Below are 114,176 nucleotides of genomic sequence, written 5' to 3' on the forward strand. Positions count from 1 at the left end.
TTCCGTCGCCCAGCCGCGCCAGAGCGTCAGCAGCCGCTCGGGCACGGTGCTCGGGTCCAGCGCGGCCACGACGCCGGCCAGCGCCTCGCGGACGACGGTGGCCTGCTCGGCAAGACGTCGCAGGCCGGCCCGGGGGTCCACGGTGAGCACGATCAGGGTGGTGAACTGCTCCTGCTGGAGCCGACCGACCAGCTGGACGAGTTTGCCGAGGTCGACCACCACAGTCGCCAACGACTCTCCGACGCCCACCAGGAAGCCGTCGAGGAACAGCCTCGGATTGATGCCGTTCCAGGCCGCGTAGTGGCGCATCGCGTCGAGCAGCGCGGGGTCGAGGCCGAGCAGGAACCGTCGGAACGCGCCGTCCGCGTCGACGTCGGAGGCCGCCAGGTCGAAGAACTCCTCGGCCAGCCCGAGCCTTGCCAGCATCGCGACCAGGTCCCAGACGTTGTCGGCGGAGATCCGGCCGGTCATCGCCTGCAACACCCGGTCGCGGGTCATCGAGCGGGTGGCGTGCGCGTCCACCCAGTACCGTACGGTCAGCGCGACGAACTCCACCCGCGGATCCTGGGTCCGGACGCCGTAGACCGCCGCCCGGTTCTCGGCGGACACCCGCGGCACACTGAACCAGTCCCGGATCATGACGGTCTCGCCCGTCGGTTGCCCCAACTTCCCCACCTCCTCCGGCGCAGTGCACTGTCCGGGCAAGGGGATTCGGGCGGTAGCGCTGGGTCGAGAACCCGACATGGATCCACTTCGGAGCGCGTAGCCGGGTGATCGTGCAGCGATCGATATCGGTCATCGTCGAGGCGGGTGGTACATCGACGACTGTCGGGTGCGGGCAACCGGTCGACCTGGTCGGGCCGGAGCGGCTCAGCGGTCGTTCGTCTCGACCGTCGGTCGCTGATCGGCCAGAGCACGCACCGCAGCCTCGATGAGCGCTGTCACCTGATCCATGTCACGAGCACCGCGGACGTCCAACTCGGCCGACCAGCCGTCCGCACCGGTGAGCCGCACCGTCACGTCGTCGCGGCGGTGGGTCAACCAGCCGGCGATCGCCTGCACCAGCACCATGACGGCGCCGCCACCGTCGACGGCGACCACCAGGACGTCGGTGGCACCGGCGGCGGGCGCGGTGGTCACACTGTCACGGAGCCGGTCCTCGGCGCGAAGCCAGGACCCCAGAGAACGTCGAGCATCGGCAGAGGGAAGATCCGGACAGACCGACAGCGTGATCGTCTCCTGAGACGCGGGCAACGTCTTCTCCTTCCGGCGAAGGCCAACCCCACTCCGTCATCCTGCCAGCCGGCGTGGCCCTCGGCAGCCCTCGCAGTCACCGAAGTCGATCAGAGCTTGACCGTCGCGTCCGCCCGTCCATAGGCTCCGGCCACTGCGAGGCTTTCCCCCAAGAAGGGAACCCGAGACATGGCCCCATCGTCGCGTCCGTTCTGGACCCTCCCTGCGAAGCGGCTGGCCAACGCCGCCACGATCGCGCTCCTGCTCGGTATGACTCCCCTGCTCAGCGGCCCGGCAGCCGCGAGCGCCGCCCGGCCGACCCCCTGCAGCAGCGACCCGACCGCCCGGCTGACCACAGTGCCCAGCCCGGACGCCGTGCTCGGCTTCCCGCTCGGCGCGGGACAGGAGCGGGTCGTCACCAACGACGAGGTCCGGACCTACCTCGGGGCGGTCGATCGCGCCTCGAACCGGGTCGTGACCGGCGTGATGACCACCAGTGTGCTCGGCCAGCCGTTGCCGTACGCGGTGGTGTCCAACGAACGCCACGTGCGGCCCGCCGCGCTCCGCGAGATCGCCGATGACATCCGGGACCTGCGCGACCCGCGCCGGACCAGCGCGCGAACGGCCGCCCGGACGGCGAAGGACAACCCGGCCATCGTCTGGGTCACCGCGAACGTGCACGGCGGAGAGAAGAGCGGCGCCGACGCGGCGCTCAAGACGCTCTACGAGTTGGCAGCGGGTCTGTCCTGCGCTGTAGCCCAGCGCAACGACAACCTGGTCACCATCATCGTCCCCACCCAGAACCCGGACGGCCGTGACGCGACCCGCCGGCAGAACGAGTTCGGCTTCGACCTGAACCGGGACTGGTTCGCCCGCACCCAACAGGAGACCGACGGCAAGCTCGAACTGCTGCGTCGCTACCCACCGCAGGTTTTCATCGACGCACACGAGATGGGCGGCCGGCAGTACTTCTTCCCGCCCAACGCCGATCCCATCCACCACGAGATCGCCGGTGAGGCGGTGGACTGGATCAACCGCATCGGCGAAGCCAACAAGGCCGGCTTCGGCTTCAACGGAGCCTGCGACGAAACCGTCACCACCGAGTGCTACTTCAACTACGACACGTACGACATGTTCTTCATGGGCTACGGCGACACCGTGCCGACCACCGGCTTCGGCGCGGCCGGCATGACGTACGAGAAGGGCAGCGCGTCGGCGGTGGCAGACCGGGTCCAGCAGCAGTTCCACACCCAGTGGTCGACGCTCGGCTGGGCCGCCGCTAACAAGCGCGAGGTGCTGGACGGCTACTTCGACATCTGGACCGACGCGCTCGCCCAGGGCAGGGCGGGCACCCTGGAGCCGAACGAGGTGGTGCAGCCCACCAACGAGGTGCAGTTCCCGGTGCCGGACCTCACCATCCGCTCGTACTTCCTGCTGCCCGACCGGCAGCTCGCCGACGTCCGCCAACTCGTCGAGCGGCTACGCCGGATGGACGTCGAGGTGTACGAGGTGCAGAAGGCGACCCGGGTGCCCACCGCGCGGATCTTCGGCGGGCGCAGCGCCACGAACGTGACAGTGCCCAAGGGCGCGTACTGGATTCCGATGGACCAGCCGCAGAAGCACTGGATCCAGGCCGTCATGGGCGAGGACCCGTACGTCCCGTTCCCGTACTTCTACGACGTGTCGTCCTGGAGCAACCCGCTGCTGATGGGCATCAACACCATCTACACCGGAGACACCGTCCGGCCGAGGGCCGAACTGGTGCGCAAGGTCTCCGGCGGTCGCACCGGCGCGGCGTGGCCCTGGGGCTCGTACACGTACCCGCTGGACTCGGCCGCCGCGGCGGAGTTCACCTTCACCCTGCTCGGCCGTGGCGTACCCCTGGTCCGTGACCTCACTACCAGCAGGGTCGCCATCCCGGCCACCACGGTGAGCCGGACCGTGGACGAGCTGGCCAAGGGGCTCGGTGTCACCCTCACGCCGGGCGGTCGGCCCTCCGGCACCCGCCTCGACCTGCCCGACGTGGGGCTGTTCCAGGGCACCGGCATCTCCACGACCTCCGGTTCGCACGGCGAGGCCCGTTACGTGCTCGGCAAGCGGTGGGGGCTCGACCTCACACCGGTCACCACGGCCGACATCAACGACAACACCGAGGCGTTCACCGGGCGTACGGTGCTGCTGGTGCCGGACGGCAGCAGCGCCACCGGCGGCCTGACCGCCGCCGGGCAGGCCAACCTGCGCGACTGGATCGGCCGGGGCCACACCTACCTCGGGCTGCGCAACGAGGGCACCCGGGTCGCCCGCGCCGCCGGGCTCACCTCGACCACCGAGAAGACGAAGCCCGCTGACTACCTGGTGATCGGCTCGCACCTGCGCGTCGACGTCGACCAGGACAGCCCGGTGGCGCTGGGTCGCCCGGCGGAGGACTTCGAGTTCAACAACAGCGACCCGATCCTCACCCCGAGCACCACCGGGACGAACGTGCTCACCTACCCGACGGGTGACACCTTCTGGGCCAACGGTTTCACCGTCGGCGCGGAGACGTTGAAGGGCACGGCGGCCGTCGTCGACGAACCGACCGGCGCCGGTCGGGCAGTGCTGTTCGCGTTCAATCCGCTCTTCCGCGCGTACAACGAAAATGGCCTGCACCTGGTCGCCAACGCGCTGCTCTACCCGGCGACCCCCGCGCCCGACGCCCGGCGCCCGGCCGGCGTCGACGCGGCGCGCGCCAGCGCCGCCGCCGCGCCGGTGACGCCGGACCTGGGCGGCGGCTGGCGGCCGATCACCATCCAGGTGGCGGCCGGCGACCTGCCCCGCACCCGGGCGATCGTCGAACGCTTCACCACCGACGCGCAGGCGTCCGAGAAGAACGGTTCGGCGTACGTCGTGATCCCGAACCCGCAGGGGCTCCAGGTGGACGAACATCCGTTCGCCAGGGATCTGGTACGCGCGCTGAACGCCGCCAAGGTGCCACTGCGGTCGGTGGTGGGCTGACCAACCCCGCACAGTGAAGCGCCCGTCCCCTCGCGTTTGGGGGCGGGCGCTTCGGCGCGTCGGGTTCGTTACGACCGCCGGGCTACCTCGGTGACGAACGCCCGCCAGGCCACCGGTCCGAAGATCAGCGCCGGCCCTTCGGGGTCCTTCGAGTCCCGCACGCCGACGATGCCCGGCAGGTTGTCCGCGACCTCGACGCAGTTGCCGCCGCCGGAGCCGCTGCGGGTGGACTTGCGCCACGTAGCGTCGATCAGGTCCATGACGTCACCACTTCCTTCATCAGATCCAGCGACTGCTGGCGGGGTAGCGCCTCGCTGCGAGTTCTTGAACGCCCGGTCGGCACCCTTGATGAAGTCCAACGTCAGGGCCCGTGTCTCGCTCTCCACGGCGCTGACGTGGGAGGCGCTGAAGCCCGCGCCCCGGCCGAAGGCATCCTGGGTCATCCCGGAAGCCCCTCGGGCGCGGCGAATCTCGGCGACTATGAACGCGGCGAGCGGGTGTGGCAAGTCGGCCATTCTGTGTTCCCCCACAACTACTCACACCGCTACCCGGCGTGGAACGCTTCGTCAGCTCGGTCCGATCCGGCGAGCCTTGCTTAGCATGGTTTTTCTACAGCGGAGCGTCAGTATCGACGCGGCTGGTGGAAGGACAAGGGGTCAGAGTTGTCGACGGTATAGATCGCTAGTTCTGCTCGTGGGCCGCCTGCCGTGCCAGCAACTTCTCCTTCGCCGCTGGCCAGGCGTCGTTGACGATCGAGTACAGCACGGTGTCACGCCAGGTACCGTCCGCCCGGCGCCGGTGCTTGCGCAGTACGCCTTCGCGGGACGCTCCCAATCGCTCAATTGCTTGCTGAGACCGGATATTGTTGATGTCGGTCTGCAGGGCGATCCGGACCGCGCCGAGGGTTTCGAACGCGAACGTCATCATGGTGAGCTTTGAATCCGTGTTCAGGCCCGATCGCCACCAAGCCCGGCCGAGCCAGGTGTAGCCGATGGACAGCGCCAACAGAGTGGGTTGCGGGTCGACGAACGATGTCGTTCCGACAAACTCACCGGTACGCGTGTCCATCTGGGCGTAGGGGAGTCGGGTGCCGGCGGCTCTGGCGGCGAGCGCGGTGGTGATGTGCCGGGTCGCGTCCTCGATGGTGACGGGTTGGAGCAGCGCGCCGCCGGGTGGGCTTTGCCAGCGGAAGACTTCGGCGTCGTCGGGCTCGGTGCCTGCCGCCGCGAGGTAGCCAGAGGCATGTTCGAGCGTCAACGGCTCCAGCCGGATTCTTCGACCGGTGAGGACTGGCAGCGCGTACCAGAGGTGTTCGTCAGCCACGTCGCGCATGTTTCCACACGATCCTCACGGTCACGATGCGGTTTCGTCGCCCGTGGCCCGTCGATCCATGCTTCAGCGCCTCGGCACGGCCGGCTCGGGGAGCGTGCGGAACAGCAGCCAACTCAGCGCGGGCATCAAAATCAGCGGGGCGAGGGCAACCTGGAGGGAGATCGCGTCGGCGACACCGCCGATAAGTGGACTGACCAGGCCGCCGACGCTGACGGTCAGGCCCAGTGTGATGCCACTCGCGGTACCGACGCGGTTCGGGAGGTAGTCCTGGCCAAGGGTGATCTGGAGCGAGAACGGGATGTAGAGCCCAGCCGAGGTGAGCGCCACGAACAGATAGAACGCCGGCCCGGAAACGAGCACGACCCCCGCGACGGCGGCAATGCTCACCAGGTACGACCAGCGCACGACGGTGACCCGGTCCCAGCGGCCGGCCAGGTTGCCCCCCAGCACCGTACCCACCGCTCCGCCGAGGTAGAGCACTACCAGCGCCGCCGTTCCCGCCGAGGTTCCCCCGTCGGTGCGCTGCGGCGCGTAGAGCGCCAGGAACGTGCTCAGACCGGCGAACGCGACGGAGCGGCAGACGACGGCCAGCGACAACCGGCCGAATGAGGCCCTGTTGTCGGTCCCGATCCACCGCGGGATATCGGAACCGGCCTCCGCCGTCGGGCGCAGCGCGCGAAGGACGGGCAGGCACAGCACGCTGCCCGCGAGGGCCGGCAGCACGAGCAGCGGAGTGAGTCGCAGACCGCCGCTGGCGACGACGGCGGCGACCAGAATGGGAGCGACGGCGAAGCCGAGGTTGCCGCCGAGGGAAAACCAACCCATCCCGGCGTGACTTCCACCGCTGGCGATCCGCGCGACCCGGGCGGACTCGGGATGGTACGCCGCGACTCCGATCCCGGAGACGGCCACGAACGCCAGCGTCAACGGGTACGAACCGGTGATTCCGCTGCACGCGATTCCCAGTCCGCCCAGGATCGTGCTCAGTGGCAACAACCAGGGCATTGCCCACCGGTCCGTCAGCGCACCGAACAGCGGTTGCGCTACCGAGGAGAGCAGCGAGGCGGCGAGCACCACACCGGAGGCCGCCGCGTAGGTGTAGGCACGCTCAGCGATGAAGAACGGTATGAGCGCGGCCACGGCTCCCTGGTAGACGTCCACGCAACCATGCCCGACGGACAGCAAGATGATCGTTCTTTTTCTCCGCACGCCGCCATGCTCGCCGCTTCCCGACCTGTCGGGCTTCCGATAATCTGCCAACCAATGACGAGAATCCGCCACCGGCCGGTGGCACCGACTCGCGCCCAGCGGCTGGCGTCCGGGTCCGTGATCGACGTACACCGCCACGACGACCATCAGATCGTCTACGCCGCCCGCGGGGTGCTGGCCATCACCACCGACGCGGGAGCCTGGGTCGTCCCCGCCAGCCGCGCCATCTGGGTGCCCGCCGGAACCGCACACGGCCACCAGGCCCACGGCGCACTCGAACTGCACCTGATCGGCCTGCCCGCGACTGAGGACCCGCTGAATCTGACGGAGCCGACCGTGCTGGCCGTCGGGCCGCTGCTGCGCGAGCTGATCCTCGCCTACACCCGCGCCCCTCAGGATGACAGCCCCGCGCCTGCGCGGCTGCGGGCCGTACTGCTCGACCAGTTGCGGTCCTCGGCCACCCAGCCCGTGCACCTGCCCACGCCCACCGAGCCCCGATTGAAGGCACTCTGCGCGATCCTGTACGCCGACCCGGCCGACAACCGCACCCTGGCCGCGCTCGGCAGGCAGGTCGGCGGAAGTGACCGGACGCTGTCCCGCCTGTTCCGCTCCGACCTCGGCATGACCTTCCCGCAGTGGCGTACCCAACTGCGGCTGCACCGTGCTCTGGTGATGCTGGCCGAGGACGTACCGGTCACCGCCGTGGCGCATCAGTGTGGGTGGTCCTCCGCCAGCGCGTTCATCGATGTCTTCCGGCGCGCCTTCGGGCACACCCCGGGCAGACACGAGCGCCGGTAACAGAACGGCCGCCGCCCTCTCCAGGACCCCGCCGGTCGGTTAGCGGACATCCACCGGGCCGGATCACGACAGCGCTCGCGGCACCCTTAGGCGCAGGCTGGCCGGGATCTGTGCCGACCGTCGGCACCCGGAGGAGGCTCGCGGCCCATGGGCGTACCCCGCGCAGGGACGGTGGTGCTCGCCGGCGGTCTCGCCCTACTGCTGTTGGCCACCACGGCCGGGTGCAGACGGTCGCGTCCGTCACCGTCACCGACACCGACCAGCGGCACGGCGGCTGTCGGCCTGACGGTCAGCTCCTCGCAGCCGTCGTACCGGGTGGGTGAGCAGATCAGCCTGCGGCTGAGGCTGGTCAACAACCGCGACGCCGAGTGCCAGCTCAGTCGGGTGCCGGACGGGGCGGTGACGGTCATGTCGTTGACCCGCGACGGCACGGCGGTGGCGCCCGCGATCGGCGGCGCGGCCTACTACCGGGACTTCACCGCGTACCTGATCGAGAACCTGGTACGGGTGCCCCCGCGTGGGTCGGTGGAGCTGACGCTGGGCAGCGACCCGCAGAGCCCGGTCGGCGCGGCGTTGACCACCTCCGCGCCGGACGGGCGGGGCGGGGCCACCGTCACGTGGTGGCCGGTCGACCAAACGGGGGCGTACCGGCTGGTCCTGGGCTACCTGCGAGCGCCGCTGCGCGGTGTGCCGGCGGACGCCTGCGCCGCGACGGCCGAGCAGGGCACTGTCGCGTTCGAGGTGAGGGGCGGGTGACCGGGTTGCGAAGCCGAGTGCGGACGGGCGTCGTGCTGGCGGGCGTCCTGGTGCTGCTCGCCCCACAGGCGGCGTCCGCCGTGGTCAGCGTCAACGACGACCTGCAAGTCGAGTACGCGGGCTGCGTCGGACAGATCCGCGGCTCCGGCAACGGCGCCGTCCTCGACAAGCTGGAACGCTCCGGCAAGAGAATCAAGGTCCGGAGACCCGTCATCGGTAAGGAGAGCAGCACCACGACGTACGTCCCGGGCAGTGACGTGCAGATCAACTGGGTGCCGGAGAACGACGGGCGGGCGCTGTCGGAGGAGGGAAATGGTTTCACCGAGGATCAGTGCGCCACCCTGATCCACGAGATGAACCATGCCCTCGACGCGGTGAACGACACCCGCCGGGGCCAGTTCTGCACGCAGGGCGGTCAACAGGCCAGCACCGCGGACCCGGCCGAGGTGCACGCGGTGTTGGCGGAGAACGCGTACCGCAAGGCGGTCGGTGTGCCACTGCGCACGACGTACAGCGGTGTGAAGCTCCCGTCCAACGGCAAGGACTGCGACCAGCCCAGGCCCCGACCACCCGGTGGCGGTGGTTGTTCGATCTCGGTGATCGGCAAGGGTTACCGGTGCGCGAACAGCAACGGCGACCCGCACCTGCTCACCTACGACGGTCTGCGCTACGACTTCCAGGCCGCCGGTGAGTTCGTCCTGACCCGCTCGACGACCGACGACTTCGAGGTCCAGGTACGACAGACGATGTTCCCGGCCAGTTCGGTGGTGGCCGTCAACTCGGCGGTCGCCGCGCGGGTGGCCGGTGACCGGGTCGGCGTGTACGCCACGCCCGACGGTCCGGCGGTCCGGGTGAACGGCGCCGCGCCGGTGGCCGCGCCGGACGGGGTGAGGCTGCCGCACGGTGGCACCGTCACCACCTGGGGAGACGGCACTGTGACAGTGCAGTGGCCGGGCGGCGCGCGACTGACCGCGCAGCCGATCGGGGTGTGGGGGCTGAGCGTGAGCGTCAGCGCGCCCACTGCCTGGGCCGGGACGCTGCAGGGTCTGCTCGGCGACCATGACGGTGACCCCGGCGACGACCTGACGGTCCGCAACGGCAAGCGGGTGGCGCAGCCGCCCACCTTCGAGGCGCTGTACCCGGGCTTCGCCGACAGTTGGCGCGTCGAGGCGCAACGGTCGCTGTTCGATTACGAGCCGGGGCAGAACACCGGCACGTTCACCGACCGGCGGTTCCCGGACCGACTGCTCACCGTCGGGGACCTGCCCGACCGAGCCACCGCCGAACTCGTCTGCAGGCGGGCCGGTGTCACCGACCCGCAGATTTTCGCCGACTGTGTGCTCGACGTCGGCCTCACCGGGCAGGTGGCGTTCGCCGAGGACGCCGCCCGCGCGCAGCGCGACGTGCCCGCTGCCGGTGATGTCGAGCTGGAGGTGAGCCGGGCCGGCGCCACGGCCGCGATGAAGGTGCCGGGCCGGGCCGGTCAGAAGATCTTCGTGGAGGTGCCCGCCGCCACCGTGCCGGATCGCTGCGGCGTGTTGCTGCTGCTCGACCCGCAGGGCCGCCAACTGGCGACCGGCTGTGTCATCTCCGGCGTCGGCTTCATCGACACGACCACGTTGACGGCCACCGGCGACCATCAGGTGGTGCTCGATCCGTGGGATGCCGACCTCGGTCGGGCAACCGTACGGGTCGTTGCGGTGACCGACGAGGAGAAGACGCTCACGCTGGACGGGCCCGCGGTCCGGGCGAGGCTCGCCCAACCGGGCGCGGTCAGCCGTCTGTCCTTCGACGGCCGCGCCGGTCAGAAGATCTTCCTCCAGGTCACCGAGGCCACAGTGCCGGACCGGTGCAACCTGTTGCGCCTGCGCGACCCGGCCGGTGAACAGGTGACCAGCGGCTGCGTGATCGGCGGCCAGGGACATGTCGACGGGTTCGTCCTGCCGGCCACCGGCCGGTACGTGCTGGAGGTCGACGGGACCTCCACCGACACCGGCTCGGCGGACGTACGGCTACGCGACGCTCACGACGAGGAGGCCGACAGCGTCGCGGACGGCCGAGCCGCCACCCTGACGGTCAGCAGACCGGGTGCGGTGAGCCGGCTGAGGTTCCCCGCCGACGCCGGTCGTCGCGTCACCGTCGAGGTGACTGCCGCCAGCCTGCCCGACCGGTGCGGAATTCTGCTCCTGAACGGCCCCGCCGGCGACACTGTCGGAAGCGGCTGCGTCATCGGCGGGACGGGGCGCTTCGAGACGGGTCCGCTGCCCCAGGGCGGCACGTACACCCTCGTGCTGGACCCGTGGGCGGACGACACCGGCTCGGGCACAATCATCCTGCGTCAGGGTCGCTGACTGCGGCGGCCTGCTGTGGGGGGCGCCCTTTCCAAACGAGCGTGATGCCTGTGAGTCATCGAGATGACTCACAGGCATCACACACTCCGGGGAGTGTCAGGGGCCGGCCGAGCCACCGTGACCAAGGACGCCCTGGCCAATCGGTCAGCCGGTGGCGCAGACGGTGCCGTTGAGGGTGAACGCCGTGGGCAGCACGTTCGGCCCGCCGTACGCGCCGACGAAGCCGGCACTCACCGTGCCGCCGGCGGCGATCTGCCGGTTGTCGGTGGTGGGCGTGACCCGCACCGCGGTGCCGACCTGTTCCCAGGTGGCGCTCCAACCGCTGCTCACCTGTTGCCAACCGGTGGGCCAGGTCCAGGTGAGCGTCCAGCCGTTGATCGGGCTGGACCCGTTGTTGATGATCTCGACGCCACCGATGTAACCGTTGCCCCAGTCGTTGTTGGCGCTGAAGCGGACAGTGCACGTACTGGCGGCAGGGCTGCCGGTGGCGAAGGTCAGCGGCGGTGAGGCCCAGGAGACGCGTCCGGCGGTGTCGCGGGCCAGCACGTTGACCGTGTACCTGCTGCCCGGCACGAGGTTGTCGACGGTGAACGAGGTGCTCGTCGTCTCGCCGACCTGCTCGCTGACCGCGCCGTACTGCCGGTGCACCTCGTACTTGGCGATCGGGCTGGCGCCCGGGGCGGACGCCGGCCAGGTGATCGTCGCGGCGCGGTCGGTGACGCCGCTCGCGGTCGGCTGGCCCGGTGCCGTCGGCCGTCCGCCGGTCGCGCCGGCCGCCCGCAGCACGAGCGTGGTCAACGAGTACGCGGGCAGTGTCCGGCTGGTCGCCGAGCCGGACTGGCTGGTGACGATGCCGGTGGCCCCGTTGGTGAGGGTGGACACCGTCGGCGCGACGGTCGACGGGGTGAACCCGGAGTAGTCGATGGTGACCGGGTGGTCGTTGTCCGGGTCCTTGTTCACCAGAAGCACGGCGAGGTCACCGTTGCTCCGGCGGACGGCGTGGGCGGTGACCAGAGGCTCGTCGGTGCCAGCGCGAACGAACTGGTCGCCGGTCTTCGCGAAGAGCTTCATCATGCTCAGCCCGTGGTACGGCGCGAACGGTGTGTTCAGCGGCGGTTGGCAGACCGAGCCGTCCTCGGTGCAGGCTCCGCTGGAGAGCATCCCGAAGTCGCCGTAGTCGGTCTGACCGGCCACCTGCGTCACGGTGCCCATGCCGTTGTGCACGTTCCACCATTGGGCGGTGAAGACGCCGTTCTCCAGCAGACCGCTGTAGACGTCGGCGAGGAACAGCGCGGCCGGTTGGGTGTTCCGGCCGGCGTCGACGTTCAGCTCGGTGAAGCTGATGCCGATGCGGTCGGCGTTCGGGCCGGCGTACCTGGCGAGCTGCTGCCGCAGCAGGTAGGTGGCGTCGGGGAGGTGGTTGACGCGGGCCAGCGACTCGGCGGCGGTGCCGCCCGGATACCAGTGCACGTCCACGAAGTCGATCTTCGAGCCGGCGATGGAGAGCACTGTCTGGTTCCACGGGCCCGGGTCGCTGCCGGCGGTGATCCCGTCCGGCCAGTTGCCCGGCATGGTCAGCACCGCTCCGACCTTGATGCTCGGGTCGACCGCCTTCATCGCGTCGGCGTACTCGACGACCAGCCTCGCGTACTGTGTGGCGCTCTTGTCGGGGTGGTCGTCGGCCTCCCACGCGGATCCGTAGTGGCCGTTGCCGTAGTTCTCGTTGCCGACGGTCCAGTAACGCGCGTCGTAGCCCTTGGTGACGTTGGCGTACCGCACCCAGTCGGCTGCCTCGGCGGGCGAGCCGGTGCCGTAGTTCGCGATGATCATCGGCTGCGCGCCGACGCGCCGGACCGCCGCCATGAAGGTGTCGAAGTCGGTCCCCGGCGCGACGTAACCGCCGGGCGCGGTGTGGTCCTTCCAGTGGTAGATGTCGGCGTACGAGCCGCCGGGGTAGCGCATCATCTGCACACCGGCATCTCTGAGCAGGTCCGATGTCTCGGCGGTGCCGAGGTTCGAGTCCCAGATGGCGTGGTTGACGCCGAGAGCGGTGTCCGGCACGCTCGCCAGCCCCGCGCGGGTGTTGACGGTCACGGTGACCGGGTCGGCCGCCGCGCTGGCGGTTGGCGGGTTGACGCCCGCGAGCGCGCTCGCGGCGAGCAGCAGGCCCGCCAGGAGTGCTGCTCGGGTCTTCGGTTTACGCATGGGCGGGGTTCCTTCGCGCAGATGAGCCGCCCGACCGGTCAGGGTGCGCACCGGTGACGGGCGATCTCGTGGACGGCAGACTCGGGTTGGTCCATTGCTCGTGTCACCGCCCCCCGAGATCACATCTGATCCCGGCTGCCCAGTGGACGGACGTCAGCCCCGCGCGCGGCTCTTCATCGACGTACCACAATGGCACTGTCGGTTGGACAATCTCAAGACGCGTCAGACGTCGTCTTCGCCGCGCTCCCCGCGCCCCGTGAACGCCCCTACACGAGATCGACAGTCGTCGAACGTTACAGCTTGACGAACGGCATGTTATCGCTCACAGTCGATGCGAGGCGGTCAGCGTCCGCGGCTCACCGGGAGGCCCTCGCTGGTTCGACCTCAGTGGTCAGGACGTCCCCGGGGCAGGTGGACGTCGCATCAGGATCCGTCAGCAGCCGCCGGTGACGCGCGGCGGACGTCGCGCGCCCCGGGGCCACCCTGGCGCCGTCGTCGATCCGCCTGCGCCGGACCGCCGCGCTGCCGCCGGGTCCCCGACTCACGACAAGAGGAACCGCCGATGAGATCAAGGATCGCACTGCTGGCCGCCACGCTGGCGACGGCCCTGGCGACGATGACGGCAGTGGTCACGGTCGCCACCCCGGCGTCGGCCGCGACGCTCACCCAGGTGACCAACTTCGGCACCAACCCGACGAACCTCCAGATGCACCTGTACGTGCCGGACCGGGTCGCGGCCCAGCCGGCCCTGCTCCTCGCCCTGCACTACTGCACCGGCAGCGGTCCGGCGGTGCACAGCGGCTTCGGCCTGAGCACCCTCGCCGACCGCTACGGCTTCATCGTGATCTACCCGTCGGTGACCCGGAGCAGCAAGTGTTGGGACGTATCGTCACCGCAGGCCCTGCGGCGCGACGGCGGCAGCGACCCGGTGGGCCTCAAGTCCATGGTCGACCACGTCCGGAGCCGCTACCCGGTCGACGCCAACCGGATCGGCGTGGGTGGGTTCTCCTCCGGCGCCATGATGACCAACGTCATGGTCGGCCTCTACCCGGATCTGTTCCACGCCGGGTTCAGCTCCTCCGGGGTCCCGTTCGGGTGCTTCGCCACCACCAACGGCGCGGAGTGGAACAGCGAGTGCTCCGGCGGACGGATCGTCAGGACCGGGCAGCAGTGGGGTGACCTGGTCCGCAACGCCTACCCCGGTTACTCCGGCAAGCGTCCCCGGTTCCAGATCTGGCACGGCACCACGGACACCACGCTGAGCTACGTCAACTTCGGCGAGCAGATCAAGCAGTGGACCAACGTGCAGGGCGTGTCGCAGACCCCCAGCTTCACCGACTCCCCGCAGGCCAGCGCCACCCGTACGCGGTACGGAGGCACCGGCGGCACGGCACCCGTCGAGGCGATCAGCTTCCAGGGGTACGGCCACTCCATCCCGTTCGACGCCGCGCAGGCCATCCGGTTCCTCGGCTTCGACACCACGAGCCCCACCACGCCGCCACCCGGCGGCACGTCGGCGCCGCTGCGCAACGCGGCCGCCAACCGCTGCCTCGACGTCCCGTCGCGGTCGCAGAACAACGGCACCCAACTGACGTTGTGGGACTGCAACGGCGGCACCAACCAGCAGTGGACGTCGACCGCCGCGAAACAACTCCAGGTGTACGGCACGAAGTGCCTGGACGCCGAGGGCGCCGGAACCTCGCCCGGCACGCGGGTGATCATCTGGGACTGCAACGGCGGCACCAACCAGCAGTGGAACGTCAACACCGATGGCACGGTGACCGGCGCGCAGTCCGGCCTGTGCCTGACGCCCAACGCCGCCGGAACCGCCAACGGCACCCCTGCGGTCCTGTCGAGCTGCAACGGCTCGAACAGCCAGCGGTGGTCCCGAAGCTGACGCCCTGACCGACGGCGGCGTACACCGTCGGTTGTTCGTGCGGTTGTTCGTGCGGGTGTGCGTCCCGCTGCTCGGGCCCGGACTCCGAACAGCGGGACGCAAACCGGCGGCCAGGGCCGGGATCGACGGTCGCCATCAGGGCGGCCCAACTGCGGGCCACTGCTCAGCGAAGTGCGCTGGGCAGGTGGGCGGGCCGGTCGTCGCACGACTGTCCCGGCTGCTGCGGTGCCCTGGAATCCCGGTGGCCGTTCACGCCTCGGCCGCGTGGCGCGCGGGTCGCCCGGTGGTGGTCTCAGGCCGTCTCGCGCCGGCCACGTGCCACCCGCCCCACGCCACGATCGTCATCCGTCACGCCTCGGGCCAATGGCGACAGCTCCGTCACGGCGGCCTGAGATCGGTCAAGCGTTGACGACTGTCCGTCACGTTAGCGTTAACAGTGAGCAATTGTCCATAGACAATCGATGACTCGGCTACGGCATCGGGTCGCCGCCGACGACAGTCGTGAGCGCGGACGGAATAGCCTTGCGGCATGCGGGGACGATTCGGCGCGGCCAGACGCTGGTACGGGGAACACCCGTTGGTCCGTCGTACGGTCCTCGCGCTCGTGGTGGGGATCGTGGTGCTGACCGGCGGCACGGTGGCCAGCGTGACGTGGATCCGCGACACCGCGGAGGGCCACCTCTACGGCGAGTCCGAGGTGCCGGACGCCCCGGTCGCCCTGGTCCTGGGCACCAAGGTGGACGCCGACGGCACGCCCTCACCCGTCCTCGCCGCCCGGTTGGAGATCGCGCGGCGGCTGTTCGACGCCGGCAAGGTGCGGGCGATCCTCGTGTCCGGCGACAACATGAACGCCGACTACAACGAGCCCGCCGCTATGCGGAAATGGCTGGTGGAGCGGGGCGTACCAGCGCACAAGGTGGTGCCGGACTACGCCGGCTTCGACACGTACGACTCGTGTGCGCGCGCTGAGCGGATCTTCGGGGTGCGGCGAGCCACTGTGGTGACCCAGACCTTCCACCTTCCGCGGGCCGTGGCACTGTGCCGCCGCCTCGGCATCGACGCCAATGGCGTGGGCGACGACAGCGCGAAGCGGTACGCCCAGACGTGGTGGTTCAGTTCGTACCGGGAGAACGGCGCCTGTCTGAAGGCAGCGCTGGAGTTGCTCTCCGGTCGGGATCCGGCGCACCTCGGCCGCCGGGAGACGGGCGTCGACGACGCGTTGCGCATCGACTAGGCAAGGTCAGGAGCGTCTTGGTGCGGCGCTGTCGCGGACGATGAGTTCGGTGGCGAGTTCGACCCGGGGGCTCTCGGTCCTCTCGCCGCTGGCGAGGCGCAGCACGGTCCGCGCGGCCAGCATGCCCATCTCGGCCAGGGGTTGCCGGACGGTGGTCAGCGGTGGCGAGCACCAGCGCACCTCCGGCAGATCGTCGAAGCCGACCACGCTGACGTCGTCGGGCACCCGCAGACCCCGTTTACGGACCGCCTCGTAGACGCCGAGGGCCATCTGATCGCTGGAGGCGCAGATGGCGGTGGGCGGGTCGGGCAGGGCCAGCAGTTGCGTACCCGCTGTGAAGCCGGCTTCGTGGTAGAAGTTGCCGGGGCGGATCAGGGCGTCGTCGATGGGGATCCCGGCGGCGCCGAGGGCGGCCCGGTAGCCGTCCATCCGGGCCCGGCTGCACATCAGGTGCGGCGGGCCGGCGATGAAGCCGATGCGGCGGTGGCCGAGGCTGATCAGGTACTGGTTGGCGCTGAGGCTGCCCGCCCAGTTGGTGGCTCCGATGGTGGGTGACTCCTGCGGGTCGACCCCGGCCGGGTCGATGATGACGACCGGCAGGTGGAGCCGACGCAGCTCGGCCTGCAACGGTGGGTTCACCATCGAGGTCACGAAGATGATTCCCTCGGTGGACCGCGTACGCATGTTGTCGAGCCACTGCTTGGCCGAGGAGATGCGCCAGTGGATGGCCGACACGACGGTGCCGACGCCACTGGTCTGGCCGACGTCCTCCACCCCACGGATGATCTCCACGGCCCACGGGCTGTCCAGGTCGTTGAAGACCAGATCGATGAGGGCGGCGTCGGTACGCCGTGACGGTGAGCGGCGGCGGTAGCCGTGCCGGTTCAGTAGCTCCTCGACGCGTTCCCGGGTGTCGGGGGCGACGTCGGAGCGGCCGTTGATGACCCGGGAGACGGTGGGCACCGAGACTCCGGCCAACCGCGCGATCATGGCGATGGTGACGTTTCGGCCGTTCTCCGTGCCCACGGTCCCCCCTGCGGAGCTATGGATCTCCGAAACTTTCAATGCTTCGCCGGTAATGCCGATCGATGGCCGGCACGCTACGAGCTGTTGTCCCAGCGGTCAAGACCTCTGTCCTATTGCGAAAAGAGCGGCTAGCGTAAGCAGGGACTCCAGTGATCCAGGACCGCGATTTTCCGGAAGTTCCAGACAGCCCGTCCAGAGGAGTGCTCGTGTCGACCGACATCGCTAACGTGGCGACCGCTATCCGGTCGATCCGCAATCCCATCCTCGCCGGCTTCCACCCGGACCCGTCGATCCTGCGCGTCGGCGACGACTACTACCTGGCCACCTCGACCTTCGAGTGGTATCCGGGTGTGCTCGTGCACCACTCGCGTGATCTGGTGAACTGGCGCAGCCTGGGTGGGATCATCACCGACCGGCGCCTGCTCGATCTGCGCGGATGCGGCGACTCCAACGGAGTGTGGGCGCCCGACCTGACGTACCACGACGGTCAGTTCCACCTCGTCTACAGCGACGTGGCCAGCTTCGCCAGCGGCTACTGGGATCCGCAGAACTTCCTGGTCACCGCAGAGGACATCAGCGGCCCCTGGTCCGATCCGGTGAAACTGCACGGGCGCGGGTTCGACGCGGCGCTGTTCCACGACGACGACGGCACCACGTGGCTGCTGGGCATGAGCGCGGACTGGCGGCCCGGCCGCGACCGCTTCGGTGGCATCGAGATACAGCAGTACGACCGGGCCGCACGCCGTCTGGTCGGCAGCCCCCGCATCCTGTTCACCGGCTCCCCGGCCGGGCTCACCGAGGGTCCACACCTGTACCGCCACGACGGCTGGTACTGGCTGATCACCGCCGAGGGCGGCACCAGTTGGGAGCACCAGGTCACCGTGGCGCGGTCCCGGGAGCTGTTCGGACCGTACGAGGTGGACCCGGACGGGCCACTGCTCACCTCCTTCGGGCGGCCCGACCTGCGGTTGCAGAAGGCGGGGCACGGCAGTCTGGTCCACACGCAGAACGGCGAGTGGTACCTGGCCCACCTGGTTGGTCGCCCGTACTCCCCGCTGGGCAACTGCGTGCTGGGTCGGGAGACAGCGATCCAGCGGGTCGAGTGGCCGTCGGGCGGCTGGCCGCGCATCGCCGGAGGGGTGCCGGCGGACGATGTCGTCGCACCCGACCTGCCCACGCACCCCTGGCCGGCGGAGCCCGAGACGGACCACTTCGACGCCCCCGAGCTGGGCCGGTGCTGGTCCACGCTGCGTCGGCCGGCCACCCCGGACTGGGTCGACCTGCGCACCCGCCCGTCGTACCTGCGGGTCCACGGCGGGCAGTCGCCGGTCGGTCGGCAGGCACCCAGCCTGGTCGGGCGGCGCGTCGGCGCGAGGGAGTGCTCGCTGGAGACCGTTGTGGAGTTCGCACCGGCCGACCATCGTCAGCTCGCCGGGATCACCGCCTACTACAACACGCTCAACTGGCACCACCTCTACCTGACCCGGGCCGACGACGGCCGGACGGTGCTGGAGCTGCTCAGCTCCGACAACGGGCGGCGCACCGCGTACCCCGAGCTGACCGTCGATGTCGACGGCGTCGCCCGGGTCGGCCTGCGGGCCGTCTTCGACGGGCCGGCAGTGCGCTTCGACTACGACATCGGTGCCGGTTGGCAGCGGCTACCTGTCGAGCTGGACGCGACCATCCTGTCCGACGAGCACGCCGCGCTGATCATCGACGGTGAGCCGGCGGCGTGGGGCTTCACGGGGGCGTTCCTGGGCCTGTGGGTGCAGGACCTGGGCGGCGACGGCGTGCACGCCGACTTCGACCTGGCCACCTACCGGGAACAGTGACCACGCGGACGGCACTCGGCGGGTGCCGTCCGCGTGCCCACTCCTCCTACCTGGCCTGAGCGGCGACGGCCCGCAGCTGGCCGAGAGTGGTGCGGAAACCGCGGCCGGAGGCGGCGGGGTCCTCGGCGTTCAGGCCGCTGACGGCCATGGTCTGCGAGCGGGTCGTGGCGACGGCCTCCGCGCCGGACCCGTTCAGGTCGAACACGCCGAAGTCGCCGCTGAGCGTCCGGAACGTCGAGGCCGCCGGGTCCTGGGCGAGGTAGAGCACCACGACCTGGCCGGCCTCGAGCTTCGACATGTGCGCCATGTCCGGCACGCCGGCGGGCAGCTGGGCGAGCGTGATCCGCGCCCCGGCCCGCACTGTCGATCCGGTCGTCGCACGCAGCACCTCGTCGACCCGGAATCCGGTCTCCTCGACCTCACCGCGTACCACCAGGTCCGCGGTGTCGCTGAGCTGCCGCACCGTGGCGTACCCACGCAGCTTGCCCTTGATCGGCGGGGGCGCGACCTCCGTCGGCGGGGCGGCGCTGCTCGGGGCGGGCCCGGCGGCCCGGTCGGCGTCACCGCCGCTGCCGCAGGCGGCCAGGGCCGCGACGGACAGCACGGCGGCGGCCGTGGCCCACAGCGGCCGGGTACGGCGAAGGTCGACTGCCATGGAACGCTCCTCGCGTCTCGGTGCCGTCCCGGGCCGTCTCGCTCGGAACGCGGCACTGCTTACGCCTTCTATCTGTGCGTCCCGGGCACCGAGTTCCATTTTTTTCCGGCTCAGCTTTTCGGGGGTCAGCGCCGCTCGCGCGCGAGCTGACGAAGCTCGGCAAGCGTGGTGACGAACGCGCGACCCGCAGCGGTGGCGTCCTCGCTACGCAGACCGGTCACCGACATCGCCGGTGACCGGCTGGTGGCCGTTTCCCCGGCGAGGTCGAAAATCCCGAACTCCCCGCCGAGCGGGTGGTAGACGCGCGCAGCCGGGTCGACGAGGCCCAGGTAGAGGACGCTCGGCCGGCCGGCCGTCCCGGCCAGTTCCGCGGCCACGATGATCTCGGTGGGCACCGGGGCGGCCGGGGCGCGGTACAGCACCTCCGCCACGCGGTAGACCGCCCGCCCGTTTGTCACCGACGCCACCTCGCCGCGGACAACCAGGTCGGCCGTGTCGGTGAGTTGGCGCACGGTGCCGTACCCACGATTCTTGGCGGCCGTGCCCGGCGGCGCCGGCCGAGCGGCCGGACTGGTCGCCTCGGGTGACGGGATCGCGGCCGGGGGCGCGTCGCCGGAACGGCTCGCGAGCCCTCCGCCGATCCCCGCCACCACCAGGACCAACGCGGCCGCCGCGAGCGCGGGCCGCGACGACACGAAGGCCCTTCTTCGGGTACGCGGCTCCTGCGTGATCGCCGCGAGCAGGCGACGGCGGTGCACCTCGTGCCGGCCCTCCGGCAGGTCCTGGTCGCCGGGGTGGGGGGCGATCTTCGCCCACTCGGCCGGGTCCGGCGCGCTCACTGGCTGCCCTCCCGTACGAGCGAGGTGTCCACGACCGGCGGTCGCGCGGCGCGCGGCGGCGCGTCGACGAGGGTACGGAGCCGGGCGCGGGCCCGCGACAGCCGGGAGCGCACCGTACCGACCGGAACACCCAGCGCCTCCGCCGCGGACTCGTAGTCGAGGCCCTCCCACAGGCACAGGGTCAGCACCTCGCGCTCGGATCGACGCAGCCGGGCGAGCGCGTCGATGGCGGCGGCGATGCGTCGGCTGTCGTCGAGTCTGCCGGCGACCTCGTCGGCGTGGTCGGGCAGTGTGAAGTCGGAGGCGAGCAGCGCGGCGGCCACCCTGCGGTAGCGACGGTTGCTGCGGGCGTGGTTACGGGCCTCGTTGGTGGCGATGCCGAGCAACCAGGGACGCAGCGACCCACCCTCCTCGGTCACCCGCTCCCGGGAGCGCCAGGCCTGCAGGTACGTCGCAGCCATGACGTCCTCCGCCGTGGCCCAGTCGGCGGTCAGCCGGAACGCGTGGTTGTACACCGAGCGCGCGTACGCGTCGAACAGCTCGGCGAACGCGCCGTGGTCACCGGCTCGTACCCGAGCGCGCAGACTCGACTCCATGACCATCTTCTGTCCGTCGGACGGTGCTGGTTCCGACGGACCGGCCCGTTGATCAGTTACGGCCCGACGATAGTCACCGGCAGGTACGTCCCGCCAACGACGGGATGAACAGAGGCCGTCACGCCTCGCGGTCGTCGATTGACGGCGAATCGACGTACTGGTATCTGTTAATACAGTTTCCTGATGCTTGGCCCGGCGCGGCAGTTCGGCGCCGTAGGGCACCGCGAACTGACCGGCTGGCGGCACGCCGCCCCTTCCCCGAGGAACACCCATGGTTCACAAGAGAACAGCCGCCTACGTCGTGGGCACCCTGCTGATCGGCGTCGCCGCCGTCGGCTACGGCCTGCCGTCGGCGAGCGCCGCGACCGCCGGCCCGATCACCGGCCTCGGCGGCAAGTGCGTCGACGTCGCGGGCGCCAGCTCGGCCAACGGCACGGCCGTCCAGCTCTACGACTGCAACGGCAGCGCGGCCCAGACGTGGACCGTCGGGAACAGCGACAACTCGATCCGGGCGCTCGGCAAGTGCCTCGACGTCACCGCCGCGTCGACAGCCAACGGCGCCAAGGTGCAGCTGTACGACTGCAACAACACCGGCGCGCAGAAGTGGACCGCCAGCAACGGCGCGCTCGTCAACACCGCCTCCGGCAAGTGCCTCGACGTCACCGACCGGAGCACCGCCAACGGCGCCCGGTTGCAGATCTGGACGTGCGGCGGCACCACGAACCAGCGGTGGACCCTGCCGGGCGGCGGCACTCCCACCACTCCCCCGCCCACCACCCCGACCGGCACCAACCTCGACGACCCGGCGAAGAAGGACGTCGCCATGCAGCTCGTCTCGGCCGCCGAGAACTCCTCGCTCGACTGGCGCGCGCAGTTCTCCTACATCGAGGACATCGGCGACGGGCGCGGCTACACCGCCGGCATCATCGGCTTCTGCTCCGGCACCGGCGACATGCTCGAACTGGTCGAGGCGTACACCCGCACCAAGCCGGGCAACGTGCTCGCCGGCTACCTGCCAGCGCTGCGCAACGTCAACGGCACCCCGTCGCACTCGGGCCTCGACCCGAACTTCCCCCGCGACTGGCGGACCGCGGCCAACGACCCGGTGTTCCAGGCCGCCCAGGAGGCCGAACGCGACCGGGTCTACTTCAATCCATCGGTACGCGACGGCAAGAACGACCAGGTCCGGGCGCTCGGCCAGTTCGCCTACTACGACGCGGCGGTCATGCACGGGTACGAGGGCATGCGCCAGATCCGCAGCCGTGCCCTGAACCGGGCCAAGCCGCCAGCCCAGGGCGGCGACGAGCGGACCTGGCTGAACGCCTTCCTCGACGAGCGGGTCCTCGAGATGAGGAAGGAAGCGGCCCACTCGGACACCTCCCGCGTCGACACCGCCCAGCGGGTGTTCCTCAACAACGGCAACTTCAACCTGAACACGCCCCTGACGTTCGCCGTCTACGGCGAACAGTTCCGCATCGGCTAGCTCGCTGAGTGGTGGCGGGGTCGTCGTTCGTTTCGCCGACGGCCCCGCCACCCGGCGCTTACGGCAGGATCGTCCGAGTGAACCGGCCTCTGCTCCTGCTCGACGTCGACGGTGTCCTCAGCCCGTACGGGACTCCTCAACCTCCCGCCGGCTACACCGAGCACCACCTCTTCCCCGGCGAAGAACCCGTACGCGTCAACCCCACCCACGGCGGCTGGATCACCGAGGCGAGCGCGGTCCTGGACATCGCCTGGGCCACGAGCTGGAACGACGAAGCCAACCGACTCCTCGCTCCACTTCTGGGCATCGCTCCCCTGCCCGTGATCACCATGCCACCCGCACCGTTCCATCCCAGCGACAAGATTCCGGTCATCGCCGCCTACGCCCAACGACGGCCTGCGGCATGGATCGACGACCTCCACACGCGGCAAGCCCACAACTGGGCCGCAGCACGCAGCAGCCCCACGCTGTTGATCACCGCCGACCCGACGGTTGGCCTCACCCGCAGCTCCATCGATCACGTCATTGCCTGGGCCAAGGCTCTTCAGCGCCCGTCAGAAAATTCCTAGCAAAGCGTCCCAGCCCTCGCTCGTACCCCGGGCACCAGGCAGCGCCGCCGACATCCAGCGCTCGCTCACACCGAGGCCGGGCGGTGCCGTCGACACCCAGCCCTCGCTCACTCCGGGCAACAGCCAGCGCTGTCGACACCAGCTCTCGGCGCGCCGAGCAGCAGGCCATCCTGATCGCCACCTGGGAGAAGTTCGGCACCGACGAACCCTCCGACGAGCGGTCGAGCGAATCGATCATGGTGACTGAAAATGTCGTACACCTGTTCTAGTGTCGGGGCATGCTCGAGGAGTTGGCGCAGGCAGACGACGCGGTCGCCGCGTGCGTCGACGCCCCCGCCTGGGCCCTCCCGGAACACGAGCTGATCGCCGCACTCGACGCCGCGCACCGCCTTCAGCACCGCCTCGCCGCCGTCACCCTGACCCTCATTCGCGAGGTCGACGGCCGCGGCACGCCCCGCGCGCAGGGGGCCTCCTGCACCGCGGTCTGGCTCCGCGAACGACTGCGGCTGACCGTTCCCGCCGCCCGCCGCCTGATCGACCTCGCCACCGCCTTGGACACCGGTAACCCCGGGATACGACAAGCGCTAGCCGACGGGCACCTCAGCCTCGACCAGGCCCGGGTCATCACCGACACCGCCGCCACCGTCCAGGCCACCGCCGGCACGCAGGCCGCCGACAAGGCCGTCAGCCTGCTCACCGACTGGGCCAGCCAATTCGACCCCACCCACCTGCGCAAACTCGGCACCCGCATCCTCGACCACGTCGCCCCCGACATCGCCGACGCCGCCGCCCAAGCCGCCCTCGACACCGAAGCACGCCGCGCCACCCGCGACCGACACCTCACGTTGTCCGAGCAGACCGACGGTCGACTGCGACTCACCGGCACCCTCGACACCGAAACCGCCGGCCTGTTCCGCGCCGCCATCGACCCACTGACCGCCCCATCCGGACCAGACGACACCCGATCCCCCGGGCAACGCCGCCACGACGCCCTCACCGAGGTCTGCCGACTCGCCCTCCGAACCGGCGAACTGCCCGACAGCGGTGGCGACTCCGCCCAGATCGTCATCACCACCAGCTACGACGCGCTGACCCGACAGCTGTCCACCGGCGCTCTCGACATCGGCCTCAGCCTCACACCGGACACGGTGCGCCGACTCGCCTGCGACGCCACCATCCTGCCCACCATCCTCGGCGGCGCCAGCCAGATCCTCGACGTGGGCCGACAACGCCGACTCATCACTGGGCCGCTGCGCCGCGCCCTCGTGCTGCGCGACCGCGGCTGCGCCTTCCCCGGCTGCGACCGACCACCCCGCTGGTGCCACGCCCACCACATCCACCACTGGACCGACGGCGGCACCACCAGCCTGACAAACGCCGTCCTCCTCTGCGGCCACCACCACCGACACCTGCACCACAGCGACTGGACCGTCCAACTCGGCCGCGACGGACACCCCGAATTCACTCCACCCGCCTGGCTGGACCCCGACCAAATCCCGCGCCGCAACCACTACCACCGACGAACGTAGGAACAGCCATCGGTGAGCCGATCCATCGGAGCCAACCCCGCTGCGCAGCGGCGCTATCGCGGATCCGGGAGATCGCGGCAGGACCGGCTGGAGATTTGGCGACCCTATTGCCTCAGGAAGGTGTCCACTGCCCGGCGGAAGTCGTGTGGGTTTTCGACCCACGGAAGGTGGCCGGCCCCGGCGAGGCTCACCCGCTGGCTGTTGGCCAGAGCGCGGTGCAGCGAGTCGACGGCCCAGCGGGGCCGGATGTCCTCGGTGCCGTCGATGATCAGCACGGGCAGGTCGAGCGCTCGGCACTGCTCGGCCATGTCGAATGTGCTGAGCTCTTGCTTGACCTCGGCGTTGACAGCCTGGTTGCACTCGTGGTTGATGCCCAGCCACGGCGTGGCCATGCGATCGGCGTTGCGCAGTGCCGTGCCGTGGTCGGCGAAGTCGGCCGACCACTGAAGTACCGCCCATTCACGTTCCTCCGTGGGCGTGCGGTCGCGCACGCTGAGGGCCTCCCATCGACCCAGATGAGGCCCGAGCCGCAACCGCAGATTGCGCTTGTAGTGCGGGTGCCAGCCGCGATCGGCATCAATGCCGGTCCCGGACACGTAGATCAGATGGCTGACCCGTTCGGGGTGTTCGATGGCGTACCGCAACGCCAGGTGTGCACCCCACGAATGGCCCAACAGGGCTGTCCGCGGACCGGCCAACTGGTCACGTACCGCGTCGAGATCGGCCACGAAGCGGGCGATGCCATACGGTCCACGCCGCTCCGAGCGCCCACAGCCGCGCTGATCCCACCGGATGGTGCGGGCATGCTCTTCGAGCAGCCGGGCTACCGGGGCGAAATAGTCCCAGAGACCCGGACCCCCGTGACAGAGCACCAGAGGCGGCCCGGCGCCGGCCTGTTCCGCCCACAGACGGCAGCCGTCGTCGCCGCGCACGCCCGGGTCCATATCGCCAGTATCGCGTGGCGACTTGACCTCAAGCTCGGGTGAGGTCCTAGCCTCCAATATCGGAGGTAATGCATGAGCATGGAATTTGCCGCGTGGACGTCTCTGCACCACGCGATGAACGCGCAGGACGAGCGACCGCTGTCCCGCGCCACCTTGAAGCGGATCGCGCAGTTCGCACGGCCACACCGCGCCTTGATCGTCAGGTTCCTGCTGCTGAGTGTGGTGACGGCGGTCCTCACTGTGGCGGCGCCCGTTCTCGCCGGTCGGGTGGTCGACGCGATCGTCGACGGGGCCGACAGCGGCGTGGTGATCCGGTTGGCCGTACTGATTGCCGTGATAGCCCTCGCCGAGGCCGGGCTGGGGCTGGTGACGCGATTTCTCTCCGCCAGCATTGGTGAGGGGCTGATCGTTCAACTGCGCACGGCTGTGTTCGACCACGTACAGCGCATGCCGGTGGCCTTCTTCACGCGGACCCGCACGGGCGCACTGGTCAGCCGCCTGAACAACGACGTCATCGGCGCGCAGCGGGCTTTCAGCGACACCCTGTCGAGTGTGGTCGGCAACGCCGTGACGTTGATGCTGACGTTGGCCGTGATGCTCACCTTCTCGTGGCAGATCACGCTGCTGGCGCTCGTTTTGCTGCCCATTTTCGTCCTTCCGGCCCGCCGGATGGGTTCGAGGCTCGCCCAGTTGCAGCGTGAGGCGGCCGAGCACAACGCGGCCATGAGCACCCGGATGACGGAACGTTTCTCCGCACCCGGTGCCACGCTGGTCAAGCTGTACGGGCGGCCGGCCGAGGAGTCCGCCGAGTTCGCGGCTCGGGCACGCCGGGTCCGGGACATCGGCATCCGCGCCGCGATGCTCCAGTGGGTCTTCATCACCGCGCTCACCGTCGTCGGCTCGCTGGCACTGGCCCTGGTCTACGGGCTGGGTGGTCTCTACGCCCTACGGGGCAGCCTCGACGCCGGGACGGTGGTCGCTCTCGCGCTGCTCCTGTCGCGGCTCTACGCACCGCTGACGTCGCTGGCCAGTGCTCGGGTCGAGGTGATGAGCGCGCTGGTGAGCTTCGAGCGGGTGTTCGAGGTCCTCGACCTCAAGCCGCTGATCCTCGACAGATCCGACGCCCGACCCCTTCCGGAGGGGCCGGTCGCGGTCGAGTTCGACGGGGTCCGGTTCGGTTACCCCTCAGCGGACAAGGTGTCGCTCGCGTCCCTTGAGGACGTGGCGAAGCTCGATACGCGCGGCGGTGAGGAAGTGCTGCACGGGGTGTCGTTCCGCGCCGAAGCGGGGCAGATGGTGGCGCTCGTCGGCTCCTCCGGGGCGGGCAAGTCGACGATCGCGCAGCTCGTGCCTCGCCTGTACGACGTCGAGGACGGCGCGGTGAGGCTGGCCGACGTCGACGTCCGTGAGCTGTCAGCCGAGTCGATCCGGGCGGCGTTGGGCGTGGTGACCCAGGACGGGCACCTCTTCCACGAGAGCATCCGCGCCAACCTGGCGTTCGCTCAGCCGGACGCGACCGAGGACGAGATGTGGGAGGTGCTCCGGCGAGCCCGCCTCGACGACCTGATCCGCTCGCTACCCGATGGCCTGGACACCGTCGTGGGCGAGCGCGGATACCGCCTGTCCGGCGGGGAACGGCAACGGCTCACCATCGCACGCCTGCTGCTGGCTCGCCCGCGCGTGGTCATCCTCGACGAAGCCACCGCGCATCTCGACTCCACCTCGGAGGCGGCGGTTCAGGACGCCCTCGCCGAGGCGCTGACCGGCCGGACGAGCGTGGTCATCGCGCACCGGCTCTCCACCATCCGGGCGGCCGACCAGATCCTCGTCGTGGAGGCGGGACGCATCGTCGAACGTGGGCGACACAGTGACCTGCTCGCGGCCGGTGGCCGCTACCACGAGTTGTACCGCACCCAGTTCGCCCAGGACGAGCCGACGGTCCAGGAGCAGCCGACCGTGCAGGAGCAGCGCGTCGCGATCTGACGGGCCCCCGACCACCCGAGACGGTCGCGGCGGTCGGCCCGTCCGGGGAGGGAGAGCCGACCGCCGTGCTGCGCGCGCTGGGCCGAAACGGCAGCGCCGCCCGCCCCGGACAGAACGCCAGGGCGGGCGGCGGCGGTCGGTCAGTCGTCGTCCGAACCGTCGTCGTTGTCGTCGTCAGCATCATTGTCGTCGTCGTTGTCGTCAGCGTCGTCGTTGTCGTCAGCGTCGTTGTCGTCGTCGACCGGCTCCTGCTCGGCCTTGACCACCGAGCCGTTGTCCCGGTCGACGTCCACCTCGTGCTCGGTGTCGCCAGCGACGATCTCGACGCTCCACACCGGTCGGCCGTTCTCCTTCTCGGCTTCGACCTCGACGATCTGACCGCCACCGGCCTTGGCGAGCGCGATCTCACCGGCGCGCTTCTCATCGACCGCGTTACCCGCGGGCGCGCTGCCGGTCGACGGCGTACCGGACGGTGTTGCGCTCGACGGCGTACCCGATGGGGTGCCGACTGACGGCGTACCGGTGATTGCCGGCGCGTCGGTGGCGGTCGGCGCGACGGTTGCCGCGGCGAGTGCCGTGCCGCCGGTCCGCGAGTCGTTCGCGGCGTTGACGCCGAGCGCGACCCCGGCCACCGCCAGCACCGCCGACCCGCCGACCGACGCCAGAAGCAGATTGGTGCGCTTCATAGTGGTGTCCACCTTTCCTCGGTTGTCGACTCCGAGGATCGGCCAGATCGGGATAGCACCGCGCTGTCCGGACGCTAAGGCCGGGTTAAGGCGGTCAAGGGCCGGGTCAGCCGCGCCGGTTGAGTTCGGCTTCCAGCCGCTGGACGAGCGTCTTGCGGTCCTTGCTGGCGCGCTCGTTACGCAGCGCGGTCTTGAGCTGTCTGGTGTCGAGGCCACGGACCAGCTTGGCCGCCTCCGCGACCGACATCTCCGTCATCCGGCCGGCCGTTGTGGCGTCCCGACGCGCCCGTTTGGCCGGCCCGGTGTTTGCGACGTACTGCTTGCCCGTTCGAGAGGCTTCCCGCTTCTTCGTGTCGGTCGCCCGCTTCTGGCTCTCCGACATCTCGTCCCATGCCTTCTTGGGCAGGTAGCGGCTCGTCGTTCCGTCCTTGCGCGCCCGGGCGTCGCCCTCTTTCGTCTGCCACTTCTCGTTGCCCCAGCGCTGGAGCGCCTTCTGCCGTTCGTCCTTTTGACCCAGGAATCCGCCGCCGCGCCGCTTGTACTCCTGCGTGACCAGCTGCGACTTGCGCGCCGACCACTGCCCCGGCTTGCCGCCCTTGTCGGAGGCCTGGATCTCTTCCTTGATCTGCTCTCTGAGCTCGGGTTTCGTATACCGCGCCATGACTGGCAGCTACCCGGCACCGCCGGGCCTATGCGTCCGGCGGCGACGTCGACGCTCCGAGCCGGAGCAGCACCTGCGCGCCGCCGTGCGGCCCGGCCCGCAACTCCAGACGACCGCCGGTGGCCTGCGCGGCACGCCGGGCGATGTCCAGGCCGAGGCCGGTGGACCCGGCCGCGCTGGCGCCCCGCCGGATCGCCCCGGCGGGCATGCCCGGCCCCTCGTCGGCGACGGTGAGGACCACCTCGCCCGCCTCCCCCGCCTCACGGACGAGCCGGACGGTGAACGGCGTCCCGTCGGGGGTGTGCGCGAAGACGTTGCCGAGCAGGGCGTCCACGGCCGCCGTCAGGTTGTCGGCGGCCACACCGACGGGGAGAGGGCCGGGCGTCAGGTCGAGGGTGACGGCCCGGCCGGTGTCCTCGGCCAGGACCGACCAGAACGCGACCCGGTCGGCGACGATCGCCGCCGCGTCCGAGGAGGCCGGTTGCGCCGGTGCGTGCCGCCACCGGGCCTGCCGGATCAGCCCGGTGACAGCGCGTTCGAGCCCGTCGGCGGCGGCGGTGATCCGGGCGGCGTCGTCCGGGTCACGCAACGACTCCGCCTCCAGCCGCAACGCGGTCAGTGGCGTACGCAGCTGGTGGGACAGGTCGGCGACCTGTTCGCGCTCCTGCACCAGGAGCACCTGGATCCGGGTGGCGAGATGGTTGAGCGCACCGGCCACCTCGCGCAGTTCGGGCGGGCCGGCCGGCGTGACGCGGGCGTCCAGCTCGGCGTTGGCCAGCCGGTGTGAGACGGCCGAGAGGTCGCTGATCGGCCGGACCAGGGTGCGCGCCAGCCGATCGGCGACCAGCAGCCCGATCAGCACGAGGATCACGCCGAGCAGCGCCAGCACCAGCCAGGCCCGGGTGACCCCGGCGGTCAGCTCGTGCTGCGGCACCGCGATCCGGATCACCCCGGTGCCGTCCGTCCGGCCCTGCACGGCGATGACCACCTCCCGGCCGGCCGCCGACTCACCGGTGAGGCTCTGTCCGCGCGCGGCGAGGGCCACCGCTGGCGTACGCGGTGTCTGGGCGCCGAGCACCGTGCCGTCGGGCAGGAAGACGCTCACCGGTCGACCTGACTCCGCGGCGAGTTGCTCGACGGTGAGCCGGATGGTCGCCGCGTCGGCGGTGCCGACCACCGGCACCAGGCTCTGCGCGTCGGCGGTGGCCCGCACGGTGGCCCGGTCCTCGGCGACGGTGCGTACCAGCAACGCCAACGGCACGAGGAACGCGATGAGGGTGAGGACGCTGACCGCGGCGACCAGCAGCGCGAGACGCGCCCTCACGGCTGCGCCGCCGGGGCTTCCAGACGCACCCCGACACCACGCACCGTGTGCAGGTAGCGAGGCTGTTGGGCGTTCTCCCCCAACTTGCGGCGCAACCAGGACAGGTGCACGTCGACGGTCTTGTCGGCGCCGCCGTACGGGATCTGCCACACCTCCGTGAGCAGCTCACGTTTGGTGACCACCTGGCCCGGCCGGCCGGCGAGGTGGTGCAGCAGATCGAACTCACGGGGCGTCAGCTCGACCGCGACCCCGTCCAGGGTCACCTGCCGCGCCCGGGGGTCGACGCAAAGCCCGCCGACGACCAGCGCCGGGACCTGCCCTTCGGTGCCGGAAGGGCCCCGCCGCAGCACCGCCCGGACGCGGGCGTCGAGCTGCGCCGCGGTGAACGGTTTGACCACGTAGTCGTCGGCGCCCGAGTCGAGCACCCGGACGATCTCGGTCTCGTCGTCGCGCGCGGTGGCCACGATGACGGGCACCGCGCTGACCGCGCGCAACATCCGCAGCAGCTCGCGGCCGTCCAGGTCGGGCAGGCCCAGGTCGAGCACGACGAGGTCGGGTCGATCCTCCAGCGCGTCGCGGAGCCCGGCCATCGCGGTCGAGGCCGCCGCGACCGCGTGGCCGCGTTCGCGCAGGGCCCGGATCAGTGGGGTACGGATCGTCAGGTCGTCCTCGATGAGCAACAGGCGGGCCACAACTGGCAGGCTAACCGCTGCCGTCGTCGGTGCGGCGTACGTTAACCACGCCTTAGCGTTCGGATGTGCGAACGACAAGGCCGGATCGGGGATAGTCAGGGGATGGGCCGTCGTTCGATCCTCGTCGCCACCGGGTGGGTGGCGACCGCCGCCATTGCCACAGTGATCGGCCTGGGCGCGATCCGGTTGGTGGGCGAGAGTCTCACCGGCACCCCGGGTGGGGTGCGCAGCGAGGCCGACATCGAGCGGGCGCTCGCCTCACCAGAGCCGGTGCCCACGGCCGGACCGGGCACGCCGGGCACCGCCTCGGCCCCGCCGGGCACGACAGGCACCGCCTCGGCCCCGCCGGGCACGACGAGCGCCGCGCCGAGCGCCAGCTCCGGGGCCCGCCGGGGGTTCGCCACCGACGGCGGCACTGCCGTCGCCGAGTGCGGCGTCGGCGGCGTACGCCTCGTCTCCTGGGCGCCCGCGCAGGGCTACCGGGTCCGCGACGTGGACCGGGGCCCGGACGACGACGTCGAGGTCACGTTCCAGGGGGCGAATCGGGAGTACGAGTTGAAGGTGCGCTGCATCGGCTCGGAGCCGGTGTCCGTCGCCGACGACTGACAACCCGCGGGCGATCGAGGTGGATGTCGGCCGATTCACCTGCTCCGCAGGGCATCCACCAACCTCCGCAGTGTCGCGCGAGCATTATCAAGATCGTTAAGGCTGAGGCCGGCTCGGTCCACGGCATCGCGGCGGTCAGCGTCCGAGCGCTTCACGAGTTTGGTGAGCGTGACGCGCCCCGCTTCCGTGAGTGTCACGAGTGGCGCTCGGCGGTGATCGGGGTTGTCGTGCAACTCCACCGTCCCGGCGTGGGCCAGGTCGTCGACCACCCGCTGCACGCTCTGCCGAGCGAGGCCGAGTCTGCGTGCCGCACTCGCGACGGTGCGGGAGCCGTCGGAGAGCACGCTCATCACGTGCCATCGGGCGGCGGTCTGTCCCTCTTCTTGGGCGAGATCCTCGCTTGAGCGCCGGGACTCGCCTGCCAGTTCGTACACGTCGGCCATCAGCAGACGGTAGGCGTCGACCCGGTCCTGCTTGCGTTCCTCCACCGGCTGGACCTTACCGGAAGATTGACACCCTACTACTGCAATGACAGCATGCTGTCATGATTCTTCGACTGTGGAGCGGATGGACGCAGCCCGCTCTCGCTGACGCTTACGAGCGGTTGTTGACGCAGGACATCGCGCCCGCGATCCTCGCCCGGGGCGTGGCTGGGCTACAGGAGCTTCGGGTTCTGCGTCGTTCCCCGCAGGAGCTGGATCCCGCCAGGGGCAGCGAATTTCTCACCGCGATGATTTTCACCGACTTCGCTGCGGTGGCGGCCTTCACCGGCGGCGAGCCGTCAACCTCCGTTGTCCCGCCCGCTGCCAGTGATCTGCTCGAAAGCTTCGATCGGCAGTCCCGGCACTATCTCAGCCGAGCGGTGTTCCGCGACGGTGACAGCAGACCCGCAGTCGGATGAGCAGCCCCCCGCCTCACCCACCCATCGGGTGCTCACGGTCCGCGTTGCGGCCGAGGGCGACCATGCGCAGGGTCTCCTCCCGACGTCGCACGAGCAACGCCCCGGCCAGGAAGGTCACCGGCGCGACCAGCACCAGCATCGCCCACTGCGCCGGCACCAGGGGGATGGCGTGCCCCATGTTCATCGTCGAGGTGACCCACCCGGCCAGGGCGCTGTCGATCACCAGGGCGAGGGCCGCCACGGGCAGGAGCATGACGACGATCCGTCGGCGTACCTCCGCAGGGAGCGTGACCACCGCGATCACCATGGCCGACGCGGCGGCCGCCAGGCCCGCGACGTAGAGCCAGAGGACCAGCTCACTGCTCGCCTCAAGGCTGTACAAGACCTGGTAGGACGCCCCATCGGCAGAGAAGTCGAAAGTGGGACTGCCCACCCGGTTCGCCACCAACAGCGCGACCATCGCGGTTGGCGCGAGCACCAGTGCCAGCAGTCGGCGTACGCCCAGCAGCGCGATCGCCCGGCGACGCGGCGCCGGCACGGTGAGCGCGACGGCACCCACCACGGCGAGGGCGAGCTGCGGGAGCATGTCCACCACGTACGTCGGGTTGTCACCGGTCTGCGGGGCGACGAGCGCACCCCAGCCGAGCACGCCGGCCCAGGCCAGACCGGCGGCGAGCCAACGCCACCCGATCAGCACCGCGGCGCAGACGCCCGCCCAGCCGGCGACGCGCAGCCAGTCGACGAGATCCGGGCCGCTCGGCGCGAACCCGGGCGGCAGGCCTGGCGCACGGACGAGCTGGTTGAGCAGTCCCTTCGCGGCGAGGGCCAGCAGGACGACCCCGATCAGCAGGCCGGTCACCGTCGCCGCGTCGGCCCAGCTCGGCTCGGTGAACCCCCGTGCGCCCACCCGCAGCCGCGCCCGCAGGCCGGCACCGACCAGATTCCGCACGTCGGCGGCGTCAGGTCGCCGCTGACCCGGTCGCGCACCAGCGAGGAGCACGGCCAGCATCTCGTCCTCGTACACCCGCCGGTGTTCCCAGGGATAGACGGCCAGCAGTCGCCGGTAACCGCGCTCCAGCTCGTCGCCGCTCACGCCGCACCCCCGTCGGTCAGTAGGCCGCCGCGGCGCAGCCGCACCCGAGCGGCGTCCGCGTTGTGTCGCAGGCGGGCCGCCTCTTCGCTGAGCCGCCGCGCGCCCAACGCGGTGAGGCGGTAGTAGCGGCGCAGTCGGGACTGCACCACCTCCTCGCGCTCGACCTCGATGAGGCCGTCGGCGCGGAGTCGGTCGAGGGCGGCGTAGAGGGTGCCGGCGCGCAGGCGCACCCGGCCGTCGGAGATGCGCAGCACGTCCTCGATGACGGCGTACCCATGCATGGGCGCCTCCGCCAGCGCGGTGAGCACCAGGAACGTCGGTTCCCGCAGTGGAGCCTCAGCCATGCCAGGGAGCATATACCGATAGACGGTATATGCAAGGCCGTGAACAGACGCGGCCGGCACGGATCCCCGTGCCGGCCACGTCACCGGTGGTGGTTCAGCTGGCGTAGGCCTCCAACTCCCAGAGCGAGTGGCCATAACCGGTGCCCCGGGCCGTGCCAAGGATCCGCAGGTAGCGGCCGTTGGCGCCGAGGGCGGTGTGCTCGTCCACGCCGCCGTCGGCCCCGGTCACCGTCTTCACCGTGGTCCAGGTGGTGCCGTCGTTCGACGTCTGGATCTGGTACGCGCTGCTGTACGCCGCCTCCCAGCTCAGCTTGACCCGACCGATAGCGGTGGGGCTGCCGAGGTCGACGCGGATCCACTGCGGGTCGGAGAACGTGCTCGACCAGCGGGTGGTGAGGCTGCCGTCGACCGCCTGGGCGCCGGACACGTCGGCCCCCTCGTTGCTGGACGTCGACGCCGGCTTGTTCAGCAGCAGGTTGCCGCCGGGCGGACCGGTTCCACCGCCGCCGCCGTACACCTCGAACTCGAACAGCGAGTAGCCCCAGGCGGTCCCCCGGGTGGTGCCGAGAAGCCGGATGTACCGGCCGGAGCCGCTGAGCCCGGTCAGGTCGTCCACCCCGCCGTCACCGCCGGTCACCGTACGGATCGTGGTGAAGTTGACAGCGTCCGGCGAGGTCTGGATCTGGTAGCCACTGCCGTACGCCGCCTCCCAGGTCAGCTTGACCCGGTTGATGGCGTACGTGGCGCCGAGGTCCACGTCGATCCACTGTGGGTCTCCGAAGGCGCTGCCCCACCGGGTCCCGGCCGCGCCGTCGAACGCGTTCGCCGCGGTGAACGCGCCCTCGAAGCTGGACGCGCGCGCCGGCTTGCCCCGGGCCAGGTTGGCGCCCGGCTCGGGATCCGGGTCCGGGTCCGGATCCGGTCCGGGACCGCCGGGGCTGGTCGAGAGCGTGAACTCGTCGATGTCGAAGTACGGGCCGGTGCCCTTGAAGACCAGGAACAGGGTCCGGGTGCCGGTCGGGGCGGTTACCCCACCGGTGACCGTGGCGAAGTTGGCGTACCCGCCGGTGGAGGTGACGGTGGCCGAACCGACCAACGGGCCGGTGGGCGAGTCGACCCGCAACTCCAGCGTGCCGCCGCCACCGGCCGGTGCGCCGACCCGGGCACTGAACGACTGGACGCCGGTCAGGTTGTACGGGCGGAACGAGATCCAGTCGTTGTTGTCGACGTAGCCGACCGCCGCGCCGCCGTTGCCCGCTGCCCCGGCGACGATCTGGATGCCGGACGAGTCACCGAAGTGCTCGGCCTGGCGTACCCGAGGTTGCAGGACGGCCTGGGTGTGCGTGGTCAGCGCCGGCTGGCCGCCTCCACCCAGGTCGGTGTACTCGGCGTCGATGATGCCGAAGATGTTCGCCGCCGCGTCGTGCTCGCCGTCCTTCGAGGTCTGGATGACCCCGGTGCAGCCCTGCACGCTGCCGAGCTGGTGGCCGTGCGAGTCGTGGCCGAGGACGTAGTTCACCTTCACCCGGGCGCAGTTGATCGCGCCGTCCTGGGCGTCGGTGACCGTCACGGAGAACGGCACCGCGTCCCCGAAGGTGAAGGTCTGCCCATTCAACGGGGTGTTGACGGTGACCACCGGGGCGCTGTTGCCGACAGTGACGACCACGCTCGCGGTGGCTGTCTTTCCGGTGGTGTCCCGGACCGTCAGCGTCGGGCTTCGGGTTCCATTCGTGGTGTACGTGAAGCTCGGGTTCGCCGCGGTCGAGTCGGTGGTGCCGTTGTTGTCGAAGTCCCAGGCGTAGGTGAACGGGTCCCCGTCCGGGTCGAGGGTGCCGGCCGAGGAGAAGGCCACTGTCAGCGGCGCGGTGCCACTGGTCGGGGTGGCCGAGGCCCTGGCGATGGGTGCTCTGCCCTCGCGGGCGTACTCGATGCGGTAGAGCGCCGAGTTGGCGTCGCCGTTGAACCAGCCGGTGCCGTAGTCCAGCACGTAGAGCGCGCCGTCCGGGCCGAACTCCATGTCCATGACCTGGGTGCCGGTCCACGGGAACGGGTTGATCTTCAGCGGTTGGCCGGACGCGTCGAGCTTGATGTTCTTGATCCAGCGGCGACCGAACTCACCGGCGAAGTAGGTCCCGTCGTAGTACTCGGGGAACGCCACGGGCGAGGTGTTGTTGCGGTCGTACCGGTAGACCGGCCCGCCCATCGGCGAGAGGCCACCGCCGGTGAACTCCGGCGGCGAGCCGGAGCCGCCGTACGGCAACCAGGCCGGAACGGCCGGCGGCAGCTGGGTGATGCCGGTGTTGTTTGGCGAGTTGTTCACCGGCCCACCGGCGCAGTTGAACTTCGCCCCGGACGGCCCGGACGGGAAGGTGTAGTCGTTGTAGGCGTCGTTGCGGGCGGTGCAGTACGGCCAGCCGTAGAAGCCGGGCCTGTCGATCCGGGCGAACTCGACGTTGCCCGCCGGCCCTCGGTTCGGGTCGGCGGTGCCCGCGTCGGGGCCGTAGTCACCGAGGTAGACGATGCCGGTGGCCTTGTCCACGCTCATCCGGAACGGGTTGCGGAAGCCCATCGCGTAGACCTCCGGACGGGTCCGCGCGGTGCCCGGGGCGAACATGTTGCCGGCCGGGATGGTGTAGCCGCCGGCCGCGCTCGGCTTGATCCGGAGGACCTTGCCGCGCAGGTCGTTGCTGTTCGCCGAGGTGCGCTGCGCGTCGAACGCCGGGTTACGACCCGCCCGCTCGTCGATCGGGGTGAAGCCGGCCGAGTCGAACGGGTTGGTGTCGTCGCCCGTGGACAGGTAGAGGTTGCCGGCCGCGTCGAAGTCCATGTCGCCGCCGACGTGGCAGCACATGCCCCGGCTGGTCGGCACGTTGAGGATCAACGTCTCGCTGGCCAGGTTGATGGTGTTGTCCGCATTGACGGTGAACCGGGCCAACCGGTTGACACCCTCCCAGACGGCGAATTGGGCCGGCGTGCCCTCGGCGGGCGCACCACCGCCAGGGGTGCTCAGTGGTGGGGCGAAGTACGCGTACACCCAGCGGTTGGTGGCGAAGTTGGGGTCGGCCTTGATGCCCTGCAAACCCTCCTCGTCGCCGGTGTAGACCGGCAGGGTGGCGGCGATCTTGGTGTTGCCGGCGGCGTCGGTGTGCCGGATCACGCCGTTGCGGGAGGTGTGCAGCACGCCTCGGTCCGGCAGGACGGTGAGGCTCATCGGCTCACCGGTCTCGGCCGCGCCCTTGGCCAGCTCCACCTGCTGGAAGCTGCTGGTGACGGTGGGACCACAGTCGGCGTCGACCGCGCCGGCCGCCGTCCGGATGCCGCCGAGCAGGTGCTGACGGAAGTTCGCCTCGGTGTACGACGCGTCGGTGTGCCCCAGGCCGGTGTACCAGGCTCGACCGCCGGAGTAGTTCTGGCACCAGGAGATCGGGTGGTCGGCGCCCATGCTGCCGCCGGTGTAGGTGGTCTCGTCCAGGGTGGCCAGCACGTGCGCGTTGCCCCGGGGGTTGGTCCGGTAGTTGTACAACTCGTCGAACCGGCTCCACCGCTGCGGCAGCCCCGCTGTGGATGGGTGCACCTGGTCGGCGACCTTGACCGTGACGTTCTGCTCGGCCGGGTGCGAGGCGAAGTACGCTCCGACCAGTCCCCCGTACCACTGCCAGTCGTACTCGGTGTCGGAGGCGGAGTGCACGCCGACGTACCCACCGCCGCCGGTGATGTAGCGCTCGAACGCGGCCTGCTGGGCGGCGTTGAGAACGTCACCGGTGGTGGACAGCCAGATCACCGCGGCGAACCGGTCCAGGTTGGCGTCGGTGAACTGGGCGGCGTCCTCGGTGGCCTCGACGGTGAAGCCGTTTGCCGCACCGAGTTGCTGGATCGCGGCGATGCCCGGGGTGATGGATCCGTGCCGGAACCCGGCGGTCTTGCTGAAGACCAGCACGGTGAACGGTGCGGCACTGGCAGTGGGTGGCGAGGCGACGATGCCGCCCGCCACGAGGATCGCGCTCAGCGCGAGGCCGAGCCACGATCTCAGGGATCTGCGCACAGTGGGGTCCTTTCGCGGTGCGGGGGACGGCGTGCGCCGATCACGCCAGGCGGTGGTGGGACGAGACATGTGAATGCATCGTTGCGGTCGGATCACGGGCGCGTCAAGCACTCTCCCAGCATCCGTGAGAGCGTTATCTCCGCAGGTCAGGGGCGACTGTGTGAAGCGAGATCGAATAACGGTTTTCGGGCCACGATCATCCGCGGAGGGCCCCGGCGCAGATGCCCGCACTCAGGGCCCTTCCCCCTCCTCGGTCAGCGTGAGTAGTACTCGACGACGAGTTGCTCGTCGCAGACCACCGGAACCTCCGAGCGGAGCGGGAGCCGGGTCAGCCGAGCGGTCAGGCCGGGCAGGCTCACCTCAAGGTAAGGGGCGTGACGTTCCGGGGCATGCGCCCCAGCCGCCGCCACGACGAACGGCGCCTTGCCCCGACTGCGTTCCGCCACCTCGATGACGTCACCGGGTTGCAGCCGCGCGGACGGCCGGTCCAGGCGACGGCCGTTCACAGTGACGTGCTGATGGGTGACGACCTGGCGGGCCTGGTAGATGGTGCGGGCAAAACCGGCTCGCAGCACCAGCGCGTCCAGCCGACTCTCCAGCTCGACGATCAACTCCTCGCCGGTCTTGCCGGGCCGGCGCACGGCCCGGTCGAACGCGCGCCGGAGCTGCCCCTCGTGCAGGTCGTACTGCGCCTTGAGCCGCTGCTTCTCCAACAGCCGGACCTTGTAGTCGCTGGTGGTGCGTCGGGCACGGCCGTGCTGCCCGGGCGGGAACGGACGGCGTTCGAAGTAGCGCACGCACTTCGGGGTCAGTGCGATGCCCAGGGCGCGAGAGCGCTTGACCTTGGGACGGGTCTGATTCATGCTTCGCCTTTCAAGTAAGGTAAGGCTAACCTTATTAGGAGATGATCGCCTTGAGCAAGCCCTCGACCAGCACGGCGGACTCCACGGACGACGCAGGTGTCCGAATCCGATCGATGCTCGTCGCCGCCGACTCCCTCACCCTGCACATCCCGGGCGTCGAGGCGTACGTCGTCGGACGGCACGTCGTGACGAGCGACGGTCGGCTGCGGATCGACCTGCCGGTCGGCTGCCACCTGGCCGATCACCTCGCGCACCAGCGAGAGACCGTCGCGATGGTCGAGATGACCGACCTGGCGCCCACCCCGGTCCGCGACCGGGTGCGCGGGCACGCCACGCTCAGCGGTTGGTTGGCGACCGAGGCCGTCATGACCGGGAGCGATCAGGAGCTGGTGACGGTCCTCGACCTCGCCGCCGCCGAGCTGACCGTCGACGGCCGCACCACATGCATCGACGCGGACGAGTTCGCGATCGCCCAACCCGACCCGCTGGCCGCAGTCGAGGCTGATCTGTTGTGTCACCTCGACCACCACCACCCACACACCGTCGAGGGACTGAGCCGACTGATACCCGCCCGCCACCTTCAGGGCGTTCGCCGGGTCCGGCCAGTACGCCTGGACCGCCACGGTGTCGTACTCCGGCTGGAGCTGAGCACTGGTGACCGGGACGTCCGGCTGAACTTCCGGGCGCCACTGCGGCATCCGGCCGAACTCGGCGCGCGGATCGAGGAACTGCTTCGGCACTCGCGCGGCTGCCGCGCCCGGCACGCCCGGCACGCCCGCTGACGATCGCCGCCCTCGTCAGCGGTTAGGCAAGGCTGGCCTACACAAAACATCCCAAAAGATAGGGAATTGTCCCGTCGAAGCCGGTATGACGGTGACCCGGCACCACCGACGGAAGCGAGATCGCCATGACCGACATGCTGGAGATGCCGCGGGTACACGAGTGCACAGTCACCGACTGCGGCTACAACCACGACGGCTGCCACGCGTTCGCCATCACCATCGGGCAGCAGAACGCCAGCTGCGCCACGTTCATCGACACCTCGGCGAAAGGCGGGCTGGACCGCGTCATCGCCCAGGTCGGTGCCTGCAAGCGGTCCGACTGTCAGCACAACGCCGAGCTGGAGTGCCACGCGCCGTCCATCCGGGTGGGTCCGGGTCAGGACATCGCGGACTGTCAGACGTACGAACCGCGCTGATCCCGGCGCGACGTGAATGAGGGACGGCCACCACGGCCGTCCCTCATCCGCGTTGGAGGCCGGCTACGCGGGGACGACCATCGGCGTGCCGGCGATCGGATCGGGTACGACGAGGCAGCTGAGACCGAAGACCTGCTCGACGAGGTCACCGGTGACCACGTCGACCGGCGCTCCCTCGGCGACGATCGCGCCGCCGGACATCGCAATGAGGTGGTCGCAGTACCGGCAGGCGAGGTTGAGGTCGTGCATGACGATGACAATGGTCTTGCCGGACTCCGCGTTCAGCTTCCGCAGCAGCCGCAGCAGCTCGACCTGGTGGTTGATGTCCAGGTAGGTGGTGGGTTCGTCGAGCAGCAGCAGGTCGGTCTCCTGCGCCAGGGCCATGGCGACCCAGACCCGCTGGCGTTGGCCACCGGACAACTCCCGGATCGGACGGTCGATCAGATCCGCGGTGCCGGTGGCATCGAGGGCCCGGGCCACGGCGTCGTGGTCGTCGCCACTGAACCGTCGGAACCAACCCTGGTGGGGGTAGCGGCCACGGGCCACCAGGTCGGCGACGGTGATGCCATCGGGCGCGACGGGAGTCTGCGGGAGCAGCCCGAGCACCTTGGCCACGTCGACGTTGCGCAGGTCGGCCAGGGGCTTGTCGTCGAGAAAGACGGCACCGTCGCGCGGTGCCAGCAGTCGGGCCAGGCCGCGGAGCAGAGTGGACTTGCCGCAGGCGTTGGCGCCGACGATCGCGGTGACCTTGCCGTCGAGCACGGCGACGTCGAGGTGGTCGACGATGGTCCGGTCGTCGTAGCCGAGAGTGAGACCCTCGGCGCGTAGTCGGGTCATCCACCCGCTCCTTGTCGGTTGGTGGTGGCGAGCAGCCACAGCAGGTAGGGCGCGCCGACCGCACCGGTCACCACGCCGGTGGGCAACGGTGTGGGCAGCAGGTGCACGGCGACGAGGTCGGCGCTGAGCAGCAACGCGGCACCGACCAGGGCGGCCGGCAGGACGCCCTGGGCCGCGGGGCCGAGAAGTCGGTTGGCGATCGGGCCGGCCACCAGGGCGACGAAGGCGATCGGGCCCGCCACCGCCACCGCCAGGGCCACCAGCACGACGGCGGTGCCGAGCAGCCCGGCCCGGCTGAGCTCGGCCCGGACACCCAGCATCCGGGCGGCGTCGTCACCGAGCGCGAGGGCGCTCAGTGGCCGTTGCAGCAGCGTGGCCACCGGCAGCAGGACGATCAGGGCACCGGTGAGCACCCACAGCTCCGTGGTGCTGGCCTGACCGACCGACCCGACCAGCCAGTGCATGGCCTGACGGGCCTCGAAGAGCTGTGCCCGGCTGAGCACGTAGCCGATAACGCCCTCGAAGAAGACCGCCACCCCGATGCCGATGAGGATGAAGCGGTAGCCGCTGACGCCGTCGCGCCAGGCCAGCAGGTACATCGCCACTGCGGCGGCGACAGCGCCACCGAGGGCGAGCCCGCTGACGACGAGCCCACCGGCCTGGAGGAGCACGATCCCGGTGACGGCAGCCAGCCCCGCCCCCGAGGTGATGCCCACGAAGTCCGGCGACGCCAGGGGGTTGCGCAGCAACTGTTGGAAGATCGTCCCGGACGCGCCGAGGGCGAGTCCGACGGTCAGTGCGGCGGCCGCGGTCGGCAGTCGCAGGCCACGCACGACGAAGTCGACGCTGGGGTTGTCGGACAGGTGCAGGACCGACGCGATGACCTCCGCGGCGCCGAGGCGGAAGCTGCCCACCATCATGGTGAGCACGAAGAGGGCGATGACCGTCACGGTCAGGGCGCAGGTCACCATGATGGACCGGCCGGCTCGACGCCTCCGGTTGGCGCGCAGTGCCGCCGCCGTACCGGACGGGGCAGAGCGCAGGCCTGTCGTTGTCGTCACCATGCTCACACCTCCGACAGCCGGCCGTAGCGCACGATAGCGATGAACGCTGGCGCGCCGATCAGCCCGAGGATCACGCCGACCTGAACCTCGTCAGGGGCGGCGGCCACCCGGCCGAGCACGTCGGCGAGGAGCAGGACGATGGGCGCCAGCACCATCGAGTACGGCAGGATCCAGCGGTAGTCGGGGCCGCAGATGAACCGCGCCAGGTGCGGCACGACGAGCCCGACGAAGACGATCGGCCCGCAGGCCGCGGTGGCTGCGCCGGCCAGGATCGCGACCACGGCGAAGGCGACCGCGCGGGTACGGGTCACGTTCTGGCCGAGGCCACGCGCGACGTCCTCGCCGAGCGCGAGGCCGTTGATGGCCCGCCCGAGGCCCAGCGACGCGACGAGGCCGATCAGCAGGAACGGCGCGACCCCGGTCAGGATCGGGGTGTACCGACCGGCGAGGGATCCCACCTGCCAGAACCGCAGCTCGTTGAGGGCGTCCACGTTCGTCATCACGATCCCGCTGGTCACCGAGGTCAAGCCGGCGGTGACCGCCGCGCCGGCCAGGGCCAGCTTCACCGGGGTGGCGCCCTCGCGGCCGAGCGAGGCGACCGCGTACACGAGTGCCAGCGCCGCGATCGCGCCGGCGAAGGCGAACCAGACGTAGACACCGACGCCGCGTACCCCGAGCACCGTGATGGCCAGGACCACGAACGCGGCGGCACCGGAGTTGATGCCCAGGATCCCCGCGTCCGCCAGCGGGTTGCGGGTGACGCCCTGAAGGATCGCCCCGGCCGCCCCGAGCGCCGCGCCGACCAGGATGCCGAGCAGAGTGCGGGGTACGCGCATCTCCAGCGTGACGGTGCTGCTGATCGGCCCGTCGCTGTCGAGGCTGAACAGGGCGTGCAGCACCTCGGCGAGCCCGATCGAACGCGAGCCCAGGGTCACGCTGAGGAAGCCGACGAGGGCGAGGACCGCACAGAGGACGGCGAGCCCCGGCCCGAGGGCAGAGGCTCGCCGCACGCCTCCCGTCGAGGTGCGCGTCCCGATCTGGTTAGTTGCCGACATTCTGATCAGCGGCCTTGACCGCCTGGGTCAGCTTGTCCAGCTCGGTCGCGAAGTCCCCGTACGTGTGCAGCCAGAACGCCGGCCAGGAGACGGTGGCACCGACCTTGGCCGCCTTGATCTTGGACCAGGTCGGCTGCTTCGTGCTCCACTCGGCGTTGGCGGTGGGCGTGAAGGATCGGCCGTCCCAGAGGATCAGGTCCGGCTGGTACTTGTCGGCGTTCTCCCAGCTGAGGTTCTCCCAGTACGGGAAGGCCGGGTCCGGGCTGGCCGGGTTGATCACCTTCAGACCCCAGGTCTGCAGGTCCAGCAGTTCGGGCGCGTACTCGGGGTTCGCGACGTAGACCTTCTCGGTCGAGGGCGACATCGCCGCGACCGTCAGGTCCGGCTTGGCCGAGGTGGCCGCCTTGAACGCGGTCACCGCGTCCTCGAAGCGCTTCTTGTTCGCCGCAATCTGCGGGCTGGCCACGTCCGCGCCGAGGCTCTCGGCGAGGTCCTCGTACCCCTCGGCCAGCGCGACGATCGACTTGCCCTGCGCGACACCGACGATGGGGGCCAGTTCGGCGAGCTTCTTGCTCTTCTCGTCGACGCCCTCCTCCATGCCGCTGTGTGCCTTCTCGGCCGGCCACCAGTCGCCGACGATCAGGTCCGGGCGCAGGGCGGCGGCCTTCTCCACGTCGATCTTGCCCCACTCCTCGCCGAGGATCTGGATGCCGGTGAGGTCGAGGTTCTTCAGGTTGGGGTCGGTCTTGACCGACTCGTCGGCGTAGACGCCGACCGGTTTGATGCCGAAGGACATGAGCGCCGCGGCCTCGCCGGCGTGCGCGATGATCCGGGTGGGCGTCTTGTCTGCCTTGACGACAGTGCCCGAGCCGTCGTTGAAAGACCAGGGGCCGGAGGGAGTGGCAGCGGCGGCGGAGTCACCGGCGCCCGTGTCGTTGCCGCAAGCGGTGAGCCCGCCGAGCACGGCGCTCAGCGCCGCGACGGCCAGGATCGGACGCCAGGATTGCATGGTGAGGTTCCCGATCTTTCGAAGACAAGCGAGCCAGCCGGCCCGAAAGTTAGGTTAGGCTAACCAACACTTTTTGTTTTGGCTAATGCCGGGGTGCCCCCCACCTCGAAAGACGCCCCGCCACCGGACGGCGAGTGCTCAGCGCCCGCCCGCAGCCAGCTCGGCGATCATCCCCTCGCAACTGCGGACGACGACCTGAGCGCCGCGGCGCTGCGCCAGCGGCAGCAGAGAATCCTCCGCCCGGTCCCGCCACCGCCACTGCGCCTCGGCCGCGACCTCCCAGAGTTGCCGCACGTCGGCCTCATGCTCGACACCGAGCCGAGCCGCGAGGCCCACCCCGTCGCCGCCGACCAGCCGTTGCGCCTCGGCGGCCAGCTCCGCGTCGAACCCCAGCCGGGTGTTCCGCAGCGCCACCAGCAGGCGCAGCTCCCGGAACTCGTGCGCGCCGGCGAGGATCTGCTCCACCGCGCCGACCAGCTCGGCGGAGCCCCGAGTCGGCTCGGCCCGCAGCAGCGCCTCCACCGCGGCCAGCGCGGACCGCGCCTTGAGGGCGTCGCGGCGATCGATGAAGGACCGCGTCACCGACTCACGCAGCTCGGTGAGACCACTCCGCCGAATCAACTCGGCGGAGAGCTTCACCCGGCTGTCGAACCCGCTGCGCACCAGCGTGGCCGCCAGCCGGACACCGAAGATCCCGAACCGGCCCAGCAGCGCGGCGCGCACCTCGGTGTCCAGCCGTACCGGCAGCTCGCCGCGGAGGAAGCGGTCGGCGGAGATGAGGTGGGCGTCCAGCTCTGCCCGGGGCACCTGAGCCACTGTCGCGAGCGCGGCGAAATCGGTCTCACCGAGCAACCGGCCGGCCAGGCCGATCATGCCGCTGCACGCCACGACGTTGACGCTGAGCGCGTTCACCCTCGGGTCGCGGTAGTGCCGGCGAGCGAGCTGTCGGGCCGTGAGCAGGCCGTCGATCCGGCCGCCACCGGTCTCGTCGGCGCGGGACAGCACCATGATCACGTTGACCGGAGCAGACTGCCCGACGGCACTGTCCCGTGCGGACTCCAGCACCCGCAGGTCGCTGTCGCGACCGTCGCGGGTCAGGTACAGCACCGCGTCCGAGTCGTGCAACACCCGCTCCAACACCGGCGTCCGGCCCTGCTCGGCGCCACCGGCGACCGCCGGAGTGTCGATCAGCGTGATCTGCCGCAGCGCCCGCGTCGGCCACCGCACAACGATGTCCCGCACCTCCCCCGCGCCCCAGCCCAGATCCACCCGCAGCCCGGTCGCCGACTTCACCACTGCCAACTCCTGCGGTGGCTGCCCGACCGGGTAGGCGGTGGCACGTGGCGCGGCACCGTCCTCGTACCAGGTGAAGGCCCCGTCCGCCCGCTCGACCGGCGCGACCTCCTCGCCCATCAACGCGTTGAGCACCGTCGACTTACCCGATCGCCACGGGCCGACGATGGCGATCCGCAGCGGCTGCTCCAACCGGGCCACCTGTTGCCGAAGCTCGGCGACAGCCCGGGGATTGTCCTGGTACAGCTCGATGGCCTGGTGCAGCAACCCCCACGCCGCCTCGTCCAGGCGCACTCCCACAGTCATGCCTGCGGCTCCAACAGCAGCGGGGCGGAACGGGCGCCGGTCAACTGCTGAGCCTGCTCGTACACCGCCGCCAACCTGGTCATCTTCAGCCGGATCTCGCGCTGCCGCTGCTCGCGCACCGAGGCATCGGTGTCGGCCTCCTGCTTCGCGCTGCGGAACGACTGCACGATGGCCTCCTGCAGCTCCTCGGTCAGCCCCGTGAAGTGGTCCCGCAGCATCCGCTGCACCTGCCGGGCGGCGTCGCGGCAGTCTCGGATGATCCGGACGAAGAAATCGTCGACATGCCGCTGGATGGCCGTCTTGACCGTCGCCTGCCGCCGACGGAGCAACTGCTTGCTCTCGTCACGGATGCTCTTGCCGCCAAAGAGCGCCCCGATGCCGACCGAAACCGGATTGATCATCGGCATGCCGGCCAGGGTGGTCGCCAGACCGAACATCAGCATGCCGCCGTACGAGCCCTTCATGCCGGTGAACAGCTTCTGACCGGTGGTGAACCTGTCGATCGTCGGCCGTTGCAGGTCGGGCAGTCGCTCGCCGATGTCGTCCGGCATCGTCATCGACCAGGGCGGCAGCACGTCGTAGCCGTACCTGTCGAAGTTGGCGGCCACCCGCCGGGCGATCCAGTCACAGCGCTGGATCAGCCACTCGTGGTTCGCCTCCGCCGCCTCCACCAGGCTCCGCTCCAACCAGTCCTGGAAGGTGTCCCAGGCGACCAACGGGTCCGCCGTGTCGAACGCCTCGTCCACCGCGCGCAGGATCTGTCTGGTCCGGTCACGCAGGTCGTACTCAAGGTCGGCGAGCAGGTCGGTGATCTCGTCGGTCAGCGTGTTCTGCCACCGGGTGGAGCACCGGCGCAACTCGTCGACCTCGCGCTGCGCCGCGTGCAGCCGGGAGATCGGCCCGGACTGCTCCTCGGCCTCCTGGGTCGCCAACTCGGCGCGCAGCGGCGCGGCCAACTGCTCCACCACCGTCCGGGCCACCGTCTGCACCGCCGCCCGGGCCAGGTGATCGGCCTTGCCGGCCAGGTCACCCTGCAGTCGGGCGATCAACGCGGGAAAGCCCGACTCCGCGTTGAGCCCACGGTCGTCGGCGGCGGCCGCGCGCAGTCGCAGCGCCGCCGAAACCGGGATCAGCGTCGCCGGAACCCTCGCCTCGGCCAGGTGCTGCCGGTTGCGCTCGGCGACAGTCCGCCAGTCCGCCACCAGATCAGTCTTGCTCTGCACCACCACCACGTTCGGATGCGAACGCGTGATGTGCAGCAGCATGTTCAGCTCAGCGACCGACAACTCCCGAGTGGAGTCGGAGACCAGCAGCACGGTGTCCGCGCGGGCCGGCGCGGCAACCGAAGCGGCGGCGCCGATGCCGGCGACCTCGTCGGTGCCGGGGGTGTCCACCAGCACCAACCCGGCACCGAGCAGCGCACGGGGCACTCCGATCTCGACGTACGCCGGGCCGCCGCCCGGCCGACGACCGACCAGGCCGGCCACGCCCGCCGCGACCTGGTTGAGCTCCACCGGGGTCCGCTCGACGGCCACCGCGTCGGCAGCGCCGGTGGGGTGCCCCGGAGCTGATGGTGGCGCCTGCGCCACCGCCGCGGTGGGGGCCCCGGCGTGCCGCACCACGGTCGGCAGGACTGTCGTCCGGCCGTCGCCGACCGGGCAGACCGGAGCGTTGATGATCGCGTTGATCAGCTGACTCTTGCCCTGGTTCGGCTCGCCGATGACCAGGACACGCAGCGTCGGGTCCAGCAGTTGCGCGCGCTTCTGCCGCACCGTCTGAAGTAGGTCACCGCGACCGTGTGCACTGCACGTGCGGGCGATTTCGTCCAGCACGTCCAACCAGATCCCGGCCATCACCGCACCAAGTGTGCGGATTTCGGCTCAATTATCAAGAGGGACCGGATGTGGAACCGGGAAGGGCCGGATCGCCCGAGACGATCCGGCCCTCCGCTCCGACCGGAGATCCGGATCAGAGCAGACCGCCGGTGATACCCAGCAGCCCGTGATCGGACGAGGTGTGCGAGTCGCCGCCGAGCACACCATCGGTGACCCCACCGGTCACGTCACCGACCGTGTCGGTGACACCGGGGAGGAGGCTGTCCACCTGGTGCGTCACGCCGCCCACCGTCGACGACACGTCGAGCGGCGGGACCCCGCCGACGATGCCGTCGCCGTGCCCGAGGCCCAGCCCGCCAAGGGTGTCGTCGACACCGAGGGAGCTGACGACCCCGCCGAGCTGACCGTGGGTGCCGGAGAGGACACCGCCGGCCAGGTCGCCGCCGATCAGGTTCGAGTCAGCGACGCCGAGCAGACCGCTCGGGTCGCCGACGGTGCCGGTGACGTCCCCGAGCACCGGGTCCGCGATCGCGTCCACCGGCTGCACCACGTCGGCGTCGAGGGTGTGCGCCACGTCGGAGACACCGGCCAGGTCGGTGTCGAGGCCGGACGGGCCGACACCCAGACCGATGCCCGGCAGCACGGTGACCCCGGCGGCGGCGGTCGACGGGTCGACAGCGATGGCGCCGAGCACGCCGGCCTTGACGTCCACACCACTGGGCGAACTGGTGACGCTGATCTGCTGCGCCACGCTCTGCAACTGACCCACCACGTCGGTGGTGTCGGTGAGCAGCGGGTCCAGCCCGAGCTGCCCGACCGGCGAGGCCAACGGCGCGAGACCGGCACCCGGCGCGTAGTCGACGACCAGCGGTACGACGTCCTGCACGTCCGCAGCGGTGATGTCGGTGAGCCCGGCGCCCCGCAACGCACCCTCGGGGTCGAGGTCGAAGGCCGACCGCGAATCCGGGTTCGTCAGTAGGTCGAGCACGAAGTCGTGGAGCGTCTGCTGCGAGTCCATGTGCCGGTTCTCCTCGGATGTGGCATTGGCGGGGTGTCGTACGTCGACAGTGACGACGCTATTGCCGGGGCTCACCCCCGGGCATCGGGGCTGAGCCCGCATCCGGGCCGGTTGAACTAGGGGCTGCGCCACCTCGTACGTTAGGGGGACAGGGGGAAACCGTCCCGACGAGATTAGGGTCCCGACCAGGGACTGATCTCTGGTACGAACGTAGGAGCCCGCGGGGTTCGCCGGGGGTGGGTCGTCGGGCAGCCGACGCCATCGCCACCGACCGGCTGACTCACGGGGAGAGACAGAGACGATGCCGTACGTCCTGGGGATAGACATCGGAAGCAGCAACACTGCCGCCGCCGTCGCACGGCGCCGCGGCGCGACCTGGACCCGTCCCGAAGCCGTCCCGCTGAGCGCCGACTCACCCCTCATGCCGTCGGTGTTGTGCCTGGTCGAGGACGGTTCGCTGCGCGTCGGCGAGCCGGTGACCGACGACGGCAGCCGCACCACCCGGGACTTCGTCCACCGGATCGGCGACGACGTGCCGGTGCTGCTCGGCGGCGAGCCGTGCGCGCCGCAGACGCTGACCGCCGAACTGGCGGCGTGGGTGGTCGAGCGGGTTCACGCCCTGGAGGGCGGGGCGGCCGAGGCGATCGTGCTCAGCCACCCGGCAGGGTGGCGCCCCTACCGGCGGGAGGTGCTGCACCGGGCCCTGTCGGACCTCGGTCTACGGCACGTGACGTTGCTCCCCCGCACGGTCACCGTCGCCGAGAGCCACGCCGCTCGGGGGTTCGCGGGAAGCACTGCCGTTGTCTACGCCCTCGGGGGCAACAGTTTCGAGGCCGCTCTGGTGCGCCGGACCCCGCGCGGCACGTACGAGACGTTCGGCACCCCGCAGGGTCTCGACTCGATCGGCGGCGCCGACTTCGACGAGGCGCTCGCCGAGCATGCCCGTACCGTGCTGGCTCGGGAGTTGGCCGCGACCGGGCGTCGCGGGGCCCAGGCCGCGCTGCGCGGGCTGCGCGCGGAGTGTGACCGGGTCAAACGGGTGCTGACCGTCGACCTCACGGCCGACGTGGTGCTGACCCTGCCGAGCGGCCCGGCGCGGGTGCCGGTGACCCGGGCGCAGTTCGAGGCCATGATCCGCCCGACGGTGCAGGCCACCGTCGACCTCCTGCTCCGGGCCGTGCGCAGTGCCGATCTGACCCCGGCGCAGCTCGACGGCGTCCTGCTGGCCGGCGGCTCCACCCGGGTCCCGCTGGTGACCGAACTGATCGGCGCGGCTCTCGCGGTACCCGTCGAGGTGGAGCCGGACGCACAGTTGACCGCCGCCACCGGGGCGGCGATGGCGGCCTGCCAGGTGGTGTCACCACGCCCTCGCCAGCCAGCGCCGGCCCGAGTTCCGGCCCCGGTCAGCGGCGCCGGCCGGGCCACCCTCCCGGCACCACGCCGCCCTCATCACACCGTTCCGGGCGATCCGCCACCGCGGCCCCCGGTCCGGGTCCTCCCACTGGAACTGCCGAAGCCGTCCCGACTGGCGCTGGCCCGCGGCCGCGGACGCGAAGGATGACCCCGATGATCATGAATGACCTCGCCGCACCAGGGTTGATCCTGGACAGCGGGTTGCAGGCGCTACTGGACACTGTCGCGCAGGACCCGAGCGGCCCACTCGCCGTCGGCATCGCCGGCCCGGCCGGTCACGGGAAGACCGCCTTCCTCACCGAACTGGAGCGGGTTCACCAGCGCGCCGGGATCGCCGTCCGCACGGCCGCCCCGGAGCCAGACGAGCCGGTCGACCCCGACACTGTGATGCTGGTCGACGACGCGCACCTGCTCGACGACGCACGGACCGAAGCGCTGCTGCGTCTGGTCGCGGGCCGGCGACACCGGCTGGTGGTCGCCCACCGCCCGTGGCCCCGTTCGGCGGCGTTCAGTGAGCTGGTCGACGCTCTGCGACGCGACGGGCAGGCCGTGCTGCTCACACCGTTCACCCGGGAGCAGACCGCCGCCCATCTCGCCACCACGCCGGAGCTGGGCCGCCCGGCCGACCTGGTCGACTTCGTCCACACGCAGACTGCCGGCGTACCCCGGGACGTGGCACGGCTGGCCCGCGGCCTGGCCGGCGCGGAGACCCGGACCGGCATGGTGGACCCACCCCGCTCCGTCATCCTCGAATTCGGGCCGGACCTGGACGTCCAGCCCGCCGGGGTACGGCGACTGCTGCTCGCTGTCGCGGCCGGCGGGGCGCTGCCGGTGAGCATGCTCGGCGCGCTGCTGGGCCGGGACCCGGCCGGAGTGGACGAACTGATCGCCACGACCAGGGCGGCCGGGCTGCTGGGCGCGGACGGCCGGCTCGCACCGATCGTCCGGCGGGCCGTCGCGACACTCAGCCCCACCACCGAGCGGACAGCGGTCTGGCGAGGGCTCACCGAGTTGCAACTCGCCCGGGGCGGCGCGGTGCTGCCGCTGGTCCGTTCCCTGCTCGCGCTCGGCGCGCTCGGCGACTGCCCGGCCGCGACCCTGGCCGCCGCGGCGGACGAGGCGCTGGCCGACGAGCCGGCGTTCGCCGCCGAGCTGTTCGCGGCGGCCACGGCGGCCGGCCGGCCGCCCAACGCACGGCAGGCGCTCGCCGCCGCGCTCGCCGGTGACCTCGACGACGCGCTTCGGCTGGCGGACCGACTCCTGGCCACGGCCGCTCCCCCGGATCGCTCCGAGGCGGCCGTGGTCGCCGCCACCGCCCTTGCCCACCGTGGTCACATCGGTCGCAGCGTCGAGCTGTTCCGGTGGTCGGGCACCGCCTCGGCGGCGGCGTTCGCCATCGTCGGCGGGTTGGCCATCGGTGACCCCGCCGCCAGCACCGAGTCACCGGCGGGCGACCCGGCGGGCGAACCCCCGACCCTGCACGCCAGCGCCGCCCGACTGATGGCCAACGGTGTACGGGAGAGCGTGACCGGCCCGCCGACCGCCGCGCTCTCCGCGCTCGTGCAGGCCGCCGCGCTGCTGGAGCCGGACGGCCGGGCAGCGCTGCTGCCGGACAGCCCGGCGGCACTCGCCGCGTTGACGGCGGTGCACTGCGGTGAGCTGGAAATCGCCGAGCGGGTGCTGCACCGCGCCCTGGGCGCCGGTGTCGGCGGCCCGCTGATGGCCCGCCGCCACCGGCTGTTGCAGGCCTGGATCCTGATGGTCCGTGGCGAGATCCACGCCGCCGGCGAGCGGCTCGCCACTGTGACGCTCGACGGGCGGCCACTGGAGTCCCGCGACCAGCTCTTCGCCGCCGCGATCCGGATGGGCATCGGCCGGCGCAACAGTGACCTCGGGGCGCTCAAGCGTGGTTGGGAGCAGGCGCAGGAGGCCGTGGTGCGGCATCCCGTCGACCTGTTCACCCTGCTGCCGTTGGGTGAGCTGGCCATCGCGGGCGCACGACTGGGTGACCTGGCCCGGCTGGAGCCGTACCTGCACCAGGGGCGTGAGCTCCTCGACCGCCTCGACAACCCACCATTGTGGAGTCTTCCGCTGCACTGGAGCGGGCTGCACGCCGCCATCCTGACCGGCGAGCCGACGATCGCCGACGGACACGTCACGGCGTTGCTGGCCGCCGCTGGCCACAGCCGGTACGCGGCAGTGGTCGCCGCCGCCGCGGAGAGCTGGGTGGAGGTGCTCCGGGGTGTCGTCGACCCGATCCGGGTGGAGGCCGCCGCCCGGGGGCTGCACGACACCGGGTTGTGCTGGGACGGCGCCCGCCTCGCCGGGCAGGCCGCCATCCGCACCGCGGACCGACGGGCGATGACCACCCTGCTGGAATGCGCCCGCGCGTTGCAGGGGCGGCCCTCCAGCGGGCAGAGCGGGCAGACACCGACGACAGGTGCGAGCACGGCGCGGGTCGCCGGCCCCACCCAACACGGCCTGAGCGACCGCGAGTACGAGGTCGCCGAGCTGGTGCTCGCCGGATTGACCTACCGGGAGATCGGCGATCGGCTCTTCATCTCCGCCAAGACCGTCGAACACCACGTGGCACGGATGCGTAACCGGCTCAACTGCGCCAACCGCACCGAACTGCTGGCGCTGCTGCGCACCCTCGTCGCCGACCGGGCCAGCGACACGGCCGGGCAACCATGGCCGCAGCGGGCGACCCGATGACCCGTGACGACGTCCGGCTGATCCGGACCAGGCTGGCCGTGCTGGCCGCCGTGCTGGTCACGCTCTGGTCGTACGCGGCCTACGTGTCCAGCCAGGACGCCGTCGACCTGCTGCGCGTCCGGACGCTGGCGGACACGCTGGGCCAGCCCATCGACCGCCTGATCCTGAGCCTCCAGACGGAACGCCGGATCACCGCCGAGACGATCGCCGGGGCGGGGCAGCCGACGCCCGCGCTGGTCGGGGCCCGCGAAGGCACCGACCGGGCCGCCGCCGAGATCCGCGAGTTCACCAGGGGCCGCGACCTTCGGCTGCTCAGCGCCGGCACCGTCCGCGACCGGGCCGGCGAGCTGGTCCGCCGGCTCGACGGCCTGGGCACGACCCGGTCCCGGATCGACACCGGGCGGCTCGACCAGGGCGCGGCAGTCGACGGGTACGACGAGGTCATCGACATCGCCTTCGGTGTGTACGGCCCGGAGTGGGGCGCGTACGAGAGCGGGTTGGCCGCCGACACCCGCGCGGTGATCGCGCTGGCCCGCGCCCGGGAGTTGCTCGCCCGGGAGGACACAGCGGTCAGCGCGGGTCTGGCCGCCGCACGGCTCAGCGCCGACGAGCAGCGCCGGCTGACCGCGCTGGTCAGCATCCAGCGGTACGCGCACACCGCGGCCGTGGCCGGGCTCCCGCCCGACGGCCGGGCCGAGCATCAGCGCCTCGCGGCCGGTCCCGAGTTCGCGGCGCTGCTCGCCCTGGAGGACCGGCTGCTGCTCCGGGGCGGCGCCGCCAACGCCCTGGCCGGTCTCACCGTCCAGGAGTGGCGGGCCGCGACGGACGCCGCCCTCGGTGCGCTGCAGACAGTGGTGACGAACACCGCCCGCGGCAGCGTCGAGCGGGCCACCCCCGGTGCGGCCATGCTCATCGCGCGTACCGGGGCCGTCGTGGGGCTCGGCCTCATCGTCGTGCTCGTGCTCCTGCTGAGCTGGGCGGGCACCGTCCGACGCCTGACCGACGAACTGGCCAGGAGCGGCACCGACCTTCCGACTCCGTTGCCGGGCACGCCGGCCCCACTCCCGGCCCCGCCGACGCCGGAGGTTGACACCGAGCGGGGGCTGTTCCTGGGGCTGACCCGACGCAACCAGGTCCTGCTGCGCGACCAGCTCAGCCTGCTGGACGGGATGCAACGTCGGGAACGGTCCACCGAGGAGACCGGCGAGCTGTTCCAACTCGACCACCTCACCACCCGGGTCCGCCGCAACGTGGAGAAGCTGATCACCCTGGCCGGCGCGACACCCGCCCGCCGCTGGCGACGCCCGGTGCCACTGCTCGACGTGGCGCGCGGCGCGGTCGCCGAGGTGCCGGACTACCACCGGGTCCTGATCGCGCCGCACTGGCCATGGTCGCTCGCGGGCCCGGCCGTCACGGACGTCATCCACCTACTGGCGGAGCTGATCGAGAACGCGCTGGCCTTCTCCGGGGCGGAGACCACCGTGCGGGTAAGCGGCGAACAGCGACCGCAGGGATGTGCCGTGATCGTCGTCGACGACGGGCCGGGCCTTGACGCCGCCGCGCTGGCCGAGGCGAACCACCTGCTCGGCAGTCCGCCGCCGGACGGCCCGCCCGCGGGCCGCGCCGGCTGGTACGCGGCCGCCGTACTGGCCGACCGATGCGGTGCCCACGTCTCGCTGCGCCCCAGCCGGCGCGGCGGGACGGCCGCTGTCGTGCTCCTACCCTCCCGGCTGATCACGGTCACCGGCACCGGCGGTATCCCGGCCAACGCACCACCCGACAGCCCGTACCCACCGGCCCACACCGGCGCCGACCTGACCGACCCCGTCGGCAACGGCGCGCTGCCGACGCGGGTCCGCCACTCCGGGCCGAACGGCCCGGAACACGTCCGGACCAGCCTCGACACGGTTGAGTTGCCGGTCGCCAGAACAGCGAGGAGACAACAATGACGTCTGCAGTGGTCACCGAGGGCGGCCTGACCGACGCCCTGAACGACCTGGTCGACCGGGTGCACGGTGCGGAGTTCGCAGTGGTGCTCTCACCGGACGGGCTGCCGCTCGGTGGCTCGCGGCGGGTGGGGGCGAAGCTGGCCGAGCAGATCTCCGGCGTGGTCGCCGGACTGATCGCGTTGGGACTGGCCGCCACCCGGACCTGTGAGGCGGGTGAGCTGCGTCAGGTCGTGGTGCAGATGTCGCGAGCGTTCCTGTTCATCGCCACCATCCCGAACGGGACCATCCTCACCGTGCGGATCGCCGGTGACGACGTCGAGGTCGGTGACATGGCGTACGAGGTGGCGCTCTTCGTGGGGCAGGCCGAGCAGCACCTGCCGATCACGCTGGGCCCGGCCTCCTCGGTGACGATCGGGGACACAGGTGCACTCCAGCGGCGCCACTGACGAGGCGTGGTACGACGACGACGCGGGCCCGGTCGCCCGGCCCTACACGATGACCGGGGGGCGTACCGCGCCCGCACGCGGCCAGTTCGACCTGATCTCGCTGGTCGTCGCCCGGCGGGGGGTCGCCCCTCCCACGCCGCTCTTCCCCGAACAGGCGCGGATCGTCGAGCTGTGTCACCATCCAGTGTCGGTGGCCGAGGTGGGTGCCGAGTTGGATCTTCCGCTGGGGACGGTCCGGGTGCTGCTCGGTGACCTGCTCGCGGCCGGGCTGATCGAGACGCACGAACCGCCGATGCTGTCGGAGCTGCCGACCGAGGACCTGCTCGAGGCGATACTCGTCGGGCTTCGCGGGTTGTGACCGGGCAGCCGCCACCCGCGACCCGGACGGATCGTGGGCACGCACCCGGCGACGAACTGAAAGAGAGACTGGCAGTGCCGGCAACACCACCCCAACCACGCCGTACCGTGGCGATCATCCTGCTGGATCGGGTCGTGGCCCTCGTCACGGCCGCACGGCGGGTGCTCACCGGTCGGGAGGACGTCTCGCGGGCCACCTGGGTGGCTCTCGTCGCGGCGCTCGGGGTGCTGATCGCGACGGCCGTGTCCGTCGTCGGGATGCTGCGTACGCCGGAGAAGCTGACGCCGGTGACCCTCGACCCGCCGCCGTCGAACGAGCAGGTGGGCGCGTCGCCGTCCGCCACCCCCCGCGCGCAGGCGCGACCGGCGCTCACCAGCCCGGCGGTGGCCGCGCCCCCGTCCGCCTCGGCCTCGTCGGTCCCACCGGCAGTCACGTCGTCGACCCGGCCCACGCCGACCGGCGCCACCGCCGAACCCACCCCGGCGGCCCTGGGCGCGGACTTCGCCATCACTGACAACGCCCTGCTCAGCTACGGCGCGACAGTGACGATCAGCAATCCGGGCCCGGTCCCGGCACCGGGGTGGACGCTGGTCGTCACCCTGCCCCGGGAGTCGCTGGGGGTCAGCGGGGTCGAGGGGGCACAGGCCAGCCGGGACGGTGCGGTGTGGACGTTCGTGCCGGACCCGAACACCGGTCAGGTGCCCGGCAGCGCCTCGGTCCGGGTGACGTTCCGGGTCAATGGATCGTTGACCGGTGCCGCCCCGAAGGCGTGCACCATCGACGGGGCCGCCTGCTCGGGCCTGCCGAGCTGATCTTTGTTCTTCCCCGCGCTCCCACGGTAGGGGTTTCCCCACCCTCCAGATCATGGGTCGCCGTGTGGTCCGGGAACGTCGCCTCGACCAGGCTTTCCCCATGCGAAACAGCGATGGGACCCCCGCTCGCGGGCTGGTCGTCGAAGTGCTCGACGTGACGAAGGCATATGCCGGCGGGGGCGGTGTCCGGGCGTTGGACGGGGTGTCGGTCGGGTTCGAGGCCGGTTCGTTCTCCGCGGTGATGGGTCCGTCGGGCTCGGGCAAGTCAACGCTCCTGCATTGCGCGGCGGGCCTGGATCGGCCGGACAGCGGCCGGGTGCTCCTCGTCGGACAGGACATCGGCGGGCTGCGTGAGCCCCGACTCACCGAGGCCCGGCGACAGCGGGTCGGATTCGTCTTCCAGTCGTACAACCTGATGGACTCGCTGTCGGTCTGGCACAACATCCTGCTCCCACAACGGCTGGCCGGGGTGCGCGCGGACCAGGGTTGGGCGCGGGAGGTGATCCGGCGCGTCGGGCTCACCGGGCGGGAAGACGACCGACCCGGCCGGCTGTCCGGCGGTCAGCGACAGCGGGTCGCACTCGCCCGTGCGCTCGCCGGCCGGCCGGAGGTCATCTTCGCCGACGAGCCGACCGGCGCGCTGGATCTGTCGACCGGCCGTGAGGTGCTCGGGTTGCTGCGTGAGGCCGTGGACCAGACGGGCACGACTGTCGTCATGGTGACGCACGATCCGGCCGCCGCGGCGTGGGCGGACCGCGCGGTGTTCCTGGCCGATGGACGAATCGTCGCGGAACTCGCCGACCCGACGGCCGAGAAGGTCGCTGCGCAGATGATGGCGGTGACCGTCCGATGATCCGGCTCGCTCTCGGCAGCCTGCGCCAGCACCGCGGCGCCTACGCCGGCACGTTCTTCGCCGCGCTGCTGGCCGTGGCCCTGTTCGTCGGCGGTGGCCTGCTGCTCGCCTCCGTGCTCACGGCGAAGCCGCCGGCCAACCGGTTCGCGGCAGCGCCGATCGTCGTCTCGGGCGACCGCGGCGTCACCCTCGAGAAGGTCACCACCACGCAGAAGAAGGACAAGTCCAAGGTCAAGCGCAAGGTCAAGTCCGAGCGACTGACCGGGGCCGGCTCGCTGCCGGTCGACCTCGCCGGCCGACTCGGCGACCTTCCGGGTGTCGCGGCGGCGGTCGCGGACGTCGCCTTTCCGGTCCAGGCGAGCACGCCGGACGGACGGCCGCTGCGCGGGGCCGACGGGGCCCTGGTGATCGGCCACGGGTGGGCCTCCGCGGCACTGACGCCGTACCTGTTGCGCAGCGGTGCGGCACCCGGTCGGGGTGAGGTGGTCATCGACGCCGACCTGGCCAGACGGTCGGGCACCTCGGTGGGCGGGCATCTCATGGTCACCACCAAGACGGGCGTGCGCACGATGGCCGTGTCCGGTGTCGCGGCGCCGTCCGGTCGGGACGGGCTGCCTGCCCAGGGCGCGCTGTTCGTCGCCGACGGCGAGGTGGCGATGGTTTCCGGGCTGCCCGGTCCGACCGCGGTGGCCGTTCTCGCCGGACCGGGCACCGACCCGGTCGCGCTCCGCGACGCCGTCGGGCAGGTGGCGGGCGACCACGAGGTGCTCACCGGTGCCGACCGCGTCCGGGCCGACCTGCCCGGCGCGCTGCCGGACTACATCGGCCCGATCTCGATCTTCGGTTTCGTCATCGGCATCACGGCGTTCGCGGCCGTCTTCGTCCTCACCGGCACGGTGACGCTCGGCGTCCGCCAACGGCTGCGCGAGCTGGCTCTGCTGCGCACCGCTGGCGCGACCCCCGGTCAGCTGCGCCGCCTCCTGGGCGTGGAGAGTCTCCTGCTCGCCGGGGCCGCCGCGTTGCCCGGCGCGCCGCTGGGTGTGGTCTTCGCCCACGTGGTGGCCGCCCGATTCCGGGAGCTGGGCGCGGTGCCGGCCCAGTTCGTCGTACGGACCAACGTGATCGTGCTCGTCGCGGCCGTGGCGGCCGGGATGGTGGTGACCTTCGTCGGTGCCCGGGTCGCCGGCCGCCGCGCGGTGCGGATCGCCCCGACGCAGGCACTCGCCGAGACCGCCAACGCACCCACCGGTGGGCTGGTCGCCCGGATCGCCGTCGCGGTGGTGACCACCGCCGGGGCGATCGCCCTGCTCGTCTTCGTGCCGCTCGACGGGCCCCTCGGCATGGGCATGAGCTTCGTGTCGTCCGCCCTGCTGCTGTGCACGGTCGCGGCCCTCGGCCCGTCGCTGGTCCGGGCGCTGACGACACCGGTGTCCCGCGTCGTCGGCGTCGGCGGCCCGACCGGCTGGCTGGCCGGTCTGGTCACCAGGGCCGAGCGGCGAAGGGTCGCGGCGGTCGCCGTCCCGCTCGTGCTCATGTTCGCGCTCAACGCCACCATGCTGCTCAACAGTGCCCTTCTGGGTCAGCTGGCCGGGCAGGAGCAGGAGGACCGGACGGCGGCCGCGACGGCACAGGTGACGGCACCCGGTGGCCTTCCGCTCGACACCGTCGAACGGCTCGTCGCACTGGACGGGGTGACCGGTGCGGCGGCGACGCTGCCGACCCGAGCGATCGTGGAGCAGGGTGGCAAGCCCGAGGACTTCGCCAGCCAGGGTCTGCTGACCGCCGGCACCGAGTCGGCGCTCGACCTCGATCTGCGTGCCGGGACGCTACCGGGCACGGGCGCGTTCGCCGCCAGTGCGTACGTGACCGACCAGTACGGCTGGCGGGTGGGCGACGACGTGCGGGTCTGGCTTGCCGACGGCCACCAGGTCGACCTCCGCCTGGCCGGGGTGTACGCCCGGGCCCGTGGCTTCGGCGACCTGGTTCTGCCGGCGGAGCTGGTGGCGGCACACGACCCGCGCGGGCTGGTCAACACGGTTGGACTGCGCTACTCCGGCGACGTGCCGGACCGGATCGCCGCGTCGTGGCCCGGACTGCGGCTGACTCCCGCGCTCGGTGCGGCGCCAGCCGGTGACTCGCAGAACCAGCAGGGCGCCTGGGAACTCATGGTGGTCATCTCCCTCGGCTTCACGGCGGTCGCCGTCGTCAACACCTTCGCCATCGCCACCGCGGCGCGCCGCCGCGAGTTCGCCGATCTGCGGCTGGCCGGTGCGACGACAGGGCAGCTGCACCGGCTCGTCGACCGCGAGGCGATGATCACGGTTGCTGTCGGGCTGGTGCTGGGCGCACTGGTCACCGCGATCGTGGTCGGCGCGTTCAGCTCGGCGCAGGACGGCACCTTGCGGGTTGTCGTCGACGCCGGCACGTACGTGGGGATGCTCGGCGGTGTGGCGGCGCTCGGGCTGGTCGCGGGCGTCGTACCGGCCCGGGCTCTGTTGCGCCGACGCGGCCTGCCGGCGCTGAGCGACGGGCGCTGACGGTGGTGCCGGCCGGAACGCCACTCGGGCTCGTCCTCGGGATCATCCGGGGCCGGGTCCGGCCGGCGGTCCGGGACGGTGCCGCCGGTAGGATCGCCGCGATGATCCGTACCACGGCTTCGGCGCTGGCATACCTGCTCAGCAGCCTCGTCGCGGGCGTCGTAGGTCTCGGCTGGAGCCTGGCGTCCACCATCGGGGTCGGCCTGCTGGCGATCACGCAGCTCGGCGGCCCGGCCTTCCTCGGCGCGACCTGGGTGACCCGACGCCTTGCGGACCTGGAGCGCCGCCGGGCGGGTTGGGTGCTCGGCGGCGCCATCGCGGCACCGTACCTGCCAATCGAGGGTGCCACCGTCCGGCAGCGGGTCCGTGCGGTCGCCGTGCAGCCCGCCACCTGGCGCGACCTGGCCTGGCTGATCACGGTCTTCCCGCTGGGCCTGGCGGGCGGGATCGCCGCCATCGTGGTCACCGTCGTCGATCTCGCCGCCGTCGTGGCGCCGCTGTGGGCGTGGGCGGTGCCGAACCCGCACGCGCCGTTCCCGATGCGTCCGCTCATGACGACGGTGCCGGGTCGGTTCGGCCTGACCGTGCTCGGCGTGCTGTTGTTACCGGTGACCGCGTGGTTGCTGCGGACCGCCGGGCGGGCCCAGGCCCGCGCCGCCCGCGGCTTGCTGGCGCCCGGCGCACACGGGCAGTTGGTCGAGGAGGCCGCGCGCCTCGCGCAGAGCCGCCGTCGGGTCGTCGACGCCCAGGCCGCGGAGCTGCGTCGGATCGAGCGGGATCTGCACGACGGTGCCCAGGCCCGGATCGTGGCCGCCGGCATGACGCTGGCGTTGGCCTCCCGCAAGCTGCCGAGCGGCGCGACCGCCGCGTCCGATGTGGATCTTGCCCGCCGGCAACTCGATGACGCCCTCACCGAGCTACGCCGACTGGTGCGTGGCATCCACCCGCCGATCCTCACCGATCGGGGGCTGCACGCCGCTGTCGCCGCCCTGGCCGGCGACAGTCCTCTCGCCGTCGAGGTCCGGGGCGACCCGGAGGAGCGGTACCCACCAGCGGTCGAGTCGGCGGCCTACTTCGTCATCGCGGAGGGTCTCGCCAACGCGGGCAAGCACGCCGAGGCCCGGACCTGCGTCGTCACCCTCGTCCGAGGCGCCGGTACGGTCACCGTCACGCTCACCGACGACGGCCAGGGCGGCGCCGACCCGGCCGGGTCCGGGCTCGACGGCCTGCGCCGCCGTGTCGAGGCACTAGACGGCCGGCTCACCATCACCAGTCCACTCGGCGGTCCCACCGTCCTGTCCGCGAGGCTGCCCTACTGATGCGCATCGTGATCGCAGAGGACCTGCTACTGCTTCGAGACGGCCTGGTGCGGCTGCTGACCGACACCGGCCACACCGTCGTAGCCGCCGTCGACACCGCGCCCGCCCTGCTGGCGGCCGTCACCGAGCACCGGCCCGACCTGTCCATCGTCGACGTACGGCTGCCACCCGGGTTCCGGGACGAAGGGCTCCAGGCCGCCCTGACGCTGCGCGGCACGGACCCGGACACGAAGGTGCTCATCGTCTCCCAGTACGTCGAACGGGCCTACGCCGTGGAACTGCTCGCCGACGGCCGGGGCGGTGTCGGTTACCTCCTCAAGGACCGGGTCACCGCACTCGACGACTTCCTCGACGCGGTGACGCGAGTAGCCAACGGGGGCACCGCCCTCGACCCCGAGGTGGTGCGCCAGCTGTTCACCCGCAACAGCCGTAACCACGGCATCGACGGGCTCACCGCACGGGAACGGGAGGTACTCGGCCTCATGGCTCAGGGCCTGTCCAACGCGGCCATCTGCGCGGCGCTCGTCCTGGCGCCGGTGTCGGTGGAGAAGCACATCACCAACATCTTCGCCAAGCTCGACCTGCCGCCTGCCGAGGACGCCAACCGACGTGTCCGCGCGGTGCTCGCCTACCTCAATCACTAGCGTGCCGGGACGCGTAGATCGAGCGCGTACACCCGGCGTTCCGGCGGCAGCCATGCTTGATTGATCATCAGTTCGGGCGTGCTTCGTAGCGTTCCGACCATGACTGTCCTCGCCGCATCACCGTCGCTTCGTCGCGCCGGGTCGCGCCTCGGCGCCCTGCGTAACCGGGCCGCTGCCTCCATCTCCGTCCTCGCCGTCACCGGCGCCGCCGTCGCGGTCGCGGTTGCGACCTCGTCGCCCGCCACCGCCGAGCCGGGCAACGTCGTCGTCTCGGAGAACTTCTCGGCCGGGTCGCTGCCCGCCGGTTGGCACGCGGTCGACGGCACCTGGAAGGTCGAGAACGGCCGACTGTACGGAACCTCCGCCAGCTCCAGCGAGAACAACAAGATCACCTTCGGTCGGCACCTGAACGACTTCCGCCTCGAGGCGACCATGCGCTTCGAGTCGGTCTCGGCCGCCACCCGCTGGGCCTCGCTCGGCATCGACGTCCCCGCCAGCGGCGCGACCCCCTGGTGGATCGCCACCATGCGCAGCGGCACCACCGCCGCCAACGGGCTCGAATTCGCCCAGCGGACCGCTGCCAACGCCTGGGTCGTGACGAACACCGCCTCCGCCCCGTCCGCCGCCGGCACCGGCCGGGACGTGCGCGTCGCCGTCGAGGTGCACGGCAACCAGGCCCGTTGGATCTTCGACGGGCGGGAGGCGATGCGGACCAGCAGCCTCCAGCGTTCCGCCGACGGCGTCCAAGGGCTCTTCGTCAACGGCGCGACCGTGTCGTACGACGACGTCACCGTCACCGAGCTGGCGCCGAACGGCTACCTCCGCCCCGAGGGCAGCCCGCTCACCGTGATCGCCCACCGGGGCGCGTCCGCCGCCGCACCGGAGAACACCCTCGTCGCCCAGGAGATCGCCCGCAGGGGCGGCGCCGACTGGATCGAGAACGACGTCCAGCCGAGCAGGGACGGCGTCCCGTTCATCCTGCACGACGGCACCGTCGACCGGACCACCGACGGCACCGGCAACATCCGGGACCTGACCGCCGCGCAGATCAAGGCGCTCGACGCCGGCTCCTGGTTCGGCCCGCAGTACGTCGGCGAGCGGGTGCCCACCCTCGCGGAGCAGCTCGCCGACCTGCGGATGCGGGGTGGAAACCTGCTCGTGGAGATCAAGGGCAAGCACACCCGCGACGAGGTCGCCACGATCATCCAGGTGATCCGGGACGAGCAGATGTTGGGCCGGGTCTTCATCCAGAGCTTCGAGGTCGACGCTCTGAAGTACACCTACGAGATCGCCCCCGAGCTGCCGCTCGGCCTGCTCCGCAGCACCCTGGACGCCGACCCGGTGGCGATCGCGAAGGAGCTGCACCTGACCGCGTACAACCCGGACGGCAACGTGCTGTTGGCCAAGCCCGAGGTCGTCGCCCCGCTGCACGCAGCCGGTGTCGCCGTGATGGCGTGGACGATGGACTCCGCCGGCCTGTGGCAGCGGCTGGAGCGGATCGGCACCGACGCGATCATCACCAACCGGGCGGCGGAGCTGGTCGGTTGGAACTCGGCGTTCGTCCAGCGGGCCCCCGCCGACCCGACCGTGCAGATCACCTCGCCGACCGACGGGGCTCGGCTGGACCGGGCGCAGTCACCGGTGATCGCGGTCGCCGCGACCAACGCCGACACCGTCACCGTGACGCTGGACGGTAAGAAGTCGGCCGCCGGGCGCAAGCTCGACCTGGCCAAGCTGACCGCCGGCCGGCACACCATCACCACCGAGGCGACCGGGCCCGAGGGCACCGCCACGGCGACCAGCACCTTCACCGTGACGGTTAGCCAGTCTGGCCTCGGCTACCTGATCCTCACCTCAGGCGCGGACCCGGCCGCCGTCACTGCGATGACCATCAGGCTGGCCCACGCCCAGTACGCCGAGCTGGCCACCTACGCCGACCGGCAGGCCGGCAAGCTGGTGCCGGCGGAGGTCGCCAGCGTCATCGCCGCCGACGCCCGCACCCTCGCCCTGAAGTAACGACCCGATGGGTGGCGCTGGTCCGATGGGGCCAGCGCCACCCCGGTCCTCAGTGGATGCCGACCGGTGACCCGGCACGTTCGCCCCGCTGTCGTACCAGTGGCAGCGCCGGGGCCAACGCCAGCGCCATGCACAGGCCGCCGATGGGAAGCAGGTCGAGGGTGACCGCCGGCAGGACGATGCCGACGAGGAGCAGCGGCACGCTCCACCACGGCAGCCGCCGTCGGGCGGCGAGCATGCCCGTGAGCACGAGCAGGCCGAGGAAGAAGAACTGGGGTACGACGCTGTAGAAGGCCACCTCCACGCCGGGGATGTCCTTGAATTCCGCGCCGAGCCTCGACATCTCCGCCCGGTCCTCGGCCAGCAGACCTTCGACGATGTCCGCGCCGAACTGCACCATCGTCGCGGCGAGGCCGACGAACGTGCCAGCCACCACCCCGGTGCGCCACGGACTGCGGGGCAGCAGGCCGGACAGCGCGAGCACACCCGGGACGAAGCAGACCATGCCGGCGAGGGCGGCCAGGTGGGCGGCCTGCCAGTCGAGCCCGGGGCCGTACACCCCGTCTGACTTTCCCCACAGCCGGACCAGGCCGTAGGCCACGATGCCGACCGGGCCGCCGATCACGTAGAGCGCAGCGCGTTTCATGCCAGTCAGCATGTGTCCGCCGGCGACTGCCGACCTCCGGGAGCTTCCCTCGCCTCGCCCTGGCTTTCGTCTCAGGTCTTCCACCGAGCAACCCCGAGACCTCGCGTTCAGCGTTCGCTGATGAGGGGGGCGTAGTCGCCGCGGGTGAGCGGCACACTCGACAGGGAGCCGTCGGCCCGGGGCACGCCCAGAGCCCTGCCGTCGCGCAGAAAGGCCACTGTGGAGACGTCCTCGCGGCTGGTGAGAGTGCAGACGATCTGCCCGAAGGCGAGGACCTCGTCGCTGCGACCCCCCACCTCGGCGGGTTCGTCCACAGCGACGACGGCCTGCGTCCCGGTAACTGTCGCGAGAGCGGCGTTGACCGCCCCCGGCAGCGCGCTGGTCAGATCGCTGTCCCGTTCGGCCCCGCTGGGCCCGGCGAGCAGGTGCCGCAACTGGTCCGCGATGCTGGGTGCCCTGTCGACGCGCCGGACCACGGGGACGATGCGGTTGTTCCGGACCAGGCAGAGCGTCTCGGCGGCGCTGCCGGCCGGTGCGGTGGTGTCGGCGGGAGCGGCGCTGTTCAGCGGCCCTCGCGGGGCCGGCACCGCGCGTGGGGTGTCGTCGGTGGGGATGCCACATCCGGTCAACAGCACAACGAGGGCCAACGGGACGAGACGGCGGGGCATCACGACAGGCTCCCCGGCAGGGTGACCCGGAAACAGGCGCCCCCGCCCGGACGGTCGGCGACCGTCACCTGCCCCGCGTGCGCGGCGGCGTGCTGCGCGACCAGCGCCAGCCCCAGGCCGGTGCCGTCGCCGGCGCCACGGGTGTGGGCGGCTCGCCCCCGGACGAACCGGTCGAAGATCGCCTCGCGGTCCTCGACGGGAACGCCCGGACCGTCGTCGTCGACCTCGATGACGCCGCTGTCCCCGTCCCGGTCCAGGCGAACAGCCACCGGGCCACCGCCGTAGGTGACGGCATTGTCGAGCAGGTTCGCCAGGATCTGGGCGACCCGCCGCCGCTCGACCTGCCACGTCGTGGGCACGTCCGGTGCCAGGCTGACGAGGGTGCCCGGCAGGTCGTACGCGTCGCAGGTCTCCCGGGCCAGCTCCACCACGTCCACCGGGGCACGGTGGGCCGGCTGGTCGCTGCGGGCCAGGTCGATCAGGTCGTTGACGAGCCGTTGGAAACGATCGATCTCGTCGGCGACGAGCCCGGCGGCGGTGGCGGTCCGTTGGTCCTGGTGCTCCCGACGGCGGGCCAGGACGCTGGCCGCCGCGGCGAGGGTCTGCAACGGGGACCGCAGTTCGTGGCTGACGTCGGCGGCGAACCGGCGGTCCCGTTCGATGCGGAGGGCGAGGCGGTCGACCATCTGGTTGAACGACGAGGAGAGGCGGGTGAGGTCAGGGTCGGTGGCCGGGTCGAGCCGGGCGGTGAAGTCACCGGCAGCGATCTTCTCGGCCGCGTCGGCGACCGCTGTCAGCGGCCGCAGCCCGTGTCGGGTGGCGTACCAGGCGAGGGCTGCGCCGGATCCGGCGACCAGCACCGCGACGCTGGTCAGCGCGAGGGCCAGCACCCGGAAGGTCTGCTCCAGCTCGCGCAGAGAGTTGACCTCGAAGTACGTCGCGGACGCGGACAACGGCACACCGACCACCAGGGCCGGTTGCCCGTCGACGCGGACACGCTGCACGGCCGGCTCCCCGGCGGAGACGACCCGGAGCAGCTCGTCGGGGATGGCGGCCGTGGTGCCGGGATCGGCGGCCCTCGCGTACCACTCGCCGTTGAGGTGCAGCACCGGTCGACGGCTTCCGCCGGTGTCCAACGACCGGAGCACCTCCACCACGTCCGGGGTGTCGGTATCGAGGCCGGCATGCACCACGGCGGCGTCGAAGTAGGCCGCCCGCAGGGCGATGCGTTCGCGGTCGTCGAGCAGGGACCGGCGGGTCAACTCGTAGGAGATCAGGGCCATCGACGCCGAGAGCAGGAGCGCGCCGACGGCGAACGCGGCGGTCACCCGGGTACGCAGTCCGAGGCGTCTCATCGTTGCAACTTGTAGCCAAGGCCCCGCAGGGTGACCAGGTGCCGGGGGTTCGCCGGGTCCAGCTCGATCTTCTGCCGCAGCCGACCGACGTGCACGTCGACGAGCCGTTCGTCGCCGCTGTCGTACCCCCAGACCCGTTGCAGCAACTGCTGACGCGACAGCACCCGACCAGCGTGCTCGGCCAGCTCACAGAGCAGCCGGAACTCGGTGCGGGTGACAGTGACCTGCTGGCCGGCGCGGCGCACCTCACCCGCCTCCGGACTGATCTCCAACTCGCCGAAGGCGACCGCCGGCACGGGCTCCGGCGTCGTGACCACCGGCCGGGCACGGCGGCGCAGAGCCCGCAGGCGGGCGGTCAGCTCCCGGATGGCCACGGGTTTGACCACGTAGTCGTCGGCGCCGGCTTCGAGGGCGGCCACGATGTCGTCGGTGCCGTCACGGGCGCTGACCACCACGATCGGCACGTCGTCGTCTCGGCGCAACTGTCGGATGCACTCGAAGCCGTCGAGGCCGGGCAGCATCAGGTCGACGAGCACGTAGTCGGCCGGGTGGTGGCGTTGGGCGCGCAGGCCCTCCTCGGCCGTGGCCGCGCCGAGGGCGTCGTAGCCCTCGTCCTCAAGTGCCAGCAGCAGCGCGAGCCGGATGCGGTCGTCGTCCTCGATCACCAGTACGGCCGTCATCCCGGAATCATCCTCGGCCGACCGCCGGGCGGCCAACCGTGCCCGCCGGCCGGCGGTTTTGTCACACAACTGTCACAGAGCCTTGCAGTGACCGCCAACCCCGCGCAGCACGGTGGGGAGGAGGCAAGGTCGACGGAGAGGGGTACGGCAATGGCGACGCCGGTGCTGCCCGCGAGGTACACGCTGCCGCTGGTCGAGGTTCGCGTCACCGAACTCGATCTGGCCTGTCTGCCGGAGGTCGGCGCAGTGTTCGACCGACTGCTGGCGCTGCGCCCCGCGCAGGTCGTGCTCGACCTGTCCGACTGCCAACACCTCGACGCCGCCGCCATCGGCCTGCTGCTCGACGTGCACCGGCGGCTGACTCGCGCCGACGCGGCCCTCACCGTCCGCGATCCGAACCCCCGGGTCCGGCGCATCCTGCAGATCACCCGCCTGGATCAGGTGCTCCCGATCGTCAACTAGGAAGGACCAGCAGCATGACCGTCGTCCCGGACGAGTATCTGATGACCCTGATCTGCGACACCTGCGGCGAGACCATCCGCGGCACCGCGTGCGTGCTCCCCGACGCCGAGGTCGTCTGGACCCTGGTGGCCGAACACGGCTGGAGCGGCTCCCCCTTCGCCACCGGGCCGCACCGCTGCCCGCACTGCAGCCTCCTGCCCGCCTCGACCGGTGGCCAGGCGTCGTGCGACGAGCATGGCCCCGGTGGCATCCTCGGCATCGACCACCTCGACGGCACGACAGTCATCGCCGCCACTGGTGACATCGACCTCGACACCGGCGACAACCTGCGCACGGCGCTGCGGCACGTGGCCGAGGTGGGCGGGCATGTCGTGGTCGACCTGAGCCGGGTGCACATCATCGACTCGACCGGCCTCGGTCTGCTCGTGCGCGCCCACCGTGACGCCCGGGAACGGGGTGTCACGCTCTGCCTCGCCGCGCCGTCGCGATTCATCCGCACCGTGCTGCACACCATGCGTCTGGACGGGGCCTTCCCGATCTTCGACAGCCGCGACCACGCCCTCGCCGAGCTCTCCGAAGGTGGCGGGAGGCCCCTCCCCGAGGGCCACGCGGTGGCCGTTTCCCGTTGAGGGAACGGGGGCGAGGCGACCAGGTGGCGAGCATGTTTCATGCTGGAGTAATGATTCGTTTCGTACTGAATGTGCTGTGGCTCGTCTTCGGCGGTGGCCTCGTGCTGGCGGTCGGCTACGGCATCGCCGCGCTGATCTGCTTCGTCCTGGTCGTCACCATCCCGTTCGGCGTCGCCTCGCTGCGCCTCGCGGTCTACTCGCTGTGGCCCTTCGGCCGCACCCTGGTGCCCAAGCCGGGCGTGGGCGTCGGCTCCGGCCTGGCGAACATCCTCTGGGTGGTGCTGGCCGGCTGGTGGCTAGCGCTCTCGCACATCCTCGCGGGCATCGCCCTCTGCGTGACGATCATCGGGATCCCGTTCGGCATCGCCAACTTCAAGCTCGTACCGGCGGCGTTCTGGCCGCTCGGCCGTGAGGTCGTCGACGCGCCCTGAACAGGGAAAACGGGAGACCTCTGGTCTCCCGCCACTTCTAATTTATAGCGCACTGGGGGGCTTGCGGCAAGACCCCGTTTATGACGCAGAATCGTCGGCCGAGGCCAGATTCTGCCGAAATGGAAGTCATGAATTGGATTCCTTGCCCACCTCCGTGTTCGACCTTCCCGATCACCTCGCCCCCAAGGCCGACCCGGCGCTCATCGCCCACGACGAGCGGCACTTCGCGGCCATGGCGCAGGGCCTCGCGCAGCTGAACGCCGAGCTGTCCGACCGTCTGGACACCGCCCGCCGGGCGCCCGGCGGCAAGGGCCGGCAGGCCGTCGACCGGGACGAGGAGGTCCGCCGGCTGACCGCCCGCCTGCGCTCGCTGAGCCGCTACGGGCTGGACCTGTGCCTCGGCCACGTCGTCGGGGCGGACAACCCCGAGCCGGTGTACGTCGGACGTCGCGGCCTCACCGACAGCGCGGGCCAGCGGCTGCTGCTCGACTGGCGCTCACCCGCCGCCGAGCCGTTCTTCGGCGCGACCCATGCCAACCCGATGGGCCTGGCGAGCCGCCGCCGGTACCGCTGGACCCGCGGCCGGATCAGCGACTACTGGGACGAGGTGTTCACCCCGGACGGGTTCGTGGGGCACGCCGTCGCGCTCGACGACCAGTCCGCGTTCATCGCCAGTCTGGGCGGCGCCCGGTCGGCCCGGATGCGCGACGTGCTCAGCACGATCCAGGCCGACCAGGACGCCATCATCCGGGCGGGGTCGGCCGGCACCCTCGTGGTCGACGGCGGTCCGGGCACCGGCAAGACCGTCGTCGCCCTGCACCGCACCGCGTACCTGCTCTACTCCGACCCGCGCCTCGGTCAACGCCGGGGTGGAGTTCTCTTCGTGGGGCCGCACCAGCCCTACCTGGCCTACGTCGCCGACGTCCTGCCCAGCCTCGGAGAGGAGGACGTGCAGACCTGCACCCTGCGCGACCTCGTCGAAGAGGGGGCCACGGCTACCGTCGACGCCGACCCGGACGTGGCCCGGCTGAAGTCCTCGGCCGAGCTGGTCCGGGCGATCGACGCGGCCGTCCGGTTCTACGAGGACCCACCCGTCGCCCCGATGACGATCACGGTTGGCGACTCCGACGTCCGCCTGAGCGCCGACGACTGGGCCGACGCGTTCCAGGCGCCGGGTCCGGGCACCCCGCACAACGAGGCGCGCGAGGACATCTGGGAGGAGTTGCTGACCATCCTCATCGACCGGTACGACGGCGAGGAGCCGGACGCCGTGCTCCGTGACTCGCTGCTGCGGAACCGGGAGCTGCGGGCGACCGTCAACAGCGCCTGGCCGTTGCTCGACGCGGCCGATCTCGTGGGTGACCTGTGGTCGGTGCCCGCGTACCTGCGCAGGTGCGCGCCGTGGCTCAGCCCGGAGGAGGTCCGCAAGCTGCAACGCGACGAGCCCCGGGCCTGGACCGTGTCCGACCTGCCGCTGCTCGACGCGGCCCGGCAGCGGCTCGGCGACGCGGAGAGGGCGGGGCGCACCCGGCGGCGCGACCCCGCCGCCGCCGTGGAACGCGAGCACATGGCCCGGGTCGTCGACGAGCTGCTGGCGGCCGACACCTACGACGACGGCGAGGGTCTGCTGGCGATGCTGCGCCAACCCGACCTGCGCGACGTCCTGGTCGACGACTCCGCGCTGCCGGACGCCGACCCGGACCTGCTGGCCGGCCCGTTCGCACACATCGTCGTCGACGAGGCGCAGGAGCTGACCGACGCCCAGTGGCAGATGCTGCTGGCCCGCTGCCCGTCGCGCAGCTTCACCATCGTGGGGGACCGCGCCCAGGCCCGGCACGGGTTCACCGAGTCGTGGCAGGAACGGCTCAAGCGGGTCGGGCTCGACCGGGTGACAGTGGCCTCGTTGACCATCAACTACCGGACGCCGGCGGAGGTCATGGCGGAGGCCGAACCGGTCATCCGGGGCGTACTCCCCGACGCCAACGTGCCCACCTCCATCCGCGGCAACGGGCTCCCCGTCGTCCACGGCTCGGCCGCCGACCTGCTGTCGATCCTCGACACCTGGCTCGCCGACCACGCCGAAGGAATCGCCTGCGTGATCGGCGACCCTACCTTCGCGCCGACGTCCCGGGTCCGTTCTCTGAGCCCGGAGCAGGCCAAGGGCCTCGAATTCGACCTGGTCGTCCTCGTCGACCCGGAGGCGTTCGGCACCGGCATCGAGGGGGCGGTCGACCGCTACGTCGCGATGACCAGGGCGACCCAGCAACTCGTGCTTCTGACCAGCAGCTGAGGGTGTAACGTCGCGCTCTTCGGCTGCCGCGCCGCCGGAGTCCGCGAAGGCGCATCCCCATGACGCAACCCACGCCCCCACGGCGTCGACTCGACGCCGCACTGGCCCATCTCGCCATTACCTTCCGTGGGATGACCGCCCACCCCGACGACGGCAACTGCGAGTGCCACTGGGGCAGCGCGGAAGAACTTGCGTTGCTCAAGACCCCGGACGTCGAGCTGGACCCGGACCTCCTGCGTCGCACGTACTGGGCCGGCGACTGGGGCTTCCCCGCCGCCATGCTGCGCCGGATCCTGCCCCAACTCGCCGCGGCCCTGGTCAGCGGCGAGGTAGAGCGTCTGGCCAGCATGGACCATGCGGGCCGTGCGTTCGCGCTCGGCCGCTGGCAGGAGTGGCCCACCGAGCAGTCGACGGCGATCCGCGAGTTCCTGGACGCCTGGTGGGTCGTCACGCTCACCGACCCAGACGCCGAGGTGCCGCCGCACGCGGTGCTGGCCATGCTCGTGGAAGCCTCTGGCGTGCTCGGCCGTTGGCTCGACGCCTGGGCGACGGCAACCAGCCCCCTGGCGAATCAGCGGCTCGCCGAGGCTTTCGGAGAGTGGGAGTACGACCTGCTCTGCGAAGATCTGCCGTGGAGCACCTGGGAACTCACGGGCGACGAGGAGGAGAGGCTCCGCGTGGAGCTGACCGCCTGGCTGCTCCAGCACGCCCCGGCCCGGCTGCGGATGATCGGCGCCGACCCGAAGCGGCTGCACCGGATCAGACTGCTCGGCCTCGCCGGACCGGCCCGCTGGGACGACCCGCATTGGCCGGACCTCGGCCTCTGACCGGGCCGTCCCACCGCTCATCCCACCAGGGCTGCCCCGAGGCGGCCCTGGTGGGATGCGGAACTAGTTACCCAACGTGACGTGGAGAATTTTCTCGTTGCTGTTGTTCGGGGTGCTGTCCTTGTCACCGACGTTGGTGGTGGTCAGCCACAGCCCGCCGTCCGGAGCCGGCTCGACCGTCCGCAGCCGGCCGTAGGTGCCACTGAAGTACGTCTGCACGTTCGTCAGGCTGCTGCCGCTGATCACCGCGCGGTACATCCGAGCGCCTCGGGCGCAGGCCACGTAGAGCGCGTCGCGGACGATCGTGATGCCGGAGCAGGACCCTTCGGCAGTCGGGTACGTGCGCGCCGGCGCGATGAAGCCGGCCGTACCGCAAGCGCCGCTGGTGCCCTCACAGGCCGGCCAGCCGTAGTTTCCACCCTTGGTGATCAGGTTGGTCTCATCCATCACCGAGTTGCCGAACTCCTGCTCCCACAGCCGGCCCTGCGAGTCGAACGCCAGCCCCTGCGGGTTGCGGTGGCCGTAGCTCCACACGTAGTTGCCGAACGGGTTGTCCGAGGGGACGGTGCCGTCCGGGTTGAGTCGCAGGATCTTGCCTTCGAGGCTGGACCGGTCCTGGGCGTAGTTGCCGTTCTGGGCGTCGCCGGTGCTGGCGTACAGCTTGCCGTCCGGGCCGAACCGCAGGCGACCACCGTCGTGGTACTTGTTACGCCGGATGCCGCTGAGCAGGACCTGCTCGCTGGCGGTGTTGAGTCGCCCGTTCTCCAGCCGGATCCGGACGATGCGGTTGTCGCTCGGCGAGGTGTGCATGACGTAGAGCCAACGGTCGCTGGAGTAGCTGGCCGAGATGGCGAGCCCCAACAGGCCACCCTCACCGTCGGTGCTCTGCACGTTCGGCACGGTGCCCAGGTTGGTCTTGGCCCCGGTGCTCGGGTTGAGCTGGATGATGTCGTGCGCGTCGCGCCGGTTGTAGAGCACGCTGCCGTCGGGCAACGTCACCAGACCCCACGGGATGTCGGTGTCGGTGGTGACCTGCCGCACCCCGCACACCGGGTTGGCGCACGCCGCGCCGGTGGTCACCGTCGCGGTGCCGCTGCGCGACGAGGCGTTGTCCTGCGCGTCCCGAGCCACCACGTAGTACTGGTAGGAGGTGTTCGCCGTCAGGCCGCTGTCGGTGAACGTGGTCGCCGGCGGCGCGCCGGTGACCGTGCCCACCTTCGCGCCGGCCCGGTAGATGTCGTACGCCCGCACCCCGATGTTGTCGGTCGACGCGGTCCAGCGCAGCGTCACAGTGGTGCCCGACGCGGTGCCGGTGAGCTGTTGCGGCGCGGTGGGCGGCTGACTGTCGGCCTGACAGGGCGGCGGTGTGATCGAGACGGTGGCGCTCGCCTGCGACACGTTGCCGGCGGCGTCGCGGGCGTTGACGTACAGACCCCAGGTCGCCCCGGCAACCACGGTCAGGTTGGTGGAGAGCGTCGTACCGCTCACCGACGTCATCAGCTGGCCGTCGTGGTAGATGTCGTAGAAGGCCACCGCGACGTTGTCCGTCGAGGCGTTCCACGCGAACGTCACCGAGTTGCAGGTCAGACCGCTGACCCGAGGGCTGCCCGGCGCCGTCGGCGGCTGGCTGTCGGCGCTGCCGAAGGACGTCGTCCACCGTTGGTTGGACTGCCCGTTGCAGGTCCAGAGACCGACTGTGGTGCTGTTGGCGGTGCCGGCGCCGTTCACGTCCAGGCACAGGCCGGACTGGACGCCGACGATCGTCCCCGAGGTGGTGGTCCGCCAGCGTTGGTTCGCCCCACCGGTGCAGTTGTTGATCTGTAGCGCCGCCGGCGCGGTGGTGTCCTGACCGACCACGTCCAGGCACATCGTGTCGTCGTAGACCCGCAGCTCACCACTCGAGGTGAAGGTCCACGCCTGATTGGCCTGGCCAGTGCAGTCGTAGATGTTGATGCCGGCACCGGCGGTCCTGACGTTGCCGACCACGTCCAGGCAACGACCGCTGGCCACGCCGACGACTGTCGAGGGCGCCGCGGCGGACGCCGGCACACCGACGGCCAGGCTCAGCAGCGTCACCGCCGCCATCGCCACCGGCAACAGCCGTCGTCGTGGGCGTAGTGAGTTCCTCCGTGCGACGACTCGCATCAGTCCTCCAGGCTCAGGGCATCGACCGGCCCACCCAGACGACGAATCGCCCGACCACGCCGAACATGCACATCGACCATCAAAGATGCATTGGTCGCACAAGTCAAACGATGTCCCTCGATCGGGGGCAAACCTGCAGAACGGCGTACGCATCGCTCAGCTGTCCCGCATCGTCTCCCGGACGTGGCGACGGGCGTGATGGATCCGCGACTTCAGCGTGCCGATCGGGATGCCCAGCTGCCCGGCGATCTCCTGATAGTCGAGCTGACACAGGTCGCGGAGCACGAGGGCCGTCGCCAACTCCGGCCGGTGCGCCTCCAGCCGGTCCAGCGCGTCCAGCAGGTCGAGGCGCGACCCGGCGATGACGCTCGTCGTACGGGGGTCGGCCACGTCGACGGGCAGCAGCGCGCTGGGCCGCTCGGCTGCTCGTCGCCGCAACGAGCGGTAGGTCTGGCGGGCGCAGTTGGCGACCACGGTGTGCAACCAGGTGGAGAAGAGCGACCGCCCCTCGAAGCGTTGAATGTGCCGGGCCACCTGCAACAACGCGTCCTGCGCCGCCTCCTCCGCGTCCTGCCGACAGGGCAGGAACCGCCCGCACTGCTCCAGCACCCGTGGACCGATCGCGGCCAGCAGCGCGTCGAGTGCGGCGCTGTCACCGGCCGCCGCCCGCCTCGCCAGCTCCTCGGTGTCAGATTCCTTCACCACCCGCGCTCCCCCGCTCGTGGGCGTCACCGGAGCCCCGGCCGCCGGATAATACGACCGTGTCCATCCCGCCGCAGGTTGGCCGGTACCGCATCGCACGCCCCGTCGGCGCCGGTGCGTTCGCCACCGTGTGGCTGGCGTACGACGACGAGCTGCACTCGTCGGTGGCCGTGAAGGTGCTCGCCGACAACTGGGCGCAGCGGGCCGACATCCGGGGGCGCTTCCGCCAGGAGGCCCGGTTCATGCGGCAGGTCGACTCCGATCACCTGGTCCGGGTGTTGGACGTGGGTGAGCTGCCCGACGGCCGGCCGTACCTGGTGATGACGTACGCCGCCGGCGGCACGCTCGCCGACCGGCTGACCGGCGGGCCGATGCCGGTGCGCGAGGCGCTGCGGATAGCCGCCGCCATCGCCAGAGCGGTGGCGGTGCTGCACGACAACGGCGTGCTGCACCGTGACCTCAAGCCGTCCAACGTGCTGTTCGACCCCACCCCGACCGGCGACCGGGTGTTGGTGGCCGACCTGGGGCTGGCCAAGACGCTCGCGCACGCGTCCGGGTTCACAGTGGTCGCCGGCACGCCCGCCTACATGGCGCCGGAGCAGCTCGTCCCCGGCGGTGGGATCGACGTGCGCGCCGACGTGTACGCGATCGGCGCGCTGACGCACCACATGGTGACCGGCTCGCCGCCCGGGCAGCCGGTGGTGGCGGCACCCCGCGTGCCCGTCGCCGTCGAACGCGCGGTCCGCCGGGCGTTGCATCGCGATCCGGGCCGCCGCTGGCCCACCGCTGCCGCGTACGCCTCGGCGTTGGAGGGTCTGCTGGCCAGCCGGCAGCTCGCGGCCCGACCGCCGCTGCGGCGCAGCCGCCGGCTCCTCGCCGCCGTCGGCACCGTGGCCGCGACACTGGTCATGGCCGGATCCGCCACCGCCTCCACCGCGCCGCACAGCTGGACACGGGTGGGTGACGCGACCGGCGCTGTCTCGGTGGCCGTTCCGGACGGCTGGGCGCGGCAACTGCGCGACGGAGGCTGGGACCCGGCGGTGATCGGTCTCTCCGACGAGCGCCGCCCCGGCCTGCTCATCGGGGCGGACCTCAGCGACTGGTCCGATGTCGACAGCGTGACACCGGGGGTCTTCGTGGGAGTGAGCCGTGCTCTGCGCGGAGCGGAGCAGCCGGCGCTGCCCGATCACAGCGGATGCGCCCCCGTCGCCGGTCGGGCGGTCAGCGTCGCCGCGTTCAGTGGGACCGTCCGGCACTGGGCGCGCTGCGGGGGCACGCAGACGTCGTTCAGCGAGGTCACCCTGGTCGCTGCCGCCGGCACCTTCGGGGTGTACGTCCAGGTCAAACAGATCGACGACGTCGACCGCACCGACGAGATCCTCGGCACACTGCGGGTGGACACGTCGCGGGCCACGCAACGCTAGTACCGTTCCCAGTTGCCGGCGAAATCGACAGTGCGCCATCGACGCGTCTCGGTGCCGCCGTCGAGCTTGCGGACGGTGGCCTGCACGGTGTTGTCACGCACGACGCGATACGAGACGAACGTCATGACCCGGTCTCCGCTCGGACTCGGAGCGTCCCCCAGAATGACCGGCCGCGCCCACCGCACCCGGCCGGTGTAGTCGAGCTGGACCGGCACGAGGGCCTGCCGCCGCGCGGCGCCGGAGTTGCCCAGTTCGACGAGGACGAGCGCGTCCTCGGTCGACGGCGCGTTCGCCGGCTCCTCGGTGATGAACTCGGCGTACACCGGCCGGGCGCCGTTCGGCAGGATCCGGCAGGGGATGTCGAAGCCGTTCGACCCGTTCCGGAACGTCACGGAGTCGTCGGACTCGCCGCAGAACTTCAGATCGCGGATGACCGCGTTGGGCCAGTCGGTCCGCCTGATCTCGCTCACCGGCGTGGCCGGCCCTGAGGTGCGGGTGGCCGGAGCACCCGGGGTGGTACTACGGGTGGTCGGAGCACCCGGGGTGGCGCTGCCGGTCGCCGCAGCGCTCGACACCGACGGGCTCGACGGGCTCGCGCTGGTGGACGGAGAGCCGGCGGGCCCGGCGTCGCCGCCGACCCGATTCACCGGCGACGTGCAACCGGCGACGAACGTGAGGGTGAGCATCGCACCGACGAGCAGGTTGCCGCGCATGGGTGGTCCTTCCTCCGCGGGGTCTGTCACAGGGTCTGATGCGCCGGTACGGGCGATGGTTCACGCGACCGGGGCGGCACTTCTGCCCACCATCGGCGCACCCGCCCTCCACCTCAAGTCGTAAGCGCATTGCCGTCTCGCGCCAGATGGCTCGGGGCGGTCACTCGAACAGGCTTGTTCCACGGCATCGGGTGACGCCGTACGGACCTGCTCCGGACACCCGTTCGCTTAGGAAAGGCACAGGCAGACGATGCGCTCTCTTTCCCTTCTCGCCCCCGCTGCACCCCGGCCGGTCGTCCGACTCGGCGCGGTGCTCCTGACCACTGTCGTCATCGCTGTCAGCGCCGCTGGCTGCGGAGCGGCGCAGCACGACCCCGCACCGCCCATCGACGCTCCAGCGGCACCGGCCGCCGCGAGCGGGGCGGGTTCCACCCTGACGGGCGCCGACGTCAACGCCTGGCTCGACGGCCTGCTGCCGGCCGCACTCGACCGTACCGGCATCGCGGGAGCCACTGTCGCCGTCGTGAACGACGGCAAGATCCTCACAACCCGGGGGTACGGGTACGCCGACACCGGCGGAGGCGGAAAGGCAGGCGTACCGGTCGACCCGGACCGTCATCTGTTCCGGATGGGATCGGTGTCGAAGCTCGTCACCGCCACCGCGGTGCTGCAACTCGTGCAGGACGGGAAGCTCGACCTCGACACCGACGTCAGGACGTACCTCGACTTCGAACTGCCTCTGCGCCACGAGCGGGCCGTCACCCTGCGGCACCTGCTGACGCACACCGCCGGCTTCGAGGAGCGGATCGCCGGCCTCATCGGCACCGACGGCAGCGACCTCAACCTGCGCAAGGCCCTGATGACCGACCCACCGGAGCAGATCTACCAGCCCGGCACCGTCCCCGCGTACTCCAACTACAGCAACGCGCTCGCCGGCTACATCGTCGAACGCGTCAGCGGAACGCGCTTCGAGGAGTACGTCCAACGCAACGTCCTGGACCGCGCGGGCATGCCGTCGTCGACCTTCGAGCAGCCCCTCCCGGCGGCGCTGCGCGACCGGATGTCCAACGGGTACGACACCTCCGCCGGGCCCGCCGTGCCGTTCGAGATCGTCGGCACGCCCCCGCCCGGTGCGCTGAGCGCCCCGGCGACGGACATGGCCCGATTCATGCTCGCCCAGCTCGGCGAGCCGGTGGGCTTCGCGCCCCTGCTGGACCAACCGACCCGTGAGCTCATGCAGCGGCCGGCACTCGACGCGACGTCGTTGGGCACGCTGGCCGCCGGGCCCCGGATGACCCTCGGATTCTTCGCCGAGGACCGCAACGGCCACCGGATCCTCGGCCACGGCGGCGACACCAAGTACTTCCACTCGCACCTGCAGATCTACCCCGACGACCGCGCCGGAATCTTCCTGTCCCTCAACAGCAACGGCTCCGGCGCCCTCGACAGCCACGAGCTTCGCGATTCGGTAGTGAACGGCTTCGCCGACCGCTACTTCCCCGCCCGCGGCGACCAGCAGACCGTCGGCGTGGACCCGGCGACCACCGCCGAGCACGCCGCGCTGGCCGCCGGCACCTACGAGTCATCGCGAGCGATCGGGAGCAACTTCCTGACGGCGATCGGCCTGGTCGGTCGGACCACTGTCAGCGTTGCCGACGGCGACCGGTTGCTGGTGGACCCGGGCCCGCTGTCGGACTCTCCCGCCCTCTACGAGGAGGTGGCGCCCTGGGTCTGGCGCGAGGTCGACGGGCAGCGCACGATCGCCATGCGGGCGACCGACGACCGGGTCGAGGCGATCAGTTTCGACTCCGCGTTCGCGTTGCTGCCCGCCGAGCCGGCCCGCGCCTCCGCCGTGGCCGTCCCGGTGCTGGCCATGTCCACCGTCGTGCTGCTGCTCGCCGTGCTGTCCTGGCCGGTCGGCGCGATCGTCCGCCGTCGGCTCGGGCGCGCTCCCCGGGAACGGGCGGGGCGCACCGCGCGGATCCTGAGCCGCCTCGCCGTCGCCGGCACGCTGCTCGCGTTCGCCGGTTGGGTGCTGGCCATCGGCAGCATCATGAGCCTCCAGGACGTTCCCGGGCCCGCACTGCGCACCGTCCAGGTGCTGCAACTGGTCGGTCTGCTCGGAGTGCTGCCCGCCGCCGTCCGGCTCGTCGACGACCTGCGACGCCACGTCGGCTGGCGACGGATCACCGGCAGCAGCCTGATCCTGTTCGCTCTCGCCGGAGCGGGCTGGTTCGCCGTGGAGTTCCAGCTGCTCGCGCCTAGCATCTCCTACTGACCCGCCCGACCCGGGACGATCCGGAGCAAGGATGCGCACCGCATGAGGGACCACGTCGACACCGAACCCGGCACACCGCGACTGACGAAGTGGCTCGACGGACGGCTCACCCGGCTCGGGGTGAACGGCGTGTTCCGCCGGGACTGCCTGCTGGCCGCGGCGCTGACCGTCCTGACGTTCGTACTGCTCACCGCGCTGTTCTGGTTCGTGGCACCGGAAGATGGGGTGTCGTTCGACCCGGCGCGGGCCTGGCTGCTCGTCACCATCAGCTGCGCGCAGGCGATGCTGCTGTGCCTGCGTCGGGTCCGGCCACTGCTCTGCCTCGCGCTCGTCGTCGGCCTCCAACTGCCCATCATCGGCTTCTCACTGCCGGAGGCGACCATCCGGGGCCTCGCACCGTTCGTCGCGGCGTACACGGTCGGGTCGTTGCTGCCGGTTCGCCGTGCGCTGCTGGCCGGCAGCGCGGTCGTGGTGGTGGAGTCGATCGGGGCGGCCGTCGTGGTGACCCCGGATCTGCTGACGGCCATCGCGTACGTCTCGGCGAGCGCCCTGACATACGCCGGCGCGACCTTCGTCGGCGGCTACGTGGCCACCTACCGACGCTACGTGGAGTTGGTCGGGGTACGGGCGGACGAGGCGATCCGGGAGCAGCGCACGAAGGTCCAGGCGGCGATCGGCGCGGAGCGTTCCCGGATGGCCCGGGAGTTGCACGACGTGGCCGCGCACCACCTCTCCGGCATGGTCGTGCAGGCGGCGGCGGTCGAGCGCCTGATCGACCGGGACCCGGCGGCCGCGAAGGCCGGTGTGGCCTGGATCCGTAGCCAGGGCAAGGAGACCCTGGACAACCTGCGGCTGGTCGTCGGTGTGCTGCGCGGCAGACCGGGGCACGAGGGCGGCGACGGTGCCACTCCGGTGCCGGGGCTGGGCATGCTCGACGACCTCGTCCGCACCGCGGGCGACCTCGCCGGTCCGGTGGAGTTCGTCCGGGAGGGCGAGCAGCGCGAGGTGCCGCCGATCGCTGACGTCGCGCTCTACCGGATCGCGCAGGAGTCGCTCAGCAACGCACGCCAGCACGCTCCGGGCGCTGCGGCGCGGGTGGTGCTCCGCTTCGAGCCCCGCTCGGTGTCGCTGGAGGTGGTGAACGAACCCGCCGCGCCGCGACGCGTACCGGCGGCACGCACCGGTGGCGTCGGCCTGGTGGGCATGCGTGAGCGGGCCCAGCTGGTCGGGGCGACGTTCTCCGCCGGTCCGACGGCGGCCGGTGGCTGGTCGGTCGCCGCGACGCTCCCGACGAACGGTCCCGCCGCATCCCGCCCGAAGGAAGAGGCCCCAGCATGATCAGAGTGATGCTCGTGGACGACCAGGCAGTGGTCCGCGCCGGCTTTCGCGTCATCCTGGAGCAGGCTGGTGAGATCGAGGTCGTGGCCGAGGCGTCGAACGGGTCCACCGCCGTCGAGCTGGCCCGCCGGCTGCAACCGGACGTCATCTGCATGGACGTCCGGATGCCGCACGGCGACGGACTCACCGCGACCCGGCAGATCGTCGCCGAGGCGAGCGGGACGCCACCGGCGGTGCTGGTCGTGACGACCTTCGACCTCGACGAGTACGTCTTCGGCGCGTTGGAGTCCGGCGCCAGCGGGTTCATCCTCAAGGACTGTGAGCCCGAGGAGCTGATCGAGGCGATCCGTCGGCTGGCGAGCGGGTACGGGCTCGTCGACCAGGCCGTCACCCGTCGGGTGATCTCCGAGTTCGCCAGGCGTACGCCCGCTCCCCGCTCGGACGCGGCGGCGGCGCACCAGCTGACCGCGCGGGAGACCGAGATCGTGGAGTTGCTCGCGCAGGGCCTGTCGAACGTCGAGATCGCCGAGCGGCTCTTCATCGAGACCAGCACTGTCAAGTCGCACCTCGGGCGCGCCATGACCAAGATCGGCGCACGGGACCGGCTACAGACCGTCGTGTGGGCGTACCAGAACGGGGTGGTCCACCGGTGACAGCGACAGTGGTCCGCTGCCCGGCGGCGGCGCGTGCACCCGGCGTCGAGAGTGGACATTGTCGGAGTACGATCCGGGTCGTACCGCTGTGGTGACCTCCAGCTGACGACCCCTCGATAGGAGCCTGGCATGGCCGGCCCGGACCCCGAACTCGCCGCGAAGCTTCAGCCCGACGTGCCGCACGCGGCACGGATCTGGAACTACTGGATGGGCGGCAAGGACAACTTCCAGTCCGACCGGGCGGCCGGCGACGCTGTCGCCGAGGTCTACCCGGAGATCGTCCTCATGGCACAGCAGTCCCGTGTGTTCCTGGTGCGGGCGGTGCGTTACCTCGCGGCCGAGGCGGGCATCCGGCAGTTCCTGGACATCGGCACCGGCCTACCCAGCATGCAGAACACGCACGCGGTCGCCCAGGGCATCGCGCCCGACTCCCGCATCGTCTACGTGGACAACGACCCGATGGTGCTGGTGCACGCGCGGGCGTTGCTGGCCAGCACGACGTCGGAGGGTGTCACCACCTACGTACCGGCCGACTACCACGACCCGGAGAAGATCCTCGCCGAGGCGGCGCAGACGCTCGACTTCAGCCAGCCCATCGCCGTGATGTACATGGGCGTGATGGGCTACGAGCCCGACCTGGCCGAGGTGCGGTCGATCGTCGAGCGGACGATGGCCGCGATGCCGTCCGGCAGCTATCTCGTGCTCTGGGACGGCACCGACACCAGCCCCGCCGTGGTCGCCGGTGCCGAACGGCTGGCACAGAGCGGTGGAGTGCCGTACATCCTGCGCAGCCCGGAGGAGCTCGACACCTGCTTCGCCGGGTTGACCAAGGTGGAGCCCGGCCTGGTGCCGATCCCGCTGTGGCGACCGGACGACGCTGACGCGGTCGGGATCGACGCCTACGGGGCAGTGGCCCGCAAGCCCTGACCGACACGACGTCCGCCCCGCTCCCGCCGTCGCGCCGGAAGCGGGGCGGACGTCGTTCACCGGGCGTCGTTCACCGGGCGCAGCTCATGGTCAGCCCGTCGGGAACCGCACTGGCCGTCACGAGCATCCCGAACGTCGTTGCCCCGTCCAGCGCCAGCGTCCCGTTGTAGGACGCGTTGCGGACCGACACGTCGGCGCCGGTGGTCTCGACCACCCCACCCCAGACCGTCTGGATCCGCTCGTCACCGGACCACCGCCAGGAGACGTGCCAGCGGTCCAAGGGTTGCGTCCCGGTGTTGCGGACCGTGACCGTGGCGACGAAACCGTTGCCCCAGCGGGCGTCGATCGTGGCCGTCGCCCGGCACGAGGCCAGCGGGGCGGTCCGCGCCGACCCGATCATGTACGGGTCGCGCTTGCCGTCGGGGTCGCTGAACCGGTACCAGTACTCCGTGTCGGGGGTCAGACCCCCGATGGTCACCGTGCCGAAGCGCTCCGGCCCGGAAACGGCCTCGGCCACCGGCGTCCGCCACTGTTGGGCGTCCTCGCGGCTGGCGAAGAGGCTGACGGTCATCGGCGGGTCGTAGCCGCAGGGCGGTCGGAAGAAGATCGAGTACGAGATGGTCACGCTCGTGGTGGTGACCCCGGCGACGCTCCCGGTGATCGGCAGAGCCGGCGGGCAGGCGATGGTCGGCGACGGCGACGGCGTGGCCGACAGGGTGGGGGTGGGCGTCGCGTCGGTGCCGCTGGTCGTCCCGGTCCAGGCGGCCAGCGCCATGGTGGTGACAGCGAGGAACATGCGAAGCATCGGAACCTCCGTGGTCAGCGGGCACCGATGACCGAGGTGGTATCCGGCGCGCGCTCGGGTTTCCGGTCATCGACGAGGCTGCCCGGCACGGGTGACATGGTCACACCGCGCGCCCCGTGGACCGGAGGAGATCTGGTGCGCGCTGGCTCCCCGAGCACGACCGAACCACAGCATGGCAGTCGACAGGCATCGATACAACCCGATCCCGCCGGCCCGTCACCGGGGAGACGGATCGACCCGCACCCGATCGCTCTCCCGGTCGGAGAGGAAGGACGCCAGTGCCTGCCCCTGCTCGGCCACGGCATCCCGGTCCGTCCGAGAGAGTCCGCCGAGCGGTCTCACGACAACCGTCCCCGAATCGACGGTCCAGGTCGCCGCGACCCGGCCGTCGACGAGCACCACGCGCTCACCGGCCACCGAGAGGTTACGGTGCGCGTCGTCGATGATCCGGCTGCGGTCGTCGTAGCCGAGGATCGCGTTGTCGAACGCCGGCAGGAACCGCACCGGGGCGGGTGTGTCCGGGTCGGGGCGCGGTGCGGCGGGAAGGTCGATGAGCTTCCGGCCACGCTCGTCGCGAAAGGTCACCAACTCGTCCCGCATGGCGGTCACCACTGCCGGCAGCCCGGCGAGACCACACCAGGCGCGCAGGTCGGCCGTGGCCGCCGGGCCGAACGCGGCCAGGTAACGGCGCACGAGCAGCCGGCCGACCTCGTCGACCCCGGTCGCGGCCGGCGGGTCGATCTCCCGGCCGAGCCAGGCGGAGAGCAGGACGTAACGCGCGCCTCCCTTCGCCCGCCACACCCCGCGCGGCGGGACCTGCGTCATCGGGAGCAGCGCGACAGCGATCTCGCCCAGCACGCGCAGCCCCGGCGTCGGCCACCGCTCGCTGAGCGCCCGCCCGATGTCGGGCATCGAGCGGGGCTCACCGTCGGTCACCACGGCAAGCGCGGCAGCGGCGAGTTCGTCGAGGTCCACCCCGTCGAGCGCGCCGCGGTAGACCCCGAGCACGCGTTGGCGCAGCATGGCGTCGTGACGGGTGCGCCAGGCCACGACGTCGTCGGCGACGAGCAGGTGGACGGTGCGGCGCATGAGGTGGGTACGCACCACGTGTCGCTGGGTCAGCAGGGTCGAGAGCACCGTCGGGTCGAACGCGCGCAGCCGCGACCACAGCCCGACGAACGGCTCCTGCGGCTCCTGGGCCTGCAGGCCGCCGAGGTGGGCGACGGCGTCGAGCGCCGGCAGGTCGGCGCGGTCGAGCAGCAGCTGCCGGGCGAGCGTCGCACGGTTGAGCGCCAGCGTGTCGAGAATGGTCATCGGGTCCCTTCGGCCGGCCTGATTATCCGACCCGGGGCCGACAGTCTCGGGTACGCGGACTCGCCCCGCCCGGCGAGGCCGGACGGGGCGAATTCGAGCGGGGTGGACCGATCAGTGCTTGCCGACGAAGATCCCGATGCCGTTGGCGACCATTCGCTCCGTACCGTCGGACGGGCTGTTGCGGGCGGTGGCCGCGGCCTGGCCCGGCTCACGGACGGCGACCGTGCTCGTTCGCCATCGCCGCGACGACAGTGCGCTGCGCCACCGCGCCGGGGTGCAGCAGGTCCAGGGAGACCTTGTTCTTCTAGAGGTCGGCGGTGAGCAGGTAACCGACGGTGACGCCCCGGGGCATTGTCACCTCGAACGAGCCGTACGTGACGCCCGGGGCGAGCTGCTCGGTCGAGGTGATGGTGATCGGGGTGCCGGTCGCGGGTACCGTGGCGGTCGCGGCGTGGGCGACGCCTGCCGGCGTGACGAGCGCGGTGAGTCCCGCCGCGAGCAGCAGCGCCAGACGTGGGCGTACGAGGTGCGGTGACCTCATTGCCGCTCCTTTCCTGGCGCGTTCCTGGCCTGGGCCGGGATGGTCGGGCCGGGCGGTTGTTGACCGGACCGGCGATGATCTTCCTGGTCAGCCGATCACTCGGGGGTGCCAAAAAGTTTTGTGGAGTTCCTACAACTGAGGGACGGTGGGTTCGGTGGTTGCGCCATAGCGCTTGCCGCCGTCAGCCGGAAAGGTGATCACTGCTGGGAGCCGCCGTCTCTCCGCACGCAGGTCGAGGTCTAGCTAAGGGGTTCTTCGGGTGTTCAACCGTGTCGCCATCGTCAACCGTGGTGAAGCCGCCATGCGGCTCATCCACGCGGTCCGCGAGCTGGCCGCGGAGACCGGCATCCCGCTCGAAACCGTGGCCCTCTATACCGATGTCGACCGCAACGCCACATTCGTCCGCGAAGCAGACATCGCCTACGACCTCGGCCCGGCCTCCGCCCGCCCATACCTCAACCTGGCGGTGCTGGAGCGCGCCCTGATCGAGACCGGGGCCGACGCCGCGTGGGTCGGCTGGGGCTTCGTCGCCGAGGATCCAGCGTTCGCCGAGCTGTGCGAGAAGATCGGCGTCACCTTCGTCGGCCCGAGCCCCGACGCCATGCGCCAACTCGGCGACAAGATCGGCTCGAAGCTGATCGCCGAGAAGGTCGGCGTGCCGGTCGCGCCGTGGAGCCGAGGCGCGGTCGAAACCCTCGCCGCCGCCCAGGCCTCGGCAGCCGAGGTCGGCTACCCGCTGATGCTGAAGGCGACAGCCGGCGGTGGCGGACGCGGCATCCGCGTGATCAGGAACGAGGCCGAGCTGGTCGACGCGTACGAGCGCACCAGCCAGGAGGCGGCACGGGCCTTCGGCAGCGGCATCGTGTTCCTGGAGCGCCTGGTCACCGGGGCCCGGCACGTCGAAGTCCAGGTGATCGCCGACGGGCAGGGCACCGCGTGGGCCCTCGGCGTCCGCGACTGCTCGGTGCAGCGACGCAACCAGAAGGTCATCGAGGAGTCGGCGTCGCCGGTGCTCGACCCGGCGCAGGCCGCCGAGCTGAAGACGTCGGCCGAGCGACTGGCCGTGGCGGTCGGCTACCGCGGCGCGGCGACCGTCGAGTTCCTCTACCACCCCGGTGACCGGTTGTTCGCGTTCCTGGAGGTCAACACCCGCCTCCAGGTCGAGCACCCGATCACCGAGCTGACAACCGGTTTCGACCTGGTCAAGGCCCAGCTGCACGTCGCCTCCGGCGGGCGGCTCGACGGTGCGCCGCCGGCAGAGCGCGGGCACGCCATCGAGGCCCGGCTCAACGCCGAGGACCCCGACCGCGACTTCGCACCGTCCCCCGGCCGCATCGCCCGGCTGGACCTGCCCAGCGGCCCCGGCATCCGGGTGGACACCGGCGTCAGCGAGGGTGACACCATCCCCGCCGACTTCGACTCGATGATCGCGAAGATCATCGCGTACGGCCGGGACCGCGACGAGGCGCTCGGCAGGCTGCGCCGGGCGATGGCGAACACCACGGTGATCATCGAAGGTGGGGCCACGAACAAGAGCTTCGTGCTCGACCTGCTCGACCAGCCCGAGGTGATCGACGCCAGCGCGGACACCGGATGGATCGACCGCGTCCGCGGCGAGGGCCGCCTCGTCACGCACCGCCACTCCGCCGTCGCCCTGGCCGCCGCCGCCATCGAGGCGTACGAGGAGGAGGAGCGCGTCGAGCGTCAGCGGCTGCTGTCGACGGCGGCCGGCGGGCGCCCGCAGGTGCAGCACGCCAGCGGCCGACCGTTGGACCTCAAGCTGCGCGGCGTCGACTACCGCACCCGGGTGGCGCGGATCGGCGCGCACCGGTTCCGGGTCGGCATCGAGACCGGCCCCGTCGTGCGCACCGCCGACGTCGAGCTCGACCGCTTCGACCGGCACACCGGTCAGATCGTCGTCAACGGCATCCGCTACCGCCTGCTCACCGGCACGTACGGGCCGACCCACCTGGTCGAGGTGGACGGCGTGACGCACCGGGTCAGCCGGGACGAGGGTGGCGTCCTGCGCTCCCCGATGCCCGCGCTGGTCGTCGCCACGCCCCTCGAGGTCGGCGCGGAGGTCGAGGCGGGCGCGCCGGTGCTGGTGCTGGAAGCGATGAAGATGGAGACGGTGCTGCGGGCGCCGTTCAAGGCACGGCTCAAGGAGTGCGCCGTCTCGGTGGGCAGCCAGGTGGAGGCCGGTGCGCCGCTGCTGCGCCTGGAGCCGCTCGCGGACGACGCCGAGGAGACCGCTGACGACCCCAGCACCGAGACCGTCGAACTGGACCTGCCCACCGCCGCCACGGACATCCCGGCGTACGAGCGCAGCAGGCGCGGCCAGGAGGACCTGCGGGGTCTGCTGCTCGGCTTCGACGTCGATCCGCACGACGACCGCCGGGTGCTCGACGACTACCTCACCGCGCGGCGGACAGCCACCGAAGCCGGTCAGCGGCCCCTGGCCGCCGAACTCGACCTCATCGAGGTGTTCGCCGATCTCGCCGAACTGAGCCGCAACCGGCCGACGGGCGAGGACGGCGGCGCCGCGCACGTACACAGCGCCCGGGAGTACTTCCACACCTACCTGCAGAGCCTCGACGTCGAGCGGGCCGGGCTGCCGGACGCCTTCCAGACCAGGCTCGGCAAGGCCCTCGGCCGGTACGGCGTCACCGACCTGGACCGCACCCCCGCCCTCGAAGCCGCCGTCTTCCGGATCTTCCTCGCCCAGCAGCGCGCCTCCGCGGACGCGCAGGTCATCGCGGCGCTGTTGCGCGCCTGGCTGCTGGAGACCCCGCCGGACGAGACGCTGCGCGAGCCGGCCGGCCTCGCACTGGAGCGGCTGATCGCCGCGACGCAGGTCCGCTTCCCCGTGATCGCGGACCTCGCCCGCGGCGTGGTGTTCGCCTGGTTCGCCCAGCCGCTGCTGCGCCGCAACCGCGCGCGCGTCTACGCCGAGGTCCGTGGGCACCTGCGGCACCTCGACGCGCACCCGGACGCCCCGGACCGCGCCGAGCGCATCGCCGCGATGGTCCGCAGCACCGAGCCGCTGGTCCGGCTGCTCGGCCAGCGGCTCGTCCGCGACCACCTCGACAACGCCGTCATGTTGGAGGTGCTGACCCGGCGGTACTACGGCAACCGGTCGCTCACCAGCGTGCTCACCCGCGAGGTCGCGGGCTGCACGTTCGTGGTCGCCGAGCGCGTCGACTCCAGCGTGGTCTCCGCCGCGGTCAGCTTCGACGCGCTGGGCAGCGCCCTGCGCGGGCTGGCCGAGCTGGCCACCGGCGAGGACGCCGTGGACGCCGACATCTACCTCGGCTGGGAGAACCAGCCGGAGGACTTCGACGCGATGGCGGCCGCGCTGGCCGAGGTCATCGCCGCGCACCCGCTGCCGCCCCAGGTCCGTCGGGTCACCACCACCGTCGCGGGTCGCGGCGGAGCGGTGATGCACCACCACTTCACCTTCCGTCCGTCGGGCGCCCAGCTGACCGAGGACCGGCTGATCCGTGGGCTGCACCCGTACATCGCGCAGCGGATGCAGCTGGAGCGGCTGCACAAGTTCGACCTGACCCGGCTGCCGTCGTCGGACGAGGAGGTCTACCTCTTCCAGTGTGTGGCCCGGGAAAACCGCGCCGACGAGCGCCTCGTCGCGTTCGCGCAGGTGCGTGACCTGACCGAGCTCCGCGAGCAGGACGGCCGACTGGTCGCGCTGCCGACGGCCGAGGACACCATCGCCGCCTGCCTCGACTCGATCCGCCGCGCCCAGTCGCGGCGGCCGTCGAAGACGCGCTTCAACACCAACCGCATCGTCGTCTACGTGTGGCCGCCGAGCGAGCTGACCCGCGAAGAGATGGAGATGATCGCCGGGCGGGTCCGCCCGACGACCGCGGGCGCCGGCCTGGAGGAGATCCTGTTCATCGCGCGCCAGCGCGACCGCCGGACCGGCGAGCTGACCAAGATCGCCGTACGGATCTCGTTCGACGCCGCGGGCGGTGCCGAACTGGCCGTCGGGGAGCCGCCGGTCGAGCCGCTCGAGCCGCTCGACGAGTACCGGCTCAAGGTGCTGCGGGCCAGCAGCCGCAACACCGTGTACCCGTACGAGCTGACCGGCCGGCTCGGCGACTTCGTCGAGCACGACCTCGACGCCGACCACGCCGTGCAGGATGGACGGTGCTCGTCTCCGCCCAAGACCGGCTCCGACTGCGCTCCGTCGTTAGTGCCGGTGGATCGGCCGAAGGGGCGCAACAGCGCCGCCATCGTCGCCGGGGTCGTCACGACGCCGACCGAGCGCTACCCCCAGGGCGTCACCCGGGTGGTGCTGCTCGGCGACCCGACGAAGTCGCTGGGCGCCCTGTCGGAGCCGGAGTGCCGGCGCGTGATCGCCGCACTGGACCTGGCCGAGCGGATGCAGGTGCCGCTGGAGTGGTGGGCGCTGTCCGCCGGTGCCCGGATCTCGATGACCTCCGGTACGGAGAACATGGACTGGGTTGCCGCGGCGCTCAAGCGGATCGTCGAGTTCACCCAGGCCGGCGGTGAGATCAACATCGTGGTCGCGGGCATCAACGTCGGCGCGCAGCCGTACTGGAACGCCGAGGCGACGATGCTCATGCACACCAAGGGCATCCTGGTGATGACGCCCGACTCGGCGATGGTGCTCACCGGCAAGCAGTCGCTCGACTTCTCCGGTGGTGTGTCGGCTGAGGACAACTTCGGCATCGGCGGCTACGACCGGGTGATGGGGCCGAACGGGCAGGCGCAGTACTGGGCGCCGAACCTGACGGCCGCACGGGACGTGGTGATGGCGCACTACGACCACTCCTACGTCGCGCCCGGCGAGGACGCGCCCCGGCGGGCGGTCACCACCGACCCGGTCGACCGCGACATCTCCGGCTTCCCGCACGACGTGGCGGGCAGCGCCTTCGCCACCGTCGGGGAGATCTTCTCCGTCGAGTCCAACCCGGACCGCAAGAAGCCGTTCGACATCCGTACGGTGATGCGGGCCCTCTCCGACCAGGACCACCCGGTGCTGGAGCGCTGGGCCGGCATGGCGGACGCGGACACCGCCGTCGTGCAGGACGTCCACCTCGGTGGCATCCCGGTCTGCCTGCTCGGCATCGAGTCCCGGTCGGTGCCCCGGCACGGCTTCCCGCCCACCGACGGCCCGGACACCTACACGGCGGGCACGCTGTTCCCCCGCTCGTCGAAGAAGGCCGCGCGGGCGATCAACGCGGCCAGCGGCAACCGGCCGCTCGTCGTGCTGGCGAACCTGTCCGGCTTCGACGGCTCACCGGAGTCGATGCGCAAGCTGCAACTGGAGTACGGCGCCGAGATCGGCCGGGCGATCGTGAACTTCCGGGGGCCCATCGTCTTCTGCGTGATCTCGCGCTACCACGGCGGTGCGTTCGTGGTGTTCTCGAAGGCGCTGAACCCGAACATGACGGTGCTGGCGCTGGAGGGCTCGTTCGCCTCGGTGCTCGGTGGCGCACCCGCTGCCGCTGTGGTGTTCTCCGCCGACGTCAACGCTCGTACGGCTGCCGACGCGCGGGTGCGGGACCTGGAGGCCAGCGTCGCGGCCGCCAGCGGCACCGAACGCGCCGCGCTGACCGCGGAGCTCGACGAGCTGCGGTCTTCGGTGCGCGCGGAGAAACTGAGCGAGGTGGCGGCGGAGTTCGACCGGGTGCACAACATCCACCGCGCCGTCGAGGTCGGCTCGGTGGACGCCGTCATCCGCGCCGCCGAGCTGCGTCCGCGCATCATCGAGGCCATTGAGGCCCGCCTGGGGTAGAGCGGTCGGAACGCCCGCAACCACGTCAGCACCACCGGTCGTCGACCGGTGGTGCTGACGTGTGGAAGGGGTGAGGTGCGTGGCGGTCTAGCTGAGCGCCACGTTCAGTGCGACGGCGATGGCGAGCCAGACGATGACCGCGCCGATGCCGACGCCGACCATGGCGAGCGCCTTGACGGCGGGTGTCATCCGGGTGTGGGCAACTGTCAGGTTTCCCCAGACGCCCAACGCCCCGATCAGCGCGCCCAGGATGCCGCCGACGGTGAACAGCAGGATCGGCAGCAGCACCAGGATGCGCAGGAAGATCGGCATGGAGGGCCCGGTCCGGTGCTGCACACCGTTGATCTCCACGGTCGGGTGAGGGTCGGCGAGAACGGTGCGTACCGTTGCCTGGACGACACCACCGTCCACTGTCGGCAACGCGTAACGCCTGCCCGTCCTGGGGGCCGGCACTCCGCCGACGGTGACGGCAGGGTGGCCGAAGAGCGCCTTGGTGGCGATGACGATCGGGCCAGCTACGCCGGCGACGTTGAGAGGTTCGGTGTTCACCGGCGTGATCTTAGGAACCGCCGTCCGCGTCGTCCATCCCGTTGATCATGCGGGTCGGTCCTGTCGCCGCAGCAGGCAGGCGGAGGGCGACGCCGCACGGTGCCTGTGGAATCCGCCCTCAGCCGATTCGGCGCTCGTGGCTCGGGCCGCTGTCGAGCTGCCAGGCCGCGGCGAGATCCTCGCGGGCCCGGGCCACCCGGGACCGGATCGTGCCGACCGGGCACTGGCAGATCTCCGCCGCCTCGGCGTACGACAGGCCTAGCACCTGGGTGGCGACGAACGCCTCGCGGCGCTCGCGGGCCAGGCCGGCGATCAGCTGGTGCACTGTCACGCTCTCGTCGGCCCCGGCGGTGATCGCCCCGGCAGCCTCGGCCGCCGCCTGCCAGTCCGGCACGGACGCCAGCCTCGGCCGGGCCACCGCCGTGCGCACGTGGTCGACGGCGACCCGTCGGGCGATCGTGAACACCCACGTGCGGGCCGACGAACGGCCGGCGAAGCCGGGGAGGTTGCGGAATGCCCGCAGGAACGTCTCCTGGGTCAGGTCGTCCGCCTCACCCGGCCCGGCGAGATGCGACAGGAACCGCCAGACCTGGTCCTGGAGGGCCCGGATGAACGCCGTCGCGGCCTGCCGGTCGCCCTGGCCCGCCTCCTGCGCCCACCGGGTGACCTGGGCGTCGTCAACGCCGCCGGTCCGCACAGACCACCGTCCTGTGTGCCACGGGCGCTCCTTTTCGGCCGAGAGGCCGTCGTCGGGACGCCGCCGGTCAGCCGCGCAATCTGGTTGTCGCCGGCCGGTCCGGAAAAGTTCCCGGGGCTCCCACATTCGGGTGACTCTGGTCCTGGATCCGCTCGGTGTTCTCCCGGGCTGGTGGCGGCACCGGGCCGGGCGTACGCCAGGATCGCCACAGGTTGCTGTAGCCGCCACCGGCCGCGAGCAGCTCGGCGTGCGTACCGTGCTCGGCGACGCGACCCTGGTCCAGGACGACGATGCGGTCCGCGGTGGCCGCCTGGCTGAGCCGGTGGGCGACGACCAACGTGGTACGGCCCTCGGTGGCCGCCACGGCGGCCCGGTCGAGGTCACGCGCGCCCGCGCTGCCCGCCTCCGCGGTGGCCTCGTCGAGGACCGCGACGGCGGGGTCGGCGAGAACGAGGCGGGCCAGCGCGAGGTGCTGGGCCTGCGCCGCGGTGAGCTGCCAACCGCCCTCCCCCACCGCGGTCGCCAGCCCGTCCGGCAGGGTACGCAGCCACCCGGTGGCGCCGACGAGGTCGAGGGCGCGGGTCAGCTCGGCGTCGGTGGCGTCCGGGTCGGCCAGGCGCAGGTCCTCGGCGAGCGGTCCGGCGAACACGTGCACCTCCTGGCTGATCAGGGCGATCTCGCGCCGGAGCTGGTGTTCGCCGAGGTCGGCCAACGGCACGCCGCGTAGGCGCACCGAACCCTGGCTGGGCTCGACGATGCCGGCGATGATGCCGGCGAGGGTGCTCTTGCCCGCGCCGCTCGCGCCCACCAGCGCCACGCGCTCCCCGGGCGCGAGACGCAGGGCGATATCCCGCAGCACGACAGGTCCGTCGTCGTAGCGGTGCTGCGCGACGGTCACCTCCAGCGCTGCGGGCTCGGGCCGCTCCGGACGGGCCGGGTGGCGACTGACGGGCGACGCGGTGTCCGGCAGTGTGGTCACCCCGACGAGCCGGGCGAGGCTCGCGCCGGCCTGGAGCACCGAGTCCGACTCGAACAGCAGCAGGCCGATGGGGTTGAACAGGCGGTGGAAGTAGAGGGCGGCGGTGGTCGCCGCGCCGACGGTGGACAGGTCCTCGCGGACCAGCAGGAAGCCGGCGAGCAGCACGGCGGCCAGCCCCACGAACTCGGACCTGTTGATGCGCAGCCCGAACCGGGTGAACAGGCCGAAGATCTCCAGCGACAGGTCGCGGGCGACGCCCGAGCGAGCCGCGATCCGGGCGACGTGCGTGTCCTCCATCCGGTAGGCGCGTACCGTCGCCGAGCCGCGCAGCGCCTCGGCCGTCGCCTGCGTCCGCTCGCCCGTCGCCACCCGCTCGCGGGCGTAGTACGGCACCGACCGTTTGAGGTACCAGCGCAGCGCCAGCGCGTACGCCGGTGCGGCGGCCAGCCCGGCGATGCCGAGCCGCCAGTCGAGGGCGAAGAGCCCCAGCGCGGTCAACACGACGGACAGCGTCGCGCCGAGGAAGGCGGGGCCGCTGGTGGCGATCACGTTCGTCACCACTGCCACGTCGTCGCCGGCCCGGGCCACCAGGTCGCCGGTCCCGGCTCGTTCCAGGGTGGCCGACGGCAGGTGCAGCGCACGGTCGAGGACCCGCTCCCGGAGCCGGGCCAGCACTGTCTCGCCGAGGCGTGCGGCGACCGCGGCTCCGGCCGCGGTGAGGAGCCCCGCGAGCACCGCCGCACCCGCGATCACGCCCGCCCAGGCCACTACCTGCGGTGTGTCGGTGCCGGCGATGACGTCGTCGACGAGGCGACCGAGCACCCACGGCGCGACGAGCCCGGTCGCGGACGCGGCGACCAGCAACGTGCCGGCGACGGCGCTGAGTACCGGCAGGCGGGCGAGCTCGGTCCGGAGGGCGGCCCAGGTCTGCCGGCCGGTGGCCGTTGGCAGCAACTGCCGGGCCTCGACGCCGCTCGCGGTCGACGGGTCGGTCATCGTAGGACCTCCTCCCGGTAGCGGGTGTCGCTGGCGAGCAACCGCTCGTGCGGCCCCTCGGCGACGACCCGACCCTTGTCGATCACGACGACCCGGTGCGAGACGTGCAGCAGGGCCGGGCTGGTGGTGATCAGCACCGTGGCGCGGGTGTCCGCCGCGCGAACCGAGGCCAGCCCTTCGGCGAGCAGTGCCTCGGTCACCGCGTCGACGGCAGTGGTGGGGTTGTGCAGCACCAGTACCGGTGGGTCGGCGACGAGCGCACGGGCGAGCCCGATCCGCTGCCGCTGACCGCCGGACAGGTTCGCTCCCCGCTCGGTGAGCCGGCGGTCGAAGCCGTCCGGGTGTGCGGTGAGCACGTCCTCGGCGGCGGCGGCCCGCACGGCGGCCCGCAGGACCGTGTCGTCGACGTGGGCATCGGCGCTGAGGTTGGCCCGCAGGGTGCCCTCGAACAGCGCCACGTCGTGGGGCTCCACCAGGACCACGGCGCGGGCGGCGTCGATGTGCAGGTCCTCGACGGGTACGCCGTCGACGTACAGCGTCCCCTGGTGGTCCGCGTGGTGCACCCGGCCGGCCAGCAGCGCGACGAGCGCTTCGGCCTCGCTCGGGTCGTAGGCGAGCACGCCCACGATCTCACCGGCGCGGACGTGCAGGCTGACGGCGTCGAGGCCGGCGTGCGAGACCTCGTCGAGGGCGAGCCGGGAAGGGCTCGGGGTGGGCGGCCCGGCGTCACCCGGCGCGAGGACCGGCGCCGCGCCGAGGACCCGGGCGACCCGCGCCGCCGAGGCCCGGGCCATGGCGAACAGTTGTACGCAGTACCCGAGCGTCTGCACCGGCTCGGCGATGAACTGGGCCAGCCCGACGACGGCGACGAGTTCGCCGATGGTGAGCCGACCCTGGAGCGCGAGCCAGCCCGCGACACCGGCGACCGTCGCGAGGAAGAGTCCGTTGACCATGGTGGTGAGGCCGAGGTGCAGGCCCTTGGTGGTGGCGGCGCGAAGGGTCACGTCGAGGGCGTGCCGGCTGGCGCCCGCGTACCGTCGGGCGGCGTGGTCCTGCGCGCCGATGCCGCGCAGCACGCGCAGCCCGCTGACGAGGTCGACGGCGAGTGCCGTCGTTGCCGCGAGGGCCTCCTGCTGCGACGTGCTGCGCCTGGTGAGCAACGGCGCCATCCGCTGGAGGGCGACGACCAGCAGCGGTACGCCGACGAGCACCCCGAGCCCGAGGGGGACGTCGACGACGAGCAGCGCGACGGCCGCGACCACGATCGCGGTGAGCGCCGCGGCGGTGAGCCCGGCGACGCGTACGACCAGTGCGGACAGCTCAGCGTCGGAGGCCGTGACGGACAGCAGTTCGCCATCGCGCAGACCCGAGCGGTGTCCGCGCGGGTCGAGGGCGCTCCGGACGATCTCGACGCGGGTCGCGTGCGCCTCGTGTTCGACGGCGGCGTAGGCCAGCCGGGCGCCGGTGCGGTAGGCGAAGGCGAGGGCGGTGAACAGGGCGGCGAGGCCGGCGAGGGAGAGCAGCAGCGCGGCGACGTCCCCGGTGGCCACCGCCTGGTCGATGATCACGCCGATGGCGACCGGTACGAGGGCCTCGGTGGCCTGGTGGGCGCAGAGCAGCACGATGCCGAGCACCACCCGGCGGCGCTGTCGGCGCAGGGCGCGGCGGAGCACCACGCTCCCACTGACCTCGGCGACTGTCATGCTCGGATCGATGGGGGCATGGCGGCAGACTCCAGTAGTGAGGGCAGGCTAACCTAACACGCCCTCGGCCAGCCGCAGCCGCCGGAGTGCCGGCCACCCGGCTCACCAGTCGTGGACCGTGCCGTCCTTGAGCCGGTTGAACGGCAGGTACGCCGGCTCGTACGGGAACCGGGCCGCCGCCTCCTCGTCGAGCTCCACTCCGAGCCCGGGCTGGTCGCCCGGATGCAGGTAGCCGTCGGTGAAGGTGAACGACTGCCGGAACACCTCGTTGGCCAACGGGGTGTGCTTCATGTACTCCTGGATCCCGAAGTTGTGGATGGCCAGGTCCAGGTGCAGGGCCGCGGCCATCCCCACCGGGGAGATGTCGGTCGGGCCGTGGATGCCCGACTTGATCTGGTACTGGGCGGCGAAGTCGAGCAGCTTGCGCATCGCGGTGATGCCGCCGGTGTGGGTGACAGCGGACCGGACGTAGTCGATCAGCTGCTCCCGGATCAGGGTCTGGTAGTCCCAGACGGTGTTGAAGACCTCACCGATGGCCAGCGGGGTGGTGGTGTGCTGGCGGACCAGCCGCAGCGCCTCCTGGTTCTCGGCCGGGGTGCAGTCCTCCAGCCAGAACAGGTCGTACGGTTCGAGGGCCTTGCCGAGCTTGGCGGCCTGGATCGGGGTCATCCGGTGGTGACCGTCGTGCAGCAGCGGCAACTCCGGGCCGAACTCGCCACGCACCGCCTCGAAGACCGACGGTAGGTGGCGCAGGTACGCGCGGGTGTCCCAGTCCTCCTCGGCGGGCAGCGGGGTGCGCTGCGCGGGTTCGTAGTCGTAGCGCTGGCCGGTGGCGCTGGGTTGCGCGGCCACGCCGTAGACGGCGTTGATCCCCGGCACCGCGGTCTGCACCCGGATCGACCGGAAGCCCTCGTCGAGGTGGCGGCGGATCGAGTCGAACAGCTCGGGGATGTCCCGCCCCGACGCGTGCCCGTACGCCATGATGCCGGTGCGGGACGCACCGCCCAGCAGTTGGTACAGCGGCATGCCGGCCGCCTTGGCCTTGATGTCCCACAGCGCGACGTCCACCGCGGCGATGGCCGCCATGGTGACCGGGCCCCGCCGCCAGTACGCCGAGCGGTACAGGAACTGCCAGGTGTCCTCGATCCGGTGCGGGTCCCGTCCCATCAGCAGAGGAGCGACGTGGTCGCGCAGGTACGAGGCGACGGAGAGCTCGCGGCCGTTGAGCGTGGCGTCGCCCAGACCGGTGATGCCCTCATCAGTGGTGATCTTGAGGGTGACGAAGTTCCGGTCGGGGCTGGTCACGATGATGTCTGCTGCGACGATCTTCACGGGGTGCCTTTCGTCTTTCAGAACCGGGGGTGGATTCTAGGCTGACAAAGGCGATCGGCGCGGCCGGCGACCGGCCCGACGAACGGAGAGCCGGCCTACCGGGCCAGCTCTCCGCTCATCGGAGGCAGCAACGTTCAGTCGGTCCGGGAGCGAAGGCTCCGGGTCAGGACCGGGATCATCACCGCCGCAGCGACGACGTGCAGCCCGGCAAGGGCGGTGACGGTGGCCGCGTTCGCCCCGGAGATGAGGGGCGGGACCAGCGAGATCACGGTCAGGGCCACCGCCGTCCACACGAACCGGTCGGCGGGCCGAGCACTCCACCGCAGCAGCGCCACGGCGATGACGACACCCACCACCGAGAAGAAGCCGGTCACCACGGCGATCCCGGACAACGGAATCATCTCGCCACCGTCTGGGATCTCGAAGTCGACGCCGGCGGCCCGGGCCAGCGCGGCGGCGAGGGTGGTGATCACCATCGCCGCGAGCGTGGCGATCACGCCGGTGCCGGCGAGCCCACGGAATCGGTGGGTGTAGCGGGGTTGGCCCGATGCCGGGCCGGCGACGATCCCGGTGTCCTTCATGCTGTTCATGTCGTCTCCTTCAGACGGAGGCTGGCGTACCGGATGTGTTGACCGATGTGTGACGGCACCGGGCGTGAAGACCCGCACTCGCGCCGTGCGACGGCCGGGGTTGCACAGCGCACGGACGCCGGTGCCGCGCAGCCAGAAGCCGGCATCGCGCCCGAGGACCGGCCCGGGCTCACCGTCGCGCAGCTCCAACTGCACGCGCCCGCTGGTGACCACGCCGAACGCGTCGTGCCACTCCGCCGCGACCACCTCGGCACGCGCGCCGCCGTGCAGCGTGAGCGTCCGCACCGGGACTACTCCGTGCCGTCCGCCGGCAGGCGTTCCGGCAGCCCGAGCCGAGGGAACTGGTCGTCGTGGAAGATGAAGACCTCGGTGATCGCGCCGCCGGTGATGCGCAGGACGTCGATCGTCAACGGCAGGTACGCGCCCTCCTGCTCCCGCCAGTGGTAGAAGGCGACGGCGGGCTGGCGGTTCACCGAGGTGGGGACCGCACGCAGGCCCTTCATGCCATCGAAGCCGTCCTCGACCCAGCTGTTCACCACCGCGTCGCGGCCGACGTACAGGCCCGGCGTGGGCGGCATCGAATAGCGGACGTCGTCTCGCAGCATGGCTGCGAGCGCGTCGACGTTCGTGGCCACGCTGGCGTCGGTGAAGCGCCGCACCAGCTCGCGCGTGCCGGCGTCCTCGTCGCCGCCGGTCCAGTCCTGCCGCTCGGCGGGGAGGTGCTCCCGCATGCCGGCGCGAGCCCGCTGCAAGGCGCTGTTGACCGAGTTGACCGAGTCCCCGAGCAGCTCCGCGACGTCCCTGGCGGGCCAGCCGAGCACGTCCCGCAGGATCAGCACGGCCCGTGGACGCGGCGCGAGGTGCTGGACCGCGACCAGGTACGCCAGCTCGAGCGTCTCCCGCGCGACGGCGACGGTCTCCGGCTCGTCCGCGTCGCCAGCGGGCAGCTCGTCGAGCAACCGGTCCGGGTAGGGCTGCAACCACAGCACCTCGCCGCCGGTCGCCGGCTCCGGGCGGCGCTTGGCGAGCAGGTCCAGGCAGGCGTTGGTGGCGATCCGGTACAGCCAGGCCCGGAACGTCGACCGCCCCTCGAAGGTCTCCCGCCGCCGCCAGGCACGCAGGAACGTCTCCTGCACGGTGTCCTCGGCGTCCTCGAACGAGCCGAGCATCCGGTAGCAGTGCACGTGCAGTTCCCGCCGGTGCCGCTGCGCCAGCCCCGAGAACGCCGGCTCGTCGACCTCGCCCAGACCGCTCACGCCCAGCTCCTGCAGCCGCGTGTCCGCACTCATCACGTCATCCTTCCGCCTCGTCATGTCCTGTCGCAGGTATGACGGGCGCGGATGCGACAACTCATCACCCAGGTCGCTTTGGACGACCTGGGTGGCGACGGGAGGCGACCCGCCGGCCGCAGGCACGGGTCCCCGGGAGGCGACGGTCGTCGCGCTAGTGCGAGGTGCCGCCGCTCGATCGACTCGTGCCGGTGGCGGAGGGCCGGTGCGCGATGCGGGGCGCCCGAACGGCGGAGGCGGTGCCCGACCCCGGGCGGTAGTCCCGTGCCGCGCTGGCCACCATTTCGTCGGCGTCGCGGGTAAGCGTCTCCCGGATGTGCGCCGGGACGAACTCGGACGTCGCCATCGCCAGTCGGACCTGCACCGCGCGGTCGTCGACCAGGCGGGCGAGGTCCGCCTCGCTCAGCTCGACGGCCCGCACCAGCGCGGCGCGGACGTCGACCACCGGGTCCGCGGCGAGCGCGCTGCGCTGCGCGGCGGTGGTCCGCGGGTTGCGGGCAACCCCCTTGCGTACGCGTGCGGTGCGATCGGCCAGCAGGGCGTCGATCACGTTGGGGTCGTGGGTGTGCGTGCCGAGTCGTTCCCGCACCTCGGGTGACACGTCGTCGATCAGCTTGGCGGCCAGCTCCGGCTCCAGTTGACGACTTTCCGCGAGGAGCCCGCGAAGCTCCTTGTCCGAGGTCTTCAACATGACCTGGCGGATCGACTCGTCACAGGCCGGATTGCTGGCGACGGCCCAGCGGACCCACCGGTCGTCGTCCTTGACCAGGCGCATGAGGTTGGCGATCGACGTGGAGGGGTTCCTCGCCACTGCCTCCCGGACCTGACGATCTTGGTCGCGGGTGAGCGGTCGCAGGGCCTGCGCGGGTGCGTCGGCCCGAGAGGCGACCGCCTTGCGGACCAGGACCGACGGGTCGGACGCCAGGTCGATGAGGGTCATTTGTGGCGTTGTGGGGTCCTGAGCGAGGGCGAGCCGAGCGTCAGCGCCGCCACCGATCGGACGGTGGGCGGTGGTGCCGGACGCGCTGTGACGGTCGGCCTCGCCGACATCGTGCTGTTTCCCCATGCCGCAATCATGTCACGCGCCCGATTCGGCAGGATTGGCCACGGGCGGGACCGGGGCGGGCAGGCGCAGACCGGACATGCCGCCGTCCACCGGCAGCGACGAACCGGTCACCGACCTGGTCGCGGGCGAGGCCAGGTAGACGACGGTGGCGGCCACCTCGTCGGCGGTCACCAGTCGGCCGGTCGGCTGGCGGGCGGCCAACTGCCGCTTCTCCGCCGTCGGGTCGGCCGCACCGGCGAGCAGACGGGCCACCCAGGGCGTGTCGACGGTGCCGGGGGCGACACAGTTGACCCGGACGCCCTCCGTCACCAGGTCGGCGGCCATGGCGAGGGTGAGGGCGTGCACGGCACCCTTCGACGCCGAGTAGAGGGCGCGTTTGGGCAGACCGGTGGTCGCGGCGATCGAGGAGATGTTGACGATCGCCGCGGACGACGACCGGCGCAGGTAGGGCAGGGCGACGGCGCTGGTTCGGGCCACGCCGGAGACGTTGACGTCGAGGACCCGGCTCCACTGCTCGTCGTCGTTCTCCTCCACAGTGCCCACGGCCGAGATGGCGGCGTTGTTCACCAGGATGTCGATACCGCCGAACGTCTCCGCGACCGAGGCGACGGCCGTGGTGAGGGAGGACCGGTCGGCCACGTCCGCCTGGACGCCGAGCACCCCGGGGGTCTCGGGCAGCCCGGACAGCTCCAGGTCCAGGACACCCACCCGGGCGCCGGCGGCGACGAACGCCCGCACGCAGGCGAGGCCGATCCCCGATGCACCTCCGGTCACCACCGCCACGAGACCGTCACACCGCATCAGGCGTCCCGCAGCGTGTTGCGCTGCCGACCGAGACCGTCGATCTCGACCTCCATCACATCGCCGACGGTCAGGTACGGGAAGCGGCCGGAGAGTCCCACTCCCTCCGGGGTGCCCGTGTTGATGACGTCGCCCGGGTCCAGGACGGTGTACTGGGACAGGTGCCAGACCAGGTACGCCACGTCGAAGATCATGTCCTTGGTGCTGGAGTCCTGGCGGGGCTCGCCGTTGACCCGGGAGCGCAGCCGCAGCGCCTGCGGGTCGCCGATCTCGTCGGCGGTGACCAGCCACGGGCCGAGCGGTTGGAACGTCTCACAGGACTTGCCCTTGGACCACTGGCCGCCGGAGACCGCGAGTTGGAAGTCCCGCTCGGAGACGTCGTTGGACAGCACGTACCCGGCGATGTGCCCGAGGGCGTCGGCCGGTGAGGCGAGGTAGCGGGCCGTTCGGCCGATCACCACCGCCAGCTCCACCTCCCAGTCGGTCTTCGTCGATCCGCGCGGGATCAGGACCTCGTCGTACGGGCCGACGACGGTGTTGGGCGCCTTGTAGAAGATGATCGGTTCGGACGGTGGCGCGGCACCGGACTCGGCGGCGTGCGCGGCGTAGTTCTGCCCGACGCAGAGCACCACACCCGGCCGGGCGATCGGCGCGCCGACCCGCTGCCCGGTGACGTCGATCTCGGGCAGGTCGGTGGCCTCGCGGGCACGCCGGACGCCGTCGCCGGCAAGGAACTCGCCGTCGATGTCGACGGTGAGCGACGAGAGGTCGAAGTGCCGCCCATCGACGTACAGCACGGGGCGTTCCCGTCCCACCGGCCCGACGCGCATGAATCTCACGAACCAACCTCCACCGCCTGGGTCGCTGAGAACCCAATTTCCTATAGGATGCTGTTCGGCTCGTGTGTACTCGCTCACACCGGCACAGTCAAGGGGTCGCTGAGGAGACGAGATGGCCCAGCAGGAACCTCGCGAGGGTCGACTCCGCCCCGCCCGTCGACTCACCCTCGCCGAGGACGTCTACGAGTCGATAAAGACGCTGGTCATGGACCACATCCTTCCGCCTGGCGAGCGGGTCAACATCGACGCGCTCGCCCGGGAGCTCGACGTCTCCCCCACCCCCGTCCGTGAGGCCCTCGCGAGGCTGGAGGCCGACGGCCTGGTCCGCAAACGCCCACTCTCCGGCTACACCACGACGCCACTGTTGAGCCGTGCCGAGTTCGACGACCTGTTCGACGTCCGGCAACTGCTGGAGGGCGCCACCGCCGGGCGGGCCGCCACCCACGCCTCCGACGAAGCGCGCCAACGGATCAGCGTCGAGGCGGCGGCGAGCATCGACGTGGAGGCCGGCGACGGATATCGCCGCCACGCCGCCTTCACCGCACTGGACGCGACGTTCCACGACCTGATCGCCGAGGTCTCCGGCAGCCCGTTGCTGCGGGACACCATCACGCGGCTGCACTCACACCTGCACCTGCACCGGCTGTACTTCCCGGTCGCCGGCGCACCGGACACCAACACCGAGCACCAGCGCATCGCCGCCGCCATCGTCGCCGGCGACGCGACAGCCGCCACCGAGGCGATGCGGGCGCACCTCAGCGCCGCCCGGGAGCGCCACCTGCCCGCCTTCGACCGGCTCCCCACCCCCGCGACACCCCGCGACTCGGCCTGACCCACCCCCACAGATCCGAGGAGCCGCCATGCGGATCGCCCTCTTCATCACCTGCGTCAACGACCTCGCCTTCCCGGCCACCGGCATCGCGGTCACCCGCATCCTGCGGCGACTCGGCCACACCGTCGACTTCCCCGCCGACCAGACCTGCTGCGGGCAGATGCACGCCAACACGGGTTACCGGGCCGAGGCCATGCCTCTGGTGCGCAACTACGTCGACGTCTTCGACTCCTACGACGCCATCGTCGCGCCGTCCGGGTCGTGCACCGCGATGATCCGCGACCAGTACCCGCGCCTGCACGCGCCGGCCACGTCGGTGGCCGCCCGCACGTACGAGCTGTCCGAGTTGCTCGTCGACGTTCTCGGCGTCACCGACGTCGGCGCCGAGTTCCCGGAGACGGTCACCTACCACCCGACCTGCCACGGCCTGCGGATGCTGCGTCTCGGCGACCGACCGCTGACCCTGCTGCGCCAGGTGCGCGGAATCCACCTGGTCGAGCTAGGCGACGCTGAGGAGTGCTGTGGCTTCGGCGGCACGTTCGCACTGAAGAACCCGGACGTCTCCACCGCCATGCTCACCGACAAGTGCGCCCGGGTCCGCGACACCGGCGCACGGGTGCTCGCCGCTGCCGACAACTCCTGCCTGGCGCACATCGGCGGCGGTCTCGACCGCCACCGCTCAGGCGTACGGGCCGTGCACTACGCCGAGATTCTCGCCGAGACGGGAGCCAGCTCATGAGCCATCCGGTCGCACCCGCCACCGGGGGCGGGCGGATCCGCACCCCGCTGCCGTTCCCCACCGCCGCCAGGCCGGCAGTCGCCGACCCGCAACTCCGGGCCAACCTGCACCGGGCCACCCGCACCATCCGGGCCAAGCGAGCCCGAGTCGTCGACGAGGTACCCGACTGGGAGGCTCTGCGCGACGCCGGCTCGGCGATCAAGGCGGACGTCCAACGTCGGTTGCCGGAGTTGCTGGAGCAGTTCGAGGCGTCCGTCACCGCCGCCGGCGCCACTGTGCACTGGGCGCGCGACGCGGCCGAGGCGTGCCGGATCGTGGTCGAGCTGACCCGGGCCACCGGGGCCGACGAGGTCGTGAAGGTCAAGTCGATGGCGACCCAGGAGATCGAGCTCAACGAGGCGCTGGAGGCCGCCGGGATCGCCGCGTACGAGACCGACCTCGCCGAGCTGATCGTGCAGCTCGGCGAGGACACCCCCTCGCACATCCTGGTGCCGGCGATCCACTACAACCGGGCCCAGATCCGGGAGATCTTCGAACGTCGAATGGCCGACGCGCCGCCCGACCTGAGCGACGAGCCGGCCGCGCTGGCCGAAGCCGCCCGCGCTCACCTGCGACGGCGTTTCCTCTCGGCCCGGGTCGCCGTCTCCGGCGCGAACTTCGCCGTCGCCGACACCGGCACCCTCGTGGTGGTCGAGTCCGAGGGCAACGGCCGCATGTGCCTCACCCTCCCCGAGACGCTGATCAGCGTCGTCGGCGTCGAGAAGCTGCTGCCGACCTTCACCGACCTGGAGGTCTTCCTGCAACTGCTGCCGCGGTCCTCGACCGGTGAGCGGATGAACCCGTACACCTCGATGTGGACCGGCGTCACCCCCGGGGACGGCCCACAGGACGTGCACGTCGTGCTCGTCGACAATGGCCGCTCCGCTGTGCTCGCCGACCCGGTCGGACGGCCCGCGCTGTCCTGCATCCGCTGCTCCGCGTGCCTCAACGTCTGCCCGGTGTACGAACGGGCCGGCGGGCACGCGTACGGCTCGGTGTACCCGGGCCCGATCGGCGCGATCCTGTCGCCGCAGCTGACCGGCGTTGCCGACAACGCCTCACTGCCGTACGCGTCGACCCTCTGCGGCGCCTGCTACGACGTGTGCCCCGTGAAGATCAACATTCCGGAGATTCTGGTCCACCTCCGCCAGCAGGCACCGCACCCGCCAGCGGAACGGGCCACCATGCGGCTCCTGTCCTGGGTGATGCGCAGCCCCCGACGTTGGGCCGCCGCCCTGCGCCTGGCCCGGGCCGGCGCGGGGCCGCTCGGGGCGTACCGTCAGCGGCGCACCGGCGCTCGCACGCTGCGGCGACTGCCCTGGCCCGCATCGGCGTGGACCCGGTCGCGTGACCTGCCGCTGCCCGCGCCGCAGACCTTCCGCGAATGGTGGGGAAAACAGTGAGCGCACGTGACGAGATCCTGGGGCGGCTCCGGACAGCCCTGGCCGACAGCCCGCCGCCGGTGCAGGTGCCCCGCCGCTATCGCCGGGTCGGCGACCACCCCGACCTGATCGAAACCCTCGTCGACCGCCTGGAGGACTACCGGGCCGTCGTCCACCGTGGCACCGAGGCCCTGCACCGGCTGCTCGGCGAGGTCGGCCGGCTCGCCGTCCCCACCGACACCCCCGCCCATTGGCTGGACGGCTACGCCGGAGAGCTGCACCGCGATGCGCCCCCGCTGTCACCGGCCGCGCTCGACGGCCTGGATGCGGTCCTGACCGGCTGTGCCGTGGCGGTCGCCGACACGGGAACCATCATCCTCGACGCCGGCCCGACGCAGGGGCGACGCGCGCTCACCCTGGTGCCCGACCGGCACATCTGTGTCGTCCGCACCGACCAGGTCGTCGGCCTGCTGCCGGAGGCGCTGGCCCGGCTGGACCCACGCGCGCCTCTGACCTGGATCTCGGGCCCGTCAGCGACGAGCGACATCGAGCTGAACCGGGTCGAGGGAGTGCACGGCCCGCGCCGCCTGGAGGTCGTCCTGGTCAGCTCAGGAGTCTGACGACACCTGCTCGCGGGTCTCGCCCGCCGGGTCCCGCAGCGGGACGCCGCGCACGTTGAGCAGCATGACGATGCCCACGCCGACCACCAGGGCGATGTCGGCGACGTTGCCGACGAAGAACCCGGCGTAGTCGATGAAGTCCACCACGTGCCCCCGCGCGAACCCCGGCTCGCGGAAGAGTCGGTCCAGCAGGTGCGTCGTCGCGCCGCCGAGCACCAGGCCCAACGCCACCGCCCAGGGACGCGACGTGACCCGCCGGGCCACCACCGTCACCGCGACCACCGCCGCCGCGGCGAACACCGCGAAGATCCAGGTGTACGCGGAGCCGATCGAGAAGGCAGCACCCGGGTTGTACAAGAGGCGCAGTTGCAGCAGCTCACCGAGGAGCGTGATGGTCTGCCCGTCGGACAGCGCTGACTCGGCCCAGAACTTGGTGGCCTGATCGGCGGCGAGCACCACGGCAGCGATCAACACGACGGCGCGGAACATCCCGGAACCCTAGCCGGTCACCGGTGACCGTCACCACCGGAGCGAGGGCCTTTCCGACGGGCCGCGCCGGGCATGATGCAGGTGTGTGGCAATTGCAAAGAACTTGCAACTGTGCCACCGTGATCATCAACTGTAGGCGGCTGCACCTGCGCGCCCACACCCCGTTCCCCACACCACAGGAGCGTTCCGTGACCCGGATCCGTCCGACCTTCCGACGCCTCGTGGCGTTGACAGCAGCGGCCGGGATGCTCGTCCTCGTCGGCTGCTCGGCCCCGACCACCCCGGACAGCCCAGCCGGCGGCGCGACCCTGGTCGTGGCCACCTCCGACGAGCCCGACGCGCTGAACCCGGTGCTCAACTTCGGCGTCGACGGCGCCGCGCTGATCTTCGACGGGCTCGTCGCCCGCGACAGTGACAACCGGCTCGTTCCTGGGCTGGCCACGGCATTGCCGGCGCTGTCCGCCGACGGACGCACAGTGACCGCGAAACTGCGTGACGGGGTGCAGTTCCACGACGGCACCACGCTGAGCGCGGCGGACGTCGCCTTCACCTACCAGGCGGTGCTGGACCCGACTGTGGACTCCACGCTCCGCTCCGACCTGGACATGGTGGAGTCGGTGACCGCGCCCGACGCGGCCACCGTCGTGTTCCGGCTGCGCTACCCGTACGCGCCGTTCCTCCAGCGACTCACCCTCGGCATCGTGCCGTCGAAGCTGCTCAGCGGGCAGGACATCAACACCACCGGGTTCAACCGGAAGCCGATCGGGACCGGGCCGTACAGGGTCGAGTCCTGGACGCCGGGTGACCGACTGGTGCTCACCGCGAACGAGCGCTACTTCGGTGGTCGACCGGCGAACAACCGGGTCGTGGTGGCGTTCGTCGCCGACGACAACGTCCGCGCCCAGCGGATGCGGGCCGGCGAGTTCGACGCCGCCGAGCTGCCGCCGAAGCTCGCCTCCGGATTCGACTCCGACACCGCGTACCGGGTGCAGCGGGTGCCGACCGCCGACTACCGGGGCGTGATGCTGCCGATGGGCAACCCGGTCCTCGCCGACCCGGCGGTCCGCCGGGCGCTCAACCTCGCCGTCGACCGGGCCGCGATGGTGTCCGGAATCCTCGGTGGCGCCGGCGAGCCGGCGTTCGGACCGGTCCCCCCGACCTCCGAGTTCGCCGACCCTTCGACAGTCGGCACGCCGACCGCCGACGCGACGGCGGCGAGCGCGCTGCTCGACGCGGCCGGCTGGAAGCCCGGTGCGGGTGGGGTGCGGGCCAAGGACGGCCGGCCGGCCCGGTTCACGCTGATGTACCCGGCAACCGACACCCTGCGCAAGGACCTGGCCCTGGCCGTCACCGCCGACGCGAAGAAGATCGGCATCGAGGTCACCCCGGCCGGGCTCACCTGGGACGCCATCGACCCGCGAATGAAGTCCGACGCCCTGCTGATGGGCTACGGCACGCCGTACGACCCGGACTTCGTCTCGTACAAGCTGTTCAGCTCCCAGTTCGCCGGGCAGGGCTACTTCAACCCTGGCTCGTACCGCTCCGAGGTGACGGACCGCGCTCTGCAGGAGGGCCGCGACCAGATCGACCCGGCTCTCCGCAAGGCCGCGTACGCGCAGTTCCAGAAGCAGTTGGCCGCCGACGTGCCGTGGCTGTTCCTCACCTACCTGCGGCACACCTACGTGCTGAAGTCCTCCGTCCAGGGCGCGGCCCCCCGGGTCGAGGCGCACGAGCACGGGGTGGCGAACAGCATCTGGTGGAACATCAACACCTGGACGCGCTCGTGACCCGCTCCGGGCGACTGGCCGGGGCCGGGGTGGTGGTCCGACGCCGCCTCCTGGTCGCCGTGCCCGTGCTCGCCGCGACGAGCATCGGGATGTTCGCCCTGGGTGCCGCCTCGCCGGTGGACCCCGCCAAGCAGTACGCGGGCGCGGCGGCCTTCACCTCCAGCGAGGAGAACCTGGCGCAGATCCGCGCCAACTGGGGTCTCGACGACCCACTGCCGGTGCAGTACCTGCGCTGGATCGGCAACCTGCTCCAGGGCGATCTGGGCTGGTCGACGAGTCGTCACGAGCCGGTCGCCTCGGTGCTCTCCGCCCGCGCCGGCTGGACGCTGTTGCTGATCGGGGTGACCCTCGCCCTGGTCCTGGTCGGCAGTCTGCTGCTGGGCGCGCTGGCCGCGTACCGCAGGGGTGGGTTCTTCGACCGGGGTTTGCGGGCGGCCGCCTACGCGGTCGAGTCGATGCCGGTGTTCTGGCTGGGCCTGGCCGCGATCGCCGTGTTCGCGCTGGCCCTGGGCTGGTTCCCGGCGGGCGGGCTCACCGATGTCACGGCGACCAGCACCTCCTGGGGCGACGTGGCGCACCACCTGATCCTGCCGGTCGGAGTGCTGGCCGTTTCCCAGGCGCCGTGGTTCGTGCTGTTCGTCAGGGACGCGGTGGCGGAGAGCATGCGCGACGACCACGTGCTCGCGGCGCGGGCCCGCGGGTTGCCCGGGCGGACGGTCCTGTTCGGGCACGCCTTACGGACCGCGCTGCTGCCGTTCCTCACCCTGGTCGGCACCCACCTGCCCGAGCTGGTCGGCGGGGCGGTGCTCGTCGAGACGGTGTTCTCGCTGCCGGGCCTCGGTGCCGTCACGGTGGCCGCCGCGCTGGGCAGCGACTTCCCGCTGTTGGCGGCGATCACGCTGGTCACCACCGCCGTGGTGCTGGCCGCGAACCTCACGACCGACCTCGCCTACGCCGCCGCCGACCCGAGGGTGCGACTCGATGGCTGACCTTGTCACCCGACCGCCGCTGCTCCACCTGGCCCGGTCCCGGCTGCGGCTGCGACCCGGCCAGACCGGTGTCGTCATCGCCGGTCTGGTCCTGCTGGTGGCAGTCGCCGGCTCGCTGCTCGCACCGCTCGTCTGGCCACTCGACCAGAGCGCGGTCGCGCTGGACCAGACCCGGTTGGCACCGTCCTGGACCCACCTCGCCGGCACCGACGACCTGGGCCGCGACGTGGCACACCGGGCCGTCTACGGGCTGCGGGTCTCGTTGCTCGTCGGCGCGGTCGCCGCCCTCGTGGCCACGGTTCTCGGGGGCGTGGTCGGCGGGATCGCCGGCACGCTCGGCGGCCGGGTCGACCGGATCCTGATGCGGGTCGTGGACACCATCGCCGCGATGCCCCACCTGCTGCTGGGCATCTTCATCGTCGCCATGCTGCGTCCCAGCCTCGGTGCCGTGATCGCCTCCGTCGGGCTCACCCACTGGCTCTCCACCGCCCGCATCGTCCGATCCGAGTTGCTGAGCCTGCGGACCCGACCGTTCATCGACGCCGCCATCAGCGGTGGGGCGGGCCGACTCCGGGTCCTCACCCGGCACCTGCTGCCGCACGTCCTGCCCCGGCTGGCGCTGGCCACCACCCTGATGATCCCGCACGCGGTGTGGCACGAGACCGCCCTGTCGTTCCTCGGCCTCGGCCTGCCTCCACACCTCGCCTCACTGGGCAACATGATCAATGACGGCCAGGGGTCGCTGCTGACCGGTGCCTGGTGGGCGAGCCTGGCACCGGGCGCGGTCATCGTCGTCGTCACCCTCGCCATCGCGGTCCTCGCCGCCCGTTGGCGCGACCGCCTCGATCCCCGGATCCGAGCGGAGCTGCACCTGTGACCACCACCGAATCCGTTTCGGCCCTCGCCTCTCCCCGCGCCGCCGCGGGTCAGCCGCTGCTCACAGTGGACGGCCTCGGCGTCGAGTTCCGGCTCCGCGACACGACGGTGCGTGCCGTCACCGACCTCAGCCTCACCGTACGGGCCGGCGAACTGCTGGCCATCGTCGGCGAGTCCGGCTGCGGCAAGTCCGTCCTGGCCCACGCCCTGCTCGGCCTGCTACCCGGCAACGCCACGACCACCGGCCACGCCGTCCTGCACGCCAGGGACAGCGAACCGGTCGACCTGATCACCTGCGGTCAGCGCCACCTGGCGCGCAGGGTGCGCGGGCGCCGCGTCGGGCTGGTGCCGCAGAGCCCGGCCACCGCCCTGAACCCGGTGCGCACCGGACGCCGACTGCTCGCCGAGACGCTGCGGGCGCACGGCCGCGACCGCGCCGACGCCGACCAGCTCGCTGTCGATGTCGGGCTCGACCCGGCGGACCTGGACCGCTACCCCCACGAACTCTCCGGTGGCATGGCACAGCGTCTGGTCACCGCGCTGGCGCTGGCACCCGACCCGTCGCTGCTCATCGCCGACGAGCCCACCACCGGGCTGGACCGACCCCTGGTCGACCACACCCTCGACCTGCTGAGACGTCGCTGCGACAACGGCTCCGCAGTCGTGCTCATCACGCACGACCTGGCCGCCGCGCAACGGGTCGCCGACACCGTCGCCGTGATGTACGCCAGCCGCATCGTGGAACACCGCGACACCGACCAGCTCTTCACCGCGCCGGCCCACCCGTACGCCTCGGCGTTGCTCGACGCCCTGCCGGACCGGGCCTTCCGGCCGGTGCCGGGCGACCCGCCAATGCTCACCGCGCTGCCACCCGGCTGCGCGTTCGCACCCCGCTGCCCGCGCCGCACCGACACCTGCGCGGACCGACCAGAGCCGACACCGGTCGCCGGTGGCGGCACTGTGGCCTGCCACCACCCGATACCCACGGGAGCCACCACGTGACCAGCCCGCAGCACCTGCTCGCCGACGAGGTGACCGTCGGGTACGGCCGCCAGGTCGTCCTCGACGGCGTCACAGTGCGGATCGGCCGCGGAGAGACGGTCGGGCTGCGCGGGCCCTCCGGCTGCGGAAAGTCGACGCTGGTTCGGGTCCTTGCCCTGCTGCACCGCCCCGATCAGGGTCGGGTCAGCATCGACGGCACACCGGTCGACGGCATCCGGTACGCCGTACCGGTCGCCCTGCGGACCCGCGTCGCCGCCCTCTTCCAGAGCCCGCGTGCCGCCGCCGACCCCCGACTGAGCCTCGCCGACCTGATCGCCGAACCGCTACGCGCCACCCGGACGCCCGAGCCGGCGGTCCGCGAACGGGTGGCCGAACTCGCCGACCTCGTCGGCCTCACCGCCGACCTGCGCAGCCGACGGCCACACGCCGTCTCCGACGGGCAACTGCAACGCGCCTGCCTCGCCCGGGCCCTGGCACACCGCCCGGACTACCTGCTCTGCGACGAGGCCACCGCGATGCTGGACGCCTCCACTCAGGCGCACGTCGCCGCCGTCATCCGCGACTACCAGCGGACCCAGCAGGCCGGGGTCCTGGTCATCAGCCACGACCAGACCCTGCTGGCCCGCTGGAGTGACCGGATCGTCGACCTGGCCAGCACGGCAGCCGCATTGGCCTGACGTCCCCGCTCAAGTGAGCGGTGGAGCTGGGGTTGTCCGCTGGGTTCCGCCTGAGGCGGAACCCAGCGGACCATCATGCTGGCGGGGACTGCGCGGTGTCGGCCAGGAGCAGAGACAACTCCCGGACCAGGTCGTCCATCGACTGGCCGCTCTGCGCCTTGACCAGGCCGAGTGCGAGATCGGCCAGCAGGTAGAAGCCGAGGGTGCGGGCCTGCTCAGAGCTGAACGCCGACATCAGCGCTTCAGCGCCGGCGAGGTCACCACGGTGTTTGGCCGCGATGACCCCAGCCGCGCGCTGAACGATCTCGGCCGCTTCGGGGGTGTACCCGCTCACGCCGGAATCAGATCTTCGGGGTGGCGGCGCGGGCGGCGTCGAAACGCGAGATGACGTCGGTCCAGTTGACCAGGTTCCACAGCCGGTCCACGTAGTCCGGGCGGACGTTGCGGTACTGCAGGTAGTAGGCGTGCTCCCAGGCGTCGAACACCAGGATCGGGGTGGAGCCCTGCCCGACGTTGCCGTGGTGGTCGTAGACCTGTTCCACGATCAGCCGCTGGCTCAGCGGCTCCCAGGCCAGGACACCCCAGCCGGAACCCTGCACACCCTTGGTCGCCGCGGACAGTTGACCGGCGAAGCCGTCGAAGGAGCCGAAGTGCTCGTCGATCGCCGCCGCCAACTCACCGTCGGGGCGGTCACCACCGTCCGGAGACAGGTTGTTCCAGAAGATCGAGTGCAGGACATGCCCGGACAGGTTGAACGCGAACGTCTTCTCCAAACCGACGAGGGTCCCGTAATCGCCCTTGTCGCGTGCCTCGGCGAGCTTGTCCAGCCCGTCGTTGGCGCCCTTGACGTACGCGGCGTGGTGCTTGTCGTGGTGCAGCTCCAGGATCTCGCCGGACATGGCGGGTTCGAGCGCGCCGTAGTCGTAGGGCAGGTCGGGCAGGTTGTACACGGCCATGGGGCACGTCCTCTCATTGCTGCCACAGTTTGGCTGTTGCCATTGTCGTGCAACAAGAGCCGGATTGTCGTCAGGGGACGTGATTGATCACGGACGTGGCACCCCGGTGCGGGTTCACGCCGACGTCACCAGCATCGAGGCGTCCCGGTCGAAGATGGAGATCCTCGACGACCTGCCCACCACCGGCTACCAGCGCGGTGTCCGGCCCGGTGCGTACGACATCCACTCCCGCGTGTACCGGAACAGGCGGAGGTCACCGACGCCCTGCGTCGCGCCGTCGCCGCGGTACCCGCCGTCGGCTCTGGGTCAACCCGGACTGCGGCCTGAAGACCCGCGGGTACGCAGAGGTCGAACAAGCCCTGACCCGCGTCGTCGCGGCCGCTGCCAAAGTCCGCAGCACGCTCCCCTGAGCGCACGGTGGGGCGGTGGTCTGCCGCCGCCCCACCGTGGCCCTGGCTTCGCCGGCGCCACCGATGTCCTTCCCGGCCGGTCAGGCGCGGCAGTGTCAACCGACGTCGAGGGGCACCCGCCGAGCGCGGGAGTCGGGGCGGTCGGCGAGGATGCCGGCGAGGATCTCCGCGCCGTCGACGACTCGCGGGCCGGGGCGGTTGAAGTAGGCAGGCCCGTCGACCAACCACACCTGCCCCTGACGGACCGCGGGCAGGTCCGCCCAACCGGGCTGCGCGGTCGCCACGGACAACTCGTCGAAGGTTCGCTCGGGCGTGAACCCACACGGCCCGAACACCACCACCTCGGGAGCCAGATCCGCGACCACCGACCACCGGTGCGGGGTGCTGTGCGCGCCCGGCCCGAGCAGCAGAGACCGCCCACCCGCATGGGCGATTTGCTCCGGCACCCAGTGCCCGCCCGGCATCAACGGGTCGAGCCACTCGACGAACAGCACCGTCGGCGCGCCGGGCACCGGCCCTGGCAACGCGGCGAGGCGACGCTCGGCGTCGGCTCGGATCTCCGCCGCCCGGCCTTCGGTGCCGGTCAGCGCGGCCACGGCATCGACAGTGTCCAGGATCCCGCCGATGGTCCGCGCCTCCAGGGACATCACAGTGGTGTCGAGATCGATCAGACCAACCGCGTCGTTGACCCGCTGGTAGGAGACCGCACACACGTCGCACAGATCCTGGGTCAGGATCAGATCCGGCTTCAACCCCTCCAGCATGGCGACGTCGAGCTGGTACAACGACGAGCCTCGGTGCGCGTCACCGGCGATCGCCGCCGAGATCTCCCGGCTGGTCAAGGTCTCCGGGAGGGACGTCGCGGTCACCGCCGGGACGTCGGCCAGGGCCCCCGGCGGCCAGTCACACTCGTGGGTACGGCCGACCAGGTGCCCGGTCAGGCCGAGCATGGCCACGATGTCCGTAGCCGCCGGCAGCAGGGAAACGATGCGCACAACCGCCTGCCTACCAGGCGCGACCGAGCCACGTCCACTTCCGTACGGCGAGACCACGGCGGCCATCAGCATGGTCAACGACCGCCTCGGCTCAGCACGCCTCGACTGGTTTCATGCGATCCGCCCCGCAGCGGTCGGCGATAGTGCGGATCATGAAAGATAGGACGATGGCGAGACTCGAAACTCCACGACTCGTGCTGCGCCGTTGGCGCGATGACGACATCATGCCCATGACGGCGATCAACGCGGATCCGGACGTCATGCGCTGGATCGGCAACGGGACGCCTGCCGATCCAGAACGCACAGCGGCGGGAATCACCGGCTGCGAACGCGCCTGGGACGAACACGGGTTCGGGCTGTTCGCGGTCGAGGTCCGCCAGACCAGCGAACTGGCGGGTTTTGCCGGCTTGGCGATCCCCACCTTCCTGCCCGAGGTTATGCCCGCGGTCGAGATCGGTTGGCGGCTGGGTAGACCGTACTGGGGCCAAGGCTTCGCCACCGAGGCCGCCCACGCAGCGCTGCACTTCGCGTTCGTCGATCGAGAACTCGATCGGATCCTCAGCATCCACCAGATCGGCAACGACGCATCTGAACGTGTCATGCGGAAAATCGGAATGCGGCTGGACCGCGAAACGATCGACCCCTCCTGCAACCGCCCGACCCGCGTTTATGCGATCACCCGCGATGAGTACAACCGCACTCTCGCCATAACGGCCTGACAGGGCACTCGACAGTTGTGAGGTGCCCCCAGGGTGCTCCAAGTGTCCAGATAAAGCAGGAACAGCCGGTCGCGGCGGTGGGCGGCGCCCATGTCGGGCGCGCGTAGGCATAGCCAGCGCGTGTTGTACCCGATCGTGGCCATGTTGGCTTCGACGACGTCGAATCCTCGCCGCAAGAGGGCGGCGACGTTCTCCACGGAGGGCCGAGGCGCTAACGGATGGTGAAGGTCAGCGGGTTCGAGATGCCGATGCCACCGTGGGAATCATGGACCCGCACGGTGAAGGTGGACGACGTGCCGGCCGACAGGGCCGTCTGGAACTGGTAGCGCTGTCCGCTGTTGGTCGGCGTCACGGCCAGCCGGGTTGCGCCGAGGTACAACTCCACCCGGCTGACGAGGTCCCCGGGATCAGTGTCGGCGACGTCGGCGACCAACGTGACGGTCGTCGGCTCGAGGAAGTAGGTCTGCCCGCCGGGGGTGCTCAACGCCACCGCCGGCGGATGGTTGGTGCCGGTGGACGCCGGCGTCACCACCGTGACCAGCAACGGCGGCGCAGCGCCAGACAGCGACTGGTCGGTGCCGGCCGAGACGTACAGCACGAAGGTGGTGCTGGTGCCGGGCTCCCCGATCGGTGGTGTCCACAGCGCCTCGAACCGGTCACCGGTCGTCCTCACCCCCCGGGCCGCCGTGACGCCGTCCACCCGGAACGACACCGAGGTGATGCTGTGTCCGCCTCCCACGGTCGCGTTCGCCACCAGCGGGACGGTTCCCGGCGTGGTGTACACCGCGCCGGCGGTCGGGCTGAGCCAGGTAACGATCGCCGGCCAGTCAGCGACCGGCGGTGTGGTCGTCCGGGTCGGCGT

At 71.3% G+C, this 114,176-nt stretch carries 102 protein-coding genes and 1 pseudogene (2 of these 103 running past the window's edge); 49 read left to right on the forward strand and 54 right to left on the reverse strand.

Annotated elements, in window-relative coordinates:
- Both ACFYPG_RS03375 and ACFYPG_RS03380 read right to left on the reverse strand, forming a co-directional pair.
- Positions 1-675: the 5' portion of a hypothetical protein gene (locus ACFYPG_RS03375; RefSeq protein WP_387349986.1), read on the reverse strand. It extends 1,419 nt beyond the left edge of the window; the window shows 675 of its 2,094 coding nt (coding positions 1-675); the start codon lies at positions 673-675; the stop codon falls past the left edge of the window.
- A gap of 195 nt (positions 676-870) precedes the next feature.
- A complete protein-coding gene (locus ACFYPG_RS03380; RefSeq protein WP_387349988.1) occupies positions 871-1,254 on the reverse strand; it encodes a hypothetical protein in 384 nt (127 codons plus the stop codon).
- A 168-nt stretch (positions 1,255-1,422) separates the two neighbouring features.
- On the opposite strand from ACFYPG_RS03380, the gene ACFYPG_RS03385 reads away from it, so the two are divergent.
- Entirely contained in the window at positions 1,423-4,227 is a 2,805-nt protein-coding gene (locus ACFYPG_RS03385) for a M14 family zinc carboxypeptidase (protein ID WP_387349990.1), read from the forward strand.
- A gap of 68 nt (positions 4,228-4,295) precedes the next feature.
- On the opposite strand, the gene ACFYPG_RS03390 is transcribed toward ACFYPG_RS03385, so the two are convergent.
- The 4 genes and pseudogenes from ACFYPG_RS03390 to ACFYPG_RS03405 all read right to left on the reverse strand — a co-directional run bounded on the left by ACFYPG_RS03390 (position 4,296) and on the right by ACFYPG_RS03405 (position 6,915).
- A complete protein-coding gene (locus tag ACFYPG_RS03390; protein WP_387350883.1) occupies positions 4,296-4,487 on the reverse strand; it encodes a DUF397 domain-containing protein in 192 nt (63 codons plus the stop codon).
- Between the two features lie 78 nt (positions 4,488-4,565).
- Positions 4,566-4,742, reverse strand: a pseudogene (locus ACFYPG_RS03395) (helix-turn-helix domain-containing protein); the annotation flags it as partial.
- A 166-nt stretch (positions 4,743-4,908) separates the two neighbouring features.
- A complete protein-coding gene (locus tag ACFYPG_RS03400; protein ID WP_387349992.1) occupies positions 4,909-5,559 on the reverse strand; it encodes a GNAT family N-acetyltransferase in 651 nt (216 codons plus the stop codon).
- 63 nt (positions 5,560-5,622) lie between these two features.
- A complete protein-coding gene (locus tag ACFYPG_RS03405; protein ID WP_387349994.1) occupies positions 5,623-6,915 on the reverse strand; it encodes an MFS transporter in 1,293 nt (430 codons plus the stop codon).
- Between ACFYPG_RS03405 and ACFYPG_RS03410 the strand changes: the two genes are divergently transcribed.
- From ACFYPG_RS03410 to ACFYPG_RS03420, 3 genes are all read left to right on the forward strand, one after another.
- Complete coding sequence (locus tag ACFYPG_RS03410; protein ID WP_387349995.1) at positions 6,823-7,566, forward strand: AraC family transcriptional regulator; 744 nt, start codon at positions 6,823-6,825, stop codon at positions 7,564-7,566. The two genes, ACFYPG_RS03405 and ACFYPG_RS03410, sit on opposite strands and share 93 nt — an antisense overlap.
- 147 nt (positions 7,567-7,713) lie before the next feature.
- On the forward strand, positions 7,714-8,322 hold the full coding sequence (locus ACFYPG_RS03415; RefSeq protein ID WP_387349997.1) for a hypothetical protein: 609 nt from the start codon (positions 7,714-7,716) through the stop codon (positions 8,320-8,322).
- Positions 8,319-10,673: a VWD domain-containing protein gene (locus tag ACFYPG_RS03420; RefSeq protein WP_387349999.1), complete on the forward strand. Its 2,355-nt coding sequence runs from the start codon at positions 8,319-8,321 to the stop codon at positions 10,671-10,673. The genes ACFYPG_RS03415 and ACFYPG_RS03420 overlap by 4 nt, the downstream gene beginning before the upstream one ends.
- A gap of 144 nt (positions 10,674-10,817) precedes the next feature.
- On the opposite strand, the gene ACFYPG_RS03425 is transcribed toward ACFYPG_RS03420, so the two are convergent.
- The gene (locus ACFYPG_RS03425) at positions 10,818-12,878 is read right to left on the reverse strand and encodes a cellulose binding domain-containing protein (RefSeq protein ID WP_387350001.1); all 2,061 of its coding nucleotides are present in this window, start codon (positions 12,876-12,878) and stop codon (positions 10,818-10,820) included.
- Positions 12,879-13,440: 562 nt separating this feature from the next.
- On the opposite strand from ACFYPG_RS03425, the gene ACFYPG_RS03430 reads away from it, so the two are divergent.
- Positions 13,441-14,775: a PHB depolymerase family esterase gene (locus ACFYPG_RS03430; protein WP_355006121.1), complete on the forward strand. Its 1,335-nt coding sequence runs from the start codon at positions 13,441-13,443 to the stop codon at positions 14,773-14,775.
- A 529-nt stretch (positions 14,776-15,304) separates the two neighbouring features.
- The gene (locus tag ACFYPG_RS03435; RefSeq protein WP_355006122.1) at positions 15,305-16,009 is read left to right on the forward strand and encodes an ElyC/SanA/YdcF family protein; all 705 of its coding nucleotides are present in this window, start codon (positions 15,305-15,307) and stop codon (positions 16,007-16,009) included.
- A 6-nt stretch (positions 16,010-16,015) separates the two neighbouring features.
- On the opposite strand, the gene ACFYPG_RS03440 is transcribed toward ACFYPG_RS03435, so the two are convergent.
- Positions 16,016-16,999, reverse strand: a complete 984-nt coding sequence (locus ACFYPG_RS03440) for a LacI family DNA-binding transcriptional regulator (RefSeq protein ID WP_387350884.1) — start codon at positions 16,997-16,999, stop codon at positions 16,016-16,018.
- Positions 17,000-17,241: 242 nt separating this feature from the next.
- Here ACFYPG_RS03440 and ACFYPG_RS03445 point away from each other — a divergent pair, with 242 nt between their 5' ends.
- Positions 17,242-18,867 carry a glycoside hydrolase family 43 protein gene (locus tag ACFYPG_RS03445; protein WP_355006128.1) on the forward strand — a complete coding sequence of 542 codons (1,626 nt, stop codon included), beginning with the start codon at positions 17,242-17,244 and terminating at the stop codon, positions 18,865-18,867.
- Positions 18,868-18,913: 46 nt separating this feature from the next.
- On the opposite strand, the gene ACFYPG_RS03450 is transcribed toward ACFYPG_RS03445, so the two are convergent.
- From ACFYPG_RS03450 to ACFYPG_RS03460, 3 genes are all read right to left on the reverse strand, one after another.
- On the reverse strand, positions 18,914-19,522 hold the full coding sequence (locus ACFYPG_RS03450; RefSeq protein ID WP_387350003.1) for a hypothetical protein: 609 nt from the start codon (positions 19,520-19,522) through the stop codon (positions 18,914-18,916).
- Between the two features lie 125 nt (positions 19,523-19,647).
- Positions 19,648-20,361 carry a hypothetical protein gene (locus ACFYPG_RS03455; protein WP_387350005.1) on the reverse strand — a complete coding sequence of 238 codons (714 nt, stop codon included), beginning with the start codon at positions 20,359-20,361 and terminating at the stop codon, positions 19,648-19,650.
- The gene (locus ACFYPG_RS03460) at positions 20,358-20,957 is read right to left on the reverse strand and encodes an RNA polymerase sigma factor (RefSeq protein WP_387350007.1); all 600 of its coding nucleotides are present in this window, start codon (positions 20,955-20,957) and stop codon (positions 20,358-20,360) included. The genes ACFYPG_RS03455 and ACFYPG_RS03460 overlap by 4 nt, the downstream gene beginning before the upstream one ends.
- A 271-nt stretch (positions 20,958-21,228) precedes the next feature.
- Here ACFYPG_RS03460 and ACFYPG_RS03465 point away from each other — a divergent pair, with 271 nt between their 5' ends.
- From ACFYPG_RS03465 to ACFYPG_RS03480, 4 genes are all read left to right on the forward strand, one after another.
- Entirely contained in the window at positions 21,229-22,440 is a 1,212-nt protein-coding gene (locus ACFYPG_RS03465; protein WP_387350009.1) for a chitosanase, read from the forward strand.
- Positions 22,441-22,517: 77 nt separating this feature from the next.
- Positions 22,518-23,009: an HAD domain-containing protein gene (locus tag ACFYPG_RS03470; RefSeq protein WP_387350011.1), complete on the forward strand. Its 492-nt coding sequence runs from the start codon at positions 22,518-22,520 to the stop codon at positions 23,007-23,009.
- Positions 23,010-23,092: 83 nt separating this feature from the next.
- A complete protein-coding gene (locus tag ACFYPG_RS03475) occupies positions 23,093-23,278 on the forward strand; it encodes a hypothetical protein (protein WP_355006134.1) in 186 nt (61 codons plus the stop codon).
- 9 nt (positions 23,279-23,287) lie between these two features.
- Complete coding sequence (locus tag ACFYPG_RS03480) at positions 23,288-24,538, forward strand: DUF222 domain-containing protein (RefSeq protein ID WP_387350013.1); 1,251 nt, start codon at positions 23,288-23,290, stop codon at positions 24,536-24,538.
- Positions 24,539-24,642: 104 nt separating this feature from the next.
- Here ACFYPG_RS03480 and ACFYPG_RS03485 read toward each other — a convergent pair whose 3' ends face one another.
- Complete coding sequence (locus ACFYPG_RS03485) at positions 24,643-25,470, reverse strand: alpha/beta fold hydrolase (protein WP_387350015.1); 828 nt, start codon at positions 25,468-25,470, stop codon at positions 24,643-24,645.
- Positions 25,471-25,554: 84 nt separating this feature from the next.
- Between ACFYPG_RS03485 and ACFYPG_RS03490 the strand changes: the two genes are divergently transcribed.
- Complete coding sequence (locus ACFYPG_RS03490; protein ID WP_387350017.1) at positions 25,555-27,465, forward strand: ABC transporter ATP-binding protein; 1,911 nt, start codon at positions 25,555-25,557, stop codon at positions 27,463-27,465.
- Positions 27,466-27,605: 140 nt separating this feature from the next.
- Here the strand turns inward: ACFYPG_RS03490 and ACFYPG_RS03495 are convergent, their stop codons facing one another.
- The 4 genes from ACFYPG_RS03495 to ACFYPG_RS03510 form a co-directional block, all read right to left on the reverse strand.
- Complete coding sequence (locus tag ACFYPG_RS03495) at positions 27,606-28,151, reverse strand: PepSY domain-containing protein (protein ID WP_387350019.1); 546 nt, start codon at positions 28,149-28,151, stop codon at positions 27,606-27,608.
- A gap of 106 nt (positions 28,152-28,257) precedes the next feature.
- Positions 28,258-28,812 carry a DUF5872 domain-containing protein gene (locus ACFYPG_RS03500; RefSeq protein ID WP_355006138.1) on the reverse strand — a complete coding sequence of 185 codons (555 nt, stop codon included), beginning with the start codon at positions 28,810-28,812 and terminating at the stop codon, positions 28,258-28,260.
- A 28-nt stretch (positions 28,813-28,840) separates the two neighbouring features.
- On the reverse strand, positions 28,841-30,136 hold the full coding sequence (locus ACFYPG_RS03505; RefSeq protein ID WP_355006139.1) for a HAMP domain-containing sensor histidine kinase: 1,296 nt from the start codon (positions 30,134-30,136) through the stop codon (positions 28,841-28,843).
- A complete protein-coding gene (locus ACFYPG_RS03510; protein WP_387350021.1) occupies positions 30,133-30,828 on the reverse strand; it encodes a response regulator transcription factor in 696 nt (231 codons plus the stop codon). The genes ACFYPG_RS03505 and ACFYPG_RS03510 overlap by 4 nt, the downstream gene beginning before the upstream one ends.
- 102 nt (positions 30,829-30,930) lie before the next feature.
- Here ACFYPG_RS03510 and ACFYPG_RS03515 point away from each other — a divergent pair, with 102 nt between their 5' ends.
- Positions 30,931-31,434 carry a septum formation initiator gene (locus ACFYPG_RS03515; protein ID WP_387350023.1) on the forward strand — a complete coding sequence of 168 codons (504 nt, stop codon included), beginning with the start codon at positions 30,931-30,933 and terminating at the stop codon, positions 31,432-31,434.
- A gap of 35 nt (positions 31,435-31,469) precedes the next feature.
- On the opposite strand, the gene ACFYPG_RS03520 is transcribed toward ACFYPG_RS03515, so the two are convergent.
- Positions 31,470-31,922: a MarR family winged helix-turn-helix transcriptional regulator gene (locus ACFYPG_RS03520; RefSeq protein WP_387350025.1), complete on the reverse strand. Its 453-nt coding sequence runs from the start codon at positions 31,920-31,922 to the stop codon at positions 31,470-31,472.
- A 119-nt stretch (positions 31,923-32,041) separates the two neighbouring features.
- On the opposite strand from ACFYPG_RS03520, the gene ACFYPG_RS03525 reads away from it, so the two are divergent.
- Positions 32,042-32,335: a hypothetical protein gene (locus tag ACFYPG_RS03525; RefSeq protein ID WP_387350027.1), complete on the forward strand. Its 294-nt coding sequence runs from the start codon at positions 32,042-32,044 to the stop codon at positions 32,333-32,335.
- Positions 32,336-32,348: 13 nt separating this feature from the next.
- Here the strand turns inward: ACFYPG_RS03525 and ACFYPG_RS03530 are convergent, their stop codons facing one another.
- The 4 genes from ACFYPG_RS03530 to rpsD all read right to left on the reverse strand — a co-directional run bounded on the left by ACFYPG_RS03530 (position 32,349) and on the right by rpsD (position 38,677).
- Positions 32,349-33,428 carry a hypothetical protein gene (locus ACFYPG_RS03530; protein WP_387350029.1) on the reverse strand — a complete coding sequence of 360 codons (1,080 nt, stop codon included), beginning with the start codon at positions 33,426-33,428 and terminating at the stop codon, positions 32,349-32,351.
- Positions 33,425-33,772 (reverse strand): PadR family transcriptional regulator, encoded by a 348-nt coding sequence (locus ACFYPG_RS03535; protein ID WP_387350031.1) that lies wholly within the window; start codon positions 33,770-33,772, stop codon positions 33,425-33,427. Before ACFYPG_RS03535 ends, ACFYPG_RS03530 begins: the two co-directional genes overlap by 4 nt.
- Before the next feature lie 94 nt (positions 33,773-33,866).
- Positions 33,867-37,814 carry a ThuA domain-containing protein gene (locus ACFYPG_RS03540; protein ID WP_387350033.1) on the reverse strand — a complete coding sequence of 1,316 codons (3,948 nt, stop codon included), beginning with the start codon at positions 37,812-37,814 and terminating at the stop codon, positions 33,867-33,869.
- 254 nt (positions 37,815-38,068) lie between these two features.
- Positions 38,069-38,677 carry a 30S ribosomal protein S4 gene (gene rpsD, locus ACFYPG_RS03545; RefSeq protein ID WP_355006147.1) on the reverse strand — a complete coding sequence of 203 codons (609 nt, stop codon included), beginning with the start codon at positions 38,675-38,677 and terminating at the stop codon, positions 38,069-38,071.
- A gap of 41 nt (positions 38,678-38,718) precedes the next feature.
- Between rpsD and ACFYPG_RS03550 the strand changes: the two genes are divergently transcribed.
- Both ACFYPG_RS03550 and ACFYPG_RS03555 read left to right on the forward strand, forming a co-directional pair.
- Entirely contained in the window at positions 38,719-39,459 is a 741-nt protein-coding gene (locus tag ACFYPG_RS03550; RefSeq protein WP_355006148.1) for a DUF2470 domain-containing protein, read from the forward strand.
- 125 nt (positions 39,460-39,584) lie between these two features.
- Positions 39,585-39,875, forward strand: a complete 291-nt coding sequence (locus ACFYPG_RS03555) for a DUF1540 domain-containing protein (protein WP_357205816.1) — start codon at positions 39,585-39,587, stop codon at positions 39,873-39,875.
- A gap of 63 nt (positions 39,876-39,938) precedes the next feature.
- Here ACFYPG_RS03555 and ACFYPG_RS03560 read toward each other — a convergent pair whose 3' ends face one another.
- The 7 genes from ACFYPG_RS03560 to ACFYPG_RS03590 all read right to left on the reverse strand — a co-directional run bounded on the left by ACFYPG_RS03560 (position 39,939) and on the right by ACFYPG_RS03590 (position 48,292).
- Complete coding sequence (locus tag ACFYPG_RS03560; RefSeq protein ID WP_387350036.1) at positions 39,939-40,712, reverse strand: ABC transporter ATP-binding protein; 774 nt, start codon at positions 40,710-40,712, stop codon at positions 39,939-39,941.
- Positions 40,709-41,776, reverse strand: coding sequence for a FecCD family ABC transporter permease (locus ACFYPG_RS03565; RefSeq protein WP_387350038.1), 1,068 nt, complete (start codon positions 41,774-41,776; stop codon positions 40,709-40,711). The genes ACFYPG_RS03560 and ACFYPG_RS03565 overlap by 4 nt, the downstream gene beginning before the upstream one ends.
- A gap of 2 nt (positions 41,777-41,778) precedes the next feature.
- Positions 41,779-42,786 (reverse strand): iron chelate uptake ABC transporter family permease subunit, encoded by a 1,008-nt coding sequence (locus ACFYPG_RS03570; protein ID WP_355006151.1) that lies wholly within the window; start codon positions 42,784-42,786, stop codon positions 41,779-41,781.
- Positions 42,787-42,817: 31 nt separating this feature from the next.
- Positions 42,818-43,840, reverse strand: coding sequence for an ABC transporter substrate-binding protein (locus ACFYPG_RS03575; RefSeq protein ID WP_355006152.1), 1,023 nt, complete (start codon positions 43,838-43,840; stop codon positions 42,818-42,820).
- 138 nt (positions 43,841-43,978) lie between these two features.
- A complete protein-coding gene (locus tag ACFYPG_RS03580; RefSeq protein WP_387350040.1) occupies positions 43,979-45,439 on the reverse strand; it encodes a hypothetical protein in 1,461 nt (486 codons plus the stop codon).
- Entirely contained in the window at positions 45,436-47,292 is a 1,857-nt protein-coding gene (locus ACFYPG_RS03585; protein WP_387350886.1) for a dynamin family protein, read from the reverse strand. Before ACFYPG_RS03585 ends, ACFYPG_RS03580 begins: the two co-directional genes overlap by 4 nt.
- A 115-nt stretch (positions 47,293-47,407) precedes the next feature.
- Positions 47,408-48,292, reverse strand: coding sequence for an IniB N-terminal domain-containing protein (locus ACFYPG_RS03590; protein ID WP_387350042.1), 885 nt, complete (start codon positions 48,290-48,292; stop codon positions 47,408-47,410).
- Positions 48,293-48,593: 301 nt separating this feature from the next.
- On the opposite strand from ACFYPG_RS03590, the gene ACFYPG_RS03595 reads away from it, so the two are divergent.
- The 11 genes from ACFYPG_RS03595 (at position 48,594) to ACFYPG_RS03645 (ending at position 63,354) form a co-directional block, all read left to right on the forward strand.
- A complete protein-coding gene (locus ACFYPG_RS03595) occupies positions 48,594-49,853 on the forward strand; it encodes an Hsp70 family protein (protein ID WP_387350044.1) in 1,260 nt (419 codons plus the stop codon).
- A gap of 5 nt (positions 49,854-49,858) precedes the next feature.
- Positions 49,859-52,420: a LuxR C-terminal-related transcriptional regulator gene (locus ACFYPG_RS03600; RefSeq protein ID WP_387350045.1), complete on the forward strand. Its 2,562-nt coding sequence runs from the start codon at positions 49,859-49,861 to the stop codon at positions 52,418-52,420.
- On the forward strand, positions 52,417-54,369 hold the full coding sequence (locus ACFYPG_RS03605; RefSeq protein WP_387350047.1) for a nitrate- and nitrite sensing domain-containing protein: 1,953 nt from the start codon (positions 52,417-52,419) through the stop codon (positions 54,367-54,369). Before ACFYPG_RS03600 ends, ACFYPG_RS03605 begins: the two co-directional genes overlap by 4 nt.
- Complete coding sequence (locus ACFYPG_RS03610; protein ID WP_355006158.1) at positions 54,366-54,815, forward strand: roadblock/LC7 domain-containing protein; 450 nt, start codon at positions 54,366-54,368, stop codon at positions 54,813-54,815. The genes ACFYPG_RS03605 and ACFYPG_RS03610 overlap by 4 nt, the downstream gene beginning before the upstream one ends.
- Positions 54,793-55,173 (forward strand): DUF742 domain-containing protein, encoded by a 381-nt coding sequence (locus ACFYPG_RS03615; RefSeq protein ID WP_387350049.1) that lies wholly within the window; start codon positions 54,793-54,795, stop codon positions 55,171-55,173. Before ACFYPG_RS03610 ends, ACFYPG_RS03615 begins: the two co-directional genes overlap by 23 nt.
- A 107-nt stretch (positions 55,174-55,280) precedes the next feature.
- The gene (locus ACFYPG_RS03620; RefSeq protein ID WP_387350051.1) at positions 55,281-55,985 is read left to right on the forward strand and encodes a cellulose binding domain-containing protein; all 705 of its coding nucleotides are present in this window, start codon (positions 55,281-55,283) and stop codon (positions 55,983-55,985) included.
- Between the two features lie 100 nt (positions 55,986-56,085).
- Positions 56,086-56,838: an ABC transporter ATP-binding protein gene (locus ACFYPG_RS03625; protein ID WP_387350053.1), complete on the forward strand. Its 753-nt coding sequence runs from the start codon at positions 56,086-56,088 to the stop codon at positions 56,836-56,838.
- Positions 56,835-59,375 carry an FtsX-like permease family protein gene (locus ACFYPG_RS03630; protein ID WP_387350054.1) on the forward strand — a complete coding sequence of 847 codons (2,541 nt, stop codon included), beginning with the start codon at positions 56,835-56,837 and terminating at the stop codon, positions 59,373-59,375. Before ACFYPG_RS03625 ends, ACFYPG_RS03630 begins: the two co-directional genes overlap by 4 nt.
- A gap of 101 nt (positions 59,376-59,476) precedes the next feature.
- Positions 59,477-60,694: a sensor histidine kinase gene (locus ACFYPG_RS03635; protein WP_387350056.1), complete on the forward strand. Its 1,218-nt coding sequence runs from the start codon at positions 59,477-59,479 to the stop codon at positions 60,692-60,694.
- Entirely contained in the window at positions 60,694-61,338 is a 645-nt protein-coding gene (locus ACFYPG_RS03640) for a response regulator (protein WP_387350057.1), read from the forward strand. Before ACFYPG_RS03635 ends, ACFYPG_RS03640 begins: the two co-directional genes overlap by 1 nt.
- Before the next feature lie 99 nt (positions 61,339-61,437).
- The gene (locus ACFYPG_RS03645) at positions 61,438-63,354 is read left to right on the forward strand and encodes a glycerophosphodiester phosphodiesterase family protein (RefSeq protein ID WP_387350058.1); all 1,917 of its coding nucleotides are present in this window, start codon (positions 61,438-61,440) and stop codon (positions 63,352-63,354) included.
- Between the two features lie 49 nt (positions 63,355-63,403).
- Here ACFYPG_RS03645 and ACFYPG_RS03650 read toward each other — a convergent pair whose 3' ends face one another.
- The 4 genes from ACFYPG_RS03650 to ACFYPG_RS03665 all read right to left on the reverse strand — a co-directional run bounded on the left by ACFYPG_RS03650 (position 63,404) and on the right by ACFYPG_RS03665 (position 66,703).
- Entirely contained in the window at positions 63,404-64,000 is a 597-nt protein-coding gene (locus ACFYPG_RS03650; RefSeq protein ID WP_355006165.1) for a hypothetical protein, read from the reverse strand.
- 107 nt (positions 64,001-64,107) lie between these two features.
- The gene (locus ACFYPG_RS03655; protein WP_387350060.1) at positions 64,108-64,668 is read right to left on the reverse strand and encodes a GerMN domain-containing protein; all 561 of its coding nucleotides are present in this window, start codon (positions 64,666-64,668) and stop codon (positions 64,108-64,110) included.
- The gene (locus ACFYPG_RS03660) at positions 64,668-66,023 is read right to left on the reverse strand and encodes a sensor histidine kinase (protein WP_387350061.1); all 1,356 of its coding nucleotides are present in this window, start codon (positions 66,021-66,023) and stop codon (positions 64,668-64,670) included. Before ACFYPG_RS03660 ends, ACFYPG_RS03655 begins: the two co-directional genes overlap by 1 nt.
- Complete coding sequence (locus ACFYPG_RS03665) at positions 66,020-66,703, reverse strand: response regulator transcription factor (protein WP_387350063.1); 684 nt, start codon at positions 66,701-66,703, stop codon at positions 66,020-66,022. The genes ACFYPG_RS03660 and ACFYPG_RS03665 overlap by 4 nt, the downstream gene beginning before the upstream one ends.
- 150 nt (positions 66,704-66,853) lie before the next feature.
- Here ACFYPG_RS03665 and ACFYPG_RS03670 point away from each other — a divergent pair, with 150 nt between their 5' ends.
- From ACFYPG_RS03670 to ACFYPG_RS03690, 5 genes are all read left to right on the forward strand, one after another.
- A complete protein-coding gene (locus ACFYPG_RS03670; RefSeq protein WP_355006169.1) occupies positions 66,854-67,165 on the forward strand; it encodes an STAS domain-containing protein in 312 nt (103 codons plus the stop codon).
- A 14-nt stretch (positions 67,166-67,179) separates the two neighbouring features.
- Positions 67,180-67,794: an STAS domain-containing protein gene (locus tag ACFYPG_RS03675; RefSeq protein ID WP_355006170.1), complete on the forward strand. Its 615-nt coding sequence runs from the start codon at positions 67,180-67,182 to the stop codon at positions 67,792-67,794.
- Positions 67,795-67,844: 50 nt separating this feature from the next.
- The gene (locus ACFYPG_RS03680; protein ID WP_355006171.1) at positions 67,845-68,225 is read left to right on the forward strand and encodes a YccF domain-containing protein; all 381 of its coding nucleotides are present in this window, start codon (positions 67,845-67,847) and stop codon (positions 68,223-68,225) included.
- Positions 68,226-68,367: 142 nt separating this feature from the next.
- On the forward strand, positions 68,368-70,515 hold the full coding sequence (gene helR, locus ACFYPG_RS03685) for an RNA polymerase recycling motor ATPase HelR (RefSeq protein ID WP_387350065.1): 2,148 nt from the start codon (positions 68,368-68,370) through the stop codon (positions 70,513-70,515).
- Positions 70,516-70,574: 59 nt separating this feature from the next.
- Positions 70,575-71,342, forward strand: a complete 768-nt coding sequence (locus ACFYPG_RS03690) for a hypothetical protein (protein WP_355006173.1) — start codon at positions 70,575-70,577, stop codon at positions 71,340-71,342.
- Positions 71,343-71,405: 63 nt separating this feature from the next.
- Here the strand turns inward: ACFYPG_RS03690 and ACFYPG_RS03695 are convergent, their stop codons facing one another.
- Positions 71,406-73,487: a PQQ-dependent sugar dehydrogenase gene (locus ACFYPG_RS03695; RefSeq protein ID WP_355006174.1), complete on the reverse strand. Its 2,082-nt coding sequence runs from the start codon at positions 73,485-73,487 to the stop codon at positions 71,406-71,408.
- 156 nt (positions 73,488-73,643) lie between these two features.
- The gene (locus tag ACFYPG_RS03700) at positions 73,644-74,192 is read right to left on the reverse strand and encodes an RNA polymerase sigma factor (protein ID WP_355006175.1); all 549 of its coding nucleotides are present in this window, start codon (positions 74,190-74,192) and stop codon (positions 73,644-73,646) included.
- Between the two features lie 56 nt (positions 74,193-74,248).
- Between ACFYPG_RS03700 and ACFYPG_RS03705 the strand changes: the two genes are divergently transcribed.
- On the forward strand, positions 74,249-75,613 hold the full coding sequence (locus ACFYPG_RS03705; protein WP_355006176.1) for a serine/threonine-protein kinase: 1,365 nt from the start codon (positions 74,249-74,251) through the stop codon (positions 75,611-75,613).
- Here the strand turns inward: ACFYPG_RS03705 and ACFYPG_RS03710 are convergent.
- Entirely contained in the window at positions 75,610-76,326 is a 717-nt protein-coding gene (locus tag ACFYPG_RS03710; RefSeq protein ID WP_355006177.1) for a hypothetical protein, read from the reverse strand. The genes ACFYPG_RS03705 and ACFYPG_RS03710 overlap by 4 nt on opposite strands.
- A gap of 250 nt (positions 76,327-76,576) precedes the next feature.
- Here ACFYPG_RS03710 and ACFYPG_RS03715 point away from each other — a divergent pair, with 250 nt between their 5' ends.
- From ACFYPG_RS03715 to ACFYPG_RS03730, 4 genes are all read left to right on the forward strand, one after another.
- Positions 76,577-78,604, forward strand: coding sequence for a serine hydrolase domain-containing protein (locus ACFYPG_RS03715; protein ID WP_387350068.1), 2,028 nt, complete (start codon positions 76,577-76,579; stop codon positions 78,602-78,604).
- 42 nt (positions 78,605-78,646) lie between these two features.
- Positions 78,647-79,942 carry a sensor histidine kinase gene (locus ACFYPG_RS03720; protein ID WP_387350069.1) on the forward strand — a complete coding sequence of 432 codons (1,296 nt, stop codon included), beginning with the start codon at positions 78,647-78,649 and terminating at the stop codon, positions 79,940-79,942.
- Positions 79,939-80,595, forward strand: a complete 657-nt coding sequence (locus tag ACFYPG_RS03725) for a response regulator transcription factor (protein WP_355006180.1) — start codon at positions 79,939-79,941, stop codon at positions 80,593-80,595. Before ACFYPG_RS03720 ends, ACFYPG_RS03725 begins: the two co-directional genes overlap by 4 nt.
- 129 nt (positions 80,596-80,724) lie before the next feature.
- A complete protein-coding gene (locus ACFYPG_RS03730) occupies positions 80,725-81,522 on the forward strand; it encodes an SAM-dependent methyltransferase (protein WP_355006181.1) in 798 nt (265 codons plus the stop codon).
- 70 nt (positions 81,523-81,592) lie between these two features.
- On the opposite strand, the gene ACFYPG_RS03735 is transcribed toward ACFYPG_RS03730, so the two are convergent.
- From ACFYPG_RS03735 to ACFYPG_RS03745, 3 genes are all read right to left on the reverse strand, one after another.
- Entirely contained in the window at positions 81,593-82,327 is a 735-nt protein-coding gene (locus ACFYPG_RS03735) for a cellulose binding domain-containing protein (protein ID WP_355006182.1), read from the reverse strand.
- A 216-nt stretch (positions 82,328-82,543) separates the two neighbouring features.
- Complete coding sequence (locus ACFYPG_RS03740; RefSeq protein ID WP_355006183.1) at positions 82,544-83,641, reverse strand: winged helix DNA-binding domain-containing protein; 1,098 nt, start codon at positions 83,639-83,641, stop codon at positions 82,544-82,546.
- 304 nt (positions 83,642-83,945) lie between these two features.
- A complete protein-coding gene (locus tag ACFYPG_RS03745; RefSeq protein ID WP_387350071.1) occupies positions 83,946-84,182 on the reverse strand; it encodes a hypothetical protein in 237 nt (78 codons plus the stop codon).
- A gap of 259 nt (positions 84,183-84,441) precedes the next feature.
- Here ACFYPG_RS03745 and ACFYPG_RS03750 point away from each other — a divergent pair, with 259 nt between their 5' ends.
- The gene (locus ACFYPG_RS03750) at positions 84,442-89,961 is read left to right on the forward strand and encodes a carboxyl transferase domain-containing protein (RefSeq protein ID WP_387350072.1); all 5,520 of its coding nucleotides are present in this window, start codon (positions 84,442-84,444) and stop codon (positions 89,959-89,961) included.
- Positions 89,962-90,048: 87 nt separating this feature from the next.
- Here the strand turns inward: ACFYPG_RS03750 and ACFYPG_RS03755 are convergent, their stop codons facing one another.
- From ACFYPG_RS03755 to ACFYPG_RS03800, 10 genes are all read right to left on the reverse strand, one after another.
- Positions 90,049-90,510 (reverse strand): hypothetical protein, encoded by a 462-nt coding sequence (locus ACFYPG_RS03755; protein WP_387350074.1) that lies wholly within the window; start codon positions 90,508-90,510, stop codon positions 90,049-90,051.
- Positions 90,511-90,628: 118 nt separating this feature from the next.
- A complete protein-coding gene (locus ACFYPG_RS03760) occupies positions 90,629-91,207 on the reverse strand; it encodes a sigma-70 family RNA polymerase sigma factor (RefSeq protein WP_387350075.1) in 579 nt (192 codons plus the stop codon).
- A gap of 67 nt (positions 91,208-91,274) precedes the next feature.
- On the reverse strand, positions 91,275-93,182 hold the full coding sequence (locus ACFYPG_RS03765; protein WP_387350077.1) for an ABC transporter ATP-binding protein: 1,908 nt from the start codon (positions 93,180-93,182) through the stop codon (positions 91,275-91,277).
- Positions 93,179-94,885, reverse strand: a complete 1,707-nt coding sequence (locus ACFYPG_RS03770) for an ABC transporter transmembrane domain-containing protein (protein ID WP_387350079.1) — start codon at positions 94,883-94,885, stop codon at positions 93,179-93,181. Before ACFYPG_RS03770 ends, ACFYPG_RS03765 begins: the two co-directional genes overlap by 4 nt.
- 102 nt (positions 94,886-94,987) lie before the next feature.
- Entirely contained in the window at positions 94,988-96,217 is a 1,230-nt protein-coding gene (gene manD / locus ACFYPG_RS03775; RefSeq protein WP_145795781.1) for a D-mannonate dehydratase ManD, read from the reverse strand.
- 134 nt (positions 96,218-96,351) lie between these two features.
- Positions 96,352-97,092, reverse strand: a complete 741-nt coding sequence (locus tag ACFYPG_RS03780; protein WP_387350081.1) for a DUF6069 family protein — start codon at positions 97,090-97,092, stop codon at positions 96,352-96,354.
- Positions 97,093-97,097: 5 nt separating this feature from the next.
- Positions 97,098-98,096, reverse strand: coding sequence for an RNA polymerase subunit sigma-70 (locus ACFYPG_RS03785; protein WP_387350083.1), 999 nt, complete (start codon positions 98,094-98,096; stop codon positions 97,098-97,100).
- A gap of 154 nt (positions 98,097-98,250) precedes the next feature.
- Positions 98,251-99,162: a hypothetical protein gene (locus tag ACFYPG_RS03790; protein ID WP_387350085.1), complete on the reverse strand. Its 912-nt coding sequence runs from the start codon at positions 99,160-99,162 to the stop codon at positions 98,251-98,253.
- A 12-nt stretch (positions 99,163-99,174) separates the two neighbouring features.
- Positions 99,175-99,936, reverse strand: a complete 762-nt coding sequence (locus ACFYPG_RS03795) for an SDR family NAD(P)-dependent oxidoreductase (protein WP_387350087.1) — start codon at positions 99,934-99,936, stop codon at positions 99,175-99,177.
- Between the two features lie 26 nt (positions 99,937-99,962).
- On the reverse strand, positions 99,963-100,802 hold the full coding sequence (locus ACFYPG_RS03800) for a fumarylacetoacetate hydrolase family protein (protein ID WP_355006194.1): 840 nt from the start codon (positions 100,800-100,802) through the stop codon (positions 99,963-99,965).
- A 112-nt stretch (positions 100,803-100,914) separates the two neighbouring features.
- On the opposite strand from ACFYPG_RS03800, the gene ACFYPG_RS03805 reads away from it, so the two are divergent.
- From ACFYPG_RS03805 to ACFYPG_RS03820, 4 genes are read left to right on the forward strand one after another with little or no spacing between them, the layout of a single operon-like run.
- Positions 100,915-101,634: a GntR family transcriptional regulator gene (locus ACFYPG_RS03805; protein ID WP_355006195.1), complete on the forward strand. Its 720-nt coding sequence runs from the start codon at positions 100,915-100,917 to the stop codon at positions 101,632-101,634.
- Between the two features lie 28 nt (positions 101,635-101,662).
- A complete protein-coding gene (locus tag ACFYPG_RS03810) occupies positions 101,663-102,373 on the forward strand; it encodes a (Fe-S)-binding protein (protein WP_387350089.1) in 711 nt (236 codons plus the stop codon).
- Positions 102,370-103,815 (forward strand): LutB/LldF family L-lactate oxidation iron-sulfur protein, encoded by a 1,446-nt coding sequence (locus tag ACFYPG_RS03815; RefSeq protein WP_355006197.1) that lies wholly within the window; start codon positions 102,370-102,372, stop codon positions 103,813-103,815. Before ACFYPG_RS03810 ends, ACFYPG_RS03815 begins: the two co-directional genes overlap by 4 nt.
- Positions 103,812-104,414, forward strand: coding sequence for a lactate utilization protein C (locus ACFYPG_RS03820; RefSeq protein WP_387350091.1), 603 nt, complete (start codon positions 103,812-103,814; stop codon positions 104,412-104,414). The genes ACFYPG_RS03815 and ACFYPG_RS03820 overlap by 4 nt, the downstream gene beginning before the upstream one ends.
- Here the strand turns inward: ACFYPG_RS03820 and ACFYPG_RS03825 are convergent.
- The gene (locus ACFYPG_RS03825) at positions 104,403-104,903 is read right to left on the reverse strand and encodes a signal peptidase II (RefSeq protein ID WP_355006199.1); all 501 of its coding nucleotides are present in this window, start codon (positions 104,901-104,903) and stop codon (positions 104,403-104,405) included. The genes ACFYPG_RS03820 and ACFYPG_RS03825 overlap by 12 nt on opposite strands.
- Positions 104,904-105,091: 188 nt before the next feature.
- Here ACFYPG_RS03825 and ACFYPG_RS03830 point away from each other — a divergent pair, with 188 nt between their 5' ends.
- The 5 genes from ACFYPG_RS03830 to ACFYPG_RS03850 are packed head-to-tail and all read left to right on the forward strand — an operon-like array spanning position 105,092 to position 110,234.
- A complete protein-coding gene (locus tag ACFYPG_RS03830; protein ID WP_387350092.1) occupies positions 105,092-106,690 on the forward strand; it encodes an ABC transporter substrate-binding protein in 1,599 nt (532 codons plus the stop codon).
- Complete coding sequence (locus ACFYPG_RS03835) at positions 106,660-107,679, forward strand: ABC transporter permease (protein WP_355006201.1); 1,020 nt, start codon at positions 106,660-106,662, stop codon at positions 107,677-107,679. The genes ACFYPG_RS03830 and ACFYPG_RS03835 overlap by 31 nt, the downstream gene beginning before the upstream one ends.
- Positions 107,672-108,556, forward strand: coding sequence for an ABC transporter permease (locus ACFYPG_RS03840; protein ID WP_355006202.1), 885 nt, complete (start codon positions 107,672-107,674; stop codon positions 108,554-108,556). The genes ACFYPG_RS03835 and ACFYPG_RS03840 overlap by 8 nt, the downstream gene beginning before the upstream one ends.
- Positions 108,553-109,557, forward strand: coding sequence for an ABC transporter ATP-binding protein (locus ACFYPG_RS03845; RefSeq protein WP_355006203.1), 1,005 nt, complete (start codon positions 108,553-108,555; stop codon positions 109,555-109,557). Before ACFYPG_RS03840 ends, ACFYPG_RS03845 begins: the two co-directional genes overlap by 4 nt.
- Positions 109,554-110,234: an ABC transporter ATP-binding protein gene (locus tag ACFYPG_RS03850; protein ID WP_387350093.1), complete on the forward strand. Its 681-nt coding sequence runs from the start codon at positions 109,554-109,556 to the stop codon at positions 110,232-110,234. Before ACFYPG_RS03845 ends, ACFYPG_RS03850 begins: the two co-directional genes overlap by 4 nt.
- Positions 110,235-110,307: 73 nt before the next feature.
- Here ACFYPG_RS03850 and ACFYPG_RS03855 read toward each other — a convergent pair whose 3' ends face one another.
- Together ACFYPG_RS03855 and ACFYPG_RS03860 are read right to left on the reverse strand one after the other, a co-directional pair.
- Positions 110,308-110,568, reverse strand: a complete 261-nt coding sequence (locus ACFYPG_RS03855; protein ID WP_279517658.1) for a superoxide dismutase — start codon at positions 110,566-110,568, stop codon at positions 110,308-110,310.
- A 7-nt stretch (positions 110,569-110,575) separates the two neighbouring features.
- Entirely contained in the window at positions 110,576-111,190 is a 615-nt protein-coding gene (locus ACFYPG_RS03860) for a superoxide dismutase (RefSeq protein ID WP_355006205.1), read from the reverse strand.
- Between the two features lie 209 nt (positions 111,191-111,399).
- Between ACFYPG_RS03860 and ACFYPG_RS03865 the strand changes: the two genes are divergently transcribed.
- The gene (locus ACFYPG_RS03865) at positions 111,400-111,600 is read left to right on the forward strand and encodes a hypothetical protein (protein WP_355006206.1); all 201 of its coding nucleotides are present in this window, start codon (positions 111,400-111,402) and stop codon (positions 111,598-111,600) included.
- A gap of 95 nt (positions 111,601-111,695) precedes the next feature.
- On the opposite strand, the gene ACFYPG_RS03870 is transcribed toward ACFYPG_RS03865, so the two are convergent.
- The gene (locus ACFYPG_RS03870; protein WP_355006207.1) at positions 111,696-112,595 is read right to left on the reverse strand and encodes an ABC transporter substrate-binding protein; all 900 of its coding nucleotides are present in this window, start codon (positions 112,593-112,595) and stop codon (positions 111,696-111,698) included.
- 167 nt (positions 112,596-112,762) lie between these two features.
- Between ACFYPG_RS03870 and ACFYPG_RS03875 the strand changes: the two genes are divergently transcribed.
- Complete coding sequence (locus ACFYPG_RS03875; protein WP_387350095.1) at positions 112,763-113,314, forward strand: GNAT family N-acetyltransferase; 552 nt, start codon at positions 112,763-112,765, stop codon at positions 113,312-113,314.
- Here ACFYPG_RS03875 and ACFYPG_RS03880 read toward each other — a convergent pair.
- Entirely contained in the window at positions 113,263-113,511 is a 249-nt protein-coding gene (locus tag ACFYPG_RS03880) for a DNA cytosine methyltransferase (protein WP_387350096.1), read from the reverse strand. The two genes, ACFYPG_RS03875 and ACFYPG_RS03880, sit on opposite strands and share 52 nt — an antisense overlap.
- 14 nt (positions 113,512-113,525) lie before the next feature.
- A protein-coding gene (locus ACFYPG_RS03885) for a cellulose binding domain-containing protein (protein WP_387350098.1) crosses the window boundary here: on the reverse strand, positions 113,526-114,176 show its 3' portion. It continues 426 nt past the right edge of the window; 651 of the gene's 1,077 nt are visible here — the last part of the coding sequence; its start codon lies off the right edge, out of view — the gene reads right to left on this strand; it ends in the stop codon at positions 113,526-113,528.

This window comes from Micromonospora sp. NPDC005553 (assembly GCF_042871765.1).
Lineage (GTDB): Bacteria > Actinomycetota > Actinomycetes > Mycobacteriales > Micromonosporaceae > Micromonospora.

What these genes read in the sequence shown, in the direction of transcription:
- ACFYPG_RS03385 (WP_387349990.1), top strand. Translation starts at nt 1,423, where the DNA reads ATGGCCCCATCGTCGCGTCCGTTCTGGACCCTCCCTGCGAAGCGGCTG.
- ACFYPG_RS03390 (WP_387350883.1), bottom strand. Translation starts at nt 4,487, where the DNA reads ATGGACCTGATCGACGCTACGTGGCGCAAGTCCACCCGCAGCGGCTCC.
- ACFYPG_RS03400 (WP_387349992.1), bottom strand. Translation starts at nt 5,559, where the DNA reads ATGCGCGACGTGGCTGACGAACACCTCTGGTACGCGCTGCCAGTCCTC.
- ACFYPG_RS03410 (WP_387349995.1), top strand. Translation starts at nt 6,823, where the DNA reads ATGACGAGAATCCGCCACCGGCCGGTGGCACCGACTCGCGCCCAGCGG.
- ACFYPG_RS03405 (WP_387349994.1), bottom strand. Translation starts at nt 6,915, where the DNA reads ATGGTCGTCGTGGCGGTGTACGTCGATCACGGACCCGGACGCCAGCCG.
- ACFYPG_RS03415 (WP_387349997.1), top strand. Translation starts at nt 7,714, where the DNA reads ATGGGCGTACCCCGCGCAGGGACGGTGGTGCTCGCCGGCGGTCTCGCC.
- ACFYPG_RS03425 (WP_387350001.1), bottom strand. Translation starts at nt 12,878, where the DNA reads ATGCGTAAACCGAAGACCCGAGCAGCACTCCTGGCGGGCCTGCTGCTC.
- ACFYPG_RS03430 (WP_355006121.1), top strand. Translation starts at nt 13,441, where the DNA reads ATGAGATCAAGGATCGCACTGCTGGCCGCCACGCTGGCGACGGCCCTG.
- ACFYPG_RS03435 (WP_355006122.1), top strand. Translation starts at nt 15,305, where the DNA reads ATGCGGGGACGATTCGGCGCGGCCAGACGCTGGTACGGGGAACACCCG.
- ACFYPG_RS03440 (WP_387350884.1), bottom strand. Translation starts at nt 16,999, where the DNA reads ATGATCGCGCGGTTGGCCGGAGTCTCGGTGCCCACCGTCTCCCGGGTC.
- ACFYPG_RS03450 (WP_387350003.1), bottom strand. Translation starts at nt 19,522, where the DNA reads ATGGCAGTCGACCTTCGCCGTACCCGGCCGCTGTGGGCCACGGCCGCC.
- ACFYPG_RS03460 (WP_387350007.1), bottom strand. Translation starts at nt 20,957, where the DNA reads ATGGAGTCGAGTCTGCGCGCTCGGGTACGAGCCGGTGACCACGGCGCG.
- ACFYPG_RS03465 (WP_387350009.1), top strand. Translation starts at nt 21,229, where the DNA reads ATGGTTCACAAGAGAACAGCCGCCTACGTCGTGGGCACCCTGCTGATC.
- ACFYPG_RS03480 (WP_387350013.1), top strand. Translation starts at nt 23,288, where the DNA reads ATGCTCGAGGAGTTGGCGCAGGCAGACGACGCGGTCGCCGCGTGCGTC.
- ACFYPG_RS03490 (WP_387350017.1), top strand. Translation starts at nt 25,555, where the DNA reads ATGAGCATGGAATTTGCCGCGTGGACGTCTCTGCACCACGCGATGAAC.
- ACFYPG_RS03495 (WP_387350019.1), bottom strand. Translation starts at nt 28,151, where the DNA reads ATGAAGCGCACCAATCTGCTTCTGGCGTCGGTCGGCGGGTCGGCGGTG.
- ACFYPG_RS03500 (WP_355006138.1), bottom strand. Translation starts at nt 28,812, where the DNA reads ATGGCGCGGTATACGAAACCCGAGCTCAGAGAGCAGATCAAGGAAGAG.
- ACFYPG_RS03515 (WP_387350023.1), top strand. Translation starts at nt 30,931, where the DNA reads ATGGGCCGTCGTTCGATCCTCGTCGCCACCGGGTGGGTGGCGACCGCC.
- ACFYPG_RS03535 (WP_387350031.1), bottom strand. Translation starts at nt 33,772, where the DNA reads ATGGCTGAGGCTCCACTGCGGGAACCGACGTTCCTGGTGCTCACCGCG.
- rpsD (WP_355006147.1), bottom strand. Translation starts at nt 38,677, where the DNA reads ATGAATCAGACCCGTCCCAAGGTCAAGCGCTCTCGCGCCCTGGGCATC.
- ACFYPG_RS03550 (WP_355006148.1), top strand. Translation starts at nt 38,719, where the DNA reads ATGATCGCCTTGAGCAAGCCCTCGACCAGCACGGCGGACTCCACGGAC.
- ACFYPG_RS03555 (WP_357205816.1), top strand. Translation starts at nt 39,585, where the DNA reads ATGACCGACATGCTGGAGATGCCGCGGGTACACGAGTGCACAGTCACC.
- ACFYPG_RS03560 (WP_387350036.1), bottom strand. Translation starts at nt 40,712, where the DNA reads ATGACCCGACTACGCGCCGAGGGTCTCACTCTCGGCTACGACGACCGG.
- ACFYPG_RS03565 (WP_387350038.1), bottom strand. Translation starts at nt 41,776, where the DNA reads ATGGTGACGACAACGACAGGCCTGCGCTCTGCCCCGTCCGGTACGGCG.
- ACFYPG_RS03575 (WP_355006152.1), bottom strand. Translation starts at nt 43,840, where the DNA reads ATGCAATCCTGGCGTCCGATCCTGGCCGTCGCGGCGCTGAGCGCCGTG.
- ACFYPG_RS03580 (WP_387350040.1), bottom strand. Translation starts at nt 45,439, where the DNA reads ATGACTGTGGGAGTGCGCCTGGACGAGGCGGCGTGGGGGTTGCTGCAC.
- ACFYPG_RS03585 (WP_387350886.1), bottom strand. Translation starts at nt 47,292, where the DNA reads ATGGCCGGGATCTGGTTGGACGTGCTGGACGAAATCGCCCGCACGTGC.
- ACFYPG_RS03590 (WP_387350042.1), bottom strand. Translation starts at nt 48,292, where the DNA reads ATGGACTCGCAGCAGACGCTCCACGACTTCGTGCTCGACCTACTGACG.
- ACFYPG_RS03595 (WP_387350044.1), top strand. Translation starts at nt 48,594, where the DNA reads ATGCCGTACGTCCTGGGGATAGACATCGGAAGCAGCAACACTGCCGCC.
- ACFYPG_RS03600 (WP_387350045.1), top strand. Translation starts at nt 49,859, where the DNA reads ATGATCATGAATGACCTCGCCGCACCAGGGTTGATCCTGGACAGCGGG.
- ACFYPG_RS03605 (WP_387350047.1), top strand. Translation starts at nt 52,417, where the DNA reads ATGACCCGTGACGACGTCCGGCTGATCCGGACCAGGCTGGCCGTGCTG.
- ACFYPG_RS03610 (WP_355006158.1), top strand. Translation starts at nt 54,366, where the DNA reads ATGACGTCTGCAGTGGTCACCGAGGGCGGCCTGACCGACGCCCTGAAC.
- ACFYPG_RS03625 (WP_387350053.1), top strand. Translation starts at nt 56,086, where the DNA reads ATGCGAAACAGCGATGGGACCCCCGCTCGCGGGCTGGTCGTCGAAGTG.
- ACFYPG_RS03630 (WP_387350054.1), top strand. Translation starts at nt 56,835, where the DNA reads ATGATCCGGCTCGCTCTCGGCAGCCTGCGCCAGCACCGCGGCGCCTAC.
- ACFYPG_RS03635 (WP_387350056.1), top strand. Translation starts at nt 59,477, where the DNA reads ATGATCCGTACCACGGCTTCGGCGCTGGCATACCTGCTCAGCAGCCTC.
- ACFYPG_RS03640 (WP_387350057.1), top strand. Translation starts at nt 60,694, where the DNA reads ATGCGCATCGTGATCGCAGAGGACCTGCTACTGCTTCGAGACGGCCTG.
- ACFYPG_RS03645 (WP_387350058.1), top strand. Translation starts at nt 61,438, where the DNA reads ATGACTGTCCTCGCCGCATCACCGTCGCTTCGTCGCGCCGGGTCGCGC.
- ACFYPG_RS03650 (WP_355006165.1), bottom strand. Translation starts at nt 64,000, where the DNA reads ATGAAACGCGCTGCGCTCTACGTGATCGGCGGCCCGGTCGGCATCGTG.
- ACFYPG_RS03655 (WP_387350060.1), bottom strand. Translation starts at nt 64,668, where the DNA reads ATGCCCCGCCGTCTCGTCCCGTTGGCCCTCGTTGTGCTGTTGACCGGA.
- ACFYPG_RS03660 (WP_387350061.1), bottom strand. Translation starts at nt 66,023, where the DNA reads ATGAGACGCCTCGGACTGCGTACCCGGGTGACCGCCGCGTTCGCCGTC.
- ACFYPG_RS03665 (WP_387350063.1), bottom strand. Translation starts at nt 66,703, where the DNA reads ATGACGGCCGTACTGGTGATCGAGGACGACGACCGCATCCGGCTCGCG.
- ACFYPG_RS03670 (WP_355006169.1), top strand. Translation starts at nt 66,854, where the DNA reads ATGGCGACGCCGGTGCTGCCCGCGAGGTACACGCTGCCGCTGGTCGAG.
- ACFYPG_RS03675 (WP_355006170.1), top strand. Translation starts at nt 67,180, where the DNA reads ATGACCGTCGTCCCGGACGAGTATCTGATGACCCTGATCTGCGACACC.
- ACFYPG_RS03680 (WP_355006171.1), top strand. Translation starts at nt 67,845, where the DNA reads ATGATTCGTTTCGTACTGAATGTGCTGTGGCTCGTCTTCGGCGGTGGC.
- ACFYPG_RS03690 (WP_355006173.1), top strand. Translation starts at nt 70,575, where the DNA reads ATGACGCAACCCACGCCCCCACGGCGTCGACTCGACGCCGCACTGGCC.
- ACFYPG_RS03695 (WP_355006174.1), bottom strand. Translation starts at nt 73,487, where the DNA reads ATGCGAGTCGTCGCACGGAGGAACTCACTACGCCCACGACGACGGCTG.
- ACFYPG_RS03710 (WP_355006177.1), bottom strand. Translation starts at nt 76,326, where the DNA reads ATGCGCGGCAACCTGCTCGTCGGTGCGATGCTCACCCTCACGTTCGTC.
- ACFYPG_RS03715 (WP_387350068.1), top strand. Translation starts at nt 76,577, where the DNA reads ATGCGCTCTCTTTCCCTTCTCGCCCCCGCTGCACCCCGGCCGGTCGTC.
- ACFYPG_RS03720 (WP_387350069.1), top strand. Translation starts at nt 78,647, where the DNA reads ATGAGGGACCACGTCGACACCGAACCCGGCACACCGCGACTGACGAAG.
- ACFYPG_RS03725 (WP_355006180.1), top strand. Translation starts at nt 79,939, where the DNA reads ATGATCAGAGTGATGCTCGTGGACGACCAGGCAGTGGTCCGCGCCGGC.
- ACFYPG_RS03730 (WP_355006181.1), top strand. Translation starts at nt 80,725, where the DNA reads ATGGCCGGCCCGGACCCCGAACTCGCCGCGAAGCTTCAGCCCGACGTG.
- ACFYPG_RS03735 (WP_355006182.1), bottom strand. Translation starts at nt 82,327, where the DNA reads ATGCTTCGCATGTTCCTCGCTGTCACCACCATGGCGCTGGCCGCCTGG.
- ACFYPG_RS03740 (WP_355006183.1), bottom strand. Translation starts at nt 83,641, where the DNA reads ATGACCATTCTCGACACGCTGGCGCTCAACCGTGCGACGCTCGCCCGG.
- ACFYPG_RS03745 (WP_387350071.1), bottom strand. Translation starts at nt 84,182, where the DNA reads ATGAGGTCACCGCACCTCGTACGCCCACGTCTGGCGCTGCTGCTCGCG.
- ACFYPG_RS03765 (WP_387350077.1), bottom strand. Translation starts at nt 93,182, where the DNA reads ATGACCGACCCGTCGACCGCGAGCGGCGTCGAGGCCCGGCAGTTGCTG.
- ACFYPG_RS03770 (WP_387350079.1), bottom strand. Translation starts at nt 94,885, where the DNA reads ATGACAGTCGCCGAGGTCAGTGGGAGCGTGGTGCTCCGCCGCGCCCTG.
- ACFYPG_RS03785 (WP_387350083.1), bottom strand. Translation starts at nt 98,096, where the DNA reads ATGAGTGCGGACACGCGGCTGCAGGAGCTGGGCGTGAGCGGTCTGGGC.
- ACFYPG_RS03790 (WP_387350085.1), bottom strand. Translation starts at nt 99,162, where the DNA reads ATGGGGAAACAGCACGATGTCGGCGAGGCCGACCGTCACAGCGCGTCC.
- ACFYPG_RS03805 (WP_355006195.1), top strand. Translation starts at nt 100,915, where the DNA reads ATGGCCCAGCAGGAACCTCGCGAGGGTCGACTCCGCCCCGCCCGTCGA.
- ACFYPG_RS03810 (WP_387350089.1), top strand. Translation starts at nt 101,663, where the DNA reads ATGCGGATCGCCCTCTTCATCACCTGCGTCAACGACCTCGCCTTCCCG.
- ACFYPG_RS03815 (WP_355006197.1), top strand. Translation starts at nt 102,370, where the DNA reads ATGAGCCATCCGGTCGCACCCGCCACCGGGGGCGGGCGGATCCGCACC.
- ACFYPG_RS03825 (WP_355006199.1), bottom strand. Translation starts at nt 104,903, where the DNA reads ATGTTCCGCGCCGTCGTGTTGATCGCTGCCGTGGTGCTCGCCGCCGAT.
- ACFYPG_RS03840 (WP_355006202.1), top strand. Translation starts at nt 107,672, where the DNA reads ATGGCTGACCTTGTCACCCGACCGCCGCTGCTCCACCTGGCCCGGTCC.
- ACFYPG_RS03860 (WP_355006205.1), bottom strand. Translation starts at nt 111,190, where the DNA reads ATGGCCGTGTACAACCTGCCCGACCTGCCCTACGACTACGGCGCGCTC.
- ACFYPG_RS03875 (WP_387350095.1), top strand. Translation starts at nt 112,763, where the DNA reads ATGGCGAGACTCGAAACTCCACGACTCGTGCTGCGCCGTTGGCGCGAT.